Source organism: Kordia sp. E (assembly GCF_056033805.1).
In genome coordinates this window covers 1,095,758-1,211,100 of record NZ_JBRASR010000003.1, presented here as the reverse complement: position 1 = coordinate 1,211,100, position 115,343 = coordinate 1,095,758, and the positions used below count along the sequence as shown (strand labels likewise).

Here is a 115,343-nt window from a genome sequence, read left to right as displayed (position 1 = left end):
ACCGCAATTCCGGATGCAAACTTTGAAGCTGCCTTAGACGCTTTAGGATATGATAATATTACTGGTGACGGACAAGTTCCTACACTATCTATCAATACGATTGAATCGTTAAATGTTGCTTCCGAAAATATTGCTGACTTAACAGGGATTGAAGACTTCGTAGCATTAACGACCTTAGATTGTAGTTTGAATCAATTAATAACAATAGATGTTTCTCAAAATGTAAACTTAATTGATTTAGATGCAGACGAAAACCTGTTCACAGCAATCGATATTAGCAACAATACATTATTACAAGATTTAGATTTAGATAACTGTTTAATTGCAAGCATCGATCTGTCTGCCAATACGCAACTAGTTGATGTTGATTTAGAAGGAAATGAACTAATAACCATCGATCTTACAAACAATTTATTACTAGAAGTAATTGATTTAGAATCGAATAATCTAAAAAGCCTTGATGTCGCAAACAACACGCTATTGGAAGAATTAGACATTGAAAACAATGATGTAGCAGGCTTAGTATTGCCACTTTCTACGAGTTTAGTTGACTTTGATGCAACAAACAATCTGTTAACAAGTATTGATGTGTCTTCGTATGTAAATCTAGAAATTCTAGACTTAGACGAAAACCAATTCACAAGCATTGATGTATCGCAAAATAGTGCATTAACTCGATTACGAGCAGAAGACAATAATTTGATTGCTTTAAGTGTAAACAACGGAAACAATACAATCATATCAAGTTTTAGTGCGGTTAACAATCCAGATTTATACTGTATTTTAGTAGACGATGCTGCCTACAGTACAACCAACTGGACAAACAAAGATGCACAAGCAACCTACAACGAAACAAGTTGCGACTTTGTTATTGTAGATGTAGATGTCTTCTTGCAAGGTGCTTTAATCAATCCAAATACAGGCGAAGAAAGCCTAATGCGCGACGACTTACGAGTTGCTGACGGTTTATACGGAGCAACTTCACCTTATGGCGATGGCGCTACCATTAGTGAAGGTATCGGACTCGATGATGAAGGCGTAAACTCAACGGTCGATTGGATTTGGGTAGAGTTACGTGATAAAAGTAATCCAACAACTGTTATTGCTGGACAATCTGGAATTTTACAGCGTGATGGAGATATCGTTGCTACTAATGATGATTTAGCAACTCCTTTAACTTTTGATGCTGTCCCTGCTGGAGATTATTTCATCGTAGTAAAACATCGAAATCATTTAGGAATCATGTCATCAACGGCGATTACACTAAAGCAAGTTTCTACAACGATTGACTTTACCGATGCTACCAACGAAATAACTTACGGAAGCAATGCACAAACAACTTTTGGAATGCCAACAGATGTTGCTGCCATGTGGTGTGGAAATGCAAATGAAGATACAATTGTACAATATTCAGGAGTAAGTCCAGATACGCCAAACATTCTATCAACCGTATTAAATGACGCTGGAAACTTCCTTAATTTCCCAACCTATGTAGTAAGCGGATATGATGCAAATGATGTAAACATGGATGGAAACATTCAGTACTCTGGAACTGATCCAGATGTGCCATTCATCTTGCAAAATGTATTAGCGCATCCAAGTAATTTCTTGAACTTTAGTACGTATCAAATTATTGAACAATTACCTGAAAACGAATAAGTATTCATCTTTTTTAGAAACCTTGCTCCTATGCATTTACACTGCTTTTAAAAAGCATAAAACATATAAGTAATTTATAATGAATTGAAACAAAAAACATGATATTCAAGTACGATTAGAAGTTCTAATCGTACTTGAAAAAAGATAAAAAATAGCCAACAATCAAACCCTTAATTTTTGAACCCAAACATGCCTACCAAAAAAAAACATACGCCTTACAGGAAGAATAAATTCCTACTCATTTTTACTTTCCTACTTTCAATAGTATGGAGTTATGGTCAACAATGTGGAACGTTAATGAAGCCACTATCCATAGAAGAACGCGCTAACGAAGCAACCAGAGTTATTGAAGGAGAAGTGATTAGCAGCCAGAGTTATTGGGATGCTAATCGTCATAACATATACACTGTTCACACGATTTCAGTATATAAAAAAATGCTGGGAGATAATACAGCAACAATTAAAATTGTCACTACAGGTGGAAAAGTTGATGATGAAATGCAAGTCACTTCTAGTGCCGCGCATCTAAACGTTGGTGTAACAGGTGTGTTTTTTCTAAAAGCATTTACTGGAACTATAAGAAATGCTGGCACACTCTATAAAATGGTTGGAGCCGCACAAGGATTAATTAAATATGATAAACATACCAATAAAGGATCGGATGTATTTTATAGCTACAATTCTATTCAAGAAGATATTTTAGACAGTATAAAAAATACAACAGGAAGAGGTATTGAAACCATTCAAAATCGTCCAGTTATTCTTAACGCTAATAGAGCAATACTTGCAACTCCATCAATAAGTAACTTTTCGCCTACATCGGCTAGTGCCGGAACACAAACGATACTAACCATTAATGGTTCTAATTTTGGATCGACAATGGGCGAAGTAAGTTTTTCAAATGCAGATGATGGAGGAAACTCTTATGTAGCTGCGTTTGACTCCGAAATTATCAGTTGGTCTGATACACAAATACAAGTAGAAATTCCATATGCATCAGGAACAGGTGATTTTAGAGTCACAAACAATACTGCTGAAACAGGAACCAGTAGTTCAAACCTAACAATTATTTACAATCATCAGGCTGCTAGTGATGGAACCACGCATTATCCATCAATTTTACAAGATGATGATGGAAATGGTGGCTATACTTTTCAATACCATACCGATTTTAATTCAAGCTCGGCTAAAACGTATTTTGAAGATGCTTTTGATCTTTGGAATTGCGAATCGGATATAAACTTTACGTTTGGCAGTACAACAACTACAGACGAATCTATAAATGATGGAATCAATATTGTACGATTCGATAACGGAAGTGAATTAGCATCGGGAGTTTTAGGGCAAGTGACAACACGATTTTTAGGTACGTGTGGTTCAACAGGAAAAGCCATCGTATCTGAACTTGATATTACTTGGAATGATGATATAAACTGGTATTATGGGAGTGGTAATCCTGGAGCTTCTCAATACGACTTTAAAAGTGTTGCATTGCATGAATTGGGTCATACACATCAATTAGGACATGTTATTGATACAAATGTTATCATGCATTATGCTATTGGTTCAGGTGACAGCAGTTATACATTAAACCAAAATGACATTGATGGCGCTGTGTATACAATGAATTTATTTACACAAACTGCAGGTTGTGGTATTACTGCCATGAGTACGCAAGTAAATTGTTGTGATGCAGCTGCTGTAACGACAGATCCAAGCAATGATGAAGTTTGCGAATTAGAAGATGCAACGTTTACTTCAGCTGGTACAGACTACGATTCGGTACAATGGCAAGTAAATGACGGAAGTTGGTCTAATATATCAAATGGCTCTACCTATGCTGGAGTTACAACTACTACCCTAACTATTAGTGATGCAACCTATGCACTAGATGGGAATTTATATAGACTCAGCTATACCAATGCCTGCGGAGATTCTACAAACTCAAGTAGCGCTACATTAACGGTCAACGAATACGTAGTTGCAACAGTAGCCGTTCAAGATGAAACATGTACACAAGCTAACGGAGAAATAACATTTAGTTTTGATGCGAATAGTAACAGAACCAATCTAGAATTTAGTGTAGATGGCGGAAGTACGTATCCATACAATTATGATGATACGGACGGATCTGCAACAGAAACAGGATTTGGTGCCGCAACCTATAATATTTGGGTGCGTTGGGGAGATAACGATTGTCCAATAGAATTAGGAGACTATATCATAAATAATCAATGTACGTATACAGCTATTCCAGACAGTAATTTTGAAGCTGCATTAGAAGCTTTAGGCTACGATGATATTTCTAGTGACGGACAAGTGCCAACGAGTTTAATTGAAACGATCACAACATTAGATATAGATGGTGAAAACATTTCAAACCTAACAGGAATTGAAGATTTTACAGCCTTAGAAGAATTAAATGCGGATAATAACTCGCTAACTAGCGTAGATTTTATTGATCTAGTGAATTTAAAAATAATATACTTATCAGATAATTCATTGTTAAGCATTGATGTGACAGACAATATAAATTTAGAAACATTACACTTTAGAGACAATAGTTTAAGTACTCTTGACCTTAGTAATAATGGCAACTTAAAAAGTTTAGCATTTCAATACAATTCAATCACAAGTATAGACTTAAGTAACAATACTTTATTAACTGGTATCGCTTGTAGAAATAATGGTTTAACAAGTTTAGATCTTACAAATAATACGGCTTTAATTAATGTGTACGCACAAAGAAATGACATTACGGATGTTGATTTAAGTAATAATCCAGATTTAGAAATTGCAGCGTATGCACATAATGAATTAACGTACTTTGATATTAGAAATGGAAACAACACTAATATAACTACATTTAATATTTCTAACAACAGCAACTTATCCTGTGCTTTAGTAGATGATGCAGCCTACAGTTCAACAAACTGGACAAACATAGATGGCACAACAAGTTTTTCCGAGAGCTATTGTCGTTATACAACAATTTCAGATTCAAATTTTGAAGCAGCTTTAGAAGCTTTAGGATATGATGATATTTCTAGTGACGGACAAGTGCCTACTGCGCTTATTGAAGTAGTTACAAATCTAGATGTAAGCGATGAAAGCATTTCAAATTTATCAGGAATAGAAGGCTTTACAGCACTTGTAGACTTAAATGTCCAGGATAATAATTTGTCTGTGTTAAATTTAAGTAGCAATCTACTTTTGGAAGATTTAAACTGTTCATCAAACAATTTCTTCTACTTAGATCTTAGCAGTAATCTTTTATTAAACTCTTTATATGCAGATAATGGTTGGTTGCTTGAGCTAGATATTAGTGCCAATACGCAACTTCAATATCTGTACTTGGTAAATAATAATTTAACGAGTTTAAACTATAAAAACGGAAATAATACAAATGTACTATTCTTCAATACTACTGGGAATTCTAATCTAACGTGTATTCTTGTGGATGATGCAGCCTACAGTGCAACCAATTGGACAAGCATCGATGCTGAATCTAGTTTTAGTGACAGCTATTGTCGTTATACGAATATCCCAGATGCTAATTTTGAAGCAGCATTAGAAACTTTAGGTTATGATGATATTTCTAGTGACGGACAAGTGCCAACAGCATTAATTGAAGCCTTAACAATTTTAGATATAAGTAATAAAAACATTGCTGACTTAACAGGAATCGAAGATTTTGCAGCATTAGACGCACTAGATTGCTCTAATAATCAATTAAATGAAGTTGATTTCAGTAGCAATACGCTCTTAACGTATTTAGATATATCTTCTAACAATTTGCCGGTATTAAATGTGCCTACATCTATTGTTAATTTGGTTGCGAATTCGAATAATCTAGTATTTATGGATCTTACTAGCCATACAGCATTAGAAGAACTTTCTGTAAACGACAATGATCTTATATACTTGAATCTTCAAAATGGTACAAATACAATTATTTACAATCTAATCACCACAAATAATATTGATTTAAACTGTATTATAGTAGATGATATAGCGTATAGTACAACCAATTGGACTAATATTGATAATACAACAAACTTTAGTACTTCCTACTGTAGATATACGCAAATACCAGATGCTAATTTTGAAACACGATTAGAAAATTTGGGATTAGACGATATTTCTGGAGATGGTCAGGTGCCAACTGCACTTATTATCGATCAAGAATCCTTAGATATTTCATTTGGAAGCTCAGGAGCTATCTATGATGTAACAGGAATTGAAGATTTTTATTCATTACTTAATTTAATATTGAATGATAATCTAATGACAAGTGTCAATCTATCTTCTAACGCAAACCTTGGATTACTAACCGCAAATAATACAGCATTAACAAGTGTTGATCTATCAGCAAATACTGAATTATATTTTGTTAGTCTAAATGACTGTGACGATTTATCTTCTCTAAACCTTCAAAATGGTAACAACACAAAACTGATTTCAGATTCGTCTTTTCAAGCAAGTAATGTACCTAACCTTTCTTGTGTATTGGTAGATGATGAATCGTATGCGAGCACTACTTGGGTTAATTTTATTGATTCGCAAATTGTCTTTAATGAGACAGTTTGTACAACAGATTATGCTTTATCACTAAAAGTATTTTTGCAAGGTGCTTTAATAGATCCAAATACTGGAGAAGAAAACCTAATGCGTGACGATTTGCGTGTTGCTGATTTGCTACCAACTACAAGCACGTATACAGACTTGATTACTTGTGAATCTTCTGTGTTTACAGTAACAGGTGATGATGCTATTGTAGATTGGATTTGGGTTGAATTAAGAGATGCAACAGACAATACAATCGTTTCACATGCGCGTTCTGCATTGTTACAACGTGATGGTGATATTGTTGATGTAGATGGTGTTTCAGTACTCAATTTTGCTACGATTGATGATTCCTATTACATAGCAATTAATCACCGAAATCACTTAGGAATTATGTCATCAACAGTCATAACGTTCAATAAAGTTTCTACAACGATAATTGACTTTACAGATGCAACCAATGAAATTACCTATGGAAGCAATGCACAAACAACTTTTGGAATGCCAACGGATATTGTTAGCATGTGGACAGGAAATGCGAATGAAGATACCATAGTTCAATACTCTGGAACCGATCCTGATACGCCAGACATTCTATCAACCGTACTAAACGATGCTGGAAACTTCCTAAACTTTCCAACCTACGTGGTAAGTGGTTATGATGCCAATGATGTAAACATGGACGGAAACACGCAATACTCTGGAACCGAACCTGATGTACCATTCATCTTGCAAAATATATTAGCGCATCCAAGCAACTTTTTAAACTTTAGCACCTATCAAATCACTGAACAATTACCTGAAAACGAATAAAAAAACAATCATGAGTAGAAAAAAATTAATCATACTATACATCATTACCCTACATTTATTTTCATTTCAAATAAATGCACAAGAAGGATACACGTATACCTTAATTGATAATGGAAATTACAGCTACACCATTGGCGCTGTTCCAAACACAAGTTCATCTAACTTTGCTACATCGGTGCAGAGTTATGGTTTTACGATTATTGTTCCCGATGGCGTAACAGCAAGCGTCACTTCTTCATTAGGAAGTGCCGCTTCTGCAACGTTCTTTGATGGAAATAATGTAGCGCAACCAACTATTGATGGTTATTTAATTACAGAAACACTTGGAAGTCCTGTGTCAATAGCTGCACCATCTACAGGAACAACCACAAACATCGTTACGATTCAAATAAATGGTTCGCCAACTTCAGGAACGATGTATATCTTAGAAAACAATTCCGCTTTAGCGACTACAGTAACACCGTTAAAAAGTTTTATGCAAGCCGATATGGTTGATAATGCTATGGCAGAATTTGTAAATGTAGTAGATCCAAATGCAGCAGCAGTTTCGGGTGATAGTTCATTCAATTTTGCAACACTTTCTCTTGAAAGAAATGAACTACCTGAAGTAACTATTTATCCAAATCCTGCAGAAGATATTGTAAACATTAGCGCAAACACGCAATTGCAAAAAGTAGATATACATACGACAAATGGACAACTTGTATTTTCATCAGAAAACAATCTAGAAACAATCAATATCAGTAATTTTCAAAGCGGAATATATCTTTTAAAAATGTATTCTAAAAACGCACAAAAAACAATCAAACTTGTTAAAAAATAAAATTTAGTTTTGTTTAGTTTAGCTAAATTGTGAGGTAACTTAGATTTGGGCATTTAGTTACCAAAAGCGTCATCTGCATAGATGGCGCTTTTTTATTCATATAATGTGAGTTCAATATCAATTGAAAAATCAACATTTTCTTTTGTGAAGTATAGCAAGGATTCATCTTTATTTTTTTTGAACTAACAACCTTTCAGAATCTTACTTTTTAATATGATTTTACACAAAATTCTTGTAGCTTTAGTTTTTAACTAAGTTTATATATTGCTTGGTTTAGTTATTTATAAAAATAACAAGAATTCAAGTTATACACACCTTAACTTTACTATTAGTTTGACAAGAATTTGATTTAAAAATTATTTTATGGAATCACCGAAACACATAATGATTAATGGATATAAACATGTTTCTTTTGAAACGGAACTATTCTCAGAATCTGAATCAATAAATAAAAGTAGTGCTTTTCATAACTGGTTAGATCAAAGAAGATCTGTAAGAGACTTTTCAGATAGACCTGTACCCAAACAAGTAATTGAAAACTTGATTAAAAGCGCATCAACCGCACCATCTGGAGCACACAAACAGCCTTGGACTTTTTGTGCTATTTCTAATCCAATACTAAAAACTCAAATTCGAAAAGAAGCAGAAATTGAAGAAAAGGAAAACTACGAAAATAGAATGAGTGAACGATGGAAAAAGGATTTAGCACCATTAGCTACTGATATGAATAAACCTTTTTTAGAAACAGCTCCTTGGTTAATTATTGCCTTTAAAAAAGTATATGAATTTGGAGAGAATGGAGAAAAGTATAATAATTATTATGTAAATGAATCTATTGGAATAGCTTGCGGAATGATGATTTCTGCTATACATAGTGCAGGTTTAGTCACATTAACACATACACCAAGTCCAATGAACTTTTTGGCTAAAATTCTTAACAGACCAAGTAATGAAAGAGCCTTTTTATTGCTTCCAATTGGATACCCAAAGCTTCCTACATACGTACCAGATTTAAAGAGAAAAGATTTAGATGAAGTAACTGTCTTTTATGAGTAAACACTAGTTAACTACTGTGTAAAATAAATTACTGGCCCTAGCCTACTTGCAAAATATATTCAATTTGAATTTGCTAAGTTTAGTATATTTTAAATACCTAAAAAGATGTACTTTCAATTTTGAAAATTGAAGTGCTTTTGAATTATAAATCTGTATTTAGTTAATTTTATGACCACATTTCGTTAACTAACTTCTCTAAAATTTCAACACAACGATCTAATTGTTCTTGCGCAACAAATTCATTGGCACGGTGTGCTTGGTCTATGCTTCCAGGTCCACAAATAATACTTTCATATCCAGCTTCATGAAACTGTCCAGCTTCAGCTGCATACGCAACCGTTTGCCAACTATGATTTCCTGTCAATTCTTGCACTAACCCAACAATACTATCTGTTTCTTTGGTATCCAAAGCAGGAACTGGTGGATGAATCAATGTATTGGTAATTTTAAAATCAGCAAATTTTTTACGAACTTCTACTTCTCTTTCCGCACAAAAAGCGTAATAATCATCAAACAATTGGTAAATATCATCTTTTGGAATCACACGAGTATCCCATTCAAAATTGCAATAATCAGCAACAATATTAGTAGCAACTCCTCCACTAATTTGTCCAACATGAATTGTAGAATGTGGCGGATCAAAACGATCATCAGAAGAAGTCGTTGCAATTGTTTTCATTTTATTTTCCAACCATAGTATTAACCGTGTACTTTCATGAATAGCACTTACTTCTTTATGAATTCCACTACTATGACCTGCCGAGCCATTTACTTCCGTTTTTACATAACAGACACCTTTTTTACCAATAACAGGTTCTAGCATACTTGGCTCTCCAATAATAGCATATTTAGGAGTTTCTTTATAAGTAAGCTTGATATGTTTTATTAAATCAGGAGCTGCCAAACAACCTATTTCTTCATCATAACTAAAGGCAAAATAAATTGGTTTTTTAAGATTAGCTTTTATCATTGTGGGTAAAACTGCCAAACAACATGCTACAAAACCTTTCATATCACAACTTCCGCGTCCGTAAAGTAGGCCATCTTTTTCAGTTAGCACAAAAGGATCTGTATCCCAAATTTGTCCTTTTACAGGAACGACATCTGTATGACCTGAAAGAATGACTCCATCATCAATAGCAGGACCAATTCTACAATGCAAAGAAGCTTTTGTATGTTCTTCATTTGGCACAAGTGTCGTTGATACTCCATGAGATTCAATGTATTCTTTTATCCAATGAATAATACTCAAATTACTTTCGCCTCCTAATACAGGGAAACTTACCAATTTACTTAATATAGTAGTTGCGTTCATAGTTAATTATAGCCTGTTAATACTGCTATTACGAGTGTGATTGCTGAAAAAATGAATATGGTTAGCGCCACTGGAAATATAAATCTAAACCAACGATCTATGGGGACACGACACATACTAAGCATAGCTATTAATCCGCCAAGTGTTGGGTTTATTAAATTAGAAACTCCATCTCCTATTTGAAATGCTAAAATAGTTGTTTGACGCGTGAGTCCGATAACTTCTCCTGACGGAATCATAACGGGCAAAGTGGCCAATGCTTGTCCACTTCCGGAAGGTATAAAAAAGTTAATAAGACTTTGTGATATTGCCATGCCGACAGCAGAAAGATATAATGGTAAATCTTTCAATAATTCTGATAAATGAAATGAAATTGTATCGCTAATATGCCCCATTTCCAATAATACCTTTATTGTTGTTGCAAAACCTACCATAAACGCTCCTGGCGCAACATACGATACTGATTTTAATAATGTTTCACTAAAAGTGTTGGCATTCATTCTTCCTATAATTCCTGAAGCAATAGCTACCATTAAAAATATAGCAGAAATTTCATTGAGATACCATTTTAAATTAAAAACACCATATAAAATTGCTCCTAAACCAATTATAAATGCAGCAATAACAAGCCAATTATTAGCTGATATTGTATATTTTTTAATAGGTTTTGAAAGCGAGATTCCATCTATATTTAAACCTTTACCTAAGCTTTTTTCTGGGTTTTTAGTAATTTTCTTCAAGTATCTAACATTATAAAAAGCTAAAAAACTAAGTGCACTGAAGCATAATATACTTCTCAACAAAGCACCTGAAAATAATGGAAGTTCAGCAATTTTATGTCCAACACCAACCGTATAAGGATTTATAGGTGATAACCCGAATCCAATAGTAATGGCACCTACTGAAATCCCAGCAGCTAATATTAAATCGCCACCAAGTGCCAACGCTACCACTGCAGCAATAGGAACCATAGCTATATTATGTTCATAACCCACAAAAACACCAAGCGCACCGTAAATAAAAGTCATGATAACTACAGCTAGGTATTTTTTTTCCTGTCCTAGTTTTTTTACGAATGTTCCAACTGCATTTTCAATCGCTTTGGTACGTTCCATTATACCAAACATAATTCCTCCAGAAAAAACGACAAACATGACTTCAATCGCTGCTTTAAAACCCAAAGGAATAGCTTTAAACATATCTAAAAAGCCTATCGGTGTATTAGGAATGACTGTATATGAATTTGGAATCACACGATTACGACCGTCAATTAACATGCGTTTAAACTCTCCCGCAGGAATGAGATAAGTTAATAGTGTTACAAAAACTATAATTAGGAATACAATTACTACAGCATGAGGTATATGTTCATACCATTTCTTCGTGTTTTTTAAAGTAGTGTTCAATGTTTGGCGCTATTTACGAGTAAAGATGTGTAATTTAATCAAATTATTAGAGATCACTAAAAATATGACAACAATTGGTTGATATTTACATGATATGCAAAATTAGACCTTGTTATATCGTTTTTTCTTATGATTTAATGCCTATTCATGCTAATCAATACATTAGAGTAATTGTTGCATAAACAGCTCTAACTCTACTCCTGTTGGAACTTGAAGTTTTTTACGAATGCGATAACGAGCTGACTTTATGGATGGTAATGTAGTGTTTCGTACATTCATAATTTCTTTTATACTTAAATTTAAATAGATTAAGTGGCAAATTTCACGTTCAGATTTAGTCAATTCAGTAAAAGATGCTGCAAGTTTCAACTCAAAAGACTTATCCAATTCTTTACTCTTTTCTGAAACTACATTCAATCTTTTTTCTGTTTCAATTTGATTCTTTAATCTCACCAAAATAGACTGATACGTATCTACAACTCTTTCTGTGCTTCCTTTTGTTTGCAGAATTCGAATTCGCTGCAATAGTTCTTCTTTAAAATCTGTACGCATCTTATTATCAGTTAAAAGGCGCTCAATTCTGTAATGCAAGAAATTAATTTTTTCATTTAATAATTCTGCTTCTAGTTCTTTTCCTTGAATATTTTTTAAGGCAACTTTTTGCTTATAACGATATACAAGGTATAAACTAAATAAAGCTACTACAGCTACGAGAAACAGTACTACAAACAATTGTTTTTGTGAGCGTTGGGAAGCTGCCATTGTTTCCAACTGTACTTTTTCGGTTGCTACACGTAAGCTATCTTGTTGGCGCTTATTTTTGTATATATATGCTAACTCTAATTTTTCAATCTTATTGATTTGATTCATATTAGCTATAGAATCATGATACTTTTTATAAATTTGATAATGATCTAAAGCAATTTTAAAATCATCTTGAGCTTTTGCCAACTTATAGCGTTCATTATAAATATTTGCTAATAATTTTTTACTTTCATATTGTTTCGCCAAAACTTCTGATTGATCTAAATACTTTAAGGCTAATGTGTGTTTTTTAAGCTTACGAGCAATCCTTCCAATTTTACGCAAGGTATTTGCCAAGCGTTCTATCTTTTCATGATTACGATAAATTTCTAGATTCTTTGCGTACATTTCAAAAGCTACAACATGCTTTTTTTGAAGATCATACACTCTAGCAATATTATTATTTACATCAGCTACACGAAGCATATCTTTTCCAAAAAATAATTTGGCACTATCCAAAATGATTAATGCACTATCCATTTCCCTTTTTTTATATAAAAAGTGACCATAATTATTCAATGAAATTCCATAATCAGTACTATCTTTTTTACGTAGTGGTAAGGCTTTTTTAATATAAAAAATTGCTCTATCTAGATCTTTTTGCGCACTAAATAACATGGCAATATTATGATACGAACGACCTATTTTTTTGCTATTATTAGATGTTTTCTTTACCTCTAATGCCTTTAAGTAATAGTCATAAGCTTGTTCATAATTACTTCGCCTTCGCTCAATAATACCAAGACAATCATAGGCTAAAGCCCTTTTTTCAAATCGATCTGTATACCAATAGTCTTTTTCTAAAATTGATAATGCATTTTTAAAAAGTTCTTCTGCTTTTAGTGGATTTGAAGTATCAACCAAAACGCCTAAAGCAATCGATTGCTTTACAATTACTGAATCAGAAGTAGCATTTTTCAATAATGCACTAACTGAATCCATTTTTTGCTGCCTCAATTGACCAAAAGTCAACAAAGTTGTAAATAATGCAAGTAATGGAAGTAGTTTTCTCAATTGGGCATGTTTTGAGGAATTCATCACAAAAGTAGCATTTTTTTATTCTTGCTACTTTTTGCTACCTATATTTTTTAATCAAAATAATGCATTTAAAGTACTTTTGACTTTTTACTAAACTATAATATACTTATGAAAAAGGTACTACTATTTTTGACTTGTTGTTTTCTATTCACAACAACAAACATTTTTGCACAATCACCAGAAAAAATCAATTATCAAGCCATTGTAAAAGATAACAACGGAGATGCTGTCAGCAATCAAAACATTAGCGTTCAAATTAAAATTAATCAAGATACTGCCAATGGAACTACAATATATACCGAAACACATACGATTACTACGGCTGCAAACGGACTCATAACACTTGTTATTGGTGATGGAACTACTACAGACAATCTAGCGATTGTTCAATGGCATAAAAGTACTTTTTTTCTAAATGTTGCCGTTGATTTAAATGCTGGTTCAAACTATACTGATTTAGGAACACAACAATTAGTAGCTGTTCCGTATGCATTGCATGCCAATACAGCTAACACCCTTAAAGCAGCAAACGGAGAGACACAACTGCAAGCAAATACAAATGATATAAAATTATTTAACAACGTTTTTAATACATTTACATTTTCGAGTGGTAAACTAACTACAAATGCAGCGATAGCAAACTTTGGAAACAATCTGCAACTAGAATTTAAAGATGATTCTAATACAAACTCGATTTCAAATATTTTTCCGAATGTAACAACGATTCCTACTCCTGGAAATGCAGATTATGAATTAAACCTAAATGTACGAGGAAATGAAACCTTAAGTGCCAGAGGTAATGGAACAGTTCGTTTCAACAATGCGTTTACATTTCCAAATGCAGATGGAAATGCAGGACAAGCTTTAGTAACTGACGGAAGCGGAACTGTTTCTTGGGCAAGTTCCTCAAACCTAGCAGATACAGATGGCGACACAAAAATTCAGGTAGAAGAAAATACTGATGAAGATATAATTCGTTTTGACTTAGAAGGAACAGAGTATTTCAGAATGCAAAAAGGGCGAATAGATGTAGTAAACTCTGGACTTAGTGTATATCTTGGAGAAAATGCAGGATTAAATGATAATTTAACAGATAATGAAAATGTAGCCATAGGTTACAAAGCGTTGGAAGCCAATGCAACTGGTGGTTCAAATACAGCTGTTGGTGCATTTGCAATGAATTTATCAACTGGAGGAACTGGGAATACAGCTATCGGAATTGGAGCTTTGGAAAGATTGCAAAATGGTAATGAAAATGTTGCTGTTGGTGCTGGCGCGTTGGGAACAACTGTAGGAAGTACAATCACTGGTAATGGTAGCGGAAATGTCGCATTAGGATATCGAGCTGGATTTAATAACAGAGGAAGAAACAATATTTTCTTAGGACGCAACACAGATATTAGCGGAAGTGTTTCTGACAAACTTGTTATTGACAATACGAATACTACGACGCCACTTATTTATGGTGAATTTGATAACAATCTTGTTCGTGTCAATGGTAATTTAAATACTACAGGAAATACAACCACAAATGGAGCAACAACTACGACTGGCAATACAACTACAGGAACACTAAAAATAGGGAGTAGCTCAACGATAGCAGGGATTTATAAAGCAGCTGTGTTTAAAAATGTAGGAAATGTTGGTGGAAATGATGGTCGTACAGAAACATTTACTGTCAATGGTGTCGTTCCGGGAGATGTTGTTTTTGTATCACCTAGCGAAAGTTTAAGCGGTCAAATAGTAATTGTACAATGTTGGGTAAGTGGAAACAATACAGTAAGTGTAAAATTTAGAAATACAGATGGTGGCAGTAGAGATCCTGACGGAGGAGATGGTGCAACCTATTATTTTGGTGTAATTAAATAATGACAATGATGAAGCAACATATATTAACCTTCTCTTTTTTAGTCTTTGGTATGTATTTTAGTACAGCACAAAGCATCGAACGTCAAGTAATTGGGGCAGCAGGCGGAACGCTTTCTAATACCAACACTACTTTAGATTTTACTGTCGGCGAAGTAGCTACTACTACAATTACTGATGGTACTACTACGCTATCGCAAGGGTTTCAGCAAGGAACCATAAAACTAGCTATTCTGCTAGATCCGAAAGTCTTTTTGCAAGGAGCAGCTCTAAATCCATATACTGGAGAAGAATCGTTTATGCGAGACGATTTACACAGAGATAACCACATTCCAACAACATCACCCTATGGAGATGGAAACACACTTGATCCAGGTATTTTTAGTGTATTAGATACAAATGCATTGGTTGATTGGGTTTTGGTAGAACTCAGAGATGCAACCGACAATACCCTAATTGTTGCAAGTCAATCCGCATTATTACAGCGTGATGGAGATATCTTAAATTCACAATACAACACACTTGAATTCGAAGTCCCAAATGGAAATTATTATGTAGTTATCAAGCATAGAAACCATTTAGGAATTATAAGCGCAAATACAATTGCACTTTCAAAAACGACAACTACGGTAGATTTTACAAATGCAAACAACCAAATTACTTTTGGAAGCAATGCACAAACTACTTTTGGAATGCCAACAAATATGGTGGCTATGTGGACAGGAAATGCCAATGGAGATACAGTTGTGCAATACTCAGGAGTTAGTCCTGATACGCCAGATATTCTATCTACAGTTCTTAACGATCCTGGGAATTTCTTAAACTTTCCAACCTATGCAGTTTCTGGTTATAACACAAACGATGTGAATTTGGATGGTAGTACACAATATTCAGGAACAAATCCTGATACGCCGTTTGTGTTACAAAATGTTTTAGCACATCCTGGAAATTTTTTAAACTTTAGCACCTATCAAATCACAGAACAATTACCTGAAAACTTAAACCCATAAAAAGAATAATTAATGAAGGAAGATTTGGGAAATTCTGCTCAAATCTACAAATTAGTCAAGGCAGTGTGGATGTTTATATAGATAGAGTTTGCCTACACCTTTTCTAAACTAGATAAGTTTATTTGCTTTTAGTAAGCAATTAAAACTGTATCTTTTCTAATTGACTTAAATAGGTCTCTCCTACTGGTATCTTTTGATCTTTAATCACAACCCAATTTTTTCCTTTACTTGATACTTTGTCAATTCGAATAATATAGGAACGATGTACTCTCAAGTATTCTAAGACATCTGGAGTTTTTGCTATAAAATCTCCTATTTTACAACGAATCGTATATGTTCGTTTTTCGGTGGAAATGTCTAGATAATTTCCTTGCGATTTAATGTATAGGATTTCATGTGTAGGAATTTTAAAATCTTCTCCATTAGATCGAAATTGAAGAAATTTTTCTTTTCGTTTTAAACGTTTTATTGCCAATCGTATAAGCTCTCGTATAATATCTTTGTTATACGTAAATACACGAATTTTAAAGAATAAATATATAATTCCTGAAAGTAATAATGTGCATAGTCCATAAAACCACCAAGTCTTCCAAAATGGAGGCAATATTTTAAATGTATACAATAGTACATCATCACTATGATTGTCTAAAACACTTGCTTTGGCTTGAAATGTATAATTCCCAGGAGATAAGGACGGAAAACGAATGTTTCTATTTGTTGTTGTTGTCCAATTAGTATCAACCTCTTTTAACCTGTATAGATATTTTATATTGTTAGCATTTTTATGAGATATTGCTTGTATTGAAAAATCAATATTATTCTGATCGTACGATAATTTAACCTTAGATCTATCTACACGTGTATTGTTTACTTTCACGTCTTGTAAAATCAAAGAAATAATTTTTGAATTGACTTTTTCAGCTAAAATTTCTTTTTTAAAAAAACAGGAACCTTCACTAGTGGCAACCCATACAGTATCATTTATAATTTCTATATCATGAATACCGTTACTTAATAAGCCGTCATCTTTTGTAATTGTAGTAATTTTGAATGTGTCATCAGGTTTAAAAGAAATTCTATTCAAACCAGCATTCGTACATGCCCAAACAAGTGTATCATTTTCAATATGAATTTCATTCACAATATTACTTGTCAAACCAGCTTTTTCATCAATAGTATATATACTATCTCCATATACGACAACGCCAGTTCCATGTGTTGCTATGTATACTGTATTTTTTTTCCTATTTACATCTAAATCATCAATTCTTAACTTTAAAAAATCTAATGATTCATTAACCGCTATTATGCTATCTCTATGCACTAATAATCCGCCAGAAGTTCCAATTAAAACTTCTCCTTTAAACATACATACGTCTTGTACTCTATATTTTACTTCATGTCCTATAACTGAATCATTTTTAAGAATACTATATGAATTTGTCCCAGTTATAAACAAAGAATTTCCAATGTCTTCAGGCATTTTTCGAGCATATTTAGTATATACTTTTTTACCTTTTGAATAATTAACAACATTACCATCACTATATCCATATAAGTGATTACGAATAGTATCAAATCCTACTAGTGCTTTATTAATATTTAATGATTTGTATATAGTATCAATCTTATTGTTTTTTATACTTAAAATACTTCCATTATTTAAACCTGCATACAATACATTGTTATTATCTTTTACTAGCGAATAGATATGTTCATTAGTAAAAATATTCATTTGAGGGTTTTTCACATAAAAAACACCATGACTTAAGGTACTAAACCAATAACTGCCTTCTTCATCTATTAGAAAGTTAGTCACAGATTGTTTAGGTAAGAATGTTTTAATGATTTCTCCCGAAGTATTTCTAATTTCAGCGCCATTATTATAATATCCCACAAAAAAGTGGTTATCATCTATACGTTTTATACCAGTTGGGCCATGTATTATATCGATATTTTTTTGACTCTGATCTTTTGAGATAATATACAAACCATCGTTCATTAAAATAAATTGTTCATCATTTAGCACATCAAATTGAAAACGCGAACTAATTATCATATTCAATTCTAAGCTTAATATATTTTCAGCCTGTCCATACTCATCATATGCTAAAAATAATACGTCCTTATCAGTATCAATATTAATATTTATTTTACCATGATTTGGCTTACCGTTATCTGACTTAGGCTCATTGTTATAACGACCGATAAACTTACCGTCTTTAGTTATTTCTACAGCCCCATATATATAATAACCGCCTATATGTAACGATTCGTTTTCATCTAATACAATGCTTTTTACAATACTTCTTGCATTAATATTTTCTTTAAATATAGTATTGTATTTATATTCTTTAAACCCATTAAACTCTTCATCAAAGTAGAATAAACTATGATTTTGATAGCCAAAGCACCAAATTTGTCCATTTTTTTGAGGAAAGAAATTTAGAATAACATTATCGGGCAATCCATCTTCTGTAGTAAAATTTTCAAATTCATATCCATTGTAACGAGATAAACCCTTGTCTGTCGCAAACCATACATATCCATGTTTGTCTTGGTACATATCATATACTTGCGAACTAGGCAAACCATCATCAATACCAAAATGCTTGTATATATGTTCTTGTGCATTGCCTATATTCACAAATAAAAGTAACGCAATAATATATCGATATGAATTCAATTTCTTTTGTTTTCAACAAATGTAATATTATTTAACCCATAAAGAAATTGAAGCAACTGAGTTCGTCACAATAACAAAGGTGTTCATCCCTAGAAACAGTATTTAAAAGGTTTTGTTGTGATGTTTTAAAAAACATCACTTTAGTTGACAATAAAAAAAGAAGTATTATAATTTTATGTGAACTTATTGAAAATTTGTTTTTAGGGACGAATATTAATAAATTTTGAATACAAAAAACGCCATTTCATAAGAAATGACGTTTTACTAAATAATCCCCTAGTTATTTAGTCACAAAAATTCAAGTAAACACTAAATATTTGCTTTTATCAATTAGTCGTTTTCTGGTAATTGCTCAGTAATTTGATACGTACTAAAGTTTAAGAAATTCCCTGGATGTGCTAAAGCATTTTGCAAAATTACAGGCGTATCAGGAGTTGTTCCAGAGTATTGTGTATTCCCGTCCATGTTTATATCATCTGGTTTATAACCACTTACTGAAAATGTAGGGAAATTGAGAAAGTTTCCAGGATCATTCAATACTGTTGATAAAATATCAGGTGTATCTGGATTCGTTCCAGAATATTGAACAAATGAATCTCCGTTTACATTTCCTGCCCACATTGCTATTTTATTTGCCTGCATACCAAAGGTGGTTTGTGCATTACTTCCAAAAGTTATTTGATTAGTTGCATCTGTAAAATCGACAATAGTTGTTCCTTGTTTTAAGGTAACTGTGTTTGCCGTCATAACTGCTAAGTGATTTCTATGTTTTACGACAACATGATATTTTCCAAGAGGAATCGCATCAAAGGTTAAGGGTGCTACTAAACTATTTGATGTAGATACAATATCTCCATCTCGCTGCAGAATACCAGATTGTGCGACTACGACAATACTTGGATCATTGATGTCGCGTAATTCTACCCAAACCCAATCTACCATTGAATTTTCAACATGATCATTTGTTCTAACAAATTCACTTATAGTTACTCCATCTGCATATGGAGATGTTGCACTTAGTAATCCATTGACACGTAAATCGTCTCGCATTAGCCCTTCTTCTCCTATAGTAGGATTTAAACTTGCTCCTTGCAGAATTACTTTCGCGTTAAGCGTTATATAATCACACGATGTATTATTAAATTCTGTTTGCGAATCAATAAATGTCCAATATTCAACACTAAAAGGAATTTCATCAACTAAAACACAATATAAGTCAGGGTTCATTCGTGAATCAAAACTATTGAGAATTGAGTTATTTCCATTTTGAACATTCAAGGTGTTTAATTTATTACCTCCTACAAATACAATTGCTAAATTGGTATTATTGCTAAAATCTAAACTTTCTATTTTATTATTATTACATCTTACATCTCTTAAAGCTAGATTAGTGTCTACCAATAATTCAGAGATGAAATTATTAGAAACGTCTAATACTTCTAACAAACTATTAGTACTTACATCAATCGTTGTAAGATCATTTCGTCTAACATTTATAGAGGTTAGATTAATATTTGCACTAAAATCTAAAGTAGTTAAGTTATTTTGTACACCGTCAATACCTATTAAATTTATATTGTTACTAAGATCGATTGTTTGCAACTTGTTACCCGTAAAAAATAATTGCAATAACGCTGGGCAATTACGTACATCAATAGTAGTTAACTTATTAAAACCTAAACTTAGGAGTTGTAAAAGTGTATTAGTAGACAAATCTAACTCACTAATTTCATTTCCTGAAGCAACTAATGATCTTAGTTTTACATTAGCGTTTACATCTAATTCACTGATTTCGTTACTTCTAACATTTAAAACATCCAGTTCTAGATTGTTACTTAGATCTAGCGTTGTTAGTTCATTGCTTTCACAATTCAAGTAATCTAATTGAGGTGTGTTTACATTTAAGTACGTTAATTTATTAACTCCACAAGATAAAAAAGTTAATGAATTGTTGTGACTCACATTTAGGTTCGTTAATAAATTGTTCGTACAGTTTATTGATATTACATCTGTAAAATCCTCAATACCAGTTAGATTTGTAATTCCTTTATTAATTACATTTAAGGTTGTTATGGTATTAATATTTGCTGTTGGCACAAAATCATCTAATGGTCCTGAATCGTATCCTAAATCAATCAATGCTTGCTCAAAATTATCATCTGGCACATAGGTTCCATAACCACAATTTTCATTAAAGCTTGCTTGATTATCAATGTTCGTCCAATTTACAGTACTCCAAGCGATATTATCTACCTGAATACACGTTAAGTTAGGATTTCCTATGGCTGAGAAACCTACAAAGTTTGTGTTGTTTCCATTTTTGACATTTAATATTTCTAATGCATTATTTTCTGCATACAATTCATTTAATGCCGTCTGAAAACTTCCATTAAAAATAGTTATGTTATTGTTGTTAATATTCACTGATTCCAACAATGGGTTATTAATAACATTTAATTCCGTTAGTGAATTTCCACTTACATTTAGTGTGATAAGGTTCAAGTTATTAAGTATGTCAAGTGTAGTCAATGTGTTTGAAGCACAGTTTAAGCTAGTCAAATTCAAATTATTACTTATATCAAGTGTTCCCAACGCATTAGATGAGCAGTTTAATTCTTGTAAAGCTATAAAGTCTTCGATTCCCGTTAAATCTGTAATTCCTGCATTACTTATGTCTAATGTCAAAATCGCTTCAATTGTTACTGTTGGCACAAAATCATCTAAAGGTGCTGTATCATATCCTAGGTTAATTAGCGCCTGTTCAAAAGCATTATCTGGCACATACGTAAAGCCATAATTACAATTTTCATTGAAACTTACTTGTGAATCAACACTTACCCAATTGGCAGTACTATATGCTCCGTTATCTACTTCTACACAGGAAAGATTCGGGTTCCTTCTTGCTGAAAAACTAGTAAAATTAGTATTATTACCATTTTTCACGTTCAATGTTTCTAAGTTATTATCTGCACAAAATAAACGGAACAATTGTGTGTTTAGTGATACATCTAAAGTTGTAAGATTATTTTCATCAACATCTAAATAGCGTAATTGCAAATTATTACTTAGATCTATTGTGGACACATCATTTGTCCATATTGTTAGCGATTGCAATGCGGTATTATTGGTAACATCGATAGATGAAATTACATTGAAACCACAGTTTAATTCTTCTAAGTTGGAGTTTGCTGAAACATCTATACTAGTTAAAATATTGTATGCACAATCTAATACTTCTAATGCTACAAAACCTTCGATTCCTGTTAAGTCTGATATTCCTTGACTGCGAAGATTTAAGTTTACAATAGTGTTTATATTTGCGGTCAATACATAATTGTCTAGCGTACCAGAATCATGTCCTGAATCTATCAAAAATTGCTCAAAAGCATCATCTGGTATATAGGTGTAAAACTGTTGACAATCTAGATTAAAACTCGTTTGTGAATCAATACTCGTCCAATTTGTTGTGCAATAGGCTGCATCATCAACTTCAATGCATGTTAAATCGGGATTGTTTACTGCTGAAAAATTGGTGAAATTTGTATTATTTCCATTTTTGATTAATAGTACAAGGAAATCATTATCAGAACCATTAAAGTCCGTTAACTGCGTATGATTATTTAAGTCTAAAGATATAATGTCATTCTTACTTACATCTAAATTTGTTAATGCTAAATTGTTACTAATATCTAGTTCAGTAATCATATTAGAATTTATATTCAGATTTGTAAGTAATATATTTGTTGATACATCTATGTTTGTGATTGCGTTTCCTGAACAGTTTAATTCTTCTAGTACAGTAAAAGCTTCAATTCCTGTCATATCTACAATTCCGAGAGAAATTACATCTAAAGTCGTTACTACATTAATAGCATCTGTTGGTACATAATCATCTAGTGAACCTGTGTCATATCCCAAATCAATAAGTGCTTGCTCAAAAGCATCGTCTGGCACATAGGTAAAGTCATAATTACAATTTTCATTGAAACTTGTTCCTGGATCAACACCTACCCAATTCGCAGTACTAATTGCAGCATTATCAACTTCTATACAGGAAAGATTTGGATTGTCAGTTGCTGAAAAGCTTGTTAGATTCTGATTTGTGCCATTTTTTACATTCAATTCTTCCAAATTAGGGCAGTTTTGTACATAAATTTGAGTTAATTGTGTATTCACACTAAGATCGATTGAACTATAATTATTTGTACCAATATCTACAACTTGTAAATTGGTATTATTGGTAAGATCAAGTGTAGATAATCCAGTGTTAAAAGCCCATAATATCTCTAAAGCGTTATTTGCACTCACATCAAGTGTACTCAATTGATTTGCTTGCACATAAAGTTCAGTCAAATTTGAATTATTACTTACATCTACTCCTGTTAAGTTATTAGCTCCAATTGATAATCGATCTAATGCTGTATTTGTGCTTACATCAATTGAAGTTAATTGATTCTCATAAGCTATAATTGTATTTAAAGCACTTAATCCAGTTGTATTTATACTCGTTAATTGATTGTTTTTACACCATAAAACCTCTAAATTAAAATTTGTAGTTACATCAATAGAAGTCAATTGATTGTCATAACAATATAAATCTCTTAAATCTGAAAACGTATCTATTGTTAAAGAAGTTAATTGGTTTCGATCGCATAAAATTTGTATTAAAAATGGATTGTTACTTGTATCTAAAGAAGTAAGGTTGTTTTGAGAAACCGCAATAGCTCGCAATCCAGGATTAGACACAACATTAATACTACTTAACTGGTTATTACTAGCACTGAAAATTTCTAGTTGCGTTAAATTACTTAAGTTTATAAATAGTAAGTTATTATCATTAAGACGTAAATCTTTTAATTGTAAATTGTTATTTAAATCCACAGTAGATAACTGATTGTCATTACAATAGAGTGTTTGTATACTAGGGAAACCATTAATTCCAGTCAAATCTGAAATTCCTTTTGAACTGACATCTAAGCTTGTAACTCCACTAATATTTGCAAAAGGCACATAATCATTTAACGGGCCAGAATCGTATCCTAAGTCAATCAAAGCTTGTTCAAAATTATCATCTGGGACATAGATACCTGAAGAATTACAATTAGTACTAAAGCTCACTTGCGCATCAACAGCAGTCCAATTGTTCGTACTATACGTCGCGTCATCTACTTCAATGCATGAAAGGTTTGGTGTATTTGATACATTAAATGTCGTAATCGCAGTATTGTTATTGTTTTTTATGTTTAAGGATTGTAGATTAATTATATATTGAGCATATAAAACTTTTAATGCAGGATTATTACTCAAATTTAGATGTTCTAAAGTGGTTTGATTTGATGAGTTAAAATTTATATATAAATACTCTAATAATGAGTTATTACTTAGGTCTAATGATGCTATCGGAGTTCCTATTAAGTTTAAAAGTGTAAGCGCTGAACTATGACTCAAATCAATTGTTTGGAATTGATTTCCAGCAATTCTTAACGTTTTTAATGCAGGCGTATTAGAGAGATCTAATGTTGTTAAGTCATTTCCTGAACAGTCCAACTCTATTAACGTACTATTATTTACATTCAGACTTGTGATATCATTTCCATTACAAGAAAGTTTTGTCAACGATGTATTTGTACTCACATCTAAGCTTGTTAGGTTTTGCAATTGAAGACTTATTTCTTCTAAATTTGTCAACCCTGTAACATTGACGCTAGTTAAATCGCCTGTATAAGCAGAAATAAAAATTAGATTGCTATTACTGGTAAAGTTGGCTGTTAGTATTTGATTTTGTCCAAAGTGTATTTCTTGAAGCGCTGCAAAGCCTTCAATCCCTGTTAAATCGGTGATACTTTTTTGTACAATATTTAAATTAGTAATTGTATTGATGTTTGCAGTAGGCACGTAATCATCTAACGGGCCAGAATCATATCCCAAATCAATTAGTGCTTGTTCAAAATTATCATCAGGAACATAGGTTTGCGCAATAGTAAATAATGGTAATATTGTTATTGCAAGGTAGAGTAATTGTTTTTTCATATATAACTTGTATCATATTTTGAAAAACAAAAATATTTTAGCATCCTCAAAAAACACTATAAATATTAGGTATTGTGATAAACACCATATAAAAAGTGACAAACATGAAGTCTGTATAAATTGCTCCAGAAGAAACAAAAATTAGCAAGTTTATAATTTACATAATTTCTGGAAAGAATTTTATCACTAACTCATCCTAGCATCATTTGTATACACCATTTATATGCTGCATCTTTAAACATTAAATACACAAGCTCTCAATCAAGAAAGCTTATGTTATATAAGTTTATGATACACTTGCTACTACAAAACCGTACACATTAGCAAAATAAGTATTACTCGTCCATGGTTGTATTGCAGCTACACCTCCAGGCAACTGACTTGCATTTTTACTAGAGTTAGCAAAAGCCGTCCCATCAGTATTTAAAGCCTTTCCAAAAATTGCACCTCCCATTTGTAAATGATAAGGGCCATGTCCAAAAAGCCATTTATTGTGCCTCCACCAATCACATGGTATATCTTGATAATTAGAATCTAAAGGAACTAATGTATTAGGCTCGCTCCATAAAGCATTTCCTTGATATCTCCCACCAAGAGGTAGATTAGTCATTGAAGATATAGTTTCATTTGTCCAAATACCTTGCAAAAGATCAGGATTAATCGTTGGATTAAACAGTATTCCTTGATCAAGTAGAGAAGCAAATTTACTCGGGTTAGATCTATTTGCAACAAGTGCATTAAACTCATTTACAGAAGGATATCGCCATTGAGTACCCACTGGAACTGGTCCTATTAATTCTTCTATTGTAGATTTTCCATTAATAGCATACACAGTATTAGGATCTCCTGGAGCTCCTGCTGAAGCTGTCCAATTTGCAAACCTATAACCAACATATCCAAATATGAAAATATCTGTTGCATTATTATAAAACAATGGTATTGGTTGAGCTGTTTGCTGAGGTGTTAAACCAACAGCCATACCTAAAGGTAACGTGGTACTTAAATAAGATAAGAAATTATCGGAATACTGTGTAAAAGTGTTTCTAAAGAGCGTTTGGATGTTTTGTAAAGATGAAGTAGATCCACCTCCTAATAAGTATTCAGTATGTAATAAAGATACATGTGAACTCGTCTTCAGTATAGTACTACCATTTGTCACATCTTTATTATCTTCAGAATTATGCGCTTGAACACTTAGCATAATTCCCTGTGTTACAAGTTTTCCATAATAGGTAAAAATCATTTGGATAGTACCATAAAAATTTTCATTACTCATTAAATTGGGATGCTTATTCAATAAACTTGCTGACAATGCAGAAGGAAGACTTGTTCCTGCTGTCGGATTTATATATTGACAAATTGTTAGCGCACTAGTAACTACATCATAATGACTTGATATTTTATCTCTCAAGCTTTTGATGTCGCTCGCACTCATTCCATTAGTTGTCTGTGTAGCATTATACACATGTTGAGCTGCTCTTTTTATTTTTGAAGAATATGGCATAATATCTTCTTCTATTCTATTTAATTCATTACTTTTTAAAATACTATAAATGCCTTTAATAGAATTCTTTAAAGCAGCAAGTTCAGTAATAATAGTATTAATTTCGGATGAAACCTGAGATAAACATTTTTGAATTTCTTCTAGTTTTTGTCCGCTACTTTTTTTATTAAATATCCAATCAGACAACATACTAAAACCATAACTAGCAGCATAACTAGCTGCTGCGCCTCCTATTTTGCCTGCTGCCATTTTCCCAAAATCATCCAATGTATAACTTGTTGCTCCATCTGCCATACTAGAAGAGTTTCCTGCTGCATAAGCAATAGCATCGGTCATATTTTGCATGCGCTTCATATTAGTTCCCAAGGGATTGGTTTGAAGATTTATGACATTAGCCCAATTCGTTTGATTCATTGCCCAATCAGGATTTGATGGAATTGCTGGAGCATTTGAGGTTAGTGTAACTTTTTCTTTATTTTTACTTGAATCGACAGAAGGTTCTCCGGCAAATGCATTTGCAAAAAGTAACTTTTTATCAGATACATTCATTTCATTACCCATTAAACTTTTAGCATATGTTATTATAGAACCATGACTCACAGCATTATATACAAAAATCCGATGATCAAAAACAGAAGAAGGTGCTATCATCGCATAAAAATCTCCCGTATATCCACCGGTAAGGAATCCATTAGCATCATCAAATAAGAATGTTTTTACTTTTGTGGCAGCAGTTTCATAATCAGGTGTGCTTTGTCCTTCTAAATGTAATGCTATTAAAGTAGAAGCTGCATTTAAATAAATTCCCAAACCAGCTTCCATACTTGGTTGAAAGTAACCAGTATAATTTACTTTGCTTTCATCAGAAATAGCAGATTCAGCTGCAGCAGCACTAATGTCTTGACCTGAAAATCCATAAAATTTTAATTCTGTATTTTCTGGGAGATCCATAAATTCAAACCAACCTTCATCATTAGTTTGCATAGAAGTTATTACTGCTTTAGTACTTACATTTTTTACGACTACAGATCCTGTAGCATGTCCTTCAAATAATTGAAGATTTCCTATGATACGCATATTAATTAGTTTTAAGTTCTACATTTATTAAGATGTATCAAATAGAATAAAAAGTATGCAAAAGAACTTATGTAAAAAATACAGTTTTTAAAAAACAGGTAAGATTACTTGTCTGTTATTTTTAAATGACCATTAAAATGAAATTTTTCTATAAAGGAAAAGAGTAATACAGTATTCAAAATTTTCGTCCAACTTCAAAACCATCCAATTTCATAGAAGTTGGCTTCTCTCCTATCAACTCACTAACCAATTTCCCAGTCGCTGGACCCAAGCTCCAACCCATCATGGCGTGACCTGTAGCAACCGTAAGGTTTCTGTAGTTTGCAGTTTTTCCAATATACGGCAATCCATCTGGAGAACACGGACGCAATCCGCAAGCTGCATTTTCTAAAGAACTTTTCGGAATTTCTAAACCATTATAAAAAGTTTGTGCAGCTTTTGCTATCGTTTCAACGCGTTTTTGGTTAATTGTATGATTGATTCCACCTATTTCCATTGTTCCAGCAAAACGTGTAAAACCTTGCATTGGTGTCACAGCTACTTTAGCTTCTACCAAAATAGCTGGCATCGAAATTTTAGTATCTTCAGAAACATCAATTCGATATCCTTTTCCAGCTTGAAGCGGAATATGTACATTCAGTTTTTTAGCCAAAACAGAACTCCATGAACCTGCCGCAAGTACAAATTCATCTGCTTTTAGTGTTTGTTTCGAGGTTTGTACAGAAACAATTTTATCGTTTGCAAACTCTAAATCAGTAATGGCTTCATTCGTATAAAACTGAACGCCTTTTTCTTTTAAAAAAGCAATCAATTTTGGCATGAAATCAGTTGGAGTCATATGCGCATCTGAATCAAAATAAACTGCACCTTTGATATTAAAATCAACATTTGGCTCTAGCTTTTTGACTTCGTCTTTAGTCAAATTTTGAACCTTTAAACCTTCTTGAATTGCACGTTTACCAATTTTCCATTCTTCTTCACCTGCTTTTTCAGTTTGATAACACATCAATAAGCCTTTTCTTTCTAAATGAAAGTCAAAATCGCTTGAATCCTTTAAGTCTGAATACAATTCACGACTCAACAAATTGATATCTTTTACAATCGGAATTGATCTTTCTACATGTGTTGCTGTGGCAGATTTTTTAAACAACCAAGACCATTTTAAGAAATCAGCATCTAATCGTGGTTTTACATAAAAAGGACTTGACGAATTGAGCATCCATTTCAAACCTTTTGTAATCATTCCAGGCGCAGCCAATGGAATCATATGACTTGGCGTAATATATCCAGCATTCACAAAAGATGCTCCACTAGAAATATCGCTTTTATCTACAACCGTAACTTGATGTCCATCTTGCTGTAAATAATACGCGCAACAAAGCCCAATAATACCACCACCAATAATTACTACTTCTTTTTTCAATGTATTTAGATTTATAGATTTCTTAGACTTTCATTCCTGCGAAGGCTGGAATCTAACTTAGACTTCTTAGATCGTTTCTGTTTTATTAAATAACTAAAATATAATTCTACAATCGTCATTTCGAGTGATTTTTGATAAAAAATTGTATCGAGAAGTACTCCAAATATCCTAGCAGATCTCGATACAAAATTTCTTCGAAATTTCACTCGATCTGACGGTTAGAAAAATCTCAATACTAACATCTCAATACTCAACACTATTTTAAATCACTTGAAAACCATGTGCATACGGATCATCTTCTTCATCAATAATGATTGTGTTGTAACCATATACTTTTGCCCAACCTTCTATACTTGGAATAATAGCTAGTTTTCCTTCAAGTGTGGTTTCTTCTTCAACACGACCAATAAATTTTGATCCTATATAACTTTCATGAATGAACTTTTCTCCTACTTTTAGTTTTCCTTTTGCATATAACTGCGCCAATCGTGCAGAAGTTCCTGTACCACAAGGACTTCTATCAATGGCTTTATCTCCATAAAAAACGGCATTTCTTCCTGAAGAAGCTGCATCTAGCGGGTTTCCTGTCCAAAGCATATGTGAAACATCTCGAATGGTTTCATTTTCTGGATGAATAAACAAATTCGGATACGTTGAATTAATTCGATCTCTAACTACTTGTGAATATTGAATAATTTTACTCGCAGTAAAATCGTGAATACCCGAAAAATTCTTTTGCGGATCGACAATTGCATAGTAATTTCCGCCATAAGCGACATCAAAAGTAAGTTCTCCTAATTCCGGACAATCAACTGTTAGGTTTTCTGCAGCTAGAAAGCTTTTTACATTTGTCAATCGAACCCAATCTACTTTTTTTCCAGTTTGTTGATATTCAATTTCAACCAAACCAGCTGGTGCTTCCATCTTTATCTTTCCAGCAACTTTTGGAGTAATCAAGCCTTCTTCTATAGCAATAGTAATCGTTCCTATTGTTCCGTGTCCACACATTGGCAAACAACCAGATGTTTCTATAAATAGAATTCCAAAATCATTTTCAGGATTGCTAGGTGGAAATAAAATACTACCACTCATCATATCATGACCACGTGGTTCAAACATTAAGCCTTTACGAATCCAATCGTATTCTTGTAGAAAATGTTGTCGTTTTTCGCTCATATTCGAACCTTCTAAATTTGGTCCGCCACCAGCAACAACTCTCACAGGATTTCCACAGGTATGCGCATCAATGCAAAAAAAAGTCTTTTTCATCTGTTTTTTTCTATTTTATATTTATGTCAGATGGAATTCGCAAATAATCATATCAGTTATTAACAACTAACTGTTATTGCTCATTTCATAGCAACTTTATTACAATGCGTCTTTCGTTTCTTTATCGTTTACCAAACGTAAAATATTCAAAGGGTTTTCATTCTTCAATTCGTTTGGCAATAATTCATTTGGCCAATCTTGATAACTAAATGGACGAACCCAACGTTTGATGGCATCTCTACCAACCGCCGTAAATCGGCTATCGGTCGAAGCCGGATATGGTCCACCATGTAACATTGCAGGCGCAACTTCCACACCAGTAGGAACACCATTAAAAATGATTCTTCCAACACGTTGTGACAATGCATTTACGATGTTTCCATGTTCTTGAACTTCATTATTTTCAGAGATAATCGTTCCTGTCAATTGTCCTTCTAAGTTTGCAACAATTTCTTCTAATTCAGCTGAATCTTTACATTCAACTACCAACGAGAATGGTCCAAATACTTCTTCATGCAAAGTAGAATTCTCTAAAAACGTTTTACCATCAACTGTTGCAATTGCTTGTTGTGCGTAGTTTTCAGCGACAGCATTATCAATGTTTGCAACCGTTTTTACATTAGTTTGTCCTTGTACTATTGCTTTATTACTTGCAAACGACCTGTGAATATTTGGATGCAACATACATTGCGGTTTTATCTGAGTGATTTCTTCCGCTATTGTTGCTATAAATTTTGTGAGCGAGTCACTTTTTATTCCTAAAATTAATCCTGGATTGGTACAAAACTGACCAATTCCTAAGGTAATAGAACTTGCGTAAGTTTTTGCCCAAGCTTCACCTTTCGTTTCTAATGCTTTCGGTAATAAAACTACAGGGTTTATACTTCCCATTTCTGCAAATACAGGAATTGGTTCCGTACGTTTTGCAGCTAAATCTAATAAAGCACGTCCACCACGAATACTTCCCGTAAAACCAACTGCTTTTACTTTTGGATGCTTTACTAATTCCTGTCCAACTTCAATTCCACTACTATTTAAGTTTGAAAACACACCATTTGGCATTCCCGTTTTTTGTGCCGCTTTTGCGATTGCAGAGGCAACCAATTCGCCAGTTCCTGCGTGCATTGGATGCGATTTTACAATGACTGGACAGCCTGAAGCTAATGCAGAAGCTGTATCGCCACCTGCTGTGGAATATGCTAATGGAAAGTTACTTGCACCAAAAACCACTACTGGTCCAACTGGAACTAACATTTTTCGTAAATCAACTCTTGGCATTGGTGTACGATCAGGTTGTGCAGGATCAATTCGTGCTTCAACCCATGAACCTTCTTCTAATAACGTTGCAAACGTTCGTAATTGTCCAACAGTTCGTCCGCGTTCGCCTTTGGCTCTTCCTTCTGGCAAACCAGTTTCAGACATATACGTTTGTACCAATTCATCATCCAATGCTAAAATTTCATCTGCGATTGCATTTAAAAATGTTGCTTTTTTTGCTCCAGAAACTTCATTATAGCTTTTAAAAGCTGCTGAAGCTAAGTTTACAGCCGTTGAAATTTCTTCTGAAGTTGCTTCTGTATATACAACTTCATTTTCAGCATTTGCTTTGGGATTAAAGGTTTTATATGTTTTATTTCCTGTGGCAGAAAGTGAATTTCCTATATAGTTTTTTCCTGTGATCATACTTTTTATGTTTAGTTGTTCTTTTCTTTAATTGCCTAAAGAGAAGAAACTGAAAATACTCTTTTTTGAAAAATAATAAAAGCGTGACTCAAATCCTAAATTTCTCCCAAGGCTTTAGAAATTTATAACGGACTTGACTCACTGCTTTACTTAAAAAAATGAACCTTGGAATTAACAGTTAGCTACCAACTTATTTATGACTATTTGCAGTAACTGTTACATTTAGCACTCACTTTTATATCAAACCTAAATATTGTTTATAATCTGGTAAATTTGGACGTATTTTTAATCCTTCTACGATAATGTTTGTCACATGTTCTCTTTCTTCTCCTATCAATGGTAATCGTGGTTCACGTACATTTTCTGTTCCTATTCCAGTAGCAACTTCTGCAAGTTTTATATTCTGAACCAACTTAGTATTGATGTCAAGTTCTAGTATTGGTAAAAACCATCTGTAAATTTCGATTGCTTCTTTTGTTCTTCCTGATTTTGCCAATGCATAAATTGCTACCGTTTCTGCTGGAAATGCACAAACCAAACCAGCAACCCAACCATCTGCGCCCATGAACATACTTTCTAAAGCTAAGGTATCAACACCACTTAGAATCGCTAAACGATCACCAAAACGATTTTTGATACGTGTAATGTTTGAAATATCGCGTGTTGATTCTTTTACTGCTTGAATGTTGGGACACTCATTTAGTAATTCTTCAAACATATCCAACGTAACTTCAATCCCGTAATCCACAGGATTGTTATAAATCATAATTGGTAAATCTGTACTATTTGCAATAGCTTTGAAATACGCAACTGTTTCTCTGTCGTCAGCTTTGTAACGCATTGGTGGCAGCATCATTAAACCACTTGCTCCATCTTCTTTAGCGTGTTTTACAACTTCTTTTGCTACAACTGTAGATTGTTCTGCAACATTTATAATTACAGGAACTTTTCCATTCACAATTTTTACCGTTTCGCGAACTAAAGTTCGTTTTTCTTCACTTGTTAATGTACTTGCTTCTCCTAGCGTTCCACCAAGAATTATTCCGTGTACACCAGCCTCTAACTGCGCTTTTATGTTTACGGCAAACATCTCTAAATCTAAAGTATCTTGATCTGTAAATTTAGTTGTCACTGCTGGCATTACGCCTTTCCAATTAATGTTCATTGTATTGTTTTTTGATGTGGTAAAAGTACTGTATGGCTATAGTTTAGAAATTGTAGATATTATCCAATATTGATACTATTTTATCCTTATAATTAGTTTTTAATATTTTTTAGATTAATTTTAGCCTATTATTTAAATAAAATGAAAGTTTTACCATTTAAGATACCGAAAGCCGAGAGCGATATTTTGATCGTTCAAGAAGATCGTGGGCGCACTTTTTATGAGAAGTTGCATCAACATGAAGAAATTCAACTTTCGTTTATTGTTGCTGGGAAAGGAACTTTTATTATTGGAGATACGATTCGTGATTTTCAACCAAATGATGTGTTGTTGTTTGGAAGTAATCTTCCGCATGTATTAAAAAGTGATGTTTCGACGGAGCAAGATTCGTATATGATTTCTGTGTTTTTTACGCACGATAGTTTTGGAGAACATTTTTTTATGTTACCAAAGCTTCAACATTTGCAAAAACTATTGAAAGATGCAAGTTTCGGAATTAAATTTAAAGAACATCAAATTGTATTGAAACCCTTATTTGAAGCGATATTGAATCAAAATACAATCAAACGGTTTGCTACTTTTTTTGAGATGCTTTCAATTTTGACTGAATCAAATTACGAAACAGTTTCATCATTCATCAACACCAAAAATTATACTGACGATGAAGGAAAACGCATGAGTGCAGTTTTCGAGTTTGTGATGAATCATTTTGACCAAAAGATTGTTTTAGAAGAGATTGCAACCATTGCCAACATGACTCCAAATGCTTTCTGTAAGTATTTTAAACAACGAACCAATAAAACGTTTTTTCAGTTTTTGACAGCGATTCGAATTGAAAATGCTTGTAAATTCTTAACCAATCAACAACAATTATCTATTGCAAATATTGCGCATGATTGTGGTTTTTTTAATATTTCAAATTTCAATCGAAAATTTAAAGAAGTTAAAGGTATAACACCAACGAAGTTTCGGAAGAATGCTTTGAAATTGTAAATCAAATTATAATTATCTGTCATTCCGCACTTGTTGCGGAATCTACTTTGAACCACTATGAATTCCTGCCTACGTACGAATGACACTGGAACTCTTTTCAAATTTTTGTAACAATTTCTTACAAACATAGACTTACTTTATAGTAGGAAAATAACTATATTTAGCAATATGATTACTAAAGAAACTTATCAGCAAGTAAATTCTATACTTAGAAATAATACATCTAGTACTACAGATTCGATGTATGAAATTTTAATTGAAAATTACTTTAGAAAGGATAAAGCAGATTGGTATAAAGAAAAGGATGGAAAAAAGAATTGGGATGAAGAAAAAGTCAAACAATTTTGGCAATTACTTCGCCAATTAATAATACCAAAAGGAAAAAAAAATCAGGTTCATGATTTTTCAAATTTTGTATTTCCACAACGTGAATATTTTTCAAAAGTTTCGTTCGTTAAGTCTAGTTACCTAGAATCAATGAATTTTTGGGAAGATATAAATAATAAAATAGTAAATCATAAAATAAGTTTTAATAACGCTAAGTTTCTTGGTGATTTTTTTATTTACAAAGCTCGATTTGTTGAAAGTATTGATTTTTCAAACGTTGAATTTTATGATGAGTTTTCTATTACTAAAAACTGTATTTTTGAGAAAAAAATTAACTTTGAAAATACAATATTTCATGAAAATACATTTTTTCATAACGATTTTTTAAACGAATGTGACTTTTATCAAGCTAAGTTTAAAGCATTAGCAAACTTTGATGATTCAAAATTTAATAAAAAGATCAACTTTGAAAATACAAAGTTTGAAAAAGATGCTTACTTCAATGGTTGTAAATTTTCAAAATCTACAAATTTTGAAGGAACAGATTTTTCAGGGCTCACACTTTTCATAGAAACTGAATTTAAAAAGGATGTAAGTTTTTCTGGAGCAGAGTTTAAAGGAGATACTAATTTCTACAGAACAAAATTTTATGACCTTGGCAATTTCGAAAACTCCATTTTCTTAGGAGATAAAAAGTTTTATTTTTTAGATTTAGAAGGAGAGAATTTAAAACTAAGTTTTAAAAATACAATCTTCTCAAAAACTATTCTTTTTAGAAGAATAAACTTTACAAATACTACCTTTTTAGAGTCTGATTTAACTGATGTAAAGTTTAGAGAATGTGAATGGAAAGAAGATTCTCGAATTATTTTAAAGGATGAAAAAACTATCGATAATAAAGAAAAGAATATATTAAAAAGTTTAGAAGTTTTATATCGTCAATTAAAAAAGAACTTTGATGGTACAAAAAACTGGGAGCTTTCAGGAAAAGCATATGTTAGTGAAATGGAAATGCGTAAACGTAGGCTTTGGTTAGAAAGAAAGTATTACCAATGGTTTATTTATAAGTTTTATGATGTTTTTGGTGGTTATACACAAGATTTCAGAAAACCTATTGTAAGTCTTATTGGTTTAATTCTAGTGTTTTCTGGATTGTATTTCTTTATCGATTATGATTTTGTAAAAGCTTTGCAACGAGGAGTTAAAGGCGCATTACCGTATATGCAAATTGACACGAAAAATCCTTTTGAAGGATATTGGTTGATTCTGAGGAATATAGAATTAGTGCTTGGCGGAACGTTTTTAGCGTTTTTTGTGTTGGCGTTGCGGAAGCGATTTAAGCAATAAAACTTAATCGGATGAGACTCTGAATCAAGTTCAGAATGATGTGTTGAATGTTAGATTGTAATTTTTAGTTTCCTAGCACTTCTCGATACAACAAATCGCAGATTTGCCACTCGAAGTGACGTTTTTATATGTTTATCATTTTAATTAACTTTAGAATCTAAACGAAAACAACATGACAGTTATTGATGCACTTTACGGAAGTCAATATTATGATTTAGAAAAGAAAGGATACGATACTAGCAAAGGACGTTTGTATGGAACTTTAATGTTTGCTGCGACAGTTATGATTTATTTGTTTGTAATTTTGATTGTTGTGAACTTAGTTTCAGAGGATTTCACCAAAGATTTAACACGGTTTTTAAAAAGTATTTTTGGGAGAAGTACAGGAAAAGCTATTGGTCAAATTATTGCAATTCCATTGATTGCTATTATTTATTTGATTATTTCTCTCCTATTTGGCTCTAAGAAACGTTACGAAAAAAGCTATCAAACATATATAAATGCTTCACAACAGGAGAAAGACAATGCAATCGGGAAAATGGTTGGTATTTTTATTATTGGCTTATTATTACTTGTAATTTTATCTATTTCAAGTTTGTTTTTATAGTTCTCGATACATCCTGAAACAACTTCAAGATACTCAATTTGACGAAATTATTATTTAATCAAAGAAACTAAAACCGTAGTAGAAAGTAACCCAAACAATTACAGATGAGAAAAAGATTCCTATAACGTTTGCTAAGAATGCTTTTTTGCGTTCAATGTTGAAAAGATACGTTGCAATAGTTCCTGCATATACACCAGTTCCTGGAATAGGAATCATAACGAAAAACATTAATCCCCAAAAACCATATTTCTGAATTTTATCTTTAGCACCACGCTTTGCTTTACGAGCTACATATAAGGCTGCTTTTTTGTAAAAATTCCAACGTAATAAGTATCGATTAATATGATCCAAGAAGAAAATCATTACCGGAAATACCAATACATTTGCCACAAATGCAGCTACGAAAATTACATAAGGATTCGCATCTGATCTCAACCCAATCGGAATACCAACTTTGGCTTCTCCGAAAGGTGAAATACTCCACAACATTGTTATAATTATATCTTCGATGATGATTCTTTTTTTAGCTGTGCAAAGCTACGTGAATTTGAACTGTGAACAAATTTTAACTTTGTAAAGTTTTGATAAAAATTTGCGTTAGTCTTAATATATTCATTGTCATTTTTTTAATTTTTGATTTATTTCTTGTTGCAGCTCAATTATTCATGCATTTAGCTATCTTTGAGTAGTTTGAAACTTATTATTACTATGAATTCAACCCGAATTATTCATCCTGATTTTGAGAAATTTCTACAATTGAAACCTCAAGCATGTATTGACTTGTATACTGATTTGCGAAATTATATATTAGAGTTGTATCCTGAAGCCAACGAACTTGTGTATCACACACATGCATTGACAAGTGTTTTTTCAATTTCTGAGAAGCTTTCGGATGCGTTTTGCATGATTCCAATTTATACAAATCATTTAAATTTTGGATTCAATAAAGGAACACTTTTAGACGACCCGAATAAATTACTAACAGGAACTGGAAAATTGATTCGACATATTCCTATTGAAAACAATGCTGATTATCGCAATGAAGCTGTTAAAAAGTTGATTCTATCTGCTATAGAACTATCCATCTCAGACATGAAAAAACCTTCTAAAATTACTGGAACTACGATTTCTAAGATTAAACAGTAACTTTTTTACCAAAATAAAGACATACTACGCATGACAGATGATTTCTTTGATTTTTTAAAAGAACCTACAAAAAAAGCTTTTTTAAAAGCTAGAACTTATGTAGTAACACATGAAGAATACAATCCGTATTCGGATGATACAAGTGTATTACAAGACCTTCTAGAAAAAGAATTATATGCCGAAGTAATGGAATATAATAATATCAATGTCATTTTGAGTCCTAGAGTACATTTGATGAAAAAGTATGCAGCAACACAACTTGGAAAAGAGAAAGATGCTACTTCTGAGTATTTTTTAGGACATCGTATTTTGGAAGGAATTATGACAACTGGTGATGGAAGTAAAGAACATCCATATATGGTTTTACGTGTAAGTGATGAACGTGATTTTTTAGGATTCATTGGTGAAGAATATAAATCGCAAGCACTTGTAAAAGAAGAAAAAACATATGATTTGATAACGACGCAAAGTGGAAAGTCAATTTATTTTGATATTACTGATTCTTATAAAAAGATAGAATCGTTTTCTTTTAGTGATATGTTGAATTCATTAGATATTGATGATGATGATGATGATGATGATGATGCAAAAGAAGAAAAAGTCGTTGTAACTGAAAAGAAGAAAAAATGGTGGAAGTTTTGGTAATTATTAAATTAAAATAATAAACTATGATAGGACTATGGATTGCAGAATTGTTTGGAGAAATTTATCTTTTTAAGGAGGAATTTCTTTCAGGTAAAAAAGCGAGAGCACGTACATTAAGCGCCTATGTTATTGCATTTTTGATTATTGCAGGAATTGCTTTTGTATTTATTTTATTCATTTCACCTATGAAAAAGCAGCATGATACAAAAGAGAAATTATTATCTATTTCGTATCTTTTAGTACTTGAGAAAAAACAAACAAATACGTATCCAGACGAAATTGGAAGTCTTGCACGAAGAAATCCTACGTATGGAGATTTGACTGTTGATAGTTGGAATAATGAAATTATGTATCAAAAGTCTGAAAACAATCAAAATTATAGGCTTACTTCAAAAGGGAAAGATGGTCTTTTAGGATCCGAAGATGATATTATTGTTACGAATTGATTCTAAGAAATATTCTAAAGACAATGTAATTTTATTATTTCTTTTTAAAGTTATATAGATATCAAAAATCTATACATACTAACATCCATAGCTTATTTCCTTACGTTACATTTCTATCACTTTTAATACACTACTCTAGTGTTTTATATAAATCTGTCACTAATTTTGTAAATAAAAGAATTAAAAATGCAATAGATTAAAAAAGTAACGTCTTTTATATCAAAAGCCAATTGTAAAAGGTTTTTAAATGAATTTGGAATCAGACAACAATAAAAAACTTAAAGATTTCTTTGGAAGAGAATATCAATCTCTCAAGGTTTTTGTAAACACAAAAATAAGAGATACTGCAAATCGTACTGCAGAAGATATTATTCAGGATGTTGCGCTAAAGCTATTTTCTGGGGCAGATAGATATGCGCCTATAAATAACGTTGCTGGTTTTGTATATACCTCAATACGGAATAGAATTATTGATATTATGCGAAAACCTAAAAAAGCAGCACCCATAGAGCTTGATAGTGAATTTTCTGAGATTGCTGAGATGTTGCAGCAATCTTCAGAAAGCGAAACTTCCGAAGAAATGATTGCTGTGTTAAAGAGTTGTATTCAAGAGTTAAAACCAAGATATAGAGATATTATAATTGCTGTTGATATTGAAGGATATTCTTATAAAGAGATTTCCAATGAAACTGGAATTCCCGAAGGAACTTTAATGTCTAGAAAACATAGAGCAATGAGCATTTTGTATAAAAAAATAGAATTAGAAATTAATAAACGTAAAAATAGTATATAATGAAAAGTTTTTTCACTCATAAATTTAGAAAGAAATCTCCAATTCAGATAGTCGGAATCATCATTTTTGGAGCCATTGCCATAACTGGATTAGCCATTTTGTTTGGCTTTGTAATTATGTGGTTATGGAATTGGTTAATGCCCGAAATTTTTGGACTTCCTGCACTTACATATTGGCAAGCAGTTGGTTTATTTATTTTGTTCAAGTTGTTACTTGGCGGCTGTGGTGGCGGTGGAAAATCATCAAAAAAATCAAAAAAGAAATGCAAAGATGGTTCAAAAAGTGATTTCTCTAAATGGAAGCATTACGACAAGTTTTGGGAAGAAGAAGGTGATGAACTTTATAAACAATATATAGAGCGTAAAAAGAATAAATCGCAAACAAACGAATCAGAATCACACTAAATAATAGTATCATTTTTTAACTTTCATTATGGAAATTTTAATATTTCAAACAGATATACAATCAGAAGATAAAGTAAAGTATTTAGAACCTGCATTTAATATGCATTCAGGAATTTTAAAATGGTCCGTTGATCTTGAAGATATAGATAATGTTCTTCGGATTGAAGCAAAAAATAATGTCACAGAACATGATGTTGTTGGATTGGTTGAAACGCATGGTTTTTATATTAAAACATTAGCGGATTAATAACATTTGCTTAGACTTTAGATTGAACAACACTAAGAATTAGAAATCTACGTTTTGATTATATATCTATTCAATTTACAATCATGAAAATATTTATTTTCAGTGTTTTTTCTTTGTTATTGTTTTCTTGTTCAAAACAGGAAACACAAAAAACTCCTATACTAATTAAATCGAACCTTAGTAGCGCTCAAAAATTTAAACAATGCTTAAAATTTGAAGATGGTTTTGTTGCAATTACGGAACAAAATGAGTTGCTCTTCTTGGATAAGAGTTTTGAAATTGATCCACATCTCACAAAAAAAATGCAACCAAAAATTGATTCAAAAAATTTTCACCTTGATAATTCTAAGCAATTAAATATTTATGCTAACGAAAAGAAAGAATGGATCATATATAGAAATAATAACTTTAGTGAAACTTTCTTTGAAGATGATGAATATGTCATTAGCGCTCAATGTAATGGTGAATTTGGCGGAACTGCATTTTTTGAACATAAAAAGACAAAAAAAACATACAGTTGTGAAGCTACATGCCTCGCTGAAGTACATAAATTGAATGGTGAGTATTACTTAACATCCACGCTAAATCACATGATGAGTTCTAGCTATATTCTCAAAGTTGAAGATCCTACCAAATTAACAGCATTAGACGATCATAAAGCTGTAAATAATTGGTGGCTCAGAGAAAAAATAAGTCGCGATGATATACGAAAAGGAACGGAAATGATTATAGAATCTCGTGGTGAAGAAATTTTAGATACATTTATTTCAAATGATGAACTTTATATACTACACGAAAGTGAACCCGATAGGTCTATAGGAAATCGTTTTATAGATATTATTTTAAGCAAATACAAAGAGGGGAAGTTCACTATAGTTGATACTTTACATAAATCTATGCCAATTATGTCATCAAGACCTTATCAAAAAACAAAGGAATATTCTTTTTTTACTTTTGACTCTAAACTTGATAATCAAAAAACACTTATTAACATAAAGAAAGATACTATTGAGGTTGTTATTTTAGAAACAAAAAAATAACATCTTTATAAAAATGCAATTACTTTTTAAAAACTTCCTGAATTTTATTATGCTGAATCTCTGAAAAGTCAGAAATGACCATGTTCGCAATGGTATAATCTTGATTTTTGGAATGTACACTATCATATCCAACACAAAAGATTCCTGCTGCATTTGCCGCTTTGATTCCATTGGTAGAATCTTCAATGACCATACAATTTGAACGTTCATAACCTGTTGCAAACGCTGCTTTTTCAAAGATTTCAGGATGTGGTTTTGATTGTTTTAAATCAGCTCCACTAAATTTTGCAATGAAGTATTGATTTAAATCAAAGCGTTCAAAAACATTATCAATCGTCATCATTGAAGCCGAAGAAGCCAATACTAATTTTAAATTATTAGCGTGATATTCTTTAATAATGTCCAAAACACCATCAATCAACGTTAAACTTGGATCGTTTGCAAATAGATGTTTGAAGTTATTTCGTTTTAATTGAACTAACGTTTCAGGAGCTTCTGATAAGTTAAAATGATCACACAGTTTTTTACAGATATTGATGGTAGATTGTCCTGTAAATGATTGGTATAATGCTGGAGAAACATCTATTCCAACTTCATCAAACATACCATTGTAGGCTTTGTGATGCAATGGCTCAGTATCCACAATTACACCATCCATATCAAATAAAACTCCTTTTAACATTGCTTTTATTTTTGGCGAATATACTAAAAGTGAATTGATATTTGTTTTGTAGTAGATTATGTGAAAGTTACCTTTTTGATCGTACTTGGGAAGTTATATTATCAATATCTAGGTTGGATATAAGTTTTATTCAAAGAAAATTTAGAAAGTATTTACTATGTGTGATTCATAAAATATTAAATTTCATATTTTTATTTCCGTTGTCTTTGCTCGCACTAAGAATACTGAATCAAGTTCAGCACAGGCGTCAACAAAAGACAAAGTCACTGTTGAGTTTTTATATCGAACTCACGCTACCAATAGAAAATTTAGTAATATTGCAATCCTAAACCAGTTTTTATGATAATTCACGATTTTACAACACAATCTTCTTTAATGAATCAATTTATTTCTGAGTTGCGCGATGTTTCTATTCAAAAAGATTCCATGCGCTTTCGCCGAAATATAGAACGTATTGGAGAAATTCTAAGCTATGAGTGTAGTAAAACATTAGTGAATACTTCAGAAATCGTAGAAACGCCATTAGGAACTAAAGAAATGGCTTTACCTGAACAAGATGTTGTCATTTGTTCTATTCTTCGTGCTGGCTTGCCTTTACATCAAGGGATTTTGAATTATTTTGATAAAGCAGAAAACGCTTTTGTTTCTGCGTATCGCGATCATATTGATGATGGAGACGAATTTGAAATTGTCGTAAATTATATGGCAACGCCATCTTTGGAAGGAAAAACCTTGTTATTAGTTGATCCGATGTTGGCAACTGGTCGTACCATGAAAAATGTATATGATGTGTTATTACAACAAGGAACACCAAAAAATATACATATTATGTCTGTGTTAGGTTCTACGCAAGGTGTAGATTACGTAAAAGAGCATTTTCCAGAAGATACACATTTATGGATTGCTGCCGTTGATGACGAATTGAATAGTCGTGGTTATATTATGCCAGGATTGGGTGATGCTGGTGACTTAGCGTATGGAACGAAACGATAAAAAAAACTCCGAACTATTTTACTAGCCAGAGTTTTTTCATCAAAAACAATTAAAATAATGTATGTTTTTTTATTGTCTAATTTCTCCTAGAATTGCATTTAAAGCATCTGGTTGAAACATAGAACTATGATCTCCATTTTCTAATTTTAGAACTGTTGCATTCTTTGTAGTTAAAAATTGTTCTTCAGCCGCTGTTAAGCTTCCTACGGCTTCATCTCTAGTTCCAAACACATAGATCACATTGGTTATATTTTTTGTTGCCAGAAGCGTTGTAAATCTATTTTTACCTAAACCTGCTTGCAATCTTGTATATGATAATTCTCCTCCAGTTACTGGTGGATCACCACCTGCTGTTGGCGTTACACCATCTGGAAAACCATAGAAATTTCCGTCTCTAAAATTTTCCCATACAATAGCAGGCATGTCTAAACGTCCAGCCATAATGACTACTTTATCTGCAATGTTTGGTTTGGTTGCCAACACATTTGGAAGGATAAAAGAGCCAAATGAATGTGACATTGCAATGACAACTTTACCTTCATCCTTGAAGTGTTTTAATACTTTATAATACATTTCTGTAGATATAGTATCTTCAGAAATTGCTTGATCAAAAGTAATTTCATTATTCATTACTGTCTGATTGATATGTTGTGCTTGTTTTACATATACTCGGTAATAATTTTGAAATTGTGATTCTTCAGCATCTTGAGTATCTAATGAAGGAGTTGGTCCTCCATGTGCATATACAATTACGGTATCTTTTGTTGCTAATCCGTTTGCTTGATATAAATCTTCGATCGTCGTTGGAATAACCGTTTGTTGATATCCAGTTACAACAGTTGTAACATCATCATCTGAGCTACAAGAAGTGAATACTGTTCCTATAAATAGAGCTAATAGATAATATTTGATATGTATGTTTTTCATAGTGTTTTTTTAATTTATTCTGTAATTACTCCGTACTGTGTAATTTCTGCTTCTGTCATCCAATGAATATTAGCTGCTGAAGCTGCATTGATTGTGAAAAAATAGAAATCTCTAGCCCATTCTTGTGAATGTCCTACATTTACATAGTATTGTATGTTTGGTAAGTGTTCAGCGCTATCTACTGGAAAATCTGTTGCTTCATTTCCTGCACCGTCAGACCAAGAGTGTACTCCTATTCTAGTATTAGTTCCTCTTGTTCTTTTAACGCCAGCTAAAAACAAATCAACACCACCAGAAGCTATAAAACCATTGTCTAATATGTGTGTATTGATTCCATTTTGACGAAGCTTCACTCCTACTTGAAAGTTAATTTCATCATCATTAGAACCTGGAACTTCAGCCATGTGTATGCGTTTTATTTCAGGATGACCTGTCAACATATTATTGAAATCCTGTAATGTTCTACTTTTAATTTCTCCATTCATTAAAACGGTTTCATTATCAGGTTGAACCGTGAAAATATCAAAAACTGTTACTGTTGAATAGTCCGTAATTGTATCATCGTCACTTTTACATGCAATGAATAATGTTGTCAAGCATAGTAACAATAGCGTGTATTTTATATTTAGTTTTTTCATAGCGATTTTTATTAATTATTGTTCTAGTTTCCAATCTTTTACCTCTTGATCTGACATATAGTGTACCGTTTCTGGTGGCGCTGCTGAAAGTGTATAGAAATAAAAATCTGGACCATTTTTTTCTCCTAGCATTTGTGTGAAGTATGCTATTTGATATTGATGTGCTGGATGATCTTTTGGTAATTCATCTGCTTTCATTTCTCCACCTGCCCATGAATGCACGCCTAGCTTGGCTCCTTTAGTTATGGTTCTTTTGTTTCCTGCACAGAATAAATCAACGCCTCCAGATGCAATATCACTATCCGCCAATACTTTGGTATTTAATCCTGCTTCTCTTAAAATACGTCCTGTATGCATGTTTACAGCATCGTTGATAGAGCCATCAACCTGCGTTAATACTATAGTTTTTACATTTTTATGGTTATCAATTATATTTTTGATTTGATGATAAGTTATTGTTCCCAAAGTACCTGAAAGGTATGCTTCATTTCCTTTGATTTCTATGTTACTGTTTCCAGCGCCCATGATAGCTTCATTTCCTTTGACATTAAATGTATACTTCGTATTTTCAGTCTCTAGTGTACCGTTGATTTCTACATTAAAGTCTTCATCAACAGTTCCAGTTGCGGTTCCTTGTCCAACCATTTGTGGATCTTTACTACTATCCATAATATTTCCTTTTAGATAGATAGCTTGTGCCTCAAATTTTGACTTCTCACCTTCTTTGATATCGTCTTCTGGCACAATCACTATTACTGTTTCTTGCATCTCTTTAAATGCAGTAATTAATAGTATGCTACCTTCATCTTGTTCTGGAAAAAAGAAATTGATATCATGCTTTTTTCCATTCATTGTAATTGAACTTTCCTTCAATAATTTCATTTGTGCGTTTACTACACTATCAATATCTTTTTTGGCAATTCCTTCATCCGAAAATCCTTCCCAACATTTATTATTATACCAGTAACCTTCTTTTTCTTCACATGTATTTTGTGTACTTGCAGTTATCGTTTTTTGTGCATTACATGAACCAATTACACAAAAAACTATAATGCTTATGTATGTTATTATATTTTTCATTTGATGTATCTCATTATAAATTATTATTCTTTTTTCAAGCTTCTCAATAAGTAATAACTAAGGATGATTATTCCTGGCAATATTACTATTAAATCTACTCGCATAACAGGTTCTTCAACCGTTTTTGCCCACTTTGCAACTTGTAATTCCCATATCAAAAAAATGGTCCAAACAATAAGTAAGAAAGCAAAGTTTTCTTTTTTATAGTTTTTAAAATTCATCTTTCTAGAATTAATGATTTGGTGGTTAGTTTTGTTTTAAACAAGCGGTTATTCTTTTTCTTTTTGTTCTTTTACACGTTTAAAAATATATCGCGTTATGTAAATCCCTTGTCCATCTTCTTCTCCAGCATCACTTTCAACTCCGCTAACAACAAAAGCTAATTCCCAACCTTCGTCTCCCATCGTGTTAATTTTTGAAGTCACTACTGCATCATTAGCAACAATGTTTTGAAAACGAATTCCACCGAGGTTATAGAAGTTTAATAATTTTGTTTCTTCAAAATTCTTTACACGAATGTCTTTTCGTTTTGCTTTGTTTCGTTCGTCATTTTCTTCAGAACGCTTTGACGTAAATTTTTTATAATCTCTATCTTCAGAAGCTGAAATTAAACGAGATCTTCCCAATCCATTTGCGACAATTGATTCTACACTTGTAATTACTTTGTATTCATATTTTTGTTGTGCATTTGCTCCGAATACTGATCCAAGGATTAATAACCCTACTACAATTAGTTTTTTCATATCTATAATTTTTTAAAGTTTGTTCGACTTTGATTTTGTTTCTACAAAGATGAAATGTAATTGTTCGAAAAAGGTCTTGGATATAGATAGGTAAGTCTGAAATCGTGATTTTAGACTCTTTTACATAATTCTGGACTCTAGACTACTTAACTAAACTGCTTGTTTATAAGTATTTGGGGTTTTTCCAACAAATTGTTTAAAAACGGCATAGAATGTTGCTTTTGAACTGAATCCTGCTTCAAAGGCAATTCCTAGCATGTTCAAATTGTCATAATTAGGATCTTTTAGAAGTCGTTTTGCTTCTTCTACTCGGTAATAATTTACAAACTGATTGAAGTTTTTGTTTGTATGTTCTTTGATGAGTTGTGAAAGATTTCGTTGCGGAATTTGTGCTGCTTTGGCAACATCTGCTAATGATAAATCGGATTCTTTATATAATTGTGCTTCTTCCATTAACGCAATTAATTTCTTTGTTTCAGAACTAAACTCCACTATAGAATCATTAGTATCTTCTTTTGGTAATTCTATTTCACTTTCTAGTATAGGTATTCTAGATTGACGTAATCCAGAAATTCCTATCCAAAAAATAAATATTACGTTAACTGAAGATAGTATAGGATATGTATAATCTTCAAAGAATTTATCTTCTTGAAAAGCTTCTATAATCCATAGAAAGCTAAAAACTAACATAAAGTATGCTACCTTTTTTGCCCAACTTAGAAGCTTTCCTGCTGTGTTTGAATAATACGCATTTACCTTTTTATTATGTCTATTAATATGTCGTATTGTCTTTATAACATAGTATACAGAGTACGGGAAAGAGAATATAATAAGAACTATGAAAGGAAATTCAAATAATAAATTATCTTCTAAACCAACCTTTGTTGTTACTGGTAATAAGCAAAGAGTTAGTGTTACTATAAATTCTATAATTCCTGGTAAGAGTACTATGAAAATATGCCTATTTGAAAGTTTTGTATCCGTAATGTGTTTTACATATAAATAAAACAAAGGCATTGTTAAGTAATAAAAGTTTATTGGTAAATATAATAAGGATGGATAATGCTCTATAATATTTGAATCGTCTAAAATTGTTCCTAGAAGTTCAAAACTAAATGCTATTAAGAAAGCGCCAAGTAATAATGTTGGTCTGTTCTTTTTATTTTCTACCATTAAGTATATACCTAAAAAGACTCCTTGTACTAAGCCAAGAAAATCTACAAGGTTGGTAATGGTATAATTAATAGTATCCAAATTATATGCTCAATAAACTTACTGAATTACAATCTTTTTTGTCAAGGTTTTTCCGTTTGCTATAATTTTTGAAAGATAAATTCCGCTTGTAAGATTTAGTGGAATTGTTGTCATTCCTGAGAATTTACTTGTTAGTAATTTTCGACCGTCTAAGGCATACACTTCTAATGTAGCATCTTCTTCTATTCCTAGAATTGTAATTTTATTTTTTGTCGGATTTGGATATATTTTTACTGAATCAGCCGTAAATTCTTCTGTAGATAATGGTTGCAACCAAGAAATTCCAACTTGATTTCCCCAAATATGTTCTACCAATTCTGGATGATCTATAAATGGGTTTCTGTTGAATTGCCACGTATATACAACATTATTACGATTCATTTCAAAATCATCTGGTGGATCATTTCTATGCCAATCTAAAAGTGTATTTAAATCACCTAATTGTCCTTCTACTGCAGGAAAACCGTTTTCTATAGATAATCCGTTGTAACGAACTGCTAAAAACAATACACTTCGTGCAACATCGCCACGAAAGCTTCCCGCAGTTCCAGTTGGGCCTGTATATTGTCCGTAATGTTGATTTCCTCTCGAACTATTTTCGGGTCCATCACTTGCACGTAATGCATGCGCATCAGAATTTCCATGTCGTAATGAATCTGGTCTTGTAATCCAAAACACATCTCTTCCATCTGCAATATCATCTGCTTCTATACTTTCATAACCTGCTAATGAGCGTGGAAATGTATGTTCTCTATTCCAAGCTCCAGTACTGTTTGAACCTGATTGTTGATCTAGTTTTGCACGTCCTTGTTCCGTATATACCAACCAAACCTGATTACTATTTGCAGGGTTTTGATCTGCTTCACGCAATATGTTATATACATCTGCATACGTTTGTGCACGTACTACTCCAAGTTCAGAAATAATAGCCTGCATTGCATCACGCAAAGCATTATCAGCTAAACCATCCATTGTGTCATAATAATTATTTGGCGCTGTACTTGAAACCGTTCCAAATGTTGGGTTTAATGGTGTTCCGAATGGAGCTACTGTAAAATCATTATCTACAGCTCTAATTAAAAGACCATCATTTAGAATGATATATTCTACTGAAAAGTTATCTACAAGATTGATTACTAATTCTTCATCTCCTTCATCTAAAGTATCATCAATAAGTGTAATTGAGGTAGTAATAGTTGTTTGTCCCGTAGGAATCGTTACCATTGTACTTCCTGTAAAGTCAGCAGTATCAAACGTTCCATTATCTAATGAAAATGTGATATCTAGGTTAGAAGTTACAGCGGTTTCCGTAGAGAATTCAATTGTAAACATTTCACCTTCTGTATATTGATCATTAGCAACATTGATTGAAATTCCGTTTAGAGCAACTCCACTTCCATCGTTTAATTGTCGTGGTGTTGGCGTTGCTGTATAATAGCTTCCATCAGTTTCATCGCGTTGAATGGAATTTGTATTGTTGTTTCCACCTTCGCTTATTTGTGTTGTTAAGCCTAATAAACCTAGTAATCCTACGTCATCAGATTCGCCTGTATCATACACAATAGCATCTATTAAATCGGTAGTTGTTGCTTGTGTTCCTTGTGGAAAGTCAAAACTATCTGCTTGATATATTGCAACTGCATCTGCTCCATTTTGAATGACATTGGAACCAATTAATAGTTGTGGAACTGGTGAAACTGTATTACTTCCAATTAATAATAAACCATTGACATCCGTTACTTGTCCGTCTAAATCTAGTGCAAAGTAACTACTATCATTTCCAGAAGTAGAACCATTAAATAATACCAAAACATATCCGTCTAGTGCAAAGTTTGGTGTTGCAGATTTTAATTCGATGAATTCTCCGGTGTCTGTTCCAGGTGTATCACAATCAATTTCATTTATTACAACTTGACCTACTGCAAATTGACTCAACAATAGCATTAAAAATGCGGGAAATATATACTTCATTATTCTACTTTTGTCAAAAGTACAATAATCTTAGAAGTTTTTATATGTGTATGATTGTAAAATGTTTAGATAATAGCATTCTTTATATTAAAGAATCACAACAATTAAGCGCTTGTATCACCTATGGTAATTGTAGTATTTAGAACGATATCTTTAATGTCTTTGTTTTCATTTTTTGATTCCAAACGTTCTAATAATATGCGTGCCGTTTGTTTTCCAATTTCTTGTGGATGCTGATCGATGTATGAAATTTTAGGATATGATAAATCATTTTGTGCTGCATTTACATACCCTATTAAAGAGATTTCTTCTGAGAATTTTAATCCTCTTTTTTGAATTGCACTATTACATAGTAACGTAGCATTGATATCGGCGGCAATTAATCCATCTATTGTTCCTTCTTTCAACGTTTTATCTAGCGTACGCTGTAATTCATTTAAATCTTCAAATGCAATTACTGTTGGATTGTTCGTTTTGGATACATATCCATCTTCGCGCAAGCGTCCAACAATAAGCGTTGGAATGGAAGATACAAAGGCAATATTAGTACAGTTTTTATTTTCAAGATATTCATATGCGCTGGTAATACTATCATAATCATTTACATGTACTACATCAAAACCGAGTGGTTGCATAGGAATACGATCAAATAATACCAAAGGAATTCCCTTTTGTTTAATTTCTATGATATGATCAAATGTTTTCTTTTTGTTCGTTTCTTCAGCTATACAGATCAGAATTCCATCTACATTTCCACGTGAAAAATGGTCAAGACATTCTTTTTCTTTTTGAAGACTTTCATTACTAAAGAATGTAATGATATTGTATTTTGATGTGTTTGTTATTTCATCAATTCCTTTTAACACAGATGCAAAAAATGGATTTTCAATACTTGGTATAATGACACCAATTTGCATTGTCTCTTGCTTTTGCAAACGCACAGCTATAGGATTTGGAGAATAGCCTCTTAATTTTGCCAGATTCTTTACACGTTCTTTTGTTTGTGCACTTATTTCTTCACTATTGTTCAATGATTTTGAAACCGTAGACACAGATATGTTTAATTCTTTTGCGAGTGATTTTAAAGAAACTACGTTTTTCATTGCTTACGGTTTTATTTGTTTTAGATCTGAAATGTACTGGTAAAAGTAATAACTTAAATTCTTAAAGTATAAAAAAGTGTGCCTATTTTCATAAACACACTTTTAACACTTAATTACTAAACTATTAGTTCTTAACTAATTTCACACTACTAGTACCTTTATCTGTACCAACTCTAGCAAAGTAAATTCCACCTTGCAATGTAGTAGCATCGATAGTTGCGTGTGTAGACTTTGGCTCAATTGCCATTACTTGTCTTCCTGAAATATCAAATACTTGTATTGTGTTAATCACAGTATCATCTGTTACAACATTCCATGAATTGTTTGTAGGATTTGGATATGTTTTGAATGATGCTGTATTGAATTCTTCTGTACTTAAAACTGTATTTTTATGTAAGTAGATGTTATCGTACCAAACATTTGTTAAGTTAGCTGTTGTAATTCCAATTTGAGCTATATCACTTCTTGTTAAGTTGTTTGCTACAACTCCTCCTAATGAAGTAATATCTACATCAACAGAAACCCAAGTTCCAGCAACAATAGCAGGCATAGTTCCTGTATTGATATTTACTTCTAAAGCAGAAGCCTCTCCGCCTCCTCCAGCAAAGTCAACTAATTTTACATTGAATACATCTCCTACTAAATCAACATCATCAGTATAGAAATCAAAATGTATATGTGTAAAATCTGTTAAGTTTTGTCTATTAGCAGAAAAATCAATTCCTTGACAAGGAACACCTGTATTCTTTTTAAACATATTGTTACCGCCAATAGCTACTTCTGATACTGCTACACCGCACCATCCTGCATCATATGTACTTACTGCAATATTTGAGTAAGTATCACTATAGATAGATACTACATCTGCTGCTGCTCTATTTGGTGGTGTTGGAGCTGCCGTAGCTGGTCCGCTTATTGCAAAAGATACTGTATATGTTTCCATAACCATACCATTTTGAGAAGTAACTACCACTGTTGCATCACCTGGAATTGCTGGTGCTTGTGTAATATTTACACTCGTCGCTGCTGGGTCGGTTGATGTTGCTGTAGTAATTTGTGGAACTACAACTGTTCCAGGAGCTAATTCTACTGTATAATCCGTTGTTCCAGGACCAAATCCTGCTATAGTAGCTCCATCAACTTGTAAATCACTTAATGTAGCATCAGAACCTGCTGCTGTTGGGTTTTTCCAAAAATATAAGTTATCTACATAAATAGCGTCTGTAGTTCCATTTCCTCCATCGAACTTAAATTGTATTGCTGAAGAAGTATTTCCAGTAATTCCAGCAATAGGAATATCTACACTAATCCAAGTCCCTGAACCAGTGTTTGTAATTGGATGAGCAATTTCTGGTCCTGAACTAATTACAAAAACATTTGGGTTAAATGTTCCGTCTATCCAAATATCAACATGTAAAAACTCCATTGAAGCAATATTTTGAGCACTACCATATTGATTTCCTTGGTAGTTAAAATTTGGATATGCTAATACTACGTTACCAGTACCAGGATCGAAAGCTGTATTTGCCGAACCAAAACCAGCCTGTCCCCAATTTGGGTTGTAATCTGAACCAGGAACGTTTGCATATGTATCACTAAAAATAGAGATTACATCTGCAGCATCTCTAGCAGGTGGATCTGTAGCATTGTCTGTTGGTTGTGCAAAAGCTATTGTAGAAATCAATAGCATACATAAGAATGTAATTTTTTTCATATTAAATATTTTTAATTTAGGTATTAGTGTTTAATTTTTTATTGTCTATAATAAAATGTGCATCATATAAATTTCAAATTGATTAGATCGATATTCGATAATTAATTAACTCTTAATTTTTACTTTCAAGGAGCACTTTTTATTCTTTCACAATATATATTTATATTCTTAAGAAAGAGAATTTACCACTACAACAAAAAATATACAGGCGTTAAAAAAAATGTTGTACTCAATAGATATAGTACTTCTAAAGGGTTTTATTTAATTGTAAAACAGCGTATTAAAGTACTTATATTTAAAATGTTGTGGTAATGTTGTGGTAATGTTGTAGTGAAACGGAGGTTACTCTTTATCTATACAATAAGATTTAGAACTTAAAATTTTCATCCTTATCCCAAAGTCCCCAATATGCACCAACATCACCTTCATCTCCTGTTTTCCAAGATTCATCAAATGATGAGAAGTAAAAGATTTCAATGTCTTCTTCCTTAGACCACTTTTGAGTGTTTATAAAATATTTAATCGCGTTCATGTCAGATGGAAAAGCTCCTTCTAAGTTTGTTCCCTTGTTTGGCCATCCAGTTTCTGTAATGATGACTTTTTTTCCGTTTCCAGCTCGCATTGCTCTATTATACATATCTTTCATATATAACATAGAATAATCTTGATCGCAACCTTCCCAAAAAGGATAACAGTTTGCAAGGATTACATCACATGCTTCTGTAATTGCTGGACGTTCTGCAAATTCATAGTATGCGTCTACATAGCCAACAGGAATTCCTTTGATTTGTTCTTTTGCATAGTAAATAAATTTTAGGAGTTCTTCTTCTGTAAGATCACCACGATACATAACTTCATTTCCTACTGCTGCTATATCTACATATCCATTATTGGCTAGGGTAATTAGTCCTTCTATTTCTGCTTCATTGACTTCAGGGTTATTCCCTAACCAAGCACCTACTAAAGTTTTCATGCCTAATTCTTTTGCAATAACAGGCACTATTTCATTTCCTTCTGTACACGAGAATGACCGAACCCAATTTGTGTAGGGTTTGATAATTTCTAATCGACGTCTTACTTGTGCTTCTGAAAGCATATCACCTGGTTTCTGTCCTTCTTCATAAGGACTAAAACATAATCCATGCATTCCTGCATCTAATGTTTTCCACCATTGGGCTTTTAAGTCATCTAAAGATTCTCCTTCAAATTCTAAGGCGGCTAACGCAAAAAATTTCTCTTTTCGTACAGACATTATTTTTTATAAGTTAAAATTTTAGTTGCTCATGTTTGTCCCAAAGTCCCCAATATGCACCAACATCACCTTCATCTCCTGTTTTCCAAGATTCATCAAATGATGAGAAGTAAAATGTTTCAACATTGTCTTTGTTTGCCCAAACTTGCGTATTTATAAAGTATTTCATGGCGTTGATTTCCGAAGATTCTGCTCCTCGTAAACTTCCACCTTCACTTGGCCAACCTGTTTCAGTAATAATTACTTTTTTACCATTTGCAGCATGCGACGCTTGACCAAACATTTGTTGCATGTGTGCTAAAGAACCATCAATATGACAGCCTTCCCAATATGGATAACAGTTGCTTAGAATAACATCACTGATTTCTACAAGTTCTGGATGCACTGAAAATTCATAGTATGCATCTACATATCCTACTTGTACATTTGGCAATGCTTCTTTTACTCTTCTGATATAGTTTAATAACTCTTCAAGTGTTAAATCGTTTCTATATAAAACTTCATTTCCAACAGCTGCAATGTCTACTAAACCTTCTTTCCCTAATTGAATTAATGCTTCAATTTCTTTTTCGTTGTCTTCTTTATCATCTCCTAACCAAGCACCAACCATAGTTTTCATTCCGTGTTTTTTTGCAAAACGTGGAATGTGTTCATTTCCTTCTATACATGAGAAAGAACGTACCCATTTTGAATATGATTTTAGAATTTTTATCCTTCTTTCTACTTGTTCTTCGCTTATAACATCTCCTGGCTCTTGACCATCTTCATACATACTAAAACAAATACCATGCATCCCTTTATTTAAGGTAGCTTTCCAAAGTTTTTTTAATTCTTCAAGAGAATACTTTTCAAAGTCTATTCCTGAATGTTCTGTAAAATTTATGCCTTCGTATAAACGATAATCTTCTTCTCTATATGACATTTCTTAATTGTATTCTATATTAATTTATTAGTTGTCTTTAAAATTTACAGACAGATGCATTTTTTTTGGCATCTATTATTTTTTAAATAAATTTTAATTTTTCGTTTTTATCCCATATTCCCCAACGCGCTCCTAAATCACCTTCATGGCGTACTTTCCATGATTCATCAAATGATGAGAAATAAAATATTTCTACATTTTCGTTTTTAGACCATTGTTGTGTATTTATAAAGTATTTCATTGCGTTTTCTGAAGAAGGCACTGCTCCACTTGAGTGTGATCCTTGATCTGGCCAACCTGTTTCAGTAATGATTACTTTTTTATCTTTTGCTATTTTTTGTGTAAGTGCATACATTTGTCTTAGGTATACGGATGAATTTTCAATACTACTTCCTTCCCAAAATGGATAACAGTTTATTAATACTAAATCACATGCTTCAATAAGCTTTGGACGATCTATAAATTGATAGTATGCATCTACATATCCAATTGGAATATTTGGCAATGCAGTTTTAACTCGTTTTATGTAGTTTATGATTTCTTTTTCGCTTAATTCATTTCGCATTAATACTTCATTTCCTATTACTGCAGTATCTACCAATCCGCTTTTTGCAAGATTGATTAACGAATTTATTTCTTGTTCATTACGTTCTTTATCAGCACTTATCCAAGCTCCAACTACAGTTTTTAATCCTCTTGCACGTGCAACTTTTGGAATGAATTCGTTTCCATCTGTACATGAGAAAGAACGTACCCATTTGGTATGTGAAGCGATAACATTTATTCTACTAATAATTTGATCTTCTGTTAGTTGATCTCCAATATCTTGTCCTTCCTTATATGGACTAAAGCACAATCCGTGCATTCCTTTGTATAGAGAGTCTTTGAATAGCGTTGTAATTTCTGCTGTACTTTTTGAACTAAAATCAATATCTTTTGTTGTATCAATTTTAAAGTCAAGACCTCCTAATGATGATAACTTTGCTCCTTCATAGTATGAAGTAATCACCTCTTTTGGAGCATTTTTCCTTCTTTCAAGTTTCGCACTTATTTCTAATGCTTTTTCTTCTGTAAGGTCATAATCACGCATTATCCACATAGCAGCTAGTGTACCAGCAATTGGTAAGCCTGAATAAAATAATCGTATTCCAGTGATAGAAGCTTCGGAATTATCAGCATCCGGCACAAAGCCTACTAATGCCATAATAGCTCCTGTTAATAATCCTGCAATTGCAAAACCAAACTTTACCATCCACCAATAAATAGCTCCAAAAACGCCTTCTCTACGCTTTCCAGTATTTAATTCATCTATATCTATAACATCTGAAGTCATTGACATCATCAGTGTAAATAAACTTCCTATTCCAAAGGAGAAAAAAGGTAATGCAAATAAAAACATATACGGTTTACCTGGAATAAATAAAAACCAAAGCATTAGGTATCCTACAACAGAAATTGCTTGTGATACTAAAAATGCTTTCTTTTTCCCTAATACTCTTGACATACGAGCCACAATAGGAATTACTATGAAAGTAGTTACTAAAGCACCTACACTTCCTAACAATGTTGGCCAAATTCCAGCCGCACCGGCATCACCGTTAAATAGATAATATACTACAATAAAGAATGAGAAACCTGCTACTGTATTAAATGCATTGAAAATTAAAAAGGTAGAGAAACATAGTTTTCTAAAAACAGCAATTTTGAATGCTTCTTTAAAATTTTCTATAATTTGTTTAAGACTTCCTCCAATAGTTTTCAATGTTAAAGGAGTTAAACTGTCGTCATCTTTGGTTGATTTACTTTTTATAAATAAAGCAGGAATCATTGCTAAAACGGCGCAAATAACGGCAACCCAAACAGCAATAGTTCTAGTAGCAACATCCGCTCCACCTGCAAACCATTCTGGATCATACATTATAACCCAAAACCATGGTGCAATTACCCATGCCCATTGCCCTATCCACTGAGCCACTGCCATGATGTTTGTTCGTTCATGAAAATCATCACTCATTTCATATCCCATAGCAACATAAGGAACAGAAAAAATGGTAAGACCAAGATAAAAAACTAAAGACCATAATAAAAAGTAAGTAAAGTTATATGTTAGACCATCACCCTTATGCAATTGCCACATAAGTGCAAATGAAACACCCATGATGATAGCACCTAAAAGCACATATTGTCTACGTCTACCCCAAACAGATCTTGTATTGTCTGAAATGAAGCCCATAACTGGATCGGTAATGGAATCAAATACACGTGGAAGAAAAAATAAAACTCCCCACATCCAAGTTGGAAATCCTAAATCTTGAATTAAGACAACCATAAAAATTCCCAATGCTGCTGGAAACATTTGATTGGCTAGCATTCCAAATCCAAAAGCGATTTTTTGGCCCATATGGACTTTGCCTGATGAAGAACTTGTTTGACTCATGTATGTTGGTTTTAGTTAGTTGGTTAATTGTTTATTTATTTAATACGATTGTTTGAATCGCTTGTGGCTTTATTGAGATGTTTTTTGCTTTTTCTCCTAATTTTAGTGTAAAATATTTTTCTGTTTTTCCTTCATTGAATACAACTACGGCAATAGTTCCGTCTGGGTTTTGTGCCGCGGTTACCATTAAGTCTTTGTCTGTATTACTTGCATCAATTACTTTTGCGCCTGGACGAATGTATTTGCTAAAATGTGCCATTGTGTAGTAAAGTGGCGTCATGTAAACTTCGTCTGCATCTGGATCGACAATTACAGGTGCTATACACCAGTTTTTAAACCAGTTTGGTCCACCTTGTCTGTCAAGTACCATATTCCAGTCTACCCAACCGTCAACCCAATTGTTTAAGCAACCTATGATATCTCGCGCATAGCGATTCACAGGTGCATATTTTGGATGTAAATGTTTTTGATGTTCTGGTGCCCAATCCCAGCCCCAATCTGTTGCTTCTTTTTTCCAATACCAAGCATCATCTTTCCAAACAGGAACTTGTGAATCTACACAACCTTCTGTTTCAATTAGATATTTGTTTGGGGCTTTGTTGTGGGCGTACTGCAATGCTTCAGGGAAATAGTCATATGTGCTCTCATACCAGTGAATAGCTGTTCCGTCGTAGTATTTAGAAGAAGCTTCGTCTTTATACATAACGTCAACCCATTCTTTTAAACCTTCACGATTTTGATCATATCCAAGAATAATTAAATCACCTTTTCCATCTGCTTCCAATTTTGGACCCAAATGATGTTGCACAAATGTTGTCATTTCTTCTGGTGTAAAGTGCATACTTTCCCAGTTGTTTCCGTTTCCATGTGGTTCATTTTCAACTGTAAATCCCCAAATGTCAATTCCTTCTGCTTTGTATGCATCTACGTATTTTGAAAAGAATAATGCCCATGTATCATAATACTTAGGCAATAATTTTCCGCCAACCCAGTCGTTGTTATCTTTCATCCATGGTGCTGCTGACCAAGGTGATCCAAATATTTTGAATCCGTCTTGTGAAGCTGCCATAGCATCTTTTATCATTGGAATAAGATCATCACGATCTTCTTGTATGGTAAAGTGTTCTAAGTTTACATCATCTGCAACTGGCGTATATGAATAGTTTGTGAGTGAGAAATCACAAGAATTCATGTGTGTACGCGTTAACGAGTAGTTTGCACCATCTTTGTCAAAGTATGCTTTGATGATTTTATCTCTATTTTCTTTACTCAATTTGTTTAATAAATATGCTGACGATTCTGTAAAAGCACCTCCAAAACCAGTAATTGTTTGGTATTGCTTTTCAGGAGAAAGAACTATTTCAGTAGCGTTTTCAGCTGTTGTGAATTCAGTTACAGGTGTTAACTTGTTTCCGCTTTCAGATGTTTCTAGTATTTCTGCTTGCAATTCAGGTGTTTTTGTTTCCTCTTTACACCCAATTACCATCATGAGAATCATTATCAAACTATATGTTTTTATGTTTTTCATACTTAGTGATTTACTGCTGATTTTGCTTTTACTGGTGGCAATTGCACTTCTAAAAGCAATGAGTCTTTGTTGCCATTATAAGTTTTTGTGATTTGATTTCCATTTCTGTATAAACCCTTAAAATTTCCTTTGTCAACTAAATCCCAAAGTGCATATTTTGCTTTTCCATCTATTGTGAATAATCCAAAGTGGTTTTCAGAACCTCCAGGATTACGTGCGTCTTTCCAAACTTCATCAAAAGCTTCAAAGTAGAAGCATGACATGTTTGCTTCTGTTGTCCATTCGCGCATGTGCTTGTAATAAAGTGCTTCTTTGTATTCGTCTGTCGCTTTACTTCCAGTATTTCCGTAATGTCCGTTTGAAGATGAAGCCCAACCAGTTTCTCCTATATGAATTGGTTTATTAACTCCTAAACTTTTCATGTAATTAAATACACTATCATATTGAGAAATAGCATATTCTTTTGCACTGATCATAGCATCATCAATTTTTTCAAGGCTCGATTTTTTCAAACCTTCTTCTATTCCCCAAAAAACAGGATGATAGTGCGTATCGTGCATTGGATACGTATGCATAGAAATATAATCTACTGCTTTGATTAACTTGTTTAAGTCTTCCACATGATAGATACTATCGCCACCGCCCCAAGAAGCAAAGTTGTCAGAACTTGTAATCCACAAGTCTTTCGATAGTTTTCCAGTTGCTTTTAAATCTTGTAAATGGTTTACCCATTTTAAAATTACGTCTGGCTGTACGTAGTAACTTGCTGCCCATTTTACCATGGCTTCGTTACCTACTGCTATTATTTTTACGATATCATCATATTGATTCGCCAATGCGACAGCTCGTGCAATTTCACCTTCGTTTTGTTCACTTTCCTGATTGTGATCGGGTACTTGGTCTGTCCAAGCATTTTTACAATCAATCCACGCACCTAACATGACATACATCTCAAAATTTGTGTCTTCGTTTTTCAGTTCCCTGATAGCTTTTAAAATGCTAGTTGCATGTGGTAGTTGTACATTATACGTACGCAAAATTCGAATATCCATCGCATGGAGAATCTTGATATCTTCTTTTAGCTCTTCAATTGTTGGTTGAATATCACGTAATGTGTCTCTATAACCTCCGTATGAGATTGCTAAATAGTCTTTATTTCCTAATATATCTTTCGCAGTCACTTCTTTTTGTGTTAATGGTTCTGGCGACGATGCCTTTTTTTTCTGTGAATTTTCACAAGACACCATTAATAGCGTTACCAATACAAGCTTCGATATGTGCTTTAATGTTCTCATGTCGTTTTTAATTTTTTACTTTAAATGACTTTTTTTAATATTCACATTGATTTGAGTTACTTCGTCTGCACGATTGAATACTTGCTGACTTGTAGCTGCATCTAAACGTAAGTTTTCGTATGCTTTGCTTGATCCATCTTTGAAATGAACCGTTAGTCCGTATGCATCGGCAATTGTATAGATAACAGGCACTTGACAGTATGTAAAGCACAATGATCCTTTTTGAACTGAAATTTGTTTTTGTTCTTTTGTAATACTTATATAGTTAAATGTGCTGTCTTTTAGTAAAAATTCATTCTGACGCAACATACAAGGATCAAAATATAGTTCTCCTTCTGTTACAAATACACCTAACTCGCCAAAACGACTTAAGATGTCTTCTTTTACTTGTCCTGTCATTCCAGGTTGCTGAGCACCTTTTCCTCCTGGCGTATGTGAATACGGATCCGTTGGAAAAGCACCATATAACGATGGAGATTTGTGAACTCCAATACCTTCATTAATTTCGTAATAGTGTTCTAATAGTCTACCAATAACTTCATCACTTTCTTTTGCTCTAATTGCTTTGATACAACATTCAAATACAGCTAATTGTAGCTTTGAAACCATGTGCCAGTAGATAGAACCTAAACCTTCATATCCATAGAATGTTCCAGAACGACCTGTAAATTCTTTATGATTGAATACTTCTTCAAAGATTTCTAACAGATCCGAAGTTTCAGTCAATGCTAATTCTTTGTATACCGTTTCGCTTAATCCTTGTAAAGCCTCGTTTAAATCACCTGCATTTTTAAAGTTTCCATTAAAATGGTATTCACCTCTTATATCTTTTGAAATGATACTTCCGTTGTTATCTTTTAGTAACTCATTTAATAGTTTTGACTTTGCAACAGCTTCTTTTGGAATTTTATTACGTTGAATGAATCCAACTAACTCTTTATTTGGATAGAGTAAATAACTATACTGATCTGGTCGGAATAGTTTGCTGCTTTTTAATGCATCAAGTACAGCTAAAGCTTCTTTAGAGTCTATGTAGCCAGAACTTAATACTGCTACTTGACCTTCTAACATTTCGCTTAAGTACGAAACTGAAACATCTCCGTTATCTTCAACAGTCATTAGATTGTATGCATGATACAGATTGTCTGCTCGCTTATTTGCTTCTATTGAATGTTCTAAATATGCAAGACTCGTTTCGACGAATTCTTTAATCTCATTGATTGTAATTGTCGTTTTTCTTCCAGAAAATGCATTAGTATAAATGTGCTCTCTAAATTCACTTCCTGCATTTCCTAACCCATCTAAGACTTGTTTACGTGCAGTATCATTAATTTTTCCAGCTAATAAACTTTTGTGTGTTGAGAATGTATTTGAAATTTTGTGATAGAATTCTGCTAATTCTTTCGAGATTTCAACTGTTTCTGTTGTTGTGTTTGCAAATACTCCATTGAAAAACTTTAGGAAACGTCTTAAATAGTAAAGTGTTACCATTGAAACTCCATTTCCTACCAATGCATTATTCGCATCATTCCATTCTGGACGTTGTGTATTCATCCAAATACCACCTTCAGGAATGAAATTAGATAGTTTTGCAAGTGTTGTTGCTAATATTTTTTCTACAAAATTTACTTTTACAATAAATCTACTTTCATCACGAAGTAACGCACCATCAGCACCAAGTTTTTCTCTCTCGTTGCGAATATTGATATCTAAATCTTCATCGAATTCAATAGTATCTTTTGGGTTTTTTAGTAAATCTTGATATTTTTTTATCTTGTAAGGTACATTTGCATATACAAATAAGTCTTTATCAAAGAAGCTTTCCAATTTTCCTGGTTTGTGGCTTTCAATGATTTCTAAGAATTTCTGTAAGTATATGATTTGGTGATCTCCCCAATATCCTATGTACGACCAAGGATCGTCTGGTTCAATTGTTTCCCAATCGAAACCTCCTTTGGTAACACGGTATGGATTGTAACCGTCAAATGTTGTTGCATTTAAGAATTTATGAATCATGCTTTCAATAAATTCTGGATATGAATGTGCTAACGCTTCCCAGTTTTGGAAAATATCACGCCAGTTTCCTTCATAATCTAATATTTTTGAACCATCAACTTCACTTCGTGTGTTAATAGAGAATTTATTCCAAGGACGACTTGGATCTCCGTGACGACGACTGAATTTTAATGGCATGTATTCTAAACATAAACGTCTAAAGTTTTTGTCTTGACTTGCATATGCAATTTCTTGTAAGGTAGAAATTGTAAATTCTTCTGGTAAATCTTTAATTACTTCTTCTGAAGTTCGGGCTACTTTTTTGTTCGCTTTCGCTAGATAGTCTACAAAGTCCCACTTCTCTATCTGATAGTTATCGTCAAAGATTCCACCACGCATAATGTTGAATAACGTGTTTGAGAAGTGACGTGTATCTCTAAATTTATCTGCTGATAATTGCAATCCGTCAGAAGCAGCATTGAGCGCTATTAAACGTTCTGTACCAACATTTATATTTTGTTGTACTTTTTCAGCTAAATCAGCTTCATTTTTTATACTATTTGATAGTATTGCAATATCTGAATGATCTTGATTTACGTTTGTAACCGTAATCCAGTCTTTGCTTTCTGAAGCTTTTAAACTTACATCTGCATTGATGAAATAAGCTCCTTTTTCGGCTTTTACATCAATTTCTTGTTGAATTGGATGACGTTTACGGAAATCTCTTAATTGCAATGACGATAGTAAGTAACGAGCATTGTCAAACCCTAATGACCAAACTACATTGGCTTTTAAAGCTTCACTCGGTTCGGCTTTGTCTACAATTATCGCGCTAAGCGCATAAATACCTAATCCTGTACTTTCTTCTAATTCATTTCGCTTGTATGCATCAACTAAATTGCTACTTGCATTTTGTAAATCTGAACCAACTCCGTACGGTAATATATTTTGAATTCCATCTAAAACAGAAATATCAACCGTTTCGTTTGAATTGTTTGTGAGTATTGATTTTTTTACAAATCCGTACTGATCACTTGAATTCCATTGGTAACGAAACGTCAACTTTAAATCGTGATTGATCTCTTCAAACATTACTTTATTACCGTAATTGTTTTTGTAGAGATTACGAGTTACTTCATACATTCCTTCGTAGCGTTCTGAAAACGGTTCCCAAAGTTGAACCTTATTGTTTTTGGCAACTTGAAAAATAGATTTACTTCCTGTTATTTCTGCTGACTCAGTAATTTTATCGTCAGTATAATATGGAAATAATGAAAATTCCGAATTTTTTCGTCCTGCAGTTAAGCCTCCATTACTGGAGATAAACATCCAGTGGTTAGAATCGCTCACAATGCTCATGAAAAATGATCGCATGGCATCACTGTTAGAGATTTTATAAAATTTTTCGTTTTCTATATGAACATAATCTATTTGAGATGTATGTGATAAAATGTCTTGTTCTAATGTTATTTCTTTAATCATTATAGGTCTTTAAGTACAACTTCTATGTAATGTTTTCAACTTTAGTAAGCTTTCCATTAAAACTTTTAATGGAAAGCTTTGTTCTATTTTTATTGATATACTCTTACGTAATCGACTAACATTGTTTGTGGGAAAACAGTATTTTCATTTGGAGAACCTGCGAAAGAACCTCCTACTGCAAGATTCATAATTATGAAGAATTCATGATCATACACCCATTCTCCGGTAACATCTGCTGGAGTAATTTGGTTATATAATACATCGTCTACATAAAAATTAACATATCCTTCTCCCCACTCAATACCGAATATGTGAAAGTCAGTATCAAATCGATCGTTTTGTAATTCATACATTTTTGTGATAGGTTGTCCTCCAGAATATCCTGGTCCGTGAAGACTTCCATGAACAATTGTAGGTTCTTGCCCACGATATTCCATAATGTCAATTTCTCCACATTGTGGCCAACCAACAGTATCAATATTATCACCTAATAACCAGAAAGCTGGCCAAATACCTTGTCCCCAAGGCAATTTGATACGTGCTTCAAAGCGACCATATTTTTTTGCATATAGTCCTTTTGTAGTAATTCTAGCTGATGTATATCCAGATCCTTCAAACTGTTCTTGAAGAGCTGTTATTTTTAACATTCCATCTTCTACAACTATGTTCTCTGGTCTGTCAGTATAGTATTGTAATTCATTATTACCCCAACCATTATCTCCAGTTCCTGTTTCATAATTCCATATAGCCGAGTTTGGTGCGCCGTCTACATCAAAATTGTCCACAAGAACACGATCGGTAAGTGTAGTTACTTCTTGAGTTTCATCAGTACTACAACTTGCAATTAAGAAAAAAGCAAGAATGTACAATGCACTATAAATGCGATTTGAATTTATTTTGGTGTTTAAAATTGTATTCATCTTTACGAGCTTTTTTTATTAATTTTCAGAATAGAAATAGATATTATCTAAAGAGATATTGGTAATTGTTCCGTCTGAAACAAAAATCATAGCTCCAAGTGCATCTTGACTGCCAAGACCACTAAAACTAGATAAAGGAATATCAAATCCTACCCAATCATTGCTTGTTAATTCGCTTCCTGAAATAGTATACGTTCCAGCAATTTGACTACCTAAAGTAAAGTTGTTGAATATCTCAATTCTGAAGAAATCTGAAGCTTCTACAGTTTCATTCGGTCTTATATCTATATGAAAATGTGTCATATCTGAAGCATCAACAGGTTGTACTCCACTTCCATCTCTACCGTAAAATTCAATTGCTACGAAATTGAGCAAAGTATAATCTATGATGTTGTTGCTTCCTTCTAGAATAGCACCTCCGAGTGTCGTTTGAAAACCATCTAAGTAAAAACCATTATAGTTATCAACTGGAACATTGGCAAACACATCACTAAAAATTGAAATGACATCAATATTTACAGATGAAATTGTCAATGATCCTGAGGCATTCATTCCGGCTAGTGTAGCTGTAATAACTGATGAGTTATCTACAACTCCTGTATCTGGGTTCACTTCTCCTGGTCCTTCTACTGTTACTAAACCTTGACCATCTACCGAAGCCACAAAAGGGTTCGAAGTAATAAAATCGAAGTATGCTGGTGTTGCAGTAACAGTAACATCTTGTCCATTTGCAAGATTAAATGTTTGAGTTAATCCTATGATTGGTACAGAAGTGTCAATATTTGCTTGTGCAGTTTGATCTTGACCACCGAGTATTGCTGGTCTAGGTTGTCCTAGTGTACCTAAGTTTTCAAAACGAATTTCGTCTATCCAAAAAGTGAAACCAGCACCATTAGTACTTTCCGTTCCTGCTGAAAAAATAAACATTCCTTTTTCCTGTACTAACTTTGAAGCATCTGGAATTGGAATAGTATATTTTTTCCAATCAGTTGATAGCTGTGTATTCTCTAATCCAACTGCATATCTGTTATCTATAAAATCAGTTCCAAAACCGAAGAGTCCGACAGTTGCTGTAGTAGAACCTTTTGCCCAAAAAGTTAGGGCATCATAACCTGTTAAATCTCTACCTTCACCACGGTCTTTAAAAATTCCTCCTATAAAGCCTCCTTCTGGATCATTAGGAGCTGGTACATCGATTCTTATAGATGTTGTTCCTTCATATGCTTCATTATCGTCAGTTCCAAAACCACTAGTATTGGCTCCTCCTGCTGGATCAAAAGATATAAAAAACGCATCGGTAAGTCCTACAGGTGCATCTGTAAATACTTCTGCAGTATTTGGAAATGTAGCTAAATCAATATCATCAGAAAAGCCTCTTTCACAACTTATCATCATGATACATATCAATCCTAAAATAGGAAAGACAATGTTATATTTTAAATTTATTTTTTTCATAATCATAGTTTTTATTTACCGATATTAATATGTATGTACGTTCTTATTTCCCATTCTCTACCATTTGGAAATCCTACTGGACTTACAATTGGTGAATTAGCAAATTCAGCTGTTTGATTTGGTAAAAAACGTGGAGAATTTTGATCCATAGAACGCCATGTTCCTCTAATTCCTATTTGTGTACTTGGTAATATAAACCAGTCTGGTTTTCCTAACGTTGTAGATACGTCTAACATTAATTGTACAGGATATGTTAAGTTGAAATCACGATGATAATCAAATGGTCCCCAATCATTAAGTTTAACTTGAGAGGTAACTTTAATTTTTTTGTAAAGCATTCTTAAATCTCCACCAAAACGATCAATAGTTCTTTGAGAATCACCATTTGCCTGACCATTTCCATAATAGAAGTTACCTATTATTCCTAGATCTGGGCTTAATTTTGAAACAATACGCGTGCTTGCTTCCCATAAATCTTCTGCAGGAGCAGATTGTCCAAAAGCAAAGAATTGACGATTTGCTAAAAATCCAATATGTGCATCTTGTGTAGTTGGTAAACGTTTGTATACAAATCCTGCGCTTACGGCAAGCTTCGCATCTTCTGCTCTATCATTGTCCCATTCGTACATCCATGTTCCTGGAGTTGGATCATATGATAATAACATTTCATAACCATAAGTTTCTCTATTACCACTTCTTACAGCAAACGGATCGTCAATTACATTTCGTAAACGTCCAGGTGCAAATATTCCATCTGGCATAGGATCTACCAATGGTTTTTGGTATAAGAAGTTAGGTGCTATTTGTAAATCTCCTATTAAGTATGTAAATCCTGAAAGGAAATTGGTCATGTTACCACTTCCTGTATCCTTAAGTTTCCAACCTGTAAAAGTTCTAGTTTGATCAGCACCACCATTGGCAACTAAGCCCATGTATGATCCTTGCGCATACCAATTGAATTTTCCTCCTTGATATGTAATTTTGGCTTTAGCTCCCCAGTTGTCACTACTTTGTATTTTATCTACTAAAACTACATCTCTTTTTTCTTCATACACTTGGAAAGAACTTCCTTTTAATGGATTACCTCCCCAAATTCCTCCTAGTGCAACACCAAATTTTCCGAATTTTCTTTCCAAAACTAACGTTGCTCTTTCTGTTGGCCACGGTGGAATTACACCACTGGAAACTTGGTTTGCGTCTAATACACGTCTACCATTACTATCAAACTCAAGGTCTGTATTTAAATCTCTATGATAGATTCCTGTTACATCCCAATTATATATATGTCTAGAATATTTTAATAATACTGTTGGATTTGCTCCCCACCATAATTGTGGACCAAAAGCAGCCTTCAAACCTTTTAAAGCACCTTTTGCATCGATTTCCATCCCTAAGATTTCACCATTGTAAATATCTAAGTTAGGTCCATAATTTGCTTCAGGATATAAGTTGAAGAAATCTCCTTCATATGCCCAATGGTAATGTCCTGTACGATAGAATCCTCTTAAGTCAAAGTTTTTATTATTCCATTCAAACTCTGCATTATATACTTGAACTCTATTAGGATCATTTAAGGTTGTAGTACCATCTGGAGTAGTCACTTCTTGGCGTCTTCCTCTGTTTTCATAGAAAATCTCATCTATTGGATTTTCTGCAACATTTCCTAAGATATTAAAGTTAACTTCTGCTCTCATTCCTGGCGCAGGGTTTCCTTCTACTCCAATGAAATAAGATTGCATATGATCAAATCCTAATTGATTTGGATATGTTATTTCATCTGGATTTGGGTTATCTGGAGTTGTAATTAAACTACCTCCTGTGTTGAATGTTGTAAATTCAGCACGCATATTACTGATGCGAATTTTTTCATTTCCTCCAATAGCTGCTTTATCGCCTCTAGCTCTTAAAACTGCATCCATTAGATTTATATTCTTGAAGTAGTTATCTACAAAGCTTTTATCTACACCTTCGTCGTATGGATTTAGATTATGTGCTTCTTTAAGTGCGTAATATGCAGCTCTTGGATATAGTGTATATAAACCTCTTTCATTGGTTGGTCCTTTGGCACAAATTCCAAACCATTCTTCATTCATATTATTTGCTCCTGGAAATGCTTCGTCAATTTTATAACCTCCAGCATTCCAAGTAGATTCTGTTTGATGTGTGTCGGCATCTTTTCTGTCATCAAATCCAGCTTTCCACCAACCATCACTAAACTGAAATGTAAAACCTCCAATAGAGTTTTTTGCTCCACCTACTCCAGCAGCATTGTCATATATTTCTTTCCAGTTTTTAACCATGTAATGCGCTTGCATTTTTTGGTCTTCTGCATTATCAATTGCATTATAGGCATCTGATCCAAACTCAGTAAACATAATTGGTTTACCGTATTCTTTTTTAACACGTGTAAAGGCATCTCCAAAAGATTCTCCACGATACATGTTTGTTCCGTAAATATCAACATCTTTACACTCTTCGGCAATGATTTTCATAAACAGTAAATCACCATTACATATCGCTACTGGATGATTCGCATCTATTTCTTTCATAGCTTTTGCGGCGTCATTCATCAGCCTATACATAGGTCTACCTCTTCTTTCTCCGACTGCATTAATTTTTTCTTCTCCATCAGGGAAATCTTCAGTTTCTGCTCCTTGCCAAAACAAACCATAGTTATTTTCATTACCAATGAGGTACATTAATATACCTGGTGTGTTTTTGTAATCAGTTACCATTTTTTTGATGTCCGATAACAGTATTTCTTGTGTACGAGGATCATTATACTCTGTTATTGGAGTCCATACACCATCTATAGTTAAACCATAACGACCAAAAGGATCATTTAACATGGTGTAAACACCATAGTTTTCATAGATATACTTAACCCATTTTGCAGGAACACCAGTATATTGACGTATAACATTAACGTTCATGTTCTGTAAAAGAGACATTTCAGCATCTAGTCCAGCCTTAATGATATCATCCGATTTTTTGTAGAATTCGGCATTAACAACATTAGTTCCAATTGGAACATAATCCCAGTTCATTCCATTAATCATAAATGGTTTTCCATTTACAATCAATTTCGCCCCATCGTCATTACTCTCAACATACACCTTATTGTTTTGTGAAAAAACTAAAGAAGTTATGAAGAAGAATACTAGTATTACGATATTTTTTTTCATTATATTATTTTTTAATTGGTCAAAATTTTATTCATAACATTTATAACAATGATGTCTATCTTATAAGAAAACCATGATCGTTTTTGTTAAAAACACCCAAATTCATCCTAAAGATAAATTTGGGCGTATGTTGTTTTTATTGTCTGACAAGTTTAAAAGACCAGTAACCAGTCGTTCCAAAGGCTATATCTAATTCCATCGTATTACCATCACTTGATACGTCTGCTATATATGTAATAGAGGATGGAGCGTCGCCAGGAGCTGCTAATTCACCAGCGTTGTTCACTTTCGCTAATCCTAAGAATCCTCCAGTACCATCTATTGTTATAGTTCCTGCACCTGCATCGTACGTATACGTAGCAGAAGCACTACCATCATGAGGGAAAACTGGTGCAGCACAACCTTCAGGGTCATTTCCTTGCCAAGCTTCTACCCAAGTATCAGCTCCTAAAACATTTTCGAATGTACCATCTGCATTAAATACATATGTATCGTCAAATAAACATGCTCTTGTTGTTACATCATCTGATGAACTAGACCACCATGATACATCATCTAAAGCAGGTCCTACTCCTAATGCTCCTGATTCTGGAGCTAGTTTCCATGCACCTTGAATACCTGTTGGAACAACATCTTTTACTAATTTGAATGACCAATAACCTGTTGTACCAAAAGCGATGTCTAATTCTAATGTATTACCATCACTTGATAAGTTTGCTAAGTAAGTAATTGAACTTGGAGCATCACCAGGAGCTGCTAATTCACCATCATTGTTTACTTTGGCTAATCCTAAGAATGCTCCAGTTCCATCTATAGTAAGTGTTCCTGCACCTGCATTATAATTGTATGTTGCAGAAGCAGTTCCATCATGAGGGAAAACTGGTGTAGCACAACCTTCTGGGTCATTTCCTTGCCAAGCTTCTACCCAAGTATCAGCACCTAATACATTTTGGAATGTACCATCTGCATTAAATACATATGTATCATCAAATAAACATGCTCTTGTTGTTACATCATCTGATGAACTAGACCACCATGATACATCATCTAAAGCAGGTCCTACTCCTAATGCTCCTGATTCTGGTGCTAATCTCCATGTTCCTTCTAACGCAGAAGGCTCAGGTGGTGCATCTTTAACTAATTTAAATGACCAAAAACCTGTTGTACCAAAAGCGATATCTATTTCTAATGTATTTGCATCTACAAGAGTTGCTATGTATGTAATAGAACTTGGAGCATCGCCAGGTGATGCTAATTCATTATCGTTATTTACTTTGGATAACCCTAAGAATGCTCCGGTTCCGTTTATTGTTAGTGTTCCTGCACCTGCATTATATTCATATGTAGCAGAAGCTGTTCCGTCGTGAGGAAAAACTGGTGTAGCACAAGCTTCAGGATCAGTTCCTTGCCAAGCTTCTACCCAAGTATCAGCACCTAATACATTTTGGAATGTATTGTCTGCATTAAATACATATTCATCATCAAATAAACATGCTCTTGTTGCTACATCATCTATTGAACTAGACCACCATGATACATCATCTAATGCTGGACCAACACCTAAGGCTCCAGCTTCAGGAGCTAGTCTCCATCTTCCTACTAAAGGATTATCACTTGGAGTTGGAGCATCTGGAATGATAACTACTGTATATTCTTTTGTTATAGTAACATCATCTCTACCTGGTAAAGAAGCTGTAACTGTAATTGTATATGTAGCAGTTTCTTCTGGATAGGTATATATTACCATTGGTCCACTCGTTTCAAATACATCTGAATTATCATTAGCAGCTCCAAAGTCTACTGTATATACTATTCGTCCATCTGGTGGAACTGTAGAAGGTAATACTCCTACTTCATTTCCCTGCGAATTTAATGCTGCAGTTACAAAATTTAAACCTTCTATAATATTTAGATCGTCATCTTGATTACAAGAAACTGTAATACCTAAAATAAATACTACAAGGACTAACAATCCGTTTTTTAATATTTTCATTTCTTTATATTTAGTGTTTAACATCTTTTTTTTTTAATATCCTGGATTTTGTCCCCAACGCTCTTGCGCATTAGCCAATTGTAATTCAATAAGCGGAATTGGGAAAACTTCATTTTTATTTACTTGGAAACCATCAATTGCAGTAGCAGCTTTATTGGTTCTAACAAGGTCAAAGAAACGATGTCCTTCTCCTGCTAGTTCTTTGCGTCTTTCATTGTAGATTGCTTCTAATACATCTCCTTCAGCAGCTGTATAGTTATGGCTAGTATCGCCATATGCTCTTTCTCTTACTTGATTTAAATAATTTTCAACATTTGGGCCACCGCTTTGAGCTTCTGCTTCTGCTGCCATAAGCAATACATCTGCATATCGTATAGATCGGTAGTTTTGTGGATAGTTTAGTGGATCTGAAGAAAGATTTCTTTCACCTTTTCTAGGCATGTACTTTAAATTAAAAAGTCCTGTGTCATCACGTCCTTGAGAGTACGTGTCTTGTGCATCTCTAAGGTCGTAAAAAGTTACATCTCTTCTCATGTCTCCAGCTTCAAACAAATCGTATAGTTCTTGTGAAGGTAAACAGAATCCCCAACCAGCTTCATAAACTGGATTGTCATAAGGTGATCTTGGTCCACAAAATTTAGGGAAATATGTTCCTTGACTACAAGTGATACATGACCAGCTTGCTCCTTCAACACCTGTGTATTGAATTTCAAATACTGATTCTGTACCATTTTCACCTACATTATCAAAAAGTACTGAATAATCAGCACCTGTAGTTAGGCTATATTGACTACCAGAAATAACTTGGTTAAGTACAATAGCTGCATCTCCAAATTTTCCTTGGTCATACGTACCGTGATATAAATATACTTTTCCTAATAAGGCTTGTGCAGCACCTTTGGTTACCTTATATGGTAAACTTTGTGTTGTAGGTAAGTTTGGTATTGCCTCTTTTAAATCTTCTTCTATTGCGCTATATGCTGTAGCAATATCTGCAATTCTAGTCATACCAAATTCATCTTCAGCAATTACACGTGCATCTACAATTCTTAAAACACCATTGCGTTCTTCAGTTTTTAAAGGAACATTTCCAAAGTATTTTACTAATTCAAATGTAAAATATGCTCTTAAAAAATATGCTTCAGCAATTACTTGATCTCGTCCAGCAAAATCTGTTTTATCTTTAAATTCTAATATATAATTAGCTCTGTTTAATCCTGCATACATTAAACCCCAAATATCTCTTAACTGATTTTCATCAGAAGGTGTTTGTGTCATAAGGTTGATGTTTTGCAACGTAGGCTGATCAAAGTTAAATGAATCTCCTCCAGCAGCGTAGTCATCTGATGCAATGATACCAGTTAAAGCATTCCAAAACGTTGCTTGTAATAAATCATAAGCTCCAATTAAAGCGCTTTCGTATTCTTCTTGAGAATTGAAAAAGTTATCTGCATTTGACCCTGCAGGTTCAACTTCTACAAAATCATCACTACATCCAGTAATATGGAAACAAGTAATGGTTAATAAAATTATTAATGTTCTTTTCATGACAATTAAAAGTTTAAATTAATTCCTAGTAAATATGATGATGCAACTGGATAGAAACCTTTATCTATAGCACCTCCTAATGGAGCACCAGTATTTGCAGAAGGGTCATACCCTTGGTAATCAGTAATCGTAAATAGATTATTTCCTGAAACATATAATCTTAGTTTATCTATTCCAAAACTAGAATTGAATTTATCACCAAATGTGTAACCAAGTTGAACGTTTTGTAATCGTAGGAATGAAGCATCTTCTACAAAGAAATCTGAGAAAAGATCTGTATTTATAGAAGCTCCAGAACTTGCTCTTGGCACAGAATTACTTGTTCCTGATCCTTGCCAACGGTCTAACATGTAAACTCCTCTGTTGGCATACAAGTCTTTACGTTCGTAGTCTCTAACCATATCATTACCGAGAGATGCAAAGGCATTGGCACTAAAATCTATATTTTTATACGTGAATCCTATATTTATACCCATTGTAATATCTGGGATAGGATCTCCAATATTTGTTCTATCATCAGGAGTTATTTCTCCATCTCCATTGGTATCTACAAATCTTAAGTCTCCTGGGCTAATGTCTCCAACAGTACTATACGTACCAGAAGGCGAAGCTCCATCTAAAGCATCAATTTCAGCTTGCGTTTGATATAAACCATTTGTTTGATATCCGTAATAGTGTCCTAATGGTAATCCTGGTATCATACGAGTAACATCTGTTATTCCTAATCCTACTCCGAAATCACCACCTACAGGAGGAATTCTATTATTTAAAGATACTACTTCATTATCAATAGTAGTAAAGTTAAAACTGAAGTTGAATTTAAAATCATCTGAGAAGTTCTCATTGTAACCCAATACAAATTCAAAACCTTTATTTTCAACCGTACCTGCATTCACAATTGGAGATGCTGATCCTGGTGCTGTAGTACCAAGAACGGCTGAGGCTTGAGGTCTTATTAATAAATCTTTTGTTTGTTTGCGATACACATCAGCTGAGAAGCTAATTTTATTATCTAATAATCGTACATCTACACCAAGATTCGCAGTTTCTTGCTCTTCCCATTTTAGATTTGGATTTCCTAATTCTCCTGGCGCGCTTCCAAAAACTAAACCACTGATATCATTAATATTACCTGGATCAACAGTAGCTTGACCATTTAATCTTGTTATGTAAGCAAAACTTGGAATTTTATCATTTCCTATAATACCGTAACTCGCTCTTAATTTTAAGCTGTTTAGCCAAGTACTATTTTCTAGAAATGATTCTTCTGAAACATTCCATCCAATAGAACCTGAAGGGAAATACCCAACATTGTTATCATCTATAGAAGAAAACTGAGAAGATACATCTCTACGTAATACAAAAGATAGTAAGTATTTTTCTTTATAACTGTATTGTATTCTTGTGAAAAGTGAAGATAAACGTACATCAAACCAATCTGCTCCATTTTCTAGTGCAGCTGCATTGAAACGAGCTTCAGGAACCATACCTTCGTCTGTAACTGATTGACCTTCTTGATTTGTTCCTACTTGAGTAGTTGCTCTATATCCATAAAAGTATCCTTTATTTCTATATAATGATGTACCTAATAGTACAGTAACATCATGTGCGTCTTTAAATGTATTGTTATAAGAAATATAATTATCCCACGTAAAGTCGTCATAATCAGCTCCAAAATCTATTACTTCATTCGTAATATTGTTATCCGTTATGTCACCAAAGTTTGCTGCCTTACCGTTTCCATAAAACACTTCTGGTCTAAACACATCATCACGTACATTGGCATGATTGATTTGAAATTTAGAGCTTACTTTAAAGTTTTTCAAAAACGTATAATCCAATCCTAGTACTCCACTAAATTTAGAAACTCTACTTGTATTATATGTATTTTCTATTTGTGCTACTGGATTAATGATTTCAATTTGGCTAATATCATTTGCAAGTGCAAAATCTCCATTTTCATCTCTTACAGACATTGTTGGGTTTATATTTACCGCATTGTACAATACTGCACCAATACCACCTTCTTGAAGGTTTTGTTTTTTAGATATGGTATGTAGTCCGTTTGCTGTAAGTTTTAGATTCTCTAAAATATCGTATTGATAATTTAATCTAGCAGTTATTCTTTCAAAATTATTTTTACTACCTCCAACAATACCATCTTGATTTAGATACGAAACACTAAATCCGTAAGCAGATTTTTCAGTACCGCCATTTCCGCTAAAGTTAACGCTATTTATAGCTGCTGTTTCAAAAACTTCATCTTGCCAATCAGTTCCTTGATTTGGATAGACAAAAAATTCTGTTGCATCTGCAGCATCGTTCACATATCTAGCAAAATCTGGTGCAGTTAATAAGTCTATCTTATTACTTGTGGTTTGAAATCCAGTATATGCATCAAATTTAAACTTCAATTCTGAATTTTTCTTACCCGATTTTGTTGTTATTAATATAACACCGTTAGCAGCTTGTACTCCATAAATTCCTGCTGTGGCATCTTTTAATACATTTATAGATTTGATATCATTTGGGTTAATAACTGATAAGTCTGTTATTCTGTTCCCATCTACCAAAATTAAAGGTGCATTATCACCATTGGTTGTAATACCACGGATTCTAATGTTTGATCCACTACCTGGCGAACCAGAGTTAGACGTTACATTAACACCTGCAACTTGTCCTTGAAGTGCTTGTTCTACTCGTACTGGATTTAATTTCTCTATTGCTTTAGCATCAATGATACTTACAGCTCCAGTAACTTCTTTCTTTTTCTGAGTACCATATCCGATCACAATAACAGATTCTAATGATTGTGCATCTTCTTTCATTATAATGGTTAACTCATTGTTTGATGTAACCACTACTTCTTGAGGTGAAAACCCTATAGAGGAAAATACAAGTGTACTTCCTGGTGGTACATTTTTTAAGGTAAACAACCCATCAAAGTCTGTGGCTGTTCCTTGGGTGGTGTTTTTTATTAGCACACTCGCACCTGGAAGTGGCATGTTGGTTCCTTCCTCCAACACTTTTCCTTTTATCTCAAGGTTTTGCCCATAAGTCCACATCGAGGATAGTATAAGCGAAAGCATGATTAAGTAACGGTTCATATAGTTGATTTTTTAGTCTCAACAATGTATTTATAATTGTTAACGAATCCTTAAAAAACACCTATACAAAAAGCATACACTACAAAAAATAGTGTTCTATATTAACAATTTATTAATAAAAACCCAACAATTGTATAGCATTCGCAGTAATTGTGAAAAAATAAAAAAAAGTAACTAGTTTGCCCTTTTTGAGCCAACTACAACGTTGTTGTTGTGGTAATGTTGTAATAGAAAAGTGAGGTGTTGTGTTACTTATAGGTTTAAAAAGTAGTCATTTAGGTTGATTTCTCTTGCCAAGCTAATTTTTTTACGCAAACGGTACCTTTTTATTTCTACGCTTCGTACAGAAATATTAAGTAATGGCGCTATTTCTTTTGAAGAAAGATTTAAGCGTAAGTATGCACACAAACGAAGATCATTTGCGGTAAGTTGTGGATGTAGTTCTTTTACTTTTTTGAAGAAATCCTTATCTGCATGGTTGAATGCTTCTTCAAAGAATTTCCAGTCTTCTGCATTGTTGATATTTTTATCAATCAATCGAATTACTGGTGTAACACTATTTTCTCCATTTTGTTTGTTCAGTTCTTGTTTTATACTATTGAGCGTTTCATTCTTTTTAATCATATTCATCGTAGCAATTGCCAATTCACGATTTTTTGAATCAATATCACTGTTTAGTTGTGAATTTTTTAATTGAATGATTTCTTTTTGTGCTTCTAGTTCTTTTAATGCCAAATCACGTGTCGTTTTTTCTAATAAACGTTCACGTTGTTTTCTATAATAACGTCTATAAAAACTGTTTAATGCAGTAAAGAGTAGTATTGTTAATAATACATAAATAGCTATTGCTAAATTGGATAGATACCAAGGTCTATTAATTTCAAACGTATAACTTGCTGTATTTTCAGTTTCCTGATTGTTGATTCGGGCTTTTACTTTAAATTCGTAACTCCCATGAGGTAAGTTTTCAAACGTTTCTTTAGATTCTGTGCTCCAATCACTCCATCCTTCATACAATCCATCTAAATGATATGAATATTCTGCAACTTCATATTTGTTATACGCTGGAATACTGTAGATAAATGTCAAAAAGTTTTCTTTGGCTTTAAAATCGCCCGCTTCTTTTAATGAAACGTTAGTTAGTCCGCCATCAAGCGTGTTATTCTTTACACTATTAATTGCAACTTTATAATTTATCAGATGCATTGCGCCCAAATCAATAGTAATGTATCCGTCAGAAGTTCCTAATAAATAATCTTTCCCTTTAAGATGTGCAATATTTTCATAACCTATCATCTCGTTTCGCAACGATTGTGGAATTGCAATTTTGTTTAGTTTAAAACTACCATTTAGCTTTTCCTTTGTAACATAGTTGATGTAATTTTTGGTGAATCCCCATAAATAGCCAAGATTATCAACTACTAATTTTCCAGATGAGTATTCATTATTTTGAAACATCGTACTTAGAATAGAATCTTTTTGAAACGTTGCACTAGTAGCATCATACCCAAAAATACCATTCTTATTAGCTTGATAGATCGTGTTATCGAATTGAATTAAACTAGAGTTTGCACTTTTTTGAACTGATTCATTCTTTTTAAAAGCCGTTACGCTTTGATAATCATCACTTATAGTTAGCTCGTATACACCTTTATATTCATGATTCATTAATATTTTTGAAGGAGAAACCCATTCAAAATGTTTTGATGAAATGTTGAAGTCTTTTAGTTTATGACTAATTCTCCATACATTGTTTTCTTTCTTAAAAATGTACAATCCATCATAGTTTCCTTGAATGAATGTATTTTTTTTCTTTGGAATTTCTTTAATGTCCCAAGTTCCTAATGCGTTTCCAATTTTTTGCTGCGTTCCATCTTTTATGACGAATGTTCCTGAGTCATGTCCACAAAATAGCTCATCATTTAGTACACGCAAACACCATATTTGACCTTTTGTACCTTCTACAAAGTTGAAAGCTGTTTTATTTTCTTCTTTTCTGAAAAATAGTCCTTGATTTGTTCCTAGATACACATATCCGTTGTGAATAATAGACGCGTAAATAGTTCCCAAGCGTCCTTTTTGATCCGCAAAATATTTAAAAGGTTCTTTTAAATTGATACAATTGATTCCATTGTCGAGACCAATCCAAACATTTCCATTAACATCTTCATATAATGCAAGTGCGGTATTATCGCCCAATCCACTTGATTGATCGATATGATTTAGTAATTCTCCTTCTTCTGAAACGTGTACAATTCCTTTTGCAATAGTTCCTAATACAAAACTTCCATCCGAAAGTTGAATACTTGTGTAGATACTTTTTTGATTGTATTGTGTTTGGTATGGTAAGTCAATTGCTGTTAAACTTTCTTCATCATACGTAAACCAACCATTGTTTCGTGTTATGATTAGTTTTTTGTTTCCTTTGGAAAACAAACCAACAATTCGATTGTTTTTTAATATAGGATTATCGCTGACTAATCTTTTTTCCCCGTTTTCTATAGTATATAAGCCTTCATCTAATACTTGAAACAAAAGTTCATCATCAATTTTGTAGAGTTTTGTCAAAACATTATTAACATGGATCGTCTTACAAACCTTTGTTTCCGTGTTGTAACTGTAAATACTATTCAATGATTGAAAAAGCACCCATTTATCTAAATGAATGATGTTCCAAATTTGTTCATCTTCTAGCATTTCAATACCAGATTGATCGCTTAGTGATGTGTATTCTAGATTTCCTTCATCGTTTCGAATCCAGCAACCAAAATTTCTGTAAAAGCCTGTGTAAATTTTATCCCCGATCACCTTTACCGAACGCATGATGGTTTCATTTGGTGTTTTATACAACTTCCATTGTGCACCATCATATTCCAACAATCCTTTATTATTCGCAATGTACATATACGAATCATTGGATTGCGAAAGCATCCAGTTTTGATTATCGGCATTATATATTTTGGGAGTATAGTTTATAATTGGAGGTAATTCCTGAGCTAAGGAAAAACTAAAGAACAACACAAAAAATACATTAATTAGGGTTCGCAAAAAATAATTGGGTTTGAGTTTAATGTAAATCTACGGTTATTTTTTTAAAGAACTTTTGCGAACTCTTAATTTCTTGTGTTTTTATAAGCTAGTTTTATTACTCTTTCTTTTTCTTGAGTTAATTATTACCTTCATTATTTTTTCTGCGTTTTTTAATAACATAGTCAAATATATCTAAAAGTACTTCTTCTGTTTTTTTACGTTTCGTTTTTGGTCTTGTTTTCGGTTTTTGTTTTTTATTGTTTGAATTCTTATTTGTTCCGTCATTTATAGTATATGTTAGAGATTTGCATTTTTCAACTTTTATATTTCCTTTAATCTCTCTACTATAACTAAGTTTTCCTCCACGAAAAAAATAAGCTTCGGCTGGCACATTAAATATACATGCATTTTGCCCTCTTTTAATAGTTATAGTTCGAAATGCTAGATTAACAGCTACCTTAGGTCTATATCTGAAAATCTCTAAAAACAAATTGGAACCTGTATTATTTTCAAAACAATAGTCACCTGTCTTTAAGCGTTCACAATCTTCATCCGTTGACCGTGGATCGTTTTCATCTTCTACAATAATAACTCTTTCCTGCTTTTTCCTATTGACACTACGATTTTCATATTCTTCACTTAAAATATGTTTTAAACTTTCATCTGGACGTACAGTTTTTATGGCGGCTGCGATTTGTTTTCCAGTTTGTGTGTCTATAATTTTTATCCGTACGCGTAAATGATGTAAGGTATAATCAACAGTACCAGTTACAATAGCATCTGCTGCCACTAATTTGTTTACTTCTTTTGCCGTTGCAGGATCTATAAAGCCTTCTTCATTCCATTGATGTTCTGCACTTAATTGTTCTATGTGATCTCTATCAACCACTTCAAAGTTTTCTGCTACATTGGTAAAGTGCACAGAAAAGTCTCTTCCTACATAATCACCTATCTCCGTTTTTTTTCCTTTCGTATTATGAAAAAACCAAACAGCAACCACTAATTTATTTTTTTGCTTAACTCGCGCTACTGTTTGATTAGCTAGACTGATCATATCTTTTTCAAAATCTGTATCTTGTCCGAAAACAAAAGGTGAATAACATATTGTTATTAAAAATCCTATGAGTGTAATTTTTTTCATAATGTAAATTTTTTAATAGTGTTTCTTTTTGCAATGCTATTAGTTGTTCCATTGCTCGTTACTGAGTTTGCATATGAGGTTAGTATGCTTCCTGTACGGACATCCGTAATTGTATAATGTATAGTTAACGTACATGTTTGTTTTGTTTTTAATACTGTATTTTGCTTAAATTCATACGTTACTTTACCAACACATATGTAATCTGTATGCTTAGACAAATCAGCTCCAAGTTGTTTTAGATCTCCTTGAAATAGTGATGCTTTTAGTTGCTGACTAAGTTGATTTGTTGAAATCAACTGTTGTGTTACGGCATATTCATTCCTTAATTGTTGTTTTAGGTATGTTGTAAAATCCGTTTCTAAATTTGATATTGAATCGAATATAAATACACTTAATTCTTTATGCTCTTTTGTATTAATAACTGAACTATTCAAAGAAATAGAAGGTTTTGTGCCATTTTTAGGTTTAGTTGTCTCCGTAACATTCATATTTCCTTCTTCTTCATTATGTAAAGGACTTTTAAGAACTATGTATTCTGTTATCACTTCTCTATTTATCGGTTGTAATTGTTTTCCTGATGTTGGATGTATGCCAGCTGCATTGTAAAATTCTGGTTGATTATTATTCGTTGTATACCAAACTATAGGTTGTTGTTGTTCATCAAAGAATTTTGTGGTAGCATCTGGAAAAATTCTATTAATATCACTTACCGTAAAATTTTTAGTATGGATCGTAATGGGAGAACTATTTGAATTATTCTTATTATAACTCTGTATACATATAGTGTAAAAGAAAGCAATCGCAACAATAGCTACTACTACTATTACACTGAAGTGAAATTTACTTTTTACATCTTTTCCTTCAACTTTTATCGGTTTAGCTTTTGATGGTTTACTAACTTTTTCAAGTTTAATTTTGGTGTAATCATAATGCCTATCAAATGGTCGTGGTTTTATGTCTAATAACAAAGCACAAATATTAAGTAACCCTCGTTTCTGCGGATCTTTTGTATTTCCTGATAATAAGCGGCTTATATTTTTGCTTAGTGTTTCTGCTTTTTTTGTAAATTCTACTAACAGTTTCGAGTTGTCCTGAATTTCTATGTAATTTTTTATAATTACTTGATCATCATCAGATAACTTATCAAAGACTTGAACCAACTGAAATAATTCTTCTTTTACGATGCCTTCATTTAAGTCATGCAGGTAAAATTTGGCATCATTTTCATAAAGCCATTCATACTTTTTTATAATACTTGCCAAATATGGCTTTTGCTTCACATCCATATGCTTTTCTTCTTATTAGACAACCACAGAAAACGCTCGAAAACCCTTGAAAACAAAGAAAACATCAACTTTTAGTTGTCATCTAAAATATTTTTACATCAGTGTTTAAGAGAAGTTAACATAGACTCTTAAATCTAATGTCTTGCGCAGGACACATTGTGTAATAGCTGCTTACTGGAATTCTAGCTACCAAAGCAGCATCATACTTAGTGTCATGAGATATTTAATTATGTTTATTTTATTTGCGTTCATTTCTTTTGGAATGATTTCTTGCACACCTGATCCAATAGAGGATCAACAAGTTGCAACAGAAGTTTTAGCGACCGAAAATGGTTCAGAGGTAACTCCACCACCATCTGAGGAAACTGGAGAAGACGATGAATTAGAACCAAATAGTTAGAAAATAATAGCAGTGACTATACTAGTTAGTCACTGCTTATTTTAACTTTTAAATGGAGCCGTACAGTCTTCAATATTTTCTCTGTTTGCATTCTTGTATTTGATGTATTTACTCATTAATTCGGCTACGTTCTTTACATTAAATTTTTTAAAAAGATTTCGCACGTGTACTTCTACAGTTCTAGGGCTAATGTATAATTGATCAGCTATTTCTTTTTGAATATTTCCTTCACTGAGCTTTTCTAGGATATCATTTTCTCGTTTAGATATGCGCATCCATGATTCAATTTCTAACATTTGAGATATATTGTAATCTACATATTTCCTATCATTTACCACTTCATCTATTGCTGCAAAAGTTTCTTTAACACCTAATTGTTTATCTAGATATGCATCAACATCAAGCTGATTGAATAATTTTTCATAATGAGCGATTCTTGTATTTTGTGTTAAGATCATAATTTTAATTTTAGGATATAATTGCTTCACTTTTTGTGCAATGATAAATCCATCATACTCTTTTGTCTCAAAATTTAAATCTAACAATATGATGTCAATGGCTTCTACTTTCAAAATATCAAGGGTATCCTTATAATTATCAGTATGCAACGTTTTTTCAACTAACGTATGTTGTTGTAACAATAACTGAATACCTTGTGCAAAAATTAATGAATCTTCTACTACTAATATTTTTAGATATGATTTCATAAGACTATTGTTTTATAAGCTGTAATGAAATTTGAACTGTTGTTCCTTTGTCAGTGTGTATAATTTTTAATATTCCATTTAGTAAACTTATACGTTGTTTCATATTTGTAATTCCAATACCATTTGTTGTTGTATTGCTAAACCCTATTCCATTATCTGCAATATCAAATTCTAGCATTTTTTTATTCGTAACTCTATGTGAGATTTTGACTTCTGTAGCTTGTGAATGTTTTTCAATATTGTGCATGGCTTCTAGAAAAATTCCATAAAAATTAGTCTGATCAACTAACTTCATCTCATCTAATAAAGTTGGCAATGGTAATTGTAGGTGTACAAATATTTTTCTGTAATATTGAAATTCAGAAAGTTGTGATACTATGATTTCTGTAAGTGTAGCTTCTTGTATTTTACTATGTAAAGGAGATAATCGATGTGAAATAAGTCGTATTTGTTGATTTACATCTTTAATCTCATTTATAATTGAAGTACTAATTTTATCATATTCTTTAGCTTGAGAAAGAGCTAATATTTTTAATCGAATACCATCATAACTTGTGGTAATAATATCATGTAAGTCTTTACTAATACTTTCTTTTATACTTTCCTGTCCTTGATATGTAGCTGCTAGTTTTTCTAATTCTTGTTGTTGTACAGTTATTTTTTGCTGTTGCCTATAATAAAAATATATTCCCAAACTTATAATCAGTAAAATTGCCAGAATTATTAATAAGATATTTCTATACAGAATAGAGGCTTCTTGTGCTTCAATATGTTCTTCCATAGAAGATGTATTTTGTATCAAATTTTCAATTTTCTGATCTTTTTGATATACTTGTAATTGTTCTTGATAACCTTGGATAATTTTTATTTGATCCTTTTGAAATCCTTCTTTAAGTAATTTTTGATATTTTTTTTGATATAGTAACGCTTCGTGGTATTTACCAATACTTTCATAGTAATTTCCTTTTATTTCATTGAATCTAAGTTCGTTCAATTTGTTAGGACTTATTTTTAAATACTCTTCTGCAGCAGCTAAATATGTAGCAGCGTCTGTATATTGTTTTTCTTTTAAAGCAATCAAAGCTAACTCATTATAAGTAACTGGATAAGACGTTACATCTTCCGTTTCCTTTTTTTGCTTTAAAGCGTTTGTGTACGTTTGTTTTGCTAATTGAATATCATTAGCGATATAATACATTGTTCCTAAGTTGTGTACTACTCTACCTAAATGTATTTTTATTCCTAAATTAGTTCGCAATGCTATTGCTTTTTTGTAATGAAAAATCGCGGAGTCAGATTTTGATTGTTCTTTGTATATGTTTCCTAAACTATTATGTCCGTCAGAAACTTTTTTAAAATCTCCAACTTTCGTCCATAATCGTAATGCTTCTGTGTAATATGTTTGTGCTATATCTAATCTCCCTAAAGTTCGCTGAATAGTTGCGATTGTTCTACAAACACCTGCTTTATCTTTTAACTTATTTAATTGAGAAAAACCTATATACGCTTGTATTAAGTACTTCATAGCCTTAGCGTACTCATTACAATTCTTATATAAAATTCCAGCTTTAGAAAATGTTCTAAACTTTTTGTAGGATTCTGCTTCGTCTTCATAAATCAATACAGAGCGATTTAGAAATTTTAAAACACTGTCTTTCTCTTTCCGATACATTAATGCCAGATTAAAGTTTGCATCTGCTGCATATTCTGAAATAGAATCGTTTTGAATACTTTGCACGAAATATTTTTTTGCGCTATTGTATTCTTTCTTTCTATAATAAATAGCGCCTATTTTATTATAAATATAACTGGTGTCTTCATCAAGGTTTAAATTTGAAGCTAATTGTAATGCTTCTTGATATATAGAAACTGCTGCATTGTATTTTTTATCCGCTTCTAATTCCTTTGCTTTTAATAATAATGAATCAAGTTCAGTATTTACGTTTGTAGTAATTGCTTCCAATACCTGTAATTGAAACACAACTAAAACCCATAAAAATAAATACTTATAGTTGTTCTGCATATGATAATTTTACATTACGAATGTAATTTAAAAAAATTAAAGTAAGAAAAATGAATTTTTAAATACGGGAATTTACGTATTGAATAAAGGTGTAATCATTGATAATATTGAAAGGTGGAATCAATATTACTATATGAAGAAAATAATACTATTTATTTTATTGTTAGTTGCGGCACGTATTACTGCCCAAAATGATGCTTTTTTAGATGAAATAATCGTAAAAGGTGATATTATATATTACAATGGAAGTCCTTTTTCTGGAAATTTATACGAATATAAAGAAGAAGCACTTACTGCAAATAAATGTATTTCAAAATGTCAATATATTGATGGTGTACGCCATGGCTTAAGTAATTATTGGTATATAAATGGGCAGTTAAAAAGTGAAGGAAATTATGAAAAAGGACAAGGTATTGGTACCCATAAATTTTATTTTGAATCTGGCATTATAAAACATATCAAAACATATGAAAATGGTTTTATAATTAAAGATGAATTATTTTATAAAGGCGGAAATTCAAAACATGAAAAAAATTATAATTCACAAGGAATACGTCATGGAGTTTTTAGTACTTGGTATGAAAATGCTCAAAAAAATACAGAAGAAAGCTATCTTAATGGAGTTTCTCAATCTAAGATAAAATATGATCAAGAAGGTGTAAAAAGATTAGAGAGTACATATAAAAACGGGGTACATGTCACTACGAATTCTTATTATGCATCAGGGAATTTAAAAAGTATTAAAAAATATAATCCTACTTCTTCCAAGCTAATAATACATCAAACATTTTTTGACACAAGTGATATTGAAATCTTTAAACAAAGAAGTTATAAAAATGAGAAATTTCACGGGGAACAAATTACCAAAAATGAACAAGGTTATTTTATCTCTGAACAAACCTATGTTGAAGGAAAACTAGTATCCTCAAAAAAGTATAAAAACAACAAACTTTCGTCGCATTCTGAATTCATTAAAGGATTTGAAACTGAAAAAATAAGCATTTTTAATGATAATGAGCTACTTACTTCAACGTCATATTTAACTAATAAAATTAAAGATAGTATTTGGCATACGTATACATTAAACGGTTATAAAGACTCAGAAATAGCATATGTAAATGGTAAAAAAGAATGGCAAGGTAATTACATAAATGACAAAAAAGATGGTGTCTGGATTTATTATAACAATCAAAGTCTTAATCAAATATTTGATAGTTATGATCAAGGAGAAATTACAACAAGTAAAACCTTTGAGAAGGTACACTTATTAGCACATAGAATTAATGAAGCAAATACGTTTGCTTACAGAAATAAATTTACAGATGAGATTATAATTGTAGCTATGGATGCTACTTTTTCAGCAGACACGAATGCTGAAAGAGTAAAGTACACACTAAAATATCTTTTCAATAACTATTTTGAACCTATTACTTCGGTATCTAATGAACCATATCAATTGATTGATAAGTTTATTTCTCTACAAAATCTCGTACTGTCAAAAAAAGAAACACTTCACGAACGTAAAGAGAATCGTCTTGATAAAAACTCACCAATCATAAGAGAAAAAGGATATCACTTCTATATCGCTTTTCAATTGTACTTAACAAATCGTCAACAAGAAGAATTATACAATAGAACTGAAAAAATTAACAAGTCAGACAAAGTTGTAAATGCCCTATTTAATAAGGTTACCAATACCTATGCAAAATCTGAGGGCGCAGCAATAGAGAGTGCTTTCAAATCATTTAAACTAAAGCGTTTTTTTAGAAAAAACTTTAAGAAGGCATATAAAGAGAATAAAAAATAAAATTTACATCATGGGGAACAAATTAACAAACTTAGAAAACAACTATTATTATGGCTTTACACGCTCTATTTGGCATATTGTTATTACCGTTTTGTTTTTAGGACTAATTGGTGGCATTATTATGATTGGATGGAGTTTTATTCCAAGTAGTAAAAAGGTCGTAATAAAAACATCTCCACCAATAAAACAGAGTTATCCGATACAAGTGGATGTTACTACGAATGAAGTTTTACAAAGGTTGCCAAAAGAAAAAAAAGAGATTAAAAAAATTCTTGACGAACAAACTAAAATTGCAAATACGCCTACCAATCAGAAAGCCTATGTCGTTAAAAAAGATATTGATACAGTAAGCCTTAATAATTTTAATAATGAAATAGCCAATTTAAAATTACTCCTTCCTATAAAAGAGTATCGCGATTTGTGGAATCCAAAAGGATACTATACATATCCGCAAGGAAAGCGAAAATATGACGTAACAAAGAATGAGAAATACCGTAAATGGGTTATTACAAGTCAAGGACTAAAAGAACGTATTATTTCTAGGACAGATGCTATGAGTTTTAAAAGTTACAAAGAAAAGTATCAGCTCTTAAAAGCATACAATGAATGTTTGTCTAAAATTAATGCGACGGATCGAGAGTTAATTCTGGAAAAGTTACTGACTTTCTACAATAAAAATAAAACAGAAACAGTAAACGGTATAGAAAAATTGACTGGTTTACTTCCATTGTTCCTTGAAAATTTAGCACAAGTATTTGATAATGAGTCTTACTTCATCAAAAAAAATCCAAAAGATGGAATCGGTATGATTTCGTTTGAAACTGAGATTCTTTCAAAGTTTACGATTGAAGATAGAGTGTCTGCTGCCAAAGTATTGAAAAGTGAATATCTCAACTATTACGATACTAATTTAAAGACTTTTAAAGAAACAACTCAAAACTTCATACAGATGCTTCCAAAATTCTCCAAAGGTCAAGAAGCAGTAGCCTTACAATATTTTTATGAAGTCTACAGAAGTAAAAATGCACAACGTATAGCACAAATTAGAACCATTGATAACAACTATCAACAAAGTATTAACGCTATTGAAAATCAATACCTAGCAGATGTAAAAAATGCACAAGTTGAATACAATAACAAAGTACAAACCAAAGTTTTTTGGCGTGTATATAGTTTTTGGTCTGTTTGTTCTGCTATAGGTAGTGTTTTAGTAGTTACACTAATTCTACTCATGTTATCAATGATTAGAAATGTAAACAAATTAGCAAATGTTTTACTTCTTAAAAAAGAAAATAATTAACCTCTAAAAATTTATACAATGAAAAAAATCTACGTATACTCATTTTTATTTATCTTCCTATATATCGGTTGTACAGAAGATGAAACTACTGATGATGTTGAAGTTATCAATACTGATATTTCGGTAACTGCATCAGAAAATCTTATTTTTTGGTTAGATCAAGACGATTTAGCTCAAAAAGTAGACAATGCTTTCACTTTCAACTTTGGAAATGCTTTAGAAAATGAAATTCAAAAAACAATTACATACAATACGGATTCTACAGAAGTAACTGCGCAGATTGCTTTTAAACAAGCGTTTCAGGAAAAGTATTATGATGGGAATGTGACAAATAATACTAAGACTATTGAGTTACAAAAAAATACTATTAATACTGGATATATTCCAATATCAAGTGAAGCTTTTATGAGTACGCCTTCACAAGAAGTTCCTCTAGCAAGTACAAATAATTTACCGTCTAGTTATGATTTTTCAGACTTAATGCCACCAGTTGGGAATCAAGGTAGTCAAGGTTCTTGTGTCGCTTGGAGTACAGGATATTATTTAAAAAGTTATCATGAAAAAATAGAAAATGGATATTCATATAATGATAATTCTAAGTTAATGAGTCCTGCTTACATATATAATCAAATAAAAGAAAGTACGTGTATCGGTGGTTCATACTTCGTCAATGCGCTTGATTTATTAAAAGATAAAGGTGTATGCTCATTACAAGAAATGCCATACAATGTGAATGATTGTAATACACAGCCAAGTTTTTCACAAAACCAAAGCGCTTCTGCTAACAAAATTGAAAACTATTACAGAATAGATATTAATAACAGTAGTGTTACAAACATTAAATATTATTTATCTAATGATATTCCAGTTGTTATTGGGGTTAAAATTGATGATGAATTTCAAAATAAATTAAATATTAATTATGAATACACATACAATGGAGTTATTAATAGCTCAAATATAGGATATCATGCCATGACATTAGTGGGATATGATGATACAAAAAATGCTTTCAAACTTATAAACTCTTGGGGAGAAGATTGGGGAAATAATGGATATTGTTGGATACATTATGATTTGTTTTCTGATGGAACATTATTTTCAAATAGTACCGTATTTAGAGCTTATTGGACAGAAGATGCAACGAACTCGGTAGGCACTTCTAACATACAACTATCAGGAGATATAAACTTTGGAAATGTAGAAATCGGACAATCAGAAACAAGATCACTTGCCATTGAAAACACTGGAAATGAAAGCTTTAATATAATTGATATTACATCATCAAATACGGCTTTTAGTATAGCTGGTAGTAGTGCTGTCGTTCAACCAAATAGTACAATTACTGTACAACTTCAATTTACGCCAGCCCAAGAACAAACTTATACAGGAATTATTACAGTTGACAATACGGCAGATAATGCCAACAGTACTAATAGTACAATTCAAGTGACTGGTACTGGCTTTATGAATACGAGTAACTCCTCAAACATTTCAATTACTGGTAATCTAAATTTTGGGGATGTAGAAGTTGGACAATCCGATACAAAAACGTTTTCTATCAATAACACAGGAAATCAAAGTTTTACAGTTTCAAGTATCAATTTTCCAAGCAGTGCTTACAGTGCTAATTTTAATTCTGGCACGATAAACCCTAATAATCCACAACAAGTAACTGTTACTTTCCAACCAACAAATGCACAATCATACAGCGGAACAGTTACCGTAAATCATAATGCCGATGCAGGTAATAATACAATCGCTATTAATGGAAATGGTATCAATACTAATACAGGACAACCCAATCTAGTTTACAATGATTATAATATTACAAGTGATGATAATTTTAATGACATTGTAGAAGCTGGAGAGGATATTGATTTTGATATAGAGTTACAAAATATAGGTAATGCTACTGCAACAAATATTGAAGTTATCATAGACACCAATGACCCAGATATAACTATCTCAGACAATGATAGGATTTATGATGATATGCCCGCAGGAGATTTTGAATGGAATGGAGGAGATTTTGATTTTCAAGTATCTCCATCTTGCCCAACAAAAACGGTTGTATTTACAATGCAAATAATTTCAGATCAAGGTAGTTGGACAGATAGTTTTTCAATTCAAGTACAAGGACAAAATGGCGGATTACCACAAGTATATGCCACTAATTCTCCAAGAGATAATTGTTCTGCAACTGGTTCTTCTGACAACTACAGATTAGATTTAAATACTAATTATTATAGAGATAATTGGAATATTGACAATATCCTTAGCTATGGATCAGATGGAAAACGTGGTATGTGGTATCGTTTTAGAACTACAACAGCTGGAACCTACACCATTAATCTAACTATGAATGGAGATCCAGGTTTTCAATTATTCACTGTCTGCGGTGGTTCTCCAGTGGCTATAAGCGATAATTCTAACAGCGATACAGAAACAGGGACTTACACAATAAATGCTGCTAATACAGATATTTATATACGATTTTATGATAATGATGATAATTCTAATATAGATTTTGAGATCTCTATTGAGCATTAAATAAAACTTTGTGATTGGCTAATCAATAAGGTCTAGGCATTTTATTATAAAAAATGCCTAGACTTTTTGTATTCTTTATATCTGAATAATTATAATTCATTTAATGCTACTATCTTTGCAGCAAACATTCTTACCATGGATCCAGAGAATATATTCCATTATATATATGACTTTTTAATTAACCAGGGAGTACCACAAGAAACGGCTGTGTATTTAAACATAGCCATTGGTGGAATCATTGTGGCAATTATTTCATTTGTACTAGATTATGTTGCGCGAAGATTACTAGCAGCCTTAGCACATCGTATTGCGCCACGTACCAATAATTATTTTGATGATTATTTAATTAAAAACAAAACACCTCAATATTTAGCACACTTAGTTCCTATCTTTTTTATTGCTTGGGTTGTTCCGTATTTGTTAGAAGCATTTCCTGACGTAGAAAGTATTGTGCACATGGCGATTGATGTGTATATGATTATACTCATTATTCTTGTGATTAGAAGTGTGTTGCGCTCGTTTAGAGACTATCTTAAAACGTTGAATTCGTTTAAAGACAAACCTATTCATAGCTATATACAAGTATTTATGATATTTGTATGGAGCGTTGGTTTGATCTCTATTTTCTCTGTGATTACAGGAAAATCTATTGTAGCTTTCTTGACAACTTTAGGAGCGTTATCTGCTATTATCTTATTAATTTTCAGAGATACTATTTTAGGTTTTGTTGCAAGTATTCAGGTTGCAGTAAACGATATGGTTCGTATTGGCGATTGGATTACGATGGAAAAGTACGGAGCCGATGGAGATGTTGTAGAAATTAGCTTGGCTACGGTAAAAGTTCAGAATTTTGATAAAACCATTACCACTATCCCAACCTATGCCTTGATTTCTGACTCATTTAAAAACTGGCGCGGAATGAATGAATCAGATGGACGTCGTATAAAACGAGCCATTATTTTAAAAGCACATAGTATTCATTACCTCAGCGATACAGAAATTGAAGAGTTGAAGAAGATAGAATTGATCTCTGATTATTTAGATCATAGACAAAAAGATATTACGGAGTTTAATACAGAAAATGTAAATGATACGTCAGTATTGATCAACGGGCGAAATCTGACCAATATTGGTGTCTTCCGAAAGTATATAGAAGAGTATTTAGAGAGACATCCTGCTATTAATGAAAATATGATGATCATGAGTCGTCAATTGGCACAAACGCCACAAGGTGTTCCGTTGGAAATTTATGCGTTTAGTAAGGATAAAGTGTGGAAAAACTACGAATATATAATGGGTGACATCTTTGATCATCTCTTAGCTGCTGTTCCTTATTTTTATTTAGAAACCTATGAGTTGAATGTTTCAGATCGTTAGATTGTTAGACACGCTACGCTTTGGGGTAGTATAAGGGATTAGATGTTAGGTTTTGGGTTTTGGGTTTTGGTTAAGATACTTCACTCATAACTCATAACTTTTTAACTCTTAACTTTTTTTTGAGGTCTTGGGTATTGGGTATTGGGTAAAAAACTTTCTCTTTTAAAACTACAAGCGTCATTTCGAGTAATTTTCACTAGAAAATTGCATCGAGAAATGCTTTGATATTACTTCACTCTTGGTGTTACATTTCGACTGTGTTCAATGTGGCAGGTTTTCGGTATTAGGGCGCTGTCTTCAAAAATAGTGAGTATTGTATGGAAGTGCGGTGCGCAGCACAACGCATGCAATACAAAACGCGAACGATTCGCAGCAATTTTCTATAGGCAGCTTGATTTTTTTGAGAAGCCTGTGCTGAACTTGATTCAGTATCTTTTATCAAGAAAAAAATGAACGTAATCGCTAATTAAACAAATTACTAAGTTTCTCAAAAACTACTTTCGTATACACTACAATAAAAGAACATAATTCTTTGGTGTTCTTACGCTCTTGATTTTCCGGTGTTAGGGCGCTGTCTTCAAAAATAGTGAGTATTGTATGGAAGTGCGGTGCGCAGCACAACGCATGCAATACAAAACGCGAACGATGCGCAGCAATTTTCTATAGGCAGCTTGATTTTTTTGGTTCGTTTTTTTATCAAGAAAAAAATGAACGTAATCGCTAATTAAACAAATTACTAAGTTTCTCAAACACCTCTTTAGCATACGCACCATTAAAAGGAACATACTTTTTAGACCTTTCTGCATCTCGTAAATCGTTTTGTAAAGTTTGTAGTGGTATATACTTTGCTCCTGCGACTTCTTCCTCTTGTAATTTAAAGTTTGTATCTACTGGAATTTCACAAGCAAAAATAGTGATGAATTCACGATCCCAGTAATCTTCTGCATGCTTGCATTCAATGTATAATCGTGTGATTTGTTGAAATGCAGTTTCGGGTAATGTAATTCCAAGTTCTTCCTGTACTTCACGTTGTGCAGCTTCTAAAGGAGTTTCTCCATGACTCATATGTCCAGCAACAGAAACATCCCAAAGATTGGGAAAGTTTTGTTTGTCCGCAGCTCTGAGTTGTAATACTACTTCTCCGCTATTTGTGTATAGCCAAACGTGTACGGTTCCGTGAAAATGTCCTTTACGATGTACCTCATCTTTTGGCAAGTATGTATCAGTTGGATTGCCGTGTTTATCTAGGATATCGATGAGTTCCATGTTTTTTCTAGGGATTAGGTTCAAGGTTCAAATTAATTTTTTACATTTTACATTTGATCTTTTACATTTTTACTTTCCTTGGCTTTTTGCACAATAGCCTTTAGCCTCGCCTTTGTCGCTTCTTTTTCAGCACGCTCTTTGTTGAGTTTGCGTTGCATGAGCTTGGTATGCTTGGCTTTGTTTTTGGTGTTTTTTTGTCCTTTTGGTTTTGGCATGATGGATTAAAATTTAATCTATTATTCCTAATTCTTTTAGTATATCGTATTTAAATTTACTCATTGGACGCTTGTGAAAATCTGAACTCTCTAATTCAGTTCCAAAAAGTAATCTATAAACTTCACGTTCCGTTAAATCATTTTTTGGAAAAAATTCTTTTATCTTTTCAATATATGTTGTCGAATATGCTTGTTTTATTTTTATCAAATCACTCAATTCTTCATGATGTGCATTATACATTTCATGAATTTTTAATTTCTTTAATGTGTTATATGCTTTTTTATTATTCTTATCATAAAACATGAAGATATTATATCTTGATAATTTCGTTTCATAGAAATAATCAAATTTAACATCATCAATTTGTGAAGCATCTACATATGGATGAATATGTTCATCTAAGTTAAGTAATATATCTCTTTTTGCAGAACTATTACATGTGTAACAACTTGGAATTAGATTATAAAAAGATAATGACAATAACGGATATTTAGATTGAGGAAACCAATGATCAAACTGTGGTCTCATTAGCTTTTCTTTCTTTTTGGTTACCATTGTGTTAGTATATGTTCTATTGCAATAAGTACAGGATCTTCTGTTTAGTTTTTTAGCTAAATGATAAGCACTATATTGAGACTTTGGAGAAGCTGCTGTAAACCAAGTTTTGTATGCAAAAACTTTATTAATAATTGATTTATAGATGTCTATGAGTTCTATAAATTCTAATTCATCCGATAATCTTTCTTTTTTTTTCTTTTTTAAAACTTTAAATCTGTCTTCATAGGCAAAGTAAGGCAATAAATTCTCCCAAATCAACTTATCTAATTCTATTAGTTCATCTGGCTTTCCACAAATCAAAATTTCTAAAAAGTCATCATCAGATAAAATCTTCTTTAACCTAATTGGAATATTTGAAATTTCTTCTATTCTACTTGAACATATTTTACATGAAACATTACTACATACTGTCTGCCCAATTTTTTTTCTTATCAAACATCTTACTGAATCATAATGAGCCGTTAGTGCGTCTTGAACTTCAATTGAAGTACTATCTATATACAACATTATAGTTTTTCTTTAAGTTGATAACCTAATTTCTTAGCTAAACGTATAAGCTCTCTTTTATCTTGTTCTTCCTTACGAACTAAAAAAAGATTTTTATACATTGCTTCTAACTTGTGCCTTATAATAGGTTCTCCAATACTATCAATTATTTTTTTGTAAAATATCTTACGTTTTCCCCAAACATTAAAATTTATATAATATTCAAAATCTAAAGGTTCTAATTCTTTTTCATATTTAGAAATAACATCTAGTAATTGACTTTTTAACTTTTTCTTTATATGTAAATTTTCTTCTGCTTGACTTTCTTCTTTTTCTTGGTTCAATATTTCTAAATATTCTTTTCTCAATTTTGAATAGTTTAAAAAAAGAATCACTTCTTCAATTTTTTCTTTAGCAAATACCCCCATAAACCCATCTTTTAAGAAGAAATCGTTTGCTAACAAATCGTGAATGTTTGCGCCAAAAGTAAGTTGCTCATTACTTATCGCTTCTCCTTTTTTTAATTTCAAAATGTTTGAGGAAGGAATGTCTGATAAAATAAAAGGAGAATGTGTTGAAAACAACATGTTAATTCCTTTAATTTTAGGAACATGTAATGATTTTATTCCGTTTAGTATATACTGAATAAAGTCTTTTTGGTGCGCAGGATGAAAATACAACTCTATTTCATCTAACATTAAATTAAGATATTGATATTTAATATCTTCTGGATTATCATTATCAAATACAGAATCGACATTAATTATATGATATAAAATAGATTGTACAGAATGAATCAGTTGTTGTTCTCCAGAACTCAGGCCACTAAAGAGTGATTTATTACTGTCATTATCTATTTCTTCAAGGTGTATTTCCAATTTAAAAAGAGAAGGTGGTATTAAGCTTATAATATCACAAAGCTTTGGTGTATTTATTCTTTTTGCTAATTCTTTAATAGGGATATGAAACCTGTCAATCTCAGTATGCCATGTATACTTATCATTTTCAGCTAAAGGATCATTTTTAATATAATTTATGGCTTGTTTTAACTTATAAGTAATATGACTGTCGTCTTGTTTTAATGCTATAATATATTCTTCTAAACTATTTTCTCCATAAGCATAAAAACGAGGTTGTTCTCTTGGTTTTTTTGAATTATCTGTTAAATACACTTTGTACTTATCATAAGTTCTTGCAATTTTAAAGAGTTTTTTAACAATATACTTTTCAATCTCTTCTTTAAACTTTACTTCTGTCGTATCTCTATCTATTCCTATTAATTTATTATAAATAATATCTAATACATCAGATTCACTTGAATAATCTGAATATAACCGCTCAAAAGTGTACGTATAAGGCGGATCTGCCCATTTATGATAATAGATATTTTCTATTTTATCTTTATCTAGCGTAAAGGTTAATGCAGTAACAATCTGTTTATTGGTTAGTTTTAGATGATCGTTTGATTTCGATTCTATCAGTAAGTTTGATAACAATCTTGACTTTGCTAAATATTCTTCAGTATTAATATTTATTTTACCTTCATCCCGCATAGGATTGATTACTAAAGGTGTTTGATACCCATCATTTTTATGAAACAATGCTCTAATCCAACCTCCTATATGATTCGTATTTAAACCATATAAAGAGTAATTAATGGCTATTGAATAGAAAAAGAATTCTAAATCCTTTTTTGTTGCCGCATCAAAGGCTTTAAAATCTCCGAATTTCGAAAAACTGTTGTCTTCTTTTATAGTTTGAACAGCATAGGTAACACCTAAATCACTTAGCCTAATACAGTAAATTTTGTCATTAACTGAATAGAAAATATCTAATCTAACCCCATTTTCAATAGGTAAACTAATCAATGGGTCATCAGGATCTTTAAGTATTTGACATGTTGCTGCTAAATTATGAATAGCTAAGAACAATAGTTCTATTAATGTGCTTTTACCAGCTCCATTTTCTCCTACTATTGCAGAAATATTTACATATAATGGTTCTCCTGTATTTTCTCTGGTTATAGAATATAAATCAATGTCCTTTTCTGGTACGTAAGTAAATGTTTGTGTTTCTTTATGAAACTGATAGCTAGAATAAAAAGGATAATAAGTATTCTCTTTCAATACCTTTAAATAATCTGTTAATGTAGGATCTTCTATTACATCAACTCTATCTTTTGTTTGTATTCCTAATAACTTAAATCCTTTCATTTTAATTATGTGATTGATTCATTACTATTCTCATTTAATTTTACTCCAATTGTTATGAAAGTTTCCATCTCTATGAACAGGCAACATATTTACAATTCCTCTGCTATTATATTGTTTATGGAATTTCCTTATTTCTGCTGGCAACATAATATAATAATCAGGTTGTTGATCTAAATTGAGATTTACCATAATATAAATCACATTATCCTTTATTTGGTTTTCCATTAATGGCCAACCTCCAGATTTTTTACTACGTATAGTTTTTACCTGTATTTGATAAGCGACACCATTCTTCTCAGCGAGAATATCTATCGCTTTAGCATTACCAATAGTTAAACCCACACTAAATCCTCTTCTATACAACTCAGCAGCTACAAAGTATTCTCCCGATAGACCACTACTATTTCTTGGAAGTTTTTCTGGAATACTCATACATCAATTTTTAAAAATATTTTAAATTAGTCATAATCGTTATTTTACTGCTTCCTTAACTTCCCTACAACCTCATCCCATACATCTTAGCATCCAACTCTTTCCAATTGGGAATATGCTTTGAAACTTCTGCCCAAAACTCTTTGGAATGATTTTTAATTTTGGTGTGCGCCAATTCGTGTACTATTAAATAATCAATCAAACTGAAAGGAAGTTTAATAGCGTCTATGTTGATCAAAATAGTATTGGATGGTGTACAACTTCCCCAACGCTTGTCTAATTTTCGAATCTTTACTTCGTTGTAATGAAAACCTGTTTTCTTTGACCATTTCTTAACTCTTGGTGCAATCTTCTCCGTTGCTTTCTCTCTAAAGAAAGTTTCAAAAGCTTGCTTCAACGCTTCTTGAGTATGCAATGACTCAGGCACAACAACTTTAAATTTAGATTCGGTGAAATTGATTTCAATAGCACGCAAGTCATTATTTACAAATACCTCAACATAATATTTACGTCCTAAATATTGCACACGACTCCCTGTTACAATATCATCCATACCAATGGCTTCTACTAATTGTAACTTGTCTAATATCCAACGGGCTTTTTTGAGAATCATAGCTTGTTCCTTCTCCACAGGAATAGGATCACCTTTCAATATTACGCCTACATCCTTTTGCACACTAATATAATGTGATTTCAACCCTTCTTTGGGTTGAAAAGTATAGCTAATGGTTTTATTTCCGTATTGTACGTTAGGCATCTGTATTCTTTAGTAAAATAGCAATCATTTCTTTCGCTTTTGTATTCGCTTCTGCTTCATTTAGCGAGGTAGTTTTTAAATACCTATGTATCTTGCGCTTCATATCATTTTGTACACGCCCTTTTGTTTGCCAACCTACAAGATCGAGTTCTTTATGTATTAAGTCAAAGATAGTCTTAGTTACATCTACAGCATCATCATCAAATAATACTTTCATAGAATCGTAAACCGCGCGCTCACGTTCGGTAGTAAAACCTTTGTTTTCTCCTTCCTTTTGCTGTGCAATGATTTCATCTTGCATTTCGGTATAGGCTTTGAGTAATTCTAATTGTGTAATGCGATCCTCTTTTTTAAGTTTTAACAACTCGTCTAAACGTTGTGCTAAAGGTTTATAGAAGTCTGGGCTTTTATCGAGTCCGACTTTTATGGTATGCTTTAAATTGTTTCGCATCTTCAACTCTTTGGTGGCAGGAGAAGCGTTTAGTATTTCTTGTTTAAACTTTTCCTTATCAATAATAGAAATAGGTTCTGCTAAGAGATTTTCTACACCTTCCGATTTTAGATGTTCGTCTATCATGCCTTGTAGCATTTTGCTTTCGTCTTTGCTTATTTTCAATCCATCATCATCTGGAAAAGCATTTCTAGCACGTAACTTTATTTCGTTATACAGCTTAAAGTCACTTTGGTACTTCATGGCTTTGGTATTCGGTAATACAATATTGATTGACTTGTTAAAAGCTTTCAATAATACCTTAAATTGATCTCTTTTATCAATAGGTTCAATAAAGCGTACTGCTGCATCAATATAATCTACACGATCATACTTCCTACTTATTTTCATCGGCTTAAAGAAATCAACCAATTTGGTATGGTTCATTTCCAACTTAGGCAATTCTTCATTAATATTCTTTAAAATATCATCAGGTCGTATGTCACCCGAGAAAATTTCCAATGCCTGAATTAAATATGCCGTAATTCCATTATAATCAACTATAAAACCTGCCTCTTTTCCTTTTCGAGAACGGTTTACACGTGCAATCGCTTGCAATAAGTTATGTTCTTTAAGTGGCTTGTCTAGATATAAACACGATGCTATAGGCGCATCCCAACCTGTCAATAACATATCAGACACAATAATGATGGCTGTATTGTCAAACTTCTTTTTGCCTGATTTCTCAGTTTCTGCTTCGTTTCCAAAAGGCAATTTAAAATTGTCCGTAGCATTCTTAATGTCTTCTGGCGGCACAACCCAAATCGATTTTTGTGATTGCGGATTGTTCTTATTCCACTCCAACGTTTCATAATAACTTTTAGCAATGCTGTCTGATTTTGCCGAACCAATACTCATCACAACTTTCGACTCAAAAGCATGAAAGCCTTCCTCTTTTAATGCTTGTAAAGCTTGTTGATATCGTATGGCATGCATACGACCGCTACAGACCAACATTGCTTTGTGACCATCAGGATATATTTTATTCCTGTAATGATCTATTAAATGTTTGGCAATATCTGTAATGCGCTCTTTGGAGAGTTGATACTTCGTAAGTGCTTCTCTTTTTAGCTTGTCTTTCTTAGCTTCGGAATAATCTCCAAATTTTTCTTCAAACTCCTTGTCTAATGCTTCTTTCTTTACATCAAGCCTGGCAATTCCTTCGTCATATAACAATTCAACTGTGGCACCATCGGCTACAGCTTCTGTAATGGTGTATACATCTATATAGTTACCGCCATAAAATTCTCCTAAAGTCGATTTGTCTTCCTTAGAAATAGGCGTTCCTGTAAAGGCTATAAATTTTGCATTGGGCAATACGGTACGCATAAAGGAAGCTAGGAAACCATAATGACTTCGGTGTGCTTCGTCTACTAATATATATAAGTTGTCTTTTTTGGAGAGTTCTTCCAGTGCTATTTCTTGACGTGTTATTTCTACCCACTTCCCTTTTTGTAACGCTTTGGTAATTTTTATCAGCGTTTTGTCTTTGATGTGTTTTTCTATCATCAAATTGCCGCGTTCTTCCAATTCGGTTTGGTCAGCCGTATCGGTGACTTCTTTGTCCGTTTCTTGAAACTTTTGCAATGTGGTAGTGATAATACCTCCATAGTCATTGCGCAATAATTTGTCTAAGTGTACTACCGAAGAAGCCTGATTGACATTTTTGAACCCTACATTTTGAAATGTGGTAGTGATTTGCCGATCCAAGTCTTTTCTATCGGTCATGATCAATACTGTAGGATTCTCAAAACCAAATTCAGGTGCTTGCAATTTTCGAGTTACATACGCCATGGTTAATGATTTTCCAGAACCTTGTGTATGCCATACCACACCACCTTCTCCTGCTTGCAAGCGTGCAATGGTTTTGTTGGTAGCTCGTAGCTGTTGGTATCGTGGTAATTTTTTAATTGTTGTTCCTTCTTCCAATTCAAACAATACAAAGTGACGAATGAGGTCTAAAAGACGTTCTTTTTGAAAGAGTGCCAATACTAACTTGTCTTGTTCTTTTTTTGCTTGCGCGATGATTTCAGAATCCGTGTTGCTAGTTTTGAATACAGAATAGAATTGTTTGGGCGCATTGATCGCACCATATTTTCCACCTACATCCCAAATACCTGCGCAGATTTGATTGTAGTGAAATAGTTTTTCTGAGTTTTCTTGGTAATAGCCCAAATCACTATACGCCTTTTCCCATGCATTGTCTGCTTTGGGCGATTTGCATTCAATGACACCAATTGGTAAACCATTGAGATAGACCACCAAATCGGGAATGGAGTTTTGAAAGCGACCATGATATTTCATCTGATTGACGACCAAAAAATCATTTTCATTACTATTGAGATAGTCTATATAATGAACAGCTTTAAATTCTTCTTTCCCATCAATGACTTGCTTTACTCGAAAACTCCCACCACGAATGAGTTCCCAAATCTTTTGATTGATTTCCATCAAAGAAGCACCCGTAACCGATGTAATAGCAGTATACGCTTTGTATAAGTTAGCGTCATTGATCCAAGGATTGAGTTTTTTGATTGCATTTTCCAGTCGTTTGGTGAGCACTACTTCCGTAATGCTTTCGCGTTCATCTTGTTTGCTTGCATCATAATACGCATAGCCTAGTTGTTGAAACAACTGAATGGCAGGTAATTCGCTATATGTATATTCTGGTGATTGACTCATGGTGTTACAATGGCCTTAATTTTTGGTTAGTTATACTCATTTGTTATCATAATTGTTCCATCAGAAAAATGTTCAACATTTTCTGTTGAATCATTAAAAAAATCTAACTCCTGAAAATTAGAATACTCACCTTTTTCTAAGAGGCTAAAGACCTCAACAGATATTCCTACATTAAAACTTTTTTCACTAAGCTCAAAGAAATCATTGAAAATTTCAAAAAATGGATACCTATTAAAGAAAAAATATCTGGAAGATTCTGGTAACCGTCTCAAAATAAGATATTCTCTATCGTAGATATTTTCTTTTCGAAATCTGCTTTCATCTAATTCTATTTTATTACCCTTTATCAATTTATCAGAATTTTTAAAATCTCCTATCATATAAAACCACGTAGCATAATGGAGTCTCATAGGAGAAAACTCATTCTTTTTATCTTGAAAATCTTTGGTAGGGTCTACAAAATGAAATTTTGAATTTTCTGCATCATTTTCATTTGACCACTCAGAACAAAATCCAAGTTTTTTTATAATATTAAACCCGCTACTACTTGTAATTATATGTTCTCCACTATCACATTGACTTAATGCTTTTGCTAGTTTAGATTTTATATTACCCGAAGATTGAGTTTCAGTTCCTTTAGACTCAGCTAAACACAACTGATTCAATAAATTGTTTTCTTGGGCTACAAAATCAGGTGTAGACACTTGGTTGGGAATTGGAATGTTATTGGTTTCACAGAAAAACTCAAAATCATTTATAAAAGGATAATGATTATCCCTTAAATATAAATATGTTAATCCTTGAGATAGTTCTCCAATTCTTGTTGTACGAGAAAAATCCCGTAAACGTTCAATTCTTGAAGCAATAATTCTAATATTAGGTTTATTACTATGAATTAAATTTGACAAACCTAATAAGCTTGACCAATAATCAAACCACGATTCTCTACTACCCAATTGTCTTGAACATATAGTCCTTGCAATAGCATCTGCCAAACGCCAACTTCTAAACGTTATAGGGCTATGATTAGTGATTACAGGTGATATACGTTTTGTAACAATTGATTTATTAGTATATTCAATTAACTCAATATCTCTTCTATTATTAAATAACATAGTATTTACTTTTAAACTTTTACCCTTACTCTTCCCGTTAACAACTGCTGCATCAAACCTTTTTTAAGTTCTTGGTAGGTTTCTTTCTTTTTTGCTAGTAATTCTAGTTTATTGTCTAATGATTGAAATATGTCAACTATTTTAGATTGCTCACCTATAGGCGGTAATAGAATTTTTAAGGGTTCTATGATTGACCTTGATAAACTAGGCACTCCTGTTGCTTCACTATGCTTCCTCCAATTGATGGATTGAAAAACTACATAAATATAGTACGGAATAACCTCAGTAAATGAATGAGTATAAAAAAGAGTATCTACTGTCCAAAATTTATCATTCAAAAAAACAGGCTTATCAATTGTTCCTTTTCTTCCAATTCCAACACTTTCTCCATCATATAAATATTCATTTACATAAGTCATAACACCTCCAGTTCCATAAACGGGAATGTTACCTTGACTAAGATGTTTATAATCCTTTCCACTTCCTAATTTCAATACATCGCCTATCCTTACAATCTCCCAACTCAAAGGAATCTCACCCAAAGACGATTCCTTAAAATCAGAATGCCCAATACCCTTAGTTAACAACTGCTGCATCAAGCCTTTTTTTAACGTTTGGGTTTCGCTAATTTGTTGATCAATGAGGTCTATTTTAGCATCTACCGTGCTTAGGATGTCTGCTATTTTTTGTTGTTCTGATAGTGAAGGAAGTTGTATTAATAGCTTTTCCATTCCTCCTTTAGTAACATGCATCATAGTTGAGCCATGAGACTCATTCTTCATTCTTCTAGTTACATTATCTAACAAATAATAATGAAAACATTTATCTATTTTTTTAATATCATGCTCAATTTTCCATATGTGATAATGGAAAATTGCTTTTTCTCCAAACCACCAAACTGGTCCAAAAGTAGCAGACCACATATAAAGTAAATCTCCATTATAACAGTATTGATGTTCTGGTAATTCAAGATTAGAGTAATAATATTCTTTTCCTGATCCAGTTAAATTTTGTAATCTAATTACAGGCACTCCATCTGCTTCCCATTCAGAAAGTTTATATGCTCTCCCATTGAATAAAGTTGCCACTTCAACCTGTTTTACTACCTCCCAATCTTTAGGTAATATTCCAAGTTTAGTTTGTTTATACCCTTCATTCATATCCCCAACTCCTTTAAAAATCCTGCTAACTTCTTATCAATCTCAGCTTCCTGTATTTCCAAAGCTGCTATTTTTTGCTGTACCGCTTGTAAATCTACTTCGGGTTCGGGTTCGCTGGTATCTATATAGCGTGAAATGTTTAGGTTGTAATCGTTGTCGGCTATTTCTTCTAGTGGTACAATGCGCATGTATTTGTCTACATCGGTGGCGCCATCATAGGCGTTTACTACTTTTTCAATATGTTCGGTTAAAAGTTCGTTTTGGTTTTTACCATCTTTATAGTCATTGCTGGCATCAATAATGATCACCTTGCCTTTTTGCGCTTCGGTTTTAGTTTTGTTGATAATCCAAATACTTGCAGGAATCCCTGTATTGTAAAACAAGGCACTTGGCAAACCTACAATACTTTCTACCAAATCGGCTTTTAGCAATGCTTTTCGTATTTTTCCTTCCGAGCCACTTCTAAATAATGTACCATGTGGCAATACCACGCCTGCTTTTCCATCTTGTTTTAATACTGCAATCATGTGTTGTAAAAATGCTAAATCTGCATAACCACGTGGCGGAATTCCGTATTGAAAACGCCCGTACGGATCACTTACTACTTTTTTATAGTTAGGCGTTACTTTCTTTTCGTTTCCGTTTTTATCAAGCTTTACTTCTATATTGGCTTCGGCTTTTGCCCACCATGCGCCCATAGAAAATGGCGGATTAGCAATTACTCTGTCAAAAAGCATGAGTTCGCCTTCGCTATTTTGATGCTGTGGTATATTTAAAGTGTCTCCTTTGCGTAAGTCAGCATCTGTAAAGTTGTGTAGCAACATGTTCAACTTTCCTATTGCCCATGTACCTATATTTTTTTCTTGTCCGTACAATGCTACATTGATATTGTTTCCTACCTTTCCATTGGGTTGTGCGGCAATATAGCGTGCCGATTCTATGAGCATTCCACCAGAACCACAGGTAGGATCGTATATTTTGTGTTTGGGTGCAGGTTTTATAAGTTGTACAATGAGTTGTACGACACCTCTTGGTGTATAGAATTCACCTCCTTTTTTTCCCGTATCGTCCGCAAACATTTTTATTAGATATTCATAGGCATCTCCCAATAAATCATGTGATGCTAAATGATCGTTCCGTAATGAGTGCTGATTAAAGTGACGTAATAAGCGTTGTAGCAGTTCATCAGAAAGTTTTTCTTTGTCGCCAAACTTTGTTGCAGTCATCACGCCTTCAAGTGAGGTGTTTTCGCGTTCTATAGCGGCAAATGCTTTATCCAGCGCGATCCCAATATTTTCAGTTTCTTTTTTTATGTTGTCCCATCTCGCTTCTTGTGGCAATTGAAAATAGGCTTCGGCTTCGGCATCTTCTCTGGTAAAGCCATCACGTTCCATACTGTTTTCTACTTCTTCTTCAAATACATCGTTGGAACGCTTTAAAAATAACAATCCGAAGATGTAATTTTTAAAGTCAGAAGAGTCAATACTTCCTCTTAAAATATTGGCAGAATCCCACAGCCAAGATTCAAGAGTTTCAAGGGTTAATTTGTTTTTGGACATATATATTTTCAGGTGAGTTTTCTTATATAATTCGAAAATACTAAAATTTGTTTAGCATTGCTATATAAGCACCACATTCATATCACAAGAATACTGGAAAAACTTTAGTATTAGTTACGGTAATCCGTAATGAAAATCGTTGAAAATGTAATTCATTTACACTTAAACCATTTAAGCCACTCATATACATTAAAATATACATTGCATTCTATTTATGAAAGAAATACTTATATCCCTTATAGAAGAACCCAGTAAACTTAAAAAGATTGTTTTCAATCTGCTTGAAATCATTTTGTTTTCTATCATTACTTCTGTTGCCTATACTAATTTTTTCGGTCCTTATGAATTGATACTTCCTACGGATGAAGATTTTTTAAGTAAAGTCTATGAGTTTATCATTAGTGGGCGTGTACTACTTGTGGTATTCTTTTATCTATTTAGTAAATACAGTACAATTATTATTTTAATAATTTTACCATTAGGTATATTAAAATATATATCTAAAAAATTTAAAAGAAAGTTGGGTAAGAATAGAGTAATATATATCACAGCTATTGTAAGTAGTGCCATGGAGATCACTTCTTTTAATGTAAAAACTGGAGAGATTCGTTTAGGATCAAAATTTAAGGAATACTACAAGCGACTCCAATCCTACTCTAAAAGTAAAATTGAAAAAGAATTAGCAGATTGGAAAGATTCGTTTATATCTGAAGTGTTTCTTTTATATTCTTTGTTTGTATACGTATACTTTTTTGTATTACAAATTGAAACACATTGGGCTCTAGATTTTACCATTGTTGTCGTATTACTTTTTATCATTAGCATATTTTACTTCGTACATATTTGTGTTTCCTTCGTAGGTATTCATAGAGAAGAAATCCTAGAGTTCTTTGCACTTATAAAACAGGTACATCATACAGAAGCTTTTATGATTGCTAATAAGGTTAAAATTATACATAAGAAGCAGCAAGTTTTTCAACAGAATATGAATATTGATATTAATACTAACAAGTATTATATCTATAATTTGAATGCATCACATCGAATAACTACATCTGTTCTTGAAAATATTGTAAAGGCGCATCAAGAAGGAAATATTATCATTATATCACCTCAAATAATATCTAAAGAAGTTGAAAAATTTATAGACAGTACTACACAAGTCTCATACATTTCTTTTATTACAAAAAAGAAACTATTCAAGAAATTAGATAAAGTATTTAGGAATACTATACAACGTATTGAAAATACACAAAAACCATCCAAATAGCTTTTATACTATTCAGATGGTTTTCATACTTGATACCTAAGTTACAATCAACCTACACTTGTGAAGCTTCGTCTCCAATCTCTACAACATCAGTATTTGGTATTGGTTCTTCTTCCGAAGACGAGCTCATACGCAAACTCACCGTTTGATTGTACTGCTTTGCCAATACGCCAAATTCATTAACCAATTCTTGGTGTGTAGCATTGCTCCCTAAAATAGCATGCGCTTCCGTATGCGCTGTAAGTTCGCGATAGCTACTGATAACAACATCACGTATTGCTGTAAAACTCGTGGCTGGGTTAGCTGCCGATTCAGAGATACGTGCCAAATACCGATCGTTAAAAACTTGATTGGCGATTTTTAGTTCGGCAATCCAATCACCCAAACTTAAGGTTGTAATAGCAGCAATAAGTACTGTCTCTGTTTCCCATTCGGACAACATGCTGTCAATCACGGCAGTTTCTGCTTGGTAATTCATTCTCGGAATATTAGTACCGTAGTTGTTCATGTTATATAACAAACTCGCCGCCGCATTTTTTATCGTTTCATCAAAATAATATTGATTTGCTTCCAAAGTAGCTTTAATTCCTATAAACGCTTTGTCACGTCTGTCGTCTAAATCAATTAGTTCTTGGGTAATACCACTACTTTGTTCCTGCTGAAACAAATCGTCCATTTGATTAGTGAGTGTCGCTAAGGCATCTCGTTGTGTTGTTAATTGTAATACGTCAACATCATTTGCGTTGACAAGTTCTAATACATCTTTCATGTATTGTAATAGTTCGCTATTTCTATAGCGAGAATAAACTGGTGTTTCCATAATTCATCGATTTTAAATAATTCATAATTTTTTGCTCACTTTTTGGTGTTTTATTGAATAATTCGCAATAAAATACCGTTTGAAACCTTCTCGCAGCAATGCAGGGAGCTTTCCGACGCGTTTGGAAGCGTCTCGCAGACCTGCAGGAAGCTTTCCGACGCGTTTGAAACGTTCTCGCAGACGTGCAGGAAGCTTTCCAACGCGTTGGAAATGTTCTCGCAGACATGCAACAAGCTTTCCGACGGATTTGAAAGCTTCTCGCAGCCGTGCAACATGAAAACTTTTAACTACATATGGCTGCTGCAAGCGTGTTTCATATGATGAATCTCAGTATTTTTTCAGAAACAATTTCTATGAATAGTGGTAAACCGTAGTAAATTCAGGCAAAACAACCGTGGATGGTTGTGGGTTTTCTTACGGGAGAGTTGGGTGTTGGGTGTTGGGTGTCGGGTAATTTGTTTTTCTACATTTTGTTTCAAAACATAAACTCTTAAACTTGTAAATACATAAGCTTCAAACTTGTTAATTTGACATTTTCAACTTTGTTATCGGCTATTCAATCTAAATCATTTATTTATCTACACCAAACTGCAATTAATCGAAAAGTAAGCGTCTCAGTTCTTATTTTCTGTACTTTTCAACTATTAAAAAATGCTAGTTCCCCTAGATTATGCGTTGGAAAGGAAATCAAAAATTTAAAGAAGTAATTACAGACGATGGCTATCGTTTGATTGCTCAGTATGTACAAGAATCAAAATATTGGTGGATTGTCTATAAAAACGGAGAGATTATCAATAGAGCTTTATCAGAATCTGACTATGCAAAAAGTATTCAGCTAGCACAAGGAAAAGCTAGACAACGAATGATAAAACATTTGATTAAGACCTAATGAGTCTATTTTGAAGATGCGTTAATTTGAAAGTGTAGCAATTACCTTTATACTAACAGCAAAGTGTTGGGTAATAGGTGTTGGGTGTTGGGTAATTAGTACTTTTAAATTTAAAATTCAACATTTAGTATTTAGTACCTTAAGGATAGGTTACCGTGTCATTCTAGCCCTTGTAATAACGTATGGTAAATATTCAAAAATCCAAGAACAGATCTATTGCGCCAAATCAAAGTGATTGATATTATCAATTTATGAGTTGTTTGGAATATTTAAAGTGATAGTTGTACCATGTGCAAAAGAACTGTCTATTTCCATCGTACCATTTTTACTTTCAATACGCTTTTCTATACTATACAAGCCCATTCCGTCCGTTTGATTGCTAGTTGTGGCATCAAACCCTTTCCCGTCATCTTGCACCATGATGTTTAAATAATCATCATGTTGGGTAAGCTGAATAAGTACTTCTGTTGCTTCTGCATGTTTAATGACGTTTGTAATAAGTTCTTTGACAATGCGAAAGATTTCTAATTCTAACTCACTGTCATAGTACGTATTCATACTAAATGCTGTGATTTCTACTTGTAATTGTTTAGAGTCCGATATTTTTTGTGCAAAAAGTTGAATTGCAGGTATAAGTCCTTTACTTCCTTGCACACCTGAGTTTCGTGTATGAGCCATACTGCGTACACGTTTGTATACATCATCAATGATAGTCAGCATTTTATCATGAGTTTCGATAACTTGTTCGTTTTTGGTACGTGCGTTTTCAGCGTAGAGTCGTAAGGTAGCCATGCTACTTCCCAAATCGTCATGCAGTTCGTTAGCGATGCGTTTGCGCTCTTTTTCTTGTCCTTCTACCATGGCATTGATTCCGACAAGTTCCTGCTCATTGAGTAGTTTTTCTAGCTTTTCTGCTTCTAGTTGTTTTTCGCGTTCCGTGAGGAGTTGTTTTCGTTTTAGGTTCCTGTAGACTAAGATTCCTATAATTAATACACCGCCAAGAATAATTGTAAGTAGTATTGCCATGTTTCCATTTTCGATGCGTTCACGATCGGCTATTAATGTTTTCTTTTGCTCTACAGCTACATCATATTTACGTTTGTATTCTTCTATGTTGGCTGCATAGGTTGCTTGCCCTAGTTCTCTACTAATGGTGTCTTTTTTTTGAGCATAGTAGTAAGCGCTATCTAAGTTGTTTAGTTTGTAATGTGTTTTGGCAAGCCAGTTAACGATGATGGAGTCATTTTTTAAGAACCTCTTGTTTGATCTAATTTCATAAGCTTTTTTAAATAATTCTTTAGCTTTCATATAGTTCTTTCGATCATAATAAATACAAGCTAAATTATTTAATGTATTTTTTCTTATTTGTTTGAAGTAATAGTAATCATCATCTTTTAATAATTCTAAAATTAGAGTATGATATGTAATAGCTTTTTCAGTATCATTTAAATAAAAATCATATATAATACCATACTGATTATAATAATCAATAATGCATAGTTTATTATTTGTATTGATCGCTTTATTGAGAAGTCTATTCAATGAATCTGTAGTAATTCTTTTTTCCATTGAATAATTATGACTCAAGTTATATAATGCTACATATCTTCCCTCAATTTCATTATAAGCGTACTTTTCATAGTCATGAATGTATCTATCTCGATCTTTTCTTAGTTTCCTGTTTTTATTTGTTATATACCATAGTTTCTTTAATATTTTGCATACCAGTATAGAATCGTTTTGTTTTTTAGAAAGGCTAAGTGCTCTCAGAAAGCTTGTGTATGCTACATCTTGTTTATTGTGAAATAAATGATAATTACCAAAATGGATTAATTTATATATAGTGTCCTTTTTATTAGCAACTGCTGTAGTTAGTATATTACTATGTAAAGAAGCGTCATTTTCTCCTTTTTCAAATAGATTTATTTCCCATAATATTGTATTATAAAATATGCTATTGCTATTAACATTTGTTATGAGTTGTTCAGTTTTTTGAACATCTCCTGAATGCAAAGACATTAATATGTTTTTATGTATTTCGTACTTGGTTACATTTTGAGCTTGAGAGTGGCAAAAAAAACAAATGAAAAATATTTTAAAGATGAGTTTTTTATTCATGTATACAATTTACATTACAAATTCGACCACCCACATCACTAAATTTTGAATCTATATATTCATCTAACAGATCAACCTTATTATCTCCACTACTTCCATTAATAATTTCTAATATTTTATCATCTGAGTAGATTATTTCTGTTGTAAATTTTGCTGGTTTTTCTGTATTTATATTAAAAGGTCTTTTAAAGTTTACTTCAATACTTTTACACCCTAGTGGTTTCATAATTATTCTTATAACACTATCATTTTTTTTATAAGATTTAACGAACCCATAATAATCAAAAAGTCCAGATAATCTAATTTGTGTTAACTCAATCTTTTCTATTTCTACAAGAGTATCAACCTTTTTACCCAATTTAAATTTTGCATTTATAAGTTTTGTAACACCAAAACGCTTGTCTGCATGTATACTCTGGTAATTTAAAGTATCATTTACATTTACCGAGAATCTAATATTAGAAGTAGAAATTTTAGGTACAGAAAAGTTCGCAAACAAAGAAACTATTAAAACTAATATACCTAGTATAGAACTTCCTTTAATAATGGTAGTTTTTCTCATGATATGATTATTTATTGATTATTATATAGCTAAAGTAACAAGCATCACACTCATATAACATACCTATATACAGGTATTTACAAGTTAGATTAAAAAATTAAAATACAAACAACTTTCTAACTATCGTTACGGAAAACCATATTATTAAAGAATTACTGACGTATCAAAATAACATTTCAATTCTGTTTAATGTAATAAAAAAACCGCTTTACAGTACTGCAAAGCGGTTTTTAGTATATAATTTGTATGTTTTTATTCTCTCATGAAAATGCTGATAATGTACCAGAATAGTAACATTAACGAAGCAAACAATCCTAAAGAAGCTACCACATACTGATCTTCTTCATATTTATGCACCATATTAGATGTTTGGTACAATATAGAACCCGCAGCCAATACAACCATTCCTACACAAAACCATAATCCTAAGTGTAGACCACCTATGTATGCAGCTAAAATTAACCCAATAGCAATAAAACCACCTATGGTAATGATCGATCTTAAAAAGGAAAAATCTTTTTTCGTTATCAACACTACAGCAGATAATCCTGTAAATAAGGCTAATGTCATCACGGCAGCTTGTGATAATATATCTTTCTCTAACGCTCCTGAATATTGAATAGCTAAGTATATTAGTGGTACAAATATTAAGGCTTCAAAAAACACATATACAAACAAAGCTAAGTAATGTGTGTTTTTATCTTTTGAACTAAATGCCATACGTTCAACATAGTTACTAGCAAGCATGAATCCTCCTAATACCAGCAACCACGCCCAACTTTGTATAAGTTGCACACCTAAATTAACGATAAAATCTACTTGAAGTAACAGGTATTCTACTACTACAAATAGTAATACAGCAAAGGCTAAATGTGTGTATGTTTTTTTATAAAAAGTAACTTTAGCATCTTGATCTAAAGCACTTACGGGCATTATTTGTTTAAATTCGTCCATTATATTTTCGGTTTTAATATGAATCAAATTTACTATTTAGTTTTTTATTTTACAATAGTGTTCTTTAAGAATGCTATATTTCTGTCATTGCTATAGCTAGATTCAGCACAAAACTAATTATATACTGACTTTACTAAATGTAAAAAGGTATTGACATTTTATAATGCACCAATACCTTTTTTATATGTTTACTGTCTATTATTTGTTTTAAAATCCTCCGATAACATCATTAGCAAAACAACCTTCGTGTTCTGTTGGTGGCGGTGCTTTTGTGGCACTACCGTTTGTAGCGCAGTCATCAAAATTTAAAGAAGCACAGTTTATAATATATGTTGGGCATTGAGGTTCTCCTGTAAAATTATTAGGGTTTCCATTTACATTCGTAACCGTAGCTGTGGTTTCTGTTCCTCCTGTTTTACCATGAAGCAATGCTAAATTAGAAATCTTATATGTATGCAACGTCAGGTTTTTTAGGTTCTTTTTTTTCATAATACTATTGTTTAAAATTGAATTGTGCATGAAACAACAAATTTAGATCGTAAAATAAAAATTAATGTATTGATGCTTTATGAATCATCAATATATTACGCTTCTTTTTTTAGATTTTTTACATATTGAGAAGGATAGATGCCTGTATAAAACTTAAAAGCTTTTGCAAAAGTTTCCTGCCTTTTAAACCCAAACTCCTCTGCTATAGCCTTAATTGTATATGATTGTATGAGTGTATCGTTTTTTATTTTAATTAAAGCTGCATTGATGCGCAACTCTGTAATGTAGGTTGTAAACGATTTTCCTCTGTATTTATTAATGGCTTTGGATAAGTAGGAAGTATTTGTTTCCAGTTTTTCTGCCATAAACCCTAAACTGCATTCTTGCAATAAGTAATATTCTTTGTCTTCAAAGTCACTTATTTTATCTAATAAAACCTTCATCTTATCATCTAAAATTGCTGCTTTTTTAGGAACCTCTTTCTTTACTTCATTATTTTCAAGTTCAGACACTTTCTTCATGAGTTCCTTAAACTTGGTACGCGTACGGTTTTCTCTTATTTTATAGTATATAATGCAACTGATAAGTAAAATAAGTAAACATATGGAGGTAATACTAAGCCATTTTTTGTTCTTTGTTTGCTTTGTAAGTGCTACGCCTAATTCGTCTATTTCTGTTTTTAGCGGAACAATATCAACCAATTGATGCGTTTCATTATTTATTTTTAAATCTTCTGCACTTTGCTCTTTCTCTAATGCTGCATATATCTCAAAATGAAAGAGTGATTTTTTAGAGTTGCCTATTTTATTATATCCTAATGCTAGAAATTCGTGCAATTCCTTTTCATTAATATCTACATTATCATTAACATTTATAATCTCAAGCGCTTGCTCTAAGTATTGTATTGATTTTTGATAGGTTTGTAACTTGTATGCACTTTTTCCAAGATAGAATATAGACGTTAAATACAAAGCTTCCTTTTCAGCTTTTAATGCATACGTGCTCACTTCTTTTGTAACTGATACACATTCACTATATTTTTCTTTTTGATACTGAATAATTGCCTTATTCATTAATATAGGATAGTATGCCCAAGGCATATCTGTAGCCGAACAGTTGTTTAATGCTAGCTCATTATACACTGCTGCTTCATCAGTGTTTTTTACCCACAGATATGAATCTGTAATATTTATAAGTGCTACAAGTCTATTAATTTTAGTATCCTGATCCTCTGGTAATCCTTCTAAACGCTTTAGTAGCTTTTTATACAAATCAATAGCTTCTTTAAAATCCTTATGTGATTTTTTTATATGTGCAATGTTGGAAAGAAGCGATATTTCATAGATAGGACTTTCTATCTCTTTTGCATATTCCATAGCTTTTAAATATGCGATAAGCGATTTGGAGTCATCACCCAATTCAGAATAAATAGTTCCTTTTAAGAAAAAGTATTTATATAAAAAAAGGATATCATTGAATGCTACACCTTTAGATATGGCTATTTCTACATTTATGAGTGCCTTCTTGTTTTCACCTAAGCGATTATAGCATTTAGCTATATAATAATGTACTTCTGATAATTGTTCTTCATTACGTTGAACAGCTACCAAATCTTTTGCTTGCAGCACATATGTTAATGCCTTAGATGCATCTTTATATATGAATTTAGAATAGGATTTGATTAATTCGTCAACCGATGCTTCATTCGAAACATTAGATTGTGCAGTAACAATGCTGAAAAAAATATAGATGAGGAGTAATACTAGTTTTTTCATGAACAAACTCTTTGTAATTTTTTATGATGGATAAATATACGGGTTTTGGGGTTTGCATTTCGACTACGCTCAATGTGACAGGTTTTGGGTTAAGTTGTTTACAAACCTTTTAAATTCAAACAAGAAACTAGTAAACTTCTAACTTATTCCCTAATCCCTAATCCCTAATCAAATTAAAACTTCTACATTTAGTATTTAGTAAAGCAATCAAATACACCATCAACACAATCATTACATTAATGACATTCTCCGTATCTTTACAGGAAGAAAAAAGAAGAAAACATGCTTACTTGGAAAGATATTATACATTATGCAACCAAAGGAAATAAAAAACCTGACACACGTGTTGAGAAAACAGAAACAGAATGGATTGCACAGTTAACACCTGAACAATATCGCATTACACGCCTGAAAGGAACCGAACGTGCATTTTCTGGAGAACATTGCAGTCGCTATGATCCAGGAGTGTATGAATGTGTGTGTTGTAATACGCCTTTGTTTGATTCAAACTTGAAGTTTAATTCTAGTAGTGGTTGGCCAAGTTTTACCGAACCAATAAAAGAGAATGTTATTGATTATATTAAAGATACTACACATGGCATGGTGCGCGTAGAAGTGACTTGTAGTACCTGCGACGCACACTTAGGACATGTATTCCCAGACGGACCAGAACCAAGTGGTTTGCGTTTTTGTATTAATTCGGAATCGTTGGTGTTGGGAGAATAGTATTGAGTATTGAGTATTGAGTATTGAGTATTGAGTATTGAGTATTGAGTATTGAGTATTGAGTATTGAGTAAAATAACTTTTAAGTTAAGTAACGAAACTACTAAACTTATAACTTGCTCTTTGTTATTCATTATTCCAAAATACTTCTTTATTTAAAATTTTTTATTTATAATTTCATAGTACTTCATATAAATATCTGTCATTCCGCACTTGATGCGGAATCCATTCATAACTAACTGTGGATTCCTGCCTTCGCAGGAATGACATTGCAACTTCAAAGTACTTCTCGATACAAATTTGCAAAAGCAAATTAACTCGAAGTGACGACTTTAGATTTTTAAGAACCTAAGCGAAGCGACCCAAAAGCGAAGCGACCCAAAAGCGAAGCGACCCAAAAGCGAAGCGACCCAAAAGCGAAGCGACCCAAAAGCGAAGCGACCCAAAAGCGAAGCGACCCAAAAGCGAAGCGACCCAAAAGCGAAGCGACCTACCTACGCCATTTCAAATGCCTTTTGATAGATAAATTCATATACAGGTACAATTTTGTTGATATCAAACTCCAACGCTTGTTCCTTTGCTCCTATTTTGAATTTTTCTAACTCCGCATCGTCTTTTAAGATTTTTAAAGCGTTTTGCGACATATCATGAATATCACCCACATTGCTCAAATATCCTGAAACTCCATGAACATTTACTTCTGGAATTCCTCCTGTATTACTTGAAATTACTGGAACAGAAGATATCATGGCTTCCAATGCTGCCAATCCAAAACTTTCCGTTTCTGATGGTAATAAGAATAAATCAGAGAAGCACAATATTTTATCAACTTCATTACTATTTCCTAAGAATATAACTTTATCCGAAATACCTAGTTCTTCACATAGTTGTTCTGCAGGTTCTTTTTCTGGTCCTTCACCAACCATCATTAATTTGGCTGGGATTTCTTTTTGTATTTCATTAAAGATTCGAACGACATCATCTATACGTTTCACAGCTCTGAAGTTACTAACGTGTGTAACAATTTTTTCACCTTCAGTTGCCATCAAACTACGCTGACAATCTGTAAACCCATGATCATATTTTGAGACATCAATAAAGTTAGGTACAACGTCTATTTCACGTTTAATATCAAATAAACGCAACGTATCTTGCTTTAAGCTTTCAGAAACCGACGTTACTACATCAGATTGGTTAATGCTAAACGTTACTGCTGATTTGTAAAATGGATGACTTCCAACCAACGTAATATCTGTTCCGTGTAATGTTGTTACCATCGGAACCGTAATTCCTTCTTCTGCCAACATCTGTTTTGCCATATAGCCTGCATATGCATGCGGAATAGCATAGTGTACATGTAACAAATCAATTTGATGCAGTTTTACCATATCTACCAATTTACTCGATAAAGCAAGCTCATACGGCTGGTAATGAAATAATGGATATTCTGGTACATTTACTTCATGAAAGTGAATGTTTTCGCCTAATAAAGCCAAACGAACAGGCTGCTTGTAGGTTATAAAATGTATCTCGTGTCCTCTATTGGCTAGGGCAATTCCTAGTTCGGTAGCAACTACACCACTACCGCCAAATGTTGGATAACATACTATTGCTATTTTCAAATCAGTTTAATTTAGTCTTCAATGGCTTCGTAAATAAGCTTTTGAATCTTGGTTCGTATATCAGTTTTAATTAATTTTCTATTCGACATAGTCGGATAGGTTCGGTTGGATAGGAATACATATACAATTTCTTCATCCGGGTCAGCCCA

Annotated in this window: 81 protein-coding genes and 1 pseudogene (2 of these 82 running past the window's edge); 26 read left to right on the top strand and 56 right to left on the bottom strand. The window is 32.7% G+C overall.

Translation table 11 applies throughout. From position 1 onward, the window contains the following. The 4 genes and pseudogenes from ACUUYC_RS18200 to ACUUYC_RS18185 all read left to right on the top strand — a co-directional run. Positions 1-1,659, top strand: the final stretch of a protein-coding gene (locus tag ACUUYC_RS18200; protein WP_474268104.1) for a hypothetical protein. Its footprint begins 8,322 nt before the window's first position; the window shows 1,659 of its 9,981 coding nt (coding positions 8,323-9,981); its start codon lies beyond the left edge, outside the window; its stop codon occupies positions 1,657-1,659. A 189-nt stretch (positions 1,660-1,848) separates the two neighbouring features. Beyond that, positions 1,849-3,258: pseudogene (locus ACUUYC_RS18195) on the top strand (matrixin family metalloprotease); the annotation flags it as partial. Positions 3,259-7,048: 3,790 nt separating this feature from the next. After that, entirely contained in the window at positions 7,049-7,861 is an 813-nt protein-coding gene (locus tag ACUUYC_RS18190; RefSeq protein WP_474268103.1) for a T9SS type A sorting domain-containing protein, read from the top strand. A 363-nt stretch (positions 7,862-8,224) separates the two neighbouring features. Next, entirely contained in the window at positions 8,225-8,917 is a 693-nt protein-coding gene (locus ACUUYC_RS18185) for a nitroreductase family protein (protein ID WP_474268102.1), read from the top strand. 166 nt (positions 8,918-9,083) lie between these two features. Here the strand turns inward: ACUUYC_RS18185 and argE are convergent, their stop codons facing one another. The 3 genes from argE to ACUUYC_RS18170 all read right to left on the bottom strand — a co-directional run bounded on the left by argE (position 9,084) and on the right by ACUUYC_RS18170 (position 13,456). After that, positions 9,084-10,232 carry an acetylornithine deacetylase gene (argE, locus tag ACUUYC_RS18180; RefSeq protein ID WP_474268101.1) on the bottom strand — a complete coding sequence of 383 codons (1,149 nt, stop codon included), beginning with the start codon at positions 10,230-10,232 and terminating at the stop codon, positions 9,084-9,086. A gap of 2 nt (positions 10,233-10,234) precedes the next feature. Next, positions 10,235-11,638, bottom strand: coding sequence for a YfcC family protein (locus ACUUYC_RS18175; RefSeq protein ID WP_474268100.1), 1,404 nt, complete (start codon positions 11,636-11,638; stop codon positions 10,235-10,237). A 162-nt stretch (positions 11,639-11,800) separates the two neighbouring features. After that, the gene (locus ACUUYC_RS18170) at positions 11,801-13,456 is read right to left on the bottom strand and encodes a tetratricopeptide repeat protein (protein WP_474268099.1); all 1,656 of its coding nucleotides are present in this window, start codon (positions 13,454-13,456) and stop codon (positions 11,801-11,803) included. Positions 13,457-13,588: 132 nt separating this feature from the next. On the opposite strand from ACUUYC_RS18170, the gene ACUUYC_RS18165 reads away from it, so the two are divergent. Continuing rightward, entirely contained in the window at positions 13,589-15,349 is a 1,761-nt protein-coding gene (locus ACUUYC_RS18165; RefSeq protein WP_474268098.1) for an autotransporter outer membrane beta-barrel domain-containing protein, read from the top strand. Positions 15,350-15,354: 5 nt separating this feature from the next. After that, positions 15,355-16,356: a hemagglutinin protein gene (locus ACUUYC_RS18160; protein ID WP_474268524.1), complete on the top strand. Its 1,002-nt coding sequence runs from the start codon at positions 15,355-15,357 to the stop codon at positions 16,354-16,356. Between the two features lie 139 nt (positions 16,357-16,495). Here the strand turns inward: ACUUYC_RS18160 and ACUUYC_RS18155 are convergent, their stop codons facing one another. The 7 genes from ACUUYC_RS18155 to ACUUYC_RS18125 form a co-directional block, all read right to left on the bottom strand. Then, positions 16,496-19,042, bottom strand: coding sequence for a two-component regulator propeller domain-containing protein (locus tag ACUUYC_RS18155; protein ID WP_474268097.1), 2,547 nt, complete (start codon positions 19,040-19,042; stop codon positions 16,496-16,498). 330 nt (positions 19,043-19,372) lie between these two features. Beyond that, positions 19,373-25,072: a hypothetical protein gene (locus ACUUYC_RS18150; protein WP_474268096.1), complete on the bottom strand. Its 5,700-nt coding sequence runs from the start codon at positions 25,070-25,072 to the stop codon at positions 19,373-19,375. Positions 25,073-25,358: 286 nt separating this feature from the next. Then, positions 25,359-27,653, bottom strand: a complete 2,295-nt coding sequence (locus ACUUYC_RS18145) for a hypothetical protein (protein WP_474268095.1) — start codon at positions 27,651-27,653, stop codon at positions 25,359-25,361. Between the two features lie 175 nt (positions 27,654-27,828). Next, complete coding sequence (locus tag ACUUYC_RS18140; protein WP_474268516.1) at positions 27,829-29,091, bottom strand: NAD(P)/FAD-dependent oxidoreductase; 1,263 nt, start codon at positions 29,089-29,091, stop codon at positions 27,829-27,831. A gap of 246 nt (positions 29,092-29,337) precedes the next feature. Then, a complete protein-coding gene (locus ACUUYC_RS18135) occupies positions 29,338-30,345 on the bottom strand; it encodes a 4-hydroxyproline epimerase (RefSeq protein ID WP_474268094.1) in 1,008 nt (335 codons plus the stop codon). Positions 30,346-30,444: 99 nt separating this feature from the next. After that, complete coding sequence (locus ACUUYC_RS18130; RefSeq protein ID WP_474268093.1) at positions 30,445-32,028, bottom strand: aldehyde dehydrogenase (NADP(+)); 1,584 nt, start codon at positions 32,026-32,028, stop codon at positions 30,445-30,447. A gap of 235 nt (positions 32,029-32,263) precedes the next feature. After that, positions 32,264-33,193, bottom strand: coding sequence for a dihydrodipicolinate synthase family protein (locus tag ACUUYC_RS18125; RefSeq protein WP_474268092.1), 930 nt, complete (start codon positions 33,191-33,193; stop codon positions 32,264-32,266). Positions 33,194-33,334: 141 nt separating this feature from the next. Here ACUUYC_RS18125 and ACUUYC_RS18120 point away from each other — a divergent pair, with 141 nt between their 5' ends. From ACUUYC_RS18120 to ACUUYC_RS18110, 3 genes are all read left to right on the top strand, one after another. Further along, positions 33,335-34,186 carry an AraC family transcriptional regulator gene (locus ACUUYC_RS18120; RefSeq protein ID WP_474268091.1) on the top strand — a complete coding sequence of 284 codons (852 nt, stop codon included), beginning with the start codon at positions 33,335-33,337 and terminating at the stop codon, positions 34,184-34,186. Between the two features lie 168 nt (positions 34,187-34,354). Beyond that, the gene (locus ACUUYC_RS18115) at positions 34,355-35,860 is read left to right on the top strand and encodes a pentapeptide repeat-containing protein (RefSeq protein WP_474268090.1); all 1,506 of its coding nucleotides are present in this window, start codon (positions 34,355-34,357) and stop codon (positions 35,858-35,860) included. Positions 35,861-36,032: 172 nt separating this feature from the next. Beyond that, a complete protein-coding gene (locus ACUUYC_RS18110; RefSeq protein WP_474268089.1) occupies positions 36,033-36,467 on the top strand; it encodes a hypothetical protein in 435 nt (144 codons plus the stop codon). A gap of 54 nt (positions 36,468-36,521) precedes the next feature. Here the strand turns inward: ACUUYC_RS18110 and ACUUYC_RS18105 are convergent, their stop codons facing one another. Then, positions 36,522-36,956 (bottom strand): COG2426 family protein, encoded by a 435-nt coding sequence (locus ACUUYC_RS18105; RefSeq protein ID WP_474268088.1) that lies wholly within the window; start codon positions 36,954-36,956, stop codon positions 36,522-36,524. Positions 36,957-37,175: 219 nt separating this feature from the next. On the opposite strand from ACUUYC_RS18105, the gene ACUUYC_RS18100 reads away from it, so the two are divergent. The 7 genes from ACUUYC_RS18100 (at position 37,176) to ACUUYC_RS18070 (ending at position 41,188) form a co-directional block, all read left to right on the top strand. Next, complete coding sequence (locus ACUUYC_RS18100; protein WP_474268087.1) at positions 37,176-37,613, top strand: DUF1801 domain-containing protein; 438 nt, start codon at positions 37,176-37,178, stop codon at positions 37,611-37,613. A 30-nt stretch (positions 37,614-37,643) separates the two neighbouring features. Next, the gene (locus tag ACUUYC_RS18095) at positions 37,644-38,258 is read left to right on the top strand and encodes a hypothetical protein (protein ID WP_474268086.1); all 615 of its coding nucleotides are present in this window, start codon (positions 37,644-37,646) and stop codon (positions 38,256-38,258) included. Between the two features lie 23 nt (positions 38,259-38,281). Continuing rightward, positions 38,282-38,704 carry a type II secretion system protein GspG gene (locus tag ACUUYC_RS18090; protein WP_474268084.1) on the top strand — a complete coding sequence of 141 codons (423 nt, stop codon included), beginning with the start codon at positions 38,282-38,284 and terminating at the stop codon, positions 38,702-38,704. Between the two features lie 247 nt (positions 38,705-38,951). After that, on the top strand, positions 38,952-39,497 hold the full coding sequence (locus tag ACUUYC_RS18085; RefSeq protein WP_474268083.1) for an RNA polymerase sigma factor: 546 nt from the start codon (positions 38,952-38,954) through the stop codon (positions 39,495-39,497). Beyond that, positions 39,497-39,901 carry a hypothetical protein gene (locus ACUUYC_RS18080; protein WP_474268082.1) on the top strand — a complete coding sequence of 135 codons (405 nt, stop codon included), beginning with the start codon at positions 39,497-39,499 and terminating at the stop codon, positions 39,899-39,901. Before ACUUYC_RS18085 ends, ACUUYC_RS18080 begins: the two co-directional genes overlap by 1 nt. Before the next feature lie 28 nt (positions 39,902-39,929). Next, complete coding sequence (locus ACUUYC_RS18075) at positions 39,930-40,148, top strand: hypothetical protein (protein ID WP_474268081.1); 219 nt, start codon at positions 39,930-39,932, stop codon at positions 40,146-40,148. 302 nt (positions 40,149-40,450) lie between these two features. Continuing rightward, positions 40,451-41,188 (top strand): hypothetical protein, encoded by a 738-nt coding sequence (locus ACUUYC_RS18070; protein ID WP_474268080.1) that lies wholly within the window; start codon positions 40,451-40,453, stop codon positions 41,186-41,188. 19 nt (positions 41,189-41,207) lie between these two features. Here the strand turns inward: ACUUYC_RS18070 and ACUUYC_RS18065 are convergent, their stop codons facing one another. Then, positions 41,208-41,870, bottom strand: a complete 663-nt coding sequence (locus ACUUYC_RS18065) for an HAD family hydrolase (RefSeq protein ID WP_474268079.1) — start codon at positions 41,868-41,870, stop codon at positions 41,208-41,210. A gap of 339 nt (positions 41,871-42,209) precedes the next feature. On the opposite strand from ACUUYC_RS18065, the gene upp reads away from it, so the two are divergent. Continuing rightward, positions 42,210-42,863 carry a uracil phosphoribosyltransferase gene (upp, locus tag ACUUYC_RS18060; RefSeq protein ID WP_474268078.1) on the top strand — a complete coding sequence of 218 codons (654 nt, stop codon included), beginning with the start codon at positions 42,210-42,212 and terminating at the stop codon, positions 42,861-42,863. Positions 42,864-42,932: 69 nt separating this feature from the next. Here upp and ACUUYC_RS18055 read toward each other — a convergent pair whose 3' ends face one another. From ACUUYC_RS18055 to ACUUYC_RS17940, 24 genes are all read right to left on the bottom strand, one after another. Continuing rightward, positions 42,933-43,790 (bottom strand): alpha/beta hydrolase, encoded by an 858-nt coding sequence (locus ACUUYC_RS18055; protein WP_474268077.1) that lies wholly within the window; start codon positions 43,788-43,790, stop codon positions 42,933-42,935. Between the two features lie 14 nt (positions 43,791-43,804). Further along, positions 43,805-44,428, bottom strand: coding sequence for a hypothetical protein (locus ACUUYC_RS18050; protein ID WP_474268076.1), 624 nt, complete (start codon positions 44,426-44,428; stop codon positions 43,805-43,807). Positions 44,429-44,443: 15 nt separating this feature from the next. After that, positions 44,444-45,508 carry a hypothetical protein gene (locus ACUUYC_RS18045; protein WP_474268075.1) on the bottom strand — a complete coding sequence of 355 codons (1,065 nt, stop codon included), beginning with the start codon at positions 45,506-45,508 and terminating at the stop codon, positions 44,444-44,446. A gap of 23 nt (positions 45,509-45,531) precedes the next feature. Then, positions 45,532-45,729: a hypothetical protein gene (locus tag ACUUYC_RS18040; protein ID WP_474268074.1), complete on the bottom strand. Its 198-nt coding sequence runs from the start codon at positions 45,727-45,729 to the stop codon at positions 45,532-45,534. A gap of 48 nt (positions 45,730-45,777) precedes the next feature. Next, positions 45,778-46,251: a hypothetical protein gene (locus ACUUYC_RS18035; protein ID WP_474268073.1), complete on the bottom strand. Its 474-nt coding sequence runs from the start codon at positions 46,249-46,251 to the stop codon at positions 45,778-45,780. 150 nt (positions 46,252-46,401) lie between these two features. Further along, complete coding sequence (locus ACUUYC_RS18030) at positions 46,402-47,505, bottom strand: helix-turn-helix domain-containing protein (RefSeq protein ID WP_474268072.1); 1,104 nt, start codon at positions 47,503-47,505, stop codon at positions 46,402-46,404. An 18-nt stretch (positions 47,506-47,523) separates the two neighbouring features. Beyond that, on the bottom strand, positions 47,524-49,476 hold the full coding sequence (locus ACUUYC_RS18025; protein ID WP_474268071.1) for an endonuclease: 1,953 nt from the start codon (positions 49,474-49,476) through the stop codon (positions 47,524-47,526). 104 nt (positions 49,477-49,580) lie between these two features. Then, positions 49,581-50,579: a LacI family DNA-binding transcriptional regulator gene (locus ACUUYC_RS18020; protein WP_474268070.1), complete on the bottom strand. Its 999-nt coding sequence runs from the start codon at positions 50,577-50,579 to the stop codon at positions 49,581-49,583. Positions 50,580-50,703: 124 nt separating this feature from the next. Further along, entirely contained in the window at positions 50,704-52,293 is a 1,590-nt protein-coding gene (locus ACUUYC_RS18015) for a T9SS type A sorting domain-containing protein (protein ID WP_474268069.1), read from the bottom strand. A 367-nt stretch (positions 52,294-52,660) separates the two neighbouring features. Then, a complete protein-coding gene (locus ACUUYC_RS18010) occupies positions 52,661-53,545 on the bottom strand; it encodes a glycoside hydrolase family 17 protein (protein WP_474268068.1) in 885 nt (294 codons plus the stop codon). Between the two features lie 13 nt (positions 53,546-53,558). Beyond that, the gene (locus ACUUYC_RS18005) at positions 53,559-54,467 is read right to left on the bottom strand and encodes a glycoside hydrolase family 17 protein (RefSeq protein ID WP_474268067.1); all 909 of its coding nucleotides are present in this window, start codon (positions 54,465-54,467) and stop codon (positions 53,559-53,561) included. 82 nt (positions 54,468-54,549) lie between these two features. Further along, positions 54,550-56,904 carry an MFS transporter gene (locus ACUUYC_RS18000; protein WP_474268066.1) on the bottom strand — a complete coding sequence of 785 codons (2,355 nt, stop codon included), beginning with the start codon at positions 56,902-56,904 and terminating at the stop codon, positions 54,550-54,552. 31 nt (positions 56,905-56,935) lie between these two features. Beyond that, the gene (locus tag ACUUYC_RS17995) at positions 56,936-58,432 is read right to left on the bottom strand and encodes a glycoside hydrolase family 30 protein (protein ID WP_474268065.1); all 1,497 of its coding nucleotides are present in this window, start codon (positions 58,430-58,432) and stop codon (positions 56,936-56,938) included. Positions 58,433-58,434: 2 nt separating this feature from the next. Beyond that, entirely contained in the window at positions 58,435-59,727 is a 1,293-nt protein-coding gene (locus tag ACUUYC_RS17990) for a glycosyl hydrolase family 17 protein (RefSeq protein ID WP_474268064.1), read from the bottom strand. A gap of 15 nt (positions 59,728-59,742) precedes the next feature. Beyond that, complete coding sequence (locus ACUUYC_RS17985; protein WP_474268063.1) at positions 59,743-63,204, bottom strand: hypothetical protein; 3,462 nt, start codon at positions 63,202-63,204, stop codon at positions 59,743-59,745. 89 nt (positions 63,205-63,293) lie between these two features. After that, positions 63,294-64,124, bottom strand: a complete 831-nt coding sequence (locus ACUUYC_RS17980; protein WP_474268062.1) for a glycoside hydrolase family 16 protein — start codon at positions 64,122-64,124, stop codon at positions 63,294-63,296. 18 nt (positions 64,125-64,142) lie between these two features. Then, positions 64,143-65,579, bottom strand: coding sequence for a carbohydrate-binding protein (locus ACUUYC_RS17975; RefSeq protein ID WP_474268061.1), 1,437 nt, complete (start codon positions 65,577-65,579; stop codon positions 64,143-64,145). Between the two features lie 11 nt (positions 65,580-65,590). After that, a complete protein-coding gene (locus tag ACUUYC_RS17970; RefSeq protein WP_474268060.1) occupies positions 65,591-68,764 on the bottom strand; it encodes a glycoside hydrolase family 2 TIM barrel-domain containing protein in 3,174 nt (1,057 codons plus the stop codon). 136 nt (positions 68,765-68,900) lie between these two features. Continuing rightward, positions 68,901-70,757, bottom strand: a complete 1,857-nt coding sequence (locus ACUUYC_RS17965) for a hypothetical protein (RefSeq protein ID WP_474268059.1) — start codon at positions 70,755-70,757, stop codon at positions 68,901-68,903. Between the two features lie 33 nt (positions 70,758-70,790). Continuing rightward, on the bottom strand, positions 70,791-72,305 hold the full coding sequence (locus ACUUYC_RS17960) for a RagB/SusD family nutrient uptake outer membrane protein (protein ID WP_474268058.1): 1,515 nt from the start codon (positions 72,303-72,305) through the stop codon (positions 70,791-70,793). Between the two features lie 5 nt (positions 72,306-72,310). Next, on the bottom strand, positions 72,311-75,412 hold the full coding sequence (locus ACUUYC_RS17955) for a SusC/RagA family TonB-linked outer membrane protein (RefSeq protein WP_474268057.1): 3,102 nt from the start codon (positions 75,410-75,412) through the stop codon (positions 72,311-72,313). A gap of 252 nt (positions 75,413-75,664) precedes the next feature. After that, the gene (locus ACUUYC_RS17950) at positions 75,665-78,460 is read right to left on the bottom strand and encodes a helix-turn-helix and ligand-binding sensor domain-containing protein (protein ID WP_474268056.1); all 2,796 of its coding nucleotides are present in this window, start codon (positions 78,458-78,460) and stop codon (positions 75,665-75,667) included. 118 nt (positions 78,461-78,578) lie between these two features. After that, positions 78,579-79,583 (bottom strand): FlgO family outer membrane protein, encoded by a 1,005-nt coding sequence (locus tag ACUUYC_RS17945; RefSeq protein ID WP_474268055.1) that lies wholly within the window; start codon positions 79,581-79,583, stop codon positions 78,579-78,581. Next, positions 79,580-80,869, bottom strand: coding sequence for a hypothetical protein (locus ACUUYC_RS17940; protein ID WP_474268054.1), 1,290 nt, complete (start codon positions 80,867-80,869; stop codon positions 79,580-79,582). Before ACUUYC_RS17940 ends, ACUUYC_RS17945 begins: the two co-directional genes overlap by 4 nt. A gap of 214 nt (positions 80,870-81,083) precedes the next feature. Between ACUUYC_RS17940 and ACUUYC_RS17935 the strand changes: the two genes are divergently transcribed. After that, complete coding sequence (locus ACUUYC_RS17935) at positions 81,084-81,269, top strand: hypothetical protein (RefSeq protein WP_474268053.1); 186 nt, start codon at positions 81,084-81,086, stop codon at positions 81,267-81,269. A gap of 41 nt (positions 81,270-81,310) precedes the next feature. Here the strand turns inward: ACUUYC_RS17935 and ACUUYC_RS17930 are convergent, their stop codons facing one another. After that, a complete protein-coding gene (locus ACUUYC_RS17930) occupies positions 81,311-81,976 on the bottom strand; it encodes a LuxR C-terminal-related transcriptional regulator (protein ID WP_474268052.1) in 666 nt (221 codons plus the stop codon). A 4-nt stretch (positions 81,977-81,980) separates the two neighbouring features. Then, positions 81,981-83,999, bottom strand: a complete 2,019-nt coding sequence (locus ACUUYC_RS17925; RefSeq protein ID WP_474268051.1) for a tetratricopeptide repeat-containing sensor histidine kinase — start codon at positions 83,997-83,999, stop codon at positions 81,981-81,983. 133 nt (positions 84,000-84,132) lie between these two features. Here ACUUYC_RS17925 and ACUUYC_RS17920 point away from each other — a divergent pair, with 133 nt between their 5' ends. From ACUUYC_RS17920 to ACUUYC_RS17905, 4 genes are all read left to right on the top strand, one after another. Then, positions 84,133-85,806 (top strand): toxin-antitoxin system YwqK family antitoxin, encoded by a 1,674-nt coding sequence (locus ACUUYC_RS17920; RefSeq protein ID WP_474268050.1) that lies wholly within the window; start codon positions 84,133-84,135, stop codon positions 85,804-85,806. 10 nt (positions 85,807-85,816) lie between these two features. Next, complete coding sequence (locus tag ACUUYC_RS17915) at positions 85,817-87,106, top strand: hypothetical protein (protein WP_474268049.1); 1,290 nt, start codon at positions 85,817-85,819, stop codon at positions 87,104-87,106. Positions 87,107-87,124: 18 nt separating this feature from the next. Beyond that, positions 87,125-89,659 (top strand): choice-of-anchor D domain-containing protein, encoded by a 2,535-nt coding sequence (locus ACUUYC_RS17910; RefSeq protein ID WP_474268048.1) that lies wholly within the window; start codon positions 87,125-87,127, stop codon positions 89,657-89,659. Between the two features lie 135 nt (positions 89,660-89,794). Further along, on the top strand, positions 89,795-91,036 hold the full coding sequence (locus ACUUYC_RS17905; RefSeq protein WP_474268047.1) for a mechanosensitive ion channel domain-containing protein: 1,242 nt from the start codon (positions 89,795-89,797) through the stop codon (positions 91,034-91,036). Between the two features lie 720 nt (positions 91,037-91,756). On the opposite strand, the gene ACUUYC_RS17900 is transcribed toward ACUUYC_RS17905, so the two are convergent. The 10 genes from ACUUYC_RS17900 to ACUUYC_RS17855 form a co-directional block, all read right to left on the bottom strand. Continuing rightward, positions 91,757-92,302 carry an NUDIX hydrolase gene (locus ACUUYC_RS17900; RefSeq protein WP_474268046.1) on the bottom strand — a complete coding sequence of 182 codons (546 nt, stop codon included), beginning with the start codon at positions 92,300-92,302 and terminating at the stop codon, positions 91,757-91,759. A gap of 47 nt (positions 92,303-92,349) precedes the next feature. Then, positions 92,350-92,517: a hypothetical protein gene (locus ACUUYC_RS17895; RefSeq protein WP_474268045.1), complete on the bottom strand. Its 168-nt coding sequence runs from the start codon at positions 92,515-92,517 to the stop codon at positions 92,350-92,352. Positions 92,518-92,530: 13 nt separating this feature from the next. Continuing rightward, entirely contained in the window at positions 92,531-93,583 is a 1,053-nt protein-coding gene (locus ACUUYC_RS17890) for a hypothetical protein (RefSeq protein WP_474268044.1), read from the bottom strand. Beyond that, the gene (locus ACUUYC_RS17885) at positions 93,583-95,775 is read right to left on the bottom strand and encodes an AAA family ATPase (protein ID WP_474268043.1); all 2,193 of its coding nucleotides are present in this window, start codon (positions 95,773-95,775) and stop codon (positions 93,583-93,585) included. Before ACUUYC_RS17885 ends, ACUUYC_RS17890 begins: the two co-directional genes overlap by 1 nt. Before the next feature lie 30 nt (positions 95,776-95,805). Further along, positions 95,806-96,207, bottom strand: a complete 402-nt coding sequence (locus ACUUYC_RS17880) for a hypothetical protein (RefSeq protein WP_474268042.1) — start codon at positions 96,205-96,207, stop codon at positions 95,806-95,808. A 64-nt stretch (positions 96,208-96,271) separates the two neighbouring features. Beyond that, positions 96,272-96,964: a M48 family metallopeptidase gene (locus ACUUYC_RS17875; protein WP_474268041.1), complete on the bottom strand. Its 693-nt coding sequence runs from the start codon at positions 96,962-96,964 to the stop codon at positions 96,272-96,274. Then, positions 96,957-100,136 carry a type I restriction endonuclease subunit R gene (locus ACUUYC_RS17870; protein ID WP_474268040.1) on the bottom strand — a complete coding sequence of 1,060 codons (3,180 nt, stop codon included), beginning with the start codon at positions 100,134-100,136 and terminating at the stop codon, positions 96,957-96,959. Before ACUUYC_RS17870 ends, ACUUYC_RS17875 begins: the two co-directional genes overlap by 8 nt. Before the next feature lie 26 nt (positions 100,137-100,162). After that, on the bottom strand, positions 100,163-101,251 hold the full coding sequence (locus ACUUYC_RS17865) for a hypothetical protein (protein WP_474268039.1): 1,089 nt from the start codon (positions 101,249-101,251) through the stop codon (positions 100,163-100,165). Positions 101,252-101,262: 11 nt separating this feature from the next. Then, positions 101,263-102,411, bottom strand: coding sequence for a restriction endonuclease subunit S (locus tag ACUUYC_RS17860; RefSeq protein WP_474268038.1), 1,149 nt, complete (start codon positions 102,409-102,411; stop codon positions 101,263-101,265). Beyond that, complete coding sequence (locus tag ACUUYC_RS17855) at positions 102,408-103,970, bottom strand: type I restriction-modification system subunit M (protein ID WP_474268037.1); 1,563 nt, start codon at positions 103,968-103,970, stop codon at positions 102,408-102,410. The genes ACUUYC_RS17860 and ACUUYC_RS17855 overlap by 4 nt, the downstream gene beginning before the upstream one ends. Before the next feature lie 214 nt (positions 103,971-104,184). Between ACUUYC_RS17855 and ACUUYC_RS17850 the strand changes: the two genes are divergently transcribed. Further along, a complete protein-coding gene (locus ACUUYC_RS17850) occupies positions 104,185-105,240 on the top strand; it encodes a hypothetical protein (protein ID WP_474268036.1) in 1,056 nt (351 codons plus the stop codon). 52 nt (positions 105,241-105,292) lie between these two features. Here the strand turns inward: ACUUYC_RS17850 and ACUUYC_RS17845 are convergent, their stop codons facing one another. After that, positions 105,293-106,060, bottom strand: coding sequence for a DUF6261 family protein (locus ACUUYC_RS17845; RefSeq protein WP_474268035.1), 768 nt, complete (start codon positions 106,058-106,060; stop codon positions 105,293-105,295). A gap of 79 nt (positions 106,061-106,139) precedes the next feature. Between ACUUYC_RS17845 and ACUUYC_RS17840 the strand changes: the two genes are divergently transcribed. Then, entirely contained in the window at positions 106,140-106,337 is a 198-nt protein-coding gene (locus ACUUYC_RS17840; RefSeq protein WP_474268034.1) for a hypothetical protein, read from the top strand. A 393-nt stretch (positions 106,338-106,730) separates the two neighbouring features. After that, positions 106,731-106,949, top strand: coding sequence for a hypothetical protein (locus ACUUYC_RS17835; protein ID WP_474268033.1), 219 nt, complete (start codon positions 106,731-106,733; stop codon positions 106,947-106,949). Between the two features lie 249 nt (positions 106,950-107,198). Here ACUUYC_RS17835 and ACUUYC_RS17830 read toward each other — a convergent pair whose 3' ends face one another. The 5 genes from ACUUYC_RS17830 to ACUUYC_RS17810 form a co-directional block, all read right to left on the bottom strand. Further along, positions 107,199-108,968: a tetratricopeptide repeat-containing sensor histidine kinase gene (locus ACUUYC_RS17830; RefSeq protein ID WP_474268032.1), complete on the bottom strand. Its 1,770-nt coding sequence runs from the start codon at positions 108,966-108,968 to the stop codon at positions 107,199-107,201. Positions 108,969-109,059: 91 nt separating this feature from the next. Then, entirely contained in the window at positions 109,060-109,629 is a 570-nt protein-coding gene (locus ACUUYC_RS17825) for a hypothetical protein (RefSeq protein ID WP_474268031.1), read from the bottom strand. A gap of 252 nt (positions 109,630-109,881) precedes the next feature. Further along, positions 109,882-110,583, bottom strand: coding sequence for a Bax inhibitor-1/YccA family protein (locus ACUUYC_RS17820; protein ID WP_474268030.1), 702 nt, complete (start codon positions 110,581-110,583; stop codon positions 109,882-109,884). Between the two features lie 207 nt (positions 110,584-110,790). Then, positions 110,791-111,072: a hypothetical protein gene (locus ACUUYC_RS17815; protein ID WP_474268029.1), complete on the bottom strand. Its 282-nt coding sequence runs from the start codon at positions 111,070-111,072 to the stop codon at positions 110,791-110,793. Positions 111,073-111,167: 95 nt separating this feature from the next. Beyond that, the gene (locus tag ACUUYC_RS17810) at positions 111,168-112,847 is read right to left on the bottom strand and encodes a helix-turn-helix domain-containing protein (protein WP_474268028.1); all 1,680 of its coding nucleotides are present in this window, start codon (positions 112,845-112,847) and stop codon (positions 111,168-111,170) included. Between the two features lie 282 nt (positions 112,848-113,129). On the opposite strand from ACUUYC_RS17810, the gene msrB reads away from it, so the two are divergent. Then, positions 113,130-113,573, top strand: coding sequence for a peptide-methionine (R)-S-oxide reductase MsrB (gene msrB, locus ACUUYC_RS17805; protein WP_474268027.1), 444 nt, complete (start codon positions 113,130-113,132; stop codon positions 113,571-113,573). A gap of 493 nt (positions 113,574-114,066) precedes the next feature. Here the strand turns inward: msrB and bshA are convergent, their stop codons facing one another. Both bshA and ACUUYC_RS17795 read right to left on the bottom strand, forming a co-directional pair. Beyond that, positions 114,067-115,194, bottom strand: coding sequence for an N-acetyl-alpha-D-glucosaminyl L-malate synthase BshA (bshA, locus tag ACUUYC_RS17800; protein WP_474268026.1), 1,128 nt, complete (start codon positions 115,192-115,194; stop codon positions 114,067-114,069). An 11-nt stretch (positions 115,195-115,205) separates the two neighbouring features. Continuing rightward, positions 115,206-115,343, bottom strand: the 3' portion of a protein-coding gene (locus ACUUYC_RS17795; protein WP_474268025.1) for a glycoside hydrolase family 3 N-terminal domain-containing protein. It continues 2,781 nt past the right edge of the window; only the last 138 of its 2,919 coding nucleotides appear in the window; its start codon lies off the right edge, out of view; the stop codon is at positions 115,206-115,208.

Excerpts from the sequence above, each read along its gene's own strand:
- ACUUYC_RS18190 (WP_474268103.1), top strand. The coding sequence starts at position 7,049 with ATGAGTAGAAAAAAATTAATCATACTATACATCATTACCCTACATTTA.
- ACUUYC_RS18185 (WP_474268102.1), top strand. The coding sequence starts at position 8,225 with ATGGAATCACCGAAACACATAATGATTAATGGATATAAACATGTTTCT.
- argE (WP_474268101.1), bottom strand. The coding sequence starts at position 10,232 with ATGAACGCAACTACTATATTAAGTAAATTGGTAAGTTTCCCTGTATTA.
- ACUUYC_RS18165 (WP_474268098.1), top strand. The coding sequence starts at position 13,589 with ATGAAAAAGGTACTACTATTTTTGACTTGTTGTTTTCTATTCACAACA.
- ACUUYC_RS18160 (WP_474268524.1), top strand. The coding sequence starts at position 15,355 with ATGATGAAGCAACATATATTAACCTTCTCTTTTTTAGTCTTTGGTATG.
- ACUUYC_RS18150 (WP_474268096.1), bottom strand. The coding sequence starts at position 25,072 with ATGAAAAAACAATTACTCTACCTTGCAATAACAATATTACCATTATTT.
- ACUUYC_RS18145 (WP_474268095.1), bottom strand. The coding sequence starts at position 27,653 with ATGCGTATCATAGGAAATCTTCAATTATTTGAAGGACATGCTACAGGA.
- ACUUYC_RS18135 (WP_474268094.1), bottom strand. The coding sequence starts at position 30,345 with ATGAAAAAGACTTTTTTTTGCATTGATGCGCATACCTGTGGAAATCCT.
- ACUUYC_RS18130 (WP_474268093.1), bottom strand. The coding sequence starts at position 32,028 with ATGATCACAGGAAAAAACTATATAGGAAATTCACTTTCTGCCACAGGA.
- ACUUYC_RS18125 (WP_474268092.1), bottom strand. The coding sequence starts at position 33,193 with ATGAACATTAATTGGAAAGGCGTAATGCCAGCAGTGACAACTAAATTT.
- ACUUYC_RS18120 (WP_474268091.1), top strand. The coding sequence starts at position 33,335 with ATGAAAGTTTTACCATTTAAGATACCGAAAGCCGAGAGCGATATTTTG.
- ACUUYC_RS18115 (WP_474268090.1), top strand. The coding sequence starts at position 34,355 with ATGATTACTAAAGAAACTTATCAGCAAGTAAATTCTATACTTAGAAAT.
- ACUUYC_RS18110 (WP_474268089.1), top strand. The coding sequence starts at position 36,033 with ATGACAGTTATTGATGCACTTTACGGAAGTCAATATTATGATTTAGAA.
- ACUUYC_RS18105 (WP_474268088.1), bottom strand. The coding sequence starts at position 36,956 with ATGTTGTGGAGTATTTCACCTTTCGGAGAAGCCAAAGTTGGTATTCCG.
- ACUUYC_RS18100 (WP_474268087.1), top strand. The coding sequence starts at position 37,176 with ATGAATTCAACCCGAATTATTCATCCTGATTTTGAGAAATTTCTACAA.
- ACUUYC_RS18095 (WP_474268086.1), top strand. The coding sequence starts at position 37,644 with ATGACAGATGATTTCTTTGATTTTTTAAAAGAACCTACAAAAAAAGCT.
- ACUUYC_RS18090 (WP_474268084.1), top strand. The coding sequence starts at position 38,282 with ATGATAGGACTATGGATTGCAGAATTGTTTGGAGAAATTTATCTTTTT.
- ACUUYC_RS18085 (WP_474268083.1), top strand. The coding sequence starts at position 38,952 with ATGAATTTGGAATCAGACAACAATAAAAAACTTAAAGATTTCTTTGGA.
- ACUUYC_RS18080 (WP_474268082.1), top strand. The coding sequence starts at position 39,497 with ATGAAAAGTTTTTTCACTCATAAATTTAGAAAGAAATCTCCAATTCAG.
- ACUUYC_RS18075 (WP_474268081.1), top strand. The coding sequence starts at position 39,930 with ATGGAAATTTTAATATTTCAAACAGATATACAATCAGAAGATAAAGTA.
- ACUUYC_RS18070 (WP_474268080.1), top strand. The coding sequence starts at position 40,451 with ATGCAACCAAAAATTGATTCAAAAAATTTTCACCTTGATAATTCTAAG.
- ACUUYC_RS18065 (WP_474268079.1), bottom strand. The coding sequence starts at position 41,870 with ATGTTAAAAGGAGTTTTATTTGATATGGATGGTGTAATTGTGGATACT.
- upp (WP_474268078.1), top strand. The coding sequence starts at position 42,210 with ATGATAATTCACGATTTTACAACACAATCTTCTTTAATGAATCAATTT.
- ACUUYC_RS18055 (WP_474268077.1), bottom strand. The coding sequence starts at position 43,790 with ATGAAAAACATACATATCAAATATTATCTATTAGCTCTATTTATAGGA.
- ACUUYC_RS18050 (WP_474268076.1), bottom strand. The coding sequence starts at position 44,428 with ATGAAAAAACTAAATATAAAATACACGCTATTGTTACTATGCTTGACA.
- ACUUYC_RS18045 (WP_474268075.1), bottom strand. The coding sequence starts at position 45,508 with ATGAAAAATATAATAACATACATAAGCATTATAGTTTTTTGTGTAATT.
- ACUUYC_RS18040 (WP_474268074.1), bottom strand. The coding sequence starts at position 45,729 with ATGAATTTTAAAAACTATAAAAAAGAAAACTTTGCTTTCTTACTTATT.
- ACUUYC_RS18035 (WP_474268073.1), bottom strand. The coding sequence starts at position 46,251 with ATGAAAAAACTAATTGTAGTAGGGTTATTAATCCTTGGATCAGTATTC.
- ACUUYC_RS18025 (WP_474268071.1), bottom strand. The coding sequence starts at position 49,476 with ATGAAGTATATATTTCCCGCATTTTTAATGCTATTGTTGAGTCAATTT.
- ACUUYC_RS18020 (WP_474268070.1), bottom strand. The coding sequence starts at position 50,579 with ATGAAAAACGTAGTTTCTTTAAAATCACTCGCAAAAGAATTAAACATA.
- ACUUYC_RS18015 (WP_474268069.1), bottom strand. The coding sequence starts at position 52,293 with ATGAAAAAAATTACATTCTTATGTATGCTATTGATTTCTACAATAGCT.
- ACUUYC_RS18010 (WP_474268068.1), bottom strand. The coding sequence starts at position 53,545 with ATGTCTGTACGAAAAGAGAAATTTTTTGCGTTAGCCGCCTTAGAATTT.
- ACUUYC_RS18005 (WP_474268067.1), bottom strand. The coding sequence starts at position 54,467 with ATGTCATATAGAGAAGAAGATTATCGTTTATACGAAGGCATAAATTTT.
- ACUUYC_RS18000 (WP_474268066.1), bottom strand. The coding sequence starts at position 56,904 with ATGAGTCAAACAAGTTCTTCATCAGGCAAAGTCCATATGGGCCAAAAA.
- ACUUYC_RS17995 (WP_474268065.1), bottom strand. The coding sequence starts at position 58,432 with ATGAAAAACATAAAAACATATAGTTTGATAATGATTCTCATGATGGTA.
- ACUUYC_RS17990 (WP_474268064.1), bottom strand. The coding sequence starts at position 59,727 with ATGAGAACATTAAAGCACATATCGAAGCTTGTATTGGTAACGCTATTA.
- ACUUYC_RS17985 (WP_474268063.1), bottom strand. The coding sequence starts at position 63,204 with ATGATTAAAGAAATAACATTAGAACAAGACATTTTATCACATACATCT.
- ACUUYC_RS17980 (WP_474268062.1), bottom strand. The coding sequence starts at position 64,124 with ATGAATACAATTTTAAACACCAAAATAAATTCAAATCGCATTTATAGT.
- ACUUYC_RS17975 (WP_474268061.1), bottom strand. The coding sequence starts at position 65,579 with ATGAAAAAAATAAATTTAAAATATAACATTGTCTTTCCTATTTTAGGA.
- ACUUYC_RS17970 (WP_474268060.1), bottom strand. The coding sequence starts at position 68,764 with ATGAAAAAAAATATCGTAATACTAGTATTCTTCTTCATAACTTCTTTA.
- ACUUYC_RS17965 (WP_474268059.1), bottom strand. The coding sequence starts at position 70,757 with ATGAAAATATTAAAAAACGGATTGTTAGTCCTTGTAGTATTTATTTTA.
- ACUUYC_RS17960 (WP_474268058.1), bottom strand. The coding sequence starts at position 72,305 with ATGAAAAGAACATTAATAATTTTATTAACCATTACTTGTTTCCATATT.
- ACUUYC_RS17955 (WP_474268057.1), bottom strand. The coding sequence starts at position 75,412 with ATGAACCGTTACTTAATCATGCTTTCGCTTATACTATCCTCGATGTGG.
- ACUUYC_RS17945 (WP_474268055.1), bottom strand. The coding sequence starts at position 79,583 with ATGAAAAAAATTACACTCATAGGATTTTTAATAACAATATGTTATTCA.
- ACUUYC_RS17940 (WP_474268054.1), bottom strand. The coding sequence starts at position 80,869 with ATGGATGTGAAGCAAAAGCCATATTTGGCAAGTATTATAAAAAAGTAT.
- ACUUYC_RS17935 (WP_474268053.1), top strand. The coding sequence starts at position 81,084 with ATGAGATATTTAATTATGTTTATTTTATTTGCGTTCATTTCTTTTGGA.
- ACUUYC_RS17930 (WP_474268052.1), bottom strand. The coding sequence starts at position 81,976 with ATGAAATCATATCTAAAAATATTAGTAGTAGAAGATTCATTAATTTTT.
- ACUUYC_RS17925 (WP_474268051.1), bottom strand. The coding sequence starts at position 83,999 with ATGCAGAACAACTATAAGTATTTATTTTTATGGGTTTTAGTTGTGTTT.
- ACUUYC_RS17920 (WP_474268050.1), top strand. The coding sequence starts at position 84,133 with ATGAAGAAAATAATACTATTTATTTTATTGTTAGTTGCGGCACGTATT.
- ACUUYC_RS17915 (WP_474268049.1), top strand. The coding sequence starts at position 85,817 with ATGGGGAACAAATTAACAAACTTAGAAAACAACTATTATTATGGCTTT.
- ACUUYC_RS17910 (WP_474268048.1), top strand. The coding sequence starts at position 87,125 with ATGAAAAAAATCTACGTATACTCATTTTTATTTATCTTCCTATATATC.
- ACUUYC_RS17905 (WP_474268047.1), top strand. The coding sequence starts at position 89,795 with ATGGATCCAGAGAATATATTCCATTATATATATGACTTTTTAATTAAC.
- ACUUYC_RS17900 (WP_474268046.1), bottom strand. The coding sequence starts at position 92,302 with ATGGAACTCATCGATATCCTAGATAAACACGGCAATCCAACTGATACA.
- ACUUYC_RS17895 (WP_474268045.1), bottom strand. The coding sequence starts at position 92,517 with ATGCCAAAACCAAAAGGACAAAAAAACACCAAAAACAAAGCCAAGCAT.
- ACUUYC_RS17890 (WP_474268044.1), bottom strand. The coding sequence starts at position 93,583 with ATGTTGTATATAGATAGTACTTCAATTGAAGTTCAAGACGCACTAACG.
- ACUUYC_RS17885 (WP_474268043.1), bottom strand. The coding sequence starts at position 95,775 with ATGAAAGGATTTAAGTTATTAGGAATACAAACAAAAGATAGAGTTGAT.
- ACUUYC_RS17880 (WP_474268042.1), bottom strand. The coding sequence starts at position 96,207 with ATGAGTATTCCAGAAAAACTTCCAAGAAATAGTAGTGGTCTATCGGGA.
- ACUUYC_RS17875 (WP_474268041.1), bottom strand. The coding sequence starts at position 96,964 with ATGCCTAACGTACAATACGGAAATAAAACCATTAGCTATACTTTTCAA.
- ACUUYC_RS17870 (WP_474268040.1), bottom strand. The coding sequence starts at position 100,136 with ATGAGTCAATCACCAGAATATACATATAGCGAATTACCTGCCATTCAG.
- ACUUYC_RS17865 (WP_474268039.1), bottom strand. The coding sequence starts at position 101,251 with ATGTTATTTAATAATAGAAGAGATATTGAGTTAATTGAATATACTAAT.
- ACUUYC_RS17860 (WP_474268038.1), bottom strand. The coding sequence starts at position 102,411 with ATGAATGAAGGGTATAAACAAACTAAACTTGGAATATTACCTAAAGAT.
- ACUUYC_RS17855 (WP_474268037.1), bottom strand. The coding sequence starts at position 103,970 with ATGTCCAAAAACAAATTAACCCTTGAAACTCTTGAATCTTGGCTGTGG.
- ACUUYC_RS17850 (WP_474268036.1), top strand. The coding sequence starts at position 104,185 with ATGAAAGAAATACTTATATCCCTTATAGAAGAACCCAGTAAACTTAAA.
- ACUUYC_RS17845 (WP_474268035.1), bottom strand. The coding sequence starts at position 106,060 with ATGGAAACACCAGTTTATTCTCGCTATAGAAATAGCGAACTATTACAA.
- ACUUYC_RS17835 (WP_474268033.1), top strand. The coding sequence starts at position 106,731 with ATGCGTTGGAAAGGAAATCAAAAATTTAAAGAAGTAATTACAGACGAT.
- ACUUYC_RS17830 (WP_474268032.1), bottom strand. The coding sequence starts at position 108,968 with ATGTCTTTGCATTCAGGAGATGTTCAAAAAACTGAACAACTCATAACA.
- ACUUYC_RS17825 (WP_474268031.1), bottom strand. The coding sequence starts at position 109,629 with ATGAGAAAAACTACCATTATTAAAGGAAGTTCTATACTAGGTATATTA.
- ACUUYC_RS17820 (WP_474268030.1), bottom strand. The coding sequence starts at position 110,583 with ATGGACGAATTTAAACAAATAATGCCCGTAAGTGCTTTAGATCAAGAT.
- ACUUYC_RS17815 (WP_474268029.1), bottom strand. The coding sequence starts at position 111,072 with ATGAAAAAAAAGAACCTAAAAAACCTGACGTTGCATACATATAAGATT.
- ACUUYC_RS17810 (WP_474268028.1), bottom strand. The coding sequence starts at position 112,847 with ATGAAAAAACTAGTATTACTCCTCATCTATATTTTTTTCAGCATTGTT.
- msrB (WP_474268027.1), top strand. The coding sequence starts at position 113,130 with ATGCTTACTTGGAAAGATATTATACATTATGCAACCAAAGGAAATAAA.